The 111,930-nt window shown below is 63.7% G+C and carries 112 protein-coding genes (1 of these 112 only partly in view); 52 read left to right on the forward strand and 60 right to left on the reverse strand.

The annotated features are described in order from the left end of the window. Positions 1-78: 78 nt before the first annotated feature. From C476_RS11905 to C476_RS11925, 5 genes are all read left to right on the forward strand, one after another. On the forward strand, positions 79-1,581 hold the full coding sequence (locus C476_RS11905) for a phage tail sheath family protein (protein ID WP_049911821.1): 1,503 nt from the start codon (positions 79-81) through the stop codon (positions 1,579-1,581). A 53-nt stretch (positions 1,582-1,634) separates the two neighbouring features. Continuing rightward, positions 1,635-2,093 (forward strand): phage tail protein, encoded by a 459-nt coding sequence (locus C476_RS11910; protein ID WP_008013260.1) that lies wholly within the window; start codon positions 1,635-1,637, stop codon positions 2,091-2,093. A gap of 163 nt (positions 2,094-2,256) precedes the next feature. Beyond that, a complete protein-coding gene (locus C476_RS11915; RefSeq protein WP_008013262.1) occupies positions 2,257-2,817 on the forward strand; it encodes a hypothetical protein in 561 nt (186 codons plus the stop codon). 5 nt (positions 2,818-2,822) lie between these two features. Continuing rightward, positions 2,823-3,071 carry a DUF6760 family protein gene (locus C476_RS11920; RefSeq protein WP_008013263.1) on the forward strand — a complete coding sequence of 83 codons (249 nt, stop codon included), beginning with the start codon at positions 2,823-2,825 and terminating at the stop codon, positions 3,069-3,071. Between the two features lie 51 nt (positions 3,072-3,122). Then, entirely contained in the window at positions 3,123-3,578 is a 456-nt protein-coding gene (locus tag C476_RS11925) for a phage tail protein (RefSeq protein WP_008013265.1), read from the forward strand. Between the two features lie 34 nt (positions 3,579-3,612). Here C476_RS11925 and uvrB read toward each other — a convergent pair whose 3' ends face one another. The 4 genes from uvrB to C476_RS11945 all read right to left on the reverse strand — a co-directional run bounded on the left by uvrB (position 3,613) and on the right by C476_RS11945 (position 10,118). After that, entirely contained in the window at positions 3,613-5,673 is a 2,061-nt protein-coding gene (gene uvrB, locus C476_RS11930; RefSeq protein ID WP_008013267.1) for an excinuclease ABC subunit UvrB, read from the reverse strand. A gap of 98 nt (positions 5,674-5,771) precedes the next feature. Next, the gene (locus tag C476_RS11935; protein WP_008013269.1) at positions 5,772-6,488 is read right to left on the reverse strand and encodes a DUF4397 domain-containing protein; all 717 of its coding nucleotides are present in this window, start codon (positions 6,486-6,488) and stop codon (positions 5,772-5,774) included. A gap of 380 nt (positions 6,489-6,868) precedes the next feature. Continuing rightward, entirely contained in the window at positions 6,869-7,999 is a 1,131-nt protein-coding gene (locus C476_RS11940; RefSeq protein ID WP_008013272.1) for an ORC1-type DNA replication protein, read from the reverse strand. 133 nt (positions 8,000-8,132) lie between these two features. Beyond that, positions 8,133-10,118: a MutS-related protein gene (locus tag C476_RS11945; protein ID WP_008013274.1), complete on the reverse strand. Its 1,986-nt coding sequence runs from the start codon at positions 10,116-10,118 to the stop codon at positions 8,133-8,135. Positions 10,119-10,361: 243 nt separating this feature from the next. Between C476_RS11945 and C476_RS11950 the strand changes: the two genes are divergently transcribed. Beyond that, positions 10,362-11,321 (forward strand): DUF368 domain-containing protein, encoded by a 960-nt coding sequence (locus C476_RS11950; RefSeq protein ID WP_008013275.1) that lies wholly within the window; start codon positions 10,362-10,364, stop codon positions 11,319-11,321. Between the two features lie 436 nt (positions 11,322-11,757). Here the strand turns inward: C476_RS11950 and C476_RS11960 are convergent, their stop codons facing one another. Then, the gene (locus C476_RS11960; RefSeq protein WP_008013280.1) at positions 11,758-12,324 is read right to left on the reverse strand and encodes a hypothetical protein; all 567 of its coding nucleotides are present in this window, start codon (positions 12,322-12,324) and stop codon (positions 11,758-11,760) included. Between the two features lie 148 nt (positions 12,325-12,472). On the opposite strand from C476_RS11960, the gene larE reads away from it, so the two are divergent. Together larE and C476_RS11970 are read left to right on the forward strand one after the other, a co-directional pair. Next, on the forward strand, positions 12,473-13,318 hold the full coding sequence (gene larE / locus C476_RS11965; protein ID WP_008013284.1) for an ATP-dependent sacrificial sulfur transferase LarE: 846 nt from the start codon (positions 12,473-12,475) through the stop codon (positions 13,316-13,318). Between the two features lie 213 nt (positions 13,319-13,531). Next, positions 13,532-13,888: a hypothetical protein gene (locus C476_RS11970; RefSeq protein ID WP_008013285.1), complete on the forward strand. Its 357-nt coding sequence runs from the start codon at positions 13,532-13,534 to the stop codon at positions 13,886-13,888. 111 nt (positions 13,889-13,999) lie between these two features. Here the strand turns inward: C476_RS11970 and C476_RS11975 are convergent, their stop codons facing one another. The 3 genes from C476_RS11975 to tatC all read right to left on the reverse strand — a co-directional run bounded on the left by C476_RS11975 (position 14,000) and on the right by tatC (position 17,474). Further along, positions 14,000-14,284 (reverse strand): amphi-Trp domain-containing protein, encoded by a 285-nt coding sequence (locus tag C476_RS11975; RefSeq protein WP_008013286.1) that lies wholly within the window; start codon positions 14,282-14,284, stop codon positions 14,000-14,002. 53 nt (positions 14,285-14,337) lie between these two features. Continuing rightward, the gene (nasA, locus tag C476_RS11980) at positions 14,338-16,434 is read right to left on the reverse strand and encodes an assimilatory nitrate reductase NasA (RefSeq protein ID WP_008013287.1); all 2,097 of its coding nucleotides are present in this window, start codon (positions 16,432-16,434) and stop codon (positions 14,338-14,340) included. A 116-nt stretch (positions 16,435-16,550) separates the two neighbouring features. After that, positions 16,551-17,474 carry a twin-arginine translocase subunit TatC gene (gene tatC, locus C476_RS11985; protein WP_008013288.1) on the reverse strand — a complete coding sequence of 308 codons (924 nt, stop codon included), beginning with the start codon at positions 17,472-17,474 and terminating at the stop codon, positions 16,551-16,553. A 140-nt stretch (positions 17,475-17,614) separates the two neighbouring features. On the opposite strand from tatC, the gene C476_RS11990 reads away from it, so the two are divergent. Next, positions 17,615-19,945, forward strand: a complete 2,331-nt coding sequence (locus C476_RS11990) for a twin-arginine translocase subunit TatC (RefSeq protein ID WP_008013289.1) — start codon at positions 17,615-17,617, stop codon at positions 19,943-19,945. Between the two features lie 61 nt (positions 19,946-20,006). Then, positions 20,007-20,183, forward strand: coding sequence for a hypothetical protein (locus tag C476_RS11995; protein WP_008013290.1), 177 nt, complete (start codon positions 20,007-20,009; stop codon positions 20,181-20,183). Here C476_RS11995 and C476_RS12000 read toward each other — a convergent pair whose 3' ends face one another. Next, positions 20,184-20,960, reverse strand: a complete 777-nt coding sequence (locus tag C476_RS12000) for a 23S rRNA (uridine(2552)-2'-O)-methyltransferase (RefSeq protein ID WP_008013291.1) — start codon at positions 20,958-20,960, stop codon at positions 20,184-20,186. Between the two features lie 213 nt (positions 20,961-21,173). Here C476_RS12000 and C476_RS12005 point away from each other — a divergent pair, with 213 nt between their 5' ends. Beyond that, the gene (locus tag C476_RS12005) at positions 21,174-22,073 is read left to right on the forward strand and encodes a polysaccharide deacetylase family protein (protein ID WP_008013292.1); all 900 of its coding nucleotides are present in this window, start codon (positions 21,174-21,176) and stop codon (positions 22,071-22,073) included. 21 nt (positions 22,074-22,094) lie between these two features. Here the strand turns inward: C476_RS12005 and C476_RS12010 are convergent, their stop codons facing one another. Continuing rightward, the gene (locus C476_RS12010; RefSeq protein WP_008013293.1) at positions 22,095-23,066 is read right to left on the reverse strand and encodes an asparaginase; all 972 of its coding nucleotides are present in this window, start codon (positions 23,064-23,066) and stop codon (positions 22,095-22,097) included. A gap of 238 nt (positions 23,067-23,304) precedes the next feature. Between C476_RS12010 and C476_RS12015 the strand changes: the two genes are divergently transcribed. After that, entirely contained in the window at positions 23,305-24,048 is a 744-nt protein-coding gene (locus C476_RS12015; protein ID WP_008013294.1) for a DNA polymerase sliding clamp, read from the forward strand. 97 nt (positions 24,049-24,145) lie between these two features. After that, positions 24,146-24,451, forward strand: coding sequence for a HalOD1 output domain-containing protein (locus C476_RS12020; RefSeq protein ID WP_008013295.1), 306 nt, complete (start codon positions 24,146-24,148; stop codon positions 24,449-24,451). A 150-nt stretch (positions 24,452-24,601) separates the two neighbouring features. Here the strand turns inward: C476_RS12020 and C476_RS12025 are convergent, their stop codons facing one another. Next, positions 24,602-25,471, reverse strand: coding sequence for an alpha/beta fold hydrolase (locus tag C476_RS12025; RefSeq protein ID WP_008013297.1), 870 nt, complete (start codon positions 25,469-25,471; stop codon positions 24,602-24,604). Positions 25,472-25,608: 137 nt separating this feature from the next. Between C476_RS12025 and priL the strand changes: the two genes are divergently transcribed. Beyond that, the gene (gene priL / locus C476_RS12030; RefSeq protein ID WP_008013299.1) at positions 25,609-26,688 is read left to right on the forward strand and encodes a DNA primase regulatory subunit PriL; all 1,080 of its coding nucleotides are present in this window, start codon (positions 25,609-25,611) and stop codon (positions 26,686-26,688) included. Between the two features lie 172 nt (positions 26,689-26,860). Here the strand turns inward: priL and C476_RS12035 are convergent, their stop codons facing one another. Further along, the gene (locus C476_RS12035) at positions 26,861-27,097 is read right to left on the reverse strand and encodes a DUF7472 family protein (RefSeq protein ID WP_049911825.1); all 237 of its coding nucleotides are present in this window, start codon (positions 27,095-27,097) and stop codon (positions 26,861-26,863) included. Between the two features lie 197 nt (positions 27,098-27,294). Here C476_RS12035 and C476_RS12040 point away from each other — a divergent pair, with 197 nt between their 5' ends. Continuing rightward, the gene (locus C476_RS12040; RefSeq protein ID WP_083857058.1) at positions 27,295-27,915 is read left to right on the forward strand and encodes an SWIM zinc finger family protein; all 621 of its coding nucleotides are present in this window, start codon (positions 27,295-27,297) and stop codon (positions 27,913-27,915) included. A gap of 27 nt (positions 27,916-27,942) precedes the next feature. Here C476_RS12040 and hjc read toward each other — a convergent pair whose 3' ends face one another. The 3 genes from hjc to C476_RS12055 all read right to left on the reverse strand — a co-directional run bounded on the left by hjc (position 27,943) and on the right by C476_RS12055 (position 34,401). Then, the gene (hjc, locus tag C476_RS12045; protein ID WP_008013304.1) at positions 27,943-28,470 is read right to left on the reverse strand and encodes a Holliday junction resolvase Hjc; all 528 of its coding nucleotides are present in this window, start codon (positions 28,468-28,470) and stop codon (positions 27,943-27,945) included. Positions 28,471-28,613: 143 nt separating this feature from the next. Then, positions 28,614-29,423 (reverse strand): CPBP family intramembrane glutamic endopeptidase, encoded by an 810-nt coding sequence (locus tag C476_RS12050; protein ID WP_008013307.1) that lies wholly within the window; start codon positions 29,421-29,423, stop codon positions 28,614-28,616. Between the two features lie 79 nt (positions 29,424-29,502). Further along, on the reverse strand, positions 29,503-34,401 hold the full coding sequence (locus C476_RS12055) for a PAS domain S-box protein (RefSeq protein ID WP_008013309.1): 4,899 nt from the start codon (positions 34,399-34,401) through the stop codon (positions 29,503-29,505). Between the two features lie 272 nt (positions 34,402-34,673). Here C476_RS12055 and C476_RS12060 point away from each other — a divergent pair, with 272 nt between their 5' ends. Continuing rightward, positions 34,674-34,931, forward strand: coding sequence for a HalOD1 output domain-containing protein (locus C476_RS12060; RefSeq protein ID WP_008013311.1), 258 nt, complete (start codon positions 34,674-34,676; stop codon positions 34,929-34,931). Between the two features lie 115 nt (positions 34,932-35,046). Next, a complete protein-coding gene (locus C476_RS12065) occupies positions 35,047-35,868 on the forward strand; it encodes a PAS domain-containing protein (protein WP_008013312.1) in 822 nt (273 codons plus the stop codon). Positions 35,869-35,891: 23 nt separating this feature from the next. On the opposite strand, the gene C476_RS12070 is transcribed toward C476_RS12065, so the two are convergent. The 3 genes from C476_RS12070 to C476_RS12080 form a co-directional block, all read right to left on the reverse strand. Further along, on the reverse strand, positions 35,892-37,181 hold the full coding sequence (locus tag C476_RS12070; RefSeq protein WP_008013314.1) for an adenosylhomocysteinase: 1,290 nt from the start codon (positions 37,179-37,181) through the stop codon (positions 35,892-35,894). A 269-nt stretch (positions 37,182-37,450) separates the two neighbouring features. Further along, entirely contained in the window at positions 37,451-38,905 is a 1,455-nt protein-coding gene (locus C476_RS12075; protein WP_049911801.1) for a hypothetical protein, read from the reverse strand. 193 nt (positions 38,906-39,098) lie between these two features. Next, entirely contained in the window at positions 39,099-40,397 is a 1,299-nt protein-coding gene (locus C476_RS12080) for an amidohydrolase (RefSeq protein ID WP_008013317.1), read from the reverse strand. A gap of 94 nt (positions 40,398-40,491) precedes the next feature. Here C476_RS12080 and C476_RS12085 point away from each other — a divergent pair, with 94 nt between their 5' ends. Together C476_RS12085 and C476_RS12090 are read left to right on the forward strand one after the other, a co-directional pair. Further along, the gene (locus C476_RS12085; RefSeq protein ID WP_008013319.1) at positions 40,492-41,166 is read left to right on the forward strand and encodes a stage II sporulation protein M; all 675 of its coding nucleotides are present in this window, start codon (positions 40,492-40,494) and stop codon (positions 41,164-41,166) included. Between the two features lie 95 nt (positions 41,167-41,261). Beyond that, positions 41,262-42,113 carry a DUF4382 domain-containing protein gene (locus C476_RS12090; RefSeq protein WP_008013321.1) on the forward strand — a complete coding sequence of 284 codons (852 nt, stop codon included), beginning with the start codon at positions 41,262-41,264 and terminating at the stop codon, positions 42,111-42,113. Positions 42,114-42,240: 127 nt separating this feature from the next. Here C476_RS12090 and C476_RS12095 read toward each other — a convergent pair whose 3' ends face one another. Both C476_RS12095 and C476_RS12100 read right to left on the reverse strand, forming a co-directional pair. Beyond that, complete coding sequence (locus C476_RS12095; protein ID WP_008013322.1) at positions 42,241-44,844, reverse strand: heavy metal translocating P-type ATPase; 2,604 nt, start codon at positions 44,842-44,844, stop codon at positions 42,241-42,243. Between the two features lie 84 nt (positions 44,845-44,928). Further along, positions 44,929-45,516, reverse strand: coding sequence for an AsnC family transcriptional regulator (locus tag C476_RS12100; RefSeq protein ID WP_008013324.1), 588 nt, complete (start codon positions 45,514-45,516; stop codon positions 44,929-44,931). 126 nt (positions 45,517-45,642) lie between these two features. Here C476_RS12100 and C476_RS12105 point away from each other — a divergent pair, with 126 nt between their 5' ends. Next, positions 45,643-45,840 (forward strand): CopZ family metallochaperone, encoded by a 198-nt coding sequence (locus C476_RS12105; protein WP_008013325.1) that lies wholly within the window; start codon positions 45,643-45,645, stop codon positions 45,838-45,840. 105 nt (positions 45,841-45,945) lie between these two features. On the opposite strand, the gene C476_RS12110 is transcribed toward C476_RS12105, so the two are convergent. Beyond that, a complete protein-coding gene (locus C476_RS12110; protein ID WP_008013327.1) occupies positions 45,946-47,343 on the reverse strand; it encodes a permease in 1,398 nt (465 codons plus the stop codon). Between the two features lie 401 nt (positions 47,344-47,744). On the opposite strand from C476_RS12110, the gene C476_RS12120 reads away from it, so the two are divergent. Further along, positions 47,745-48,122: an SHOCT domain-containing protein gene (locus C476_RS12120; RefSeq protein ID WP_008013334.1), complete on the forward strand. Its 378-nt coding sequence runs from the start codon at positions 47,745-47,747 to the stop codon at positions 48,120-48,122. Here C476_RS12120 and C476_RS12125 read toward each other — a convergent pair. Beyond that, positions 48,114-48,389, reverse strand: coding sequence for a hypothetical protein (locus C476_RS12125; protein WP_008013335.1), 276 nt, complete (start codon positions 48,387-48,389; stop codon positions 48,114-48,116). The genes C476_RS12120 and C476_RS12125 overlap by 9 nt on opposite strands. A 142-nt stretch (positions 48,390-48,531) precedes the next feature. Between C476_RS12125 and hisG the strand changes: the two genes are divergently transcribed. Continuing rightward, on the forward strand, positions 48,532-49,392 hold the full coding sequence (gene hisG / locus C476_RS12130; RefSeq protein WP_008013337.1) for an ATP phosphoribosyltransferase: 861 nt from the start codon (positions 48,532-48,534) through the stop codon (positions 49,390-49,392). A gap of 4 nt (positions 49,393-49,396) precedes the next feature. On the opposite strand, the gene C476_RS12135 is transcribed toward hisG, so the two are convergent. Together C476_RS12135 and C476_RS12140 are read right to left on the reverse strand one after the other, a co-directional pair. Further along, positions 49,397-49,822 (reverse strand): DUF7344 domain-containing protein, encoded by a 426-nt coding sequence (locus tag C476_RS12135; RefSeq protein ID WP_049911804.1) that lies wholly within the window; start codon positions 49,820-49,822, stop codon positions 49,397-49,399. 430 nt (positions 49,823-50,252) lie between these two features. Further along, a complete protein-coding gene (locus C476_RS12140; RefSeq protein ID WP_006671604.1) occupies positions 50,253-50,813 on the reverse strand; it encodes a TATA-box-binding protein in 561 nt (186 codons plus the stop codon). 129 nt (positions 50,814-50,942) lie between these two features. Here C476_RS12140 and C476_RS12145 point away from each other — a divergent pair, with 129 nt between their 5' ends. Beyond that, entirely contained in the window at positions 50,943-52,040 is a 1,098-nt protein-coding gene (locus C476_RS12145) for an RNA methylase (protein ID WP_008013363.1), read from the forward strand. Here C476_RS12145 and C476_RS12150 read toward each other — a convergent pair. From C476_RS12150 to C476_RS12160, 3 genes are read right to left on the reverse strand one after another with little or no spacing between them, the layout of a single operon-like run. Then, positions 52,034-52,471: an acyl-CoA thioesterase gene (locus C476_RS12150; protein ID WP_008013365.1), complete on the reverse strand. Its 438-nt coding sequence runs from the start codon at positions 52,469-52,471 to the stop codon at positions 52,034-52,036. The two genes, C476_RS12145 and C476_RS12150, sit on opposite strands and share 7 nt — an antisense overlap. Positions 52,472-52,520: 49 nt before the next feature. Further along, entirely contained in the window at positions 52,521-53,528 is a 1,008-nt protein-coding gene (locus C476_RS12155) for an AAA family ATPase (protein ID WP_008013366.1), read from the reverse strand. A gap of 39 nt (positions 53,529-53,567) precedes the next feature. Continuing rightward, on the reverse strand, positions 53,568-54,665 hold the full coding sequence (locus tag C476_RS12160) for a DUF7282 domain-containing protein (protein WP_049911808.1): 1,098 nt from the start codon (positions 54,663-54,665) through the stop codon (positions 53,568-53,570). Positions 54,666-55,066: 401 nt separating this feature from the next. Here C476_RS12160 and rnz point away from each other — a divergent pair, with 401 nt between their 5' ends. After that, positions 55,067-56,011, forward strand: a complete 945-nt coding sequence (rnz, locus tag C476_RS12165; protein ID WP_008013372.1) for a ribonuclease Z — start codon at positions 55,067-55,069, stop codon at positions 56,009-56,011. Positions 56,012-56,077: 66 nt separating this feature from the next. Beyond that, positions 56,078-58,054, forward strand: coding sequence for a DUF460 domain-containing protein (locus C476_RS12170; protein WP_008013374.1), 1,977 nt, complete (start codon positions 56,078-56,080; stop codon positions 58,052-58,054). Positions 58,055-58,075: 21 nt separating this feature from the next. Here the strand turns inward: C476_RS12170 and C476_RS12175 are convergent, their stop codons facing one another. Together C476_RS12175 and C476_RS12180 are read right to left on the reverse strand one after the other, a co-directional pair. Then, positions 58,076-58,336, reverse strand: a complete 261-nt coding sequence (locus C476_RS12175) for a hypothetical protein (protein ID WP_008013377.1) — start codon at positions 58,334-58,336, stop codon at positions 58,076-58,078. 52 nt (positions 58,337-58,388) lie between these two features. Further along, positions 58,389-58,568 (reverse strand): DUF7470 family protein, encoded by a 180-nt coding sequence (locus C476_RS12180; protein WP_008013379.1) that lies wholly within the window; start codon positions 58,566-58,568, stop codon positions 58,389-58,391. 126 nt (positions 58,569-58,694) lie between these two features. Between C476_RS12180 and eif1A the strand changes: the two genes are divergently transcribed. Then, positions 58,695-58,985 carry a translation initiation factor eIF-1A gene (gene eif1A / locus C476_RS12185; protein ID WP_008013381.1) on the forward strand — a complete coding sequence of 97 codons (291 nt, stop codon included), beginning with the start codon at positions 58,695-58,697 and terminating at the stop codon, positions 58,983-58,985. Positions 58,986-59,114: 129 nt separating this feature from the next. Further along, the gene (locus C476_RS12190) at positions 59,115-60,227 is read left to right on the forward strand and encodes a pyridoxal-phosphate-dependent aminotransferase family protein (RefSeq protein WP_008013383.1); all 1,113 of its coding nucleotides are present in this window, start codon (positions 59,115-59,117) and stop codon (positions 60,225-60,227) included. Between the two features lie 294 nt (positions 60,228-60,521). Here the strand turns inward: C476_RS12190 and C476_RS12195 are convergent, their stop codons facing one another. After that, positions 60,522-60,995 (reverse strand): twin-arginine translocation signal domain-containing protein, encoded by a 474-nt coding sequence (locus C476_RS12195; protein WP_008013385.1) that lies wholly within the window; start codon positions 60,993-60,995, stop codon positions 60,522-60,524. 518 nt (positions 60,996-61,513) lie between these two features. Between C476_RS12195 and C476_RS18980 the strand changes: the two genes are divergently transcribed. Continuing rightward, positions 61,514-61,672 carry a hypothetical protein gene (locus tag C476_RS18980; protein ID WP_169319057.1) on the forward strand — a complete coding sequence of 53 codons (159 nt, stop codon included), beginning with the start codon at positions 61,514-61,516 and terminating at the stop codon, positions 61,670-61,672. A gap of 131 nt (positions 61,673-61,803) precedes the next feature. Here the strand turns inward: C476_RS18980 and C476_RS12205 are convergent, their stop codons facing one another. Both C476_RS12205 and C476_RS18985 read right to left on the reverse strand, forming a co-directional pair. Next, the gene (locus C476_RS12205) at positions 61,804-62,310 is read right to left on the reverse strand and encodes a hypothetical protein (protein ID WP_008013389.1); all 507 of its coding nucleotides are present in this window, start codon (positions 62,308-62,310) and stop codon (positions 61,804-61,806) included. A gap of 134 nt (positions 62,311-62,444) precedes the next feature. Further along, complete coding sequence (locus C476_RS18985) at positions 62,445-62,585, reverse strand: DUF7556 family protein (RefSeq protein WP_008013391.1); 141 nt, start codon at positions 62,583-62,585, stop codon at positions 62,445-62,447. 153 nt (positions 62,586-62,738) lie between these two features. Between C476_RS18985 and C476_RS12210 the strand changes: the two genes are divergently transcribed. The 4 genes from C476_RS12210 (at position 62,739) to C476_RS12225 (ending at position 67,681) form a co-directional block, all read left to right on the forward strand. Beyond that, positions 62,739-63,593, forward strand: coding sequence for a CBS domain-containing protein (locus tag C476_RS12210; RefSeq protein ID WP_008013394.1), 855 nt, complete (start codon positions 62,739-62,741; stop codon positions 63,591-63,593). Further along, positions 63,586-65,361, forward strand: coding sequence for a glycine--tRNA ligase (glyS, locus tag C476_RS12215; RefSeq protein ID WP_008013395.1), 1,776 nt, complete (start codon positions 63,586-63,588; stop codon positions 65,359-65,361). Before C476_RS12210 ends, glyS begins: the two co-directional genes overlap by 8 nt. A 299-nt stretch (positions 65,362-65,660) precedes the next feature. Beyond that, positions 65,661-66,245 carry a diacylglycerol/polyprenol kinase family protein gene (locus tag C476_RS12220; protein WP_008013397.1) on the forward strand — a complete coding sequence of 195 codons (585 nt, stop codon included), beginning with the start codon at positions 65,661-65,663 and terminating at the stop codon, positions 66,243-66,245. A 275-nt stretch (positions 66,246-66,520) separates the two neighbouring features. Beyond that, on the forward strand, positions 66,521-67,681 hold the full coding sequence (locus tag C476_RS12225) for an MFS transporter (protein WP_008013398.1): 1,161 nt from the start codon (positions 66,521-66,523) through the stop codon (positions 67,679-67,681). Between the two features lie 111 nt (positions 67,682-67,792). Here the strand turns inward: C476_RS12225 and C476_RS12230 are convergent, their stop codons facing one another. After that, on the reverse strand, positions 67,793-68,293 hold the full coding sequence (locus C476_RS12230) for a TspO/MBR family protein (protein WP_008013402.1): 501 nt from the start codon (positions 68,291-68,293) through the stop codon (positions 67,793-67,795). Positions 68,294-68,430: 137 nt separating this feature from the next. On the opposite strand from C476_RS12230, the gene C476_RS12235 reads away from it, so the two are divergent. Further along, complete coding sequence (locus C476_RS12235) at positions 68,431-70,863, forward strand: DEAD/DEAH box helicase (RefSeq protein ID WP_008013404.1); 2,433 nt, start codon at positions 68,431-68,433, stop codon at positions 70,861-70,863. A gap of 19 nt (positions 70,864-70,882) precedes the next feature. On the opposite strand, the gene C476_RS12240 is transcribed toward C476_RS12235, so the two are convergent. From C476_RS12240 to C476_RS12250, 3 genes are all read right to left on the reverse strand, one after another. Further along, positions 70,883-71,734 carry a phosphatase PAP2 family protein gene (locus tag C476_RS12240; RefSeq protein ID WP_008013406.1) on the reverse strand — a complete coding sequence of 284 codons (852 nt, stop codon included), beginning with the start codon at positions 71,732-71,734 and terminating at the stop codon, positions 70,883-70,885. A 274-nt stretch (positions 71,735-72,008) separates the two neighbouring features. Then, positions 72,009-72,704 (reverse strand): Sjogren's syndrome/scleroderma autoantigen 1 family protein, encoded by a 696-nt coding sequence (locus tag C476_RS12245; protein ID WP_008013408.1) that lies wholly within the window; start codon positions 72,702-72,704, stop codon positions 72,009-72,011. Positions 72,705-72,773: 69 nt separating this feature from the next. Then, the gene (locus C476_RS12250; protein WP_008013410.1) at positions 72,774-73,232 is read right to left on the reverse strand and encodes a TIGR00725 family protein; all 459 of its coding nucleotides are present in this window, start codon (positions 73,230-73,232) and stop codon (positions 72,774-72,776) included. Between the two features lie 150 nt (positions 73,233-73,382). Here C476_RS12250 and mdh point away from each other — a divergent pair, with 150 nt between their 5' ends. Next, on the forward strand, positions 73,383-74,297 hold the full coding sequence (gene mdh, locus C476_RS12255) for a malate dehydrogenase (protein WP_049911813.1): 915 nt from the start codon (positions 73,383-73,385) through the stop codon (positions 74,295-74,297). A 33-nt stretch (positions 74,298-74,330) separates the two neighbouring features. Here mdh and C476_RS12260 read toward each other — a convergent pair whose 3' ends face one another. Beyond that, complete coding sequence (locus C476_RS12260) at positions 74,331-74,576, reverse strand: ferredoxin (RefSeq protein WP_008013415.1); 246 nt, start codon at positions 74,574-74,576, stop codon at positions 74,331-74,333. A gap of 98 nt (positions 74,577-74,674) precedes the next feature. On the opposite strand from C476_RS12260, the gene C476_RS12265 reads away from it, so the two are divergent. After that, entirely contained in the window at positions 74,675-75,883 is a 1,209-nt protein-coding gene (locus C476_RS12265; protein ID WP_008013417.1) for an inorganic phosphate transporter, read from the forward strand. Between the two features lie 11 nt (positions 75,884-75,894). On the opposite strand, the gene C476_RS12270 is transcribed toward C476_RS12265, so the two are convergent. Beyond that, positions 75,895-76,329 carry a universal stress protein gene (locus tag C476_RS12270; protein WP_008013418.1) on the reverse strand — a complete coding sequence of 145 codons (435 nt, stop codon included), beginning with the start codon at positions 76,327-76,329 and terminating at the stop codon, positions 75,895-75,897. 168 nt (positions 76,330-76,497) lie between these two features. Between C476_RS12270 and C476_RS12275 the strand changes: the two genes are divergently transcribed. The 3 genes from C476_RS12275 to cgi121 all read left to right on the forward strand — a co-directional run bounded on the left by C476_RS12275 (position 76,498) and on the right by cgi121 (position 79,889). Then, positions 76,498-76,926, forward strand: a complete 429-nt coding sequence (locus C476_RS12275; RefSeq protein ID WP_049911815.1) for a DUF6069 family protein — start codon at positions 76,498-76,500, stop codon at positions 76,924-76,926. Positions 76,927-77,019: 93 nt separating this feature from the next. Next, the gene (locus C476_RS12280) at positions 77,020-79,383 is read left to right on the forward strand and encodes an ATP-dependent DNA helicase (RefSeq protein WP_008013423.1); all 2,364 of its coding nucleotides are present in this window, start codon (positions 77,020-77,022) and stop codon (positions 79,381-79,383) included. Continuing rightward, entirely contained in the window at positions 79,383-79,889 is a 507-nt protein-coding gene (cgi121, locus tag C476_RS12285; RefSeq protein WP_008013425.1) for a KEOPS complex subunit Cgi121, read from the forward strand. The genes C476_RS12280 and cgi121 overlap by 1 nt, the downstream gene beginning before the upstream one ends. A 77-nt stretch (positions 79,890-79,966) precedes the next feature. Here cgi121 and C476_RS12290 read toward each other — a convergent pair whose 3' ends face one another. Both C476_RS12290 and C476_RS12295 read right to left on the reverse strand, forming a co-directional pair. After that, complete coding sequence (locus C476_RS12290) at positions 79,967-80,743, reverse strand: iron-sulfur cluster assembly protein (RefSeq protein ID WP_008013428.1); 777 nt, start codon at positions 80,741-80,743, stop codon at positions 79,967-79,969. Then, positions 80,743-81,807, reverse strand: coding sequence for an amidohydrolase family protein (locus C476_RS12295; RefSeq protein ID WP_008013430.1), 1,065 nt, complete (start codon positions 81,805-81,807; stop codon positions 80,743-80,745). Before C476_RS12295 ends, C476_RS12290 begins: the two co-directional genes overlap by 1 nt. Positions 81,808-81,993: 186 nt before the next feature. Here C476_RS12295 and C476_RS12300 point away from each other — a divergent pair, with 186 nt between their 5' ends. After that, complete coding sequence (locus C476_RS12300; RefSeq protein WP_008013432.1) at positions 81,994-83,037, forward strand: NAD(P)-dependent alcohol dehydrogenase; 1,044 nt, start codon at positions 81,994-81,996, stop codon at positions 83,035-83,037. Between the two features lie 95 nt (positions 83,038-83,132). Then, entirely contained in the window at positions 83,133-84,479 is a 1,347-nt protein-coding gene (locus tag C476_RS12305) for an oxidoreductase (RefSeq protein ID WP_008013434.1), read from the forward strand. A 757-nt stretch (positions 84,480-85,236) separates the two neighbouring features. Here the strand turns inward: C476_RS12305 and C476_RS12315 are convergent. Next, complete coding sequence (locus C476_RS12315; protein WP_241430489.1) at positions 85,237-85,623, reverse strand: homing endonuclease associated repeat-containing protein; 387 nt, start codon at positions 85,621-85,623, stop codon at positions 85,237-85,239. 109 nt (positions 85,624-85,732) lie between these two features. Between C476_RS12315 and C476_RS12320 the strand changes: the two genes are divergently transcribed. The 3 genes from C476_RS12320 to cysE all read left to right on the forward strand — a co-directional run bounded on the left by C476_RS12320 (position 85,733) and on the right by cysE (position 87,864). Continuing rightward, positions 85,733-86,323: an IMP cyclohydrolase gene (locus tag C476_RS12320; protein WP_008013440.1), complete on the forward strand. Its 591-nt coding sequence runs from the start codon at positions 85,733-85,735 to the stop codon at positions 86,321-86,323. Positions 86,324-86,464: 141 nt separating this feature from the next. Next, positions 86,465-87,133, forward strand: coding sequence for a metallophosphoesterase family protein (locus C476_RS12325; RefSeq protein WP_008013442.1), 669 nt, complete (start codon positions 86,465-86,467; stop codon positions 87,131-87,133). 212 nt (positions 87,134-87,345) lie between these two features. Beyond that, the gene (gene cysE, locus C476_RS12330) at positions 87,346-87,864 is read left to right on the forward strand and encodes a serine O-acetyltransferase (RefSeq protein WP_008013445.1); all 519 of its coding nucleotides are present in this window, start codon (positions 87,346-87,348) and stop codon (positions 87,862-87,864) included. Positions 87,865-87,872: 8 nt separating this feature from the next. Here the strand turns inward: cysE and C476_RS12335 are convergent, their stop codons facing one another. From C476_RS12335 to larB, 5 genes are all read right to left on the reverse strand, one after another. Continuing rightward, complete coding sequence (locus tag C476_RS12335) at positions 87,873-89,264, reverse strand: phosphoglucomutase/phosphomannomutase family protein (RefSeq protein ID WP_008013446.1); 1,392 nt, start codon at positions 89,262-89,264, stop codon at positions 87,873-87,875. 167 nt (positions 89,265-89,431) lie between these two features. After that, positions 89,432-90,391, reverse strand: a complete 960-nt coding sequence (locus tag C476_RS12340; protein WP_193788163.1) for a hypothetical protein — start codon at positions 90,389-90,391, stop codon at positions 89,432-89,434. A gap of 118 nt (positions 90,392-90,509) precedes the next feature. Continuing rightward, positions 90,510-90,764 (reverse strand): GIY-YIG nuclease family protein, encoded by a 255-nt coding sequence (locus C476_RS12345; RefSeq protein WP_008013448.1) that lies wholly within the window; start codon positions 90,762-90,764, stop codon positions 90,510-90,512. Positions 90,765-90,836: 72 nt separating this feature from the next. After that, complete coding sequence (locus C476_RS19915; RefSeq protein WP_449289260.1) at positions 90,837-90,986, reverse strand: DUF7563 family protein; 150 nt, start codon at positions 90,984-90,986, stop codon at positions 90,837-90,839. Positions 90,987-91,105: 119 nt separating this feature from the next. Beyond that, the gene (gene larB, locus C476_RS12350; RefSeq protein ID WP_008013449.1) at positions 91,106-91,864 is read right to left on the reverse strand and encodes a nickel pincer cofactor biosynthesis protein LarB; all 759 of its coding nucleotides are present in this window, start codon (positions 91,862-91,864) and stop codon (positions 91,106-91,108) included. Positions 91,865-92,160: 296 nt separating this feature from the next. On the opposite strand from larB, the gene C476_RS12355 reads away from it, so the two are divergent. Beyond that, on the forward strand, positions 92,161-92,328 hold the full coding sequence (locus C476_RS12355) for a DUF1931 family protein (RefSeq protein ID WP_008013450.1): 168 nt from the start codon (positions 92,161-92,163) through the stop codon (positions 92,326-92,328). A gap of 172 nt (positions 92,329-92,500) precedes the next feature. Here the strand turns inward: C476_RS12355 and fni are convergent, their stop codons facing one another. Next, complete coding sequence (gene fni / locus C476_RS12360; protein ID WP_049911827.1) at positions 92,501-93,562, reverse strand: type 2 isopentenyl-diphosphate Delta-isomerase; 1,062 nt, start codon at positions 93,560-93,562, stop codon at positions 92,501-92,503. Positions 93,563-93,676: 114 nt separating this feature from the next. Here fni and C476_RS12365 point away from each other — a divergent pair, with 114 nt between their 5' ends. Further along, complete coding sequence (locus C476_RS12365) at positions 93,677-94,102, forward strand: hypothetical protein (RefSeq protein ID WP_008013454.1); 426 nt, start codon at positions 93,677-93,679, stop codon at positions 94,100-94,102. A 1-nt stretch (position 94,103) separates the two neighbouring features. Here the strand turns inward: C476_RS12365 and rpiA are convergent, their stop codons facing one another. The 3 genes from rpiA to C476_RS12380 form a co-directional block, all read right to left on the reverse strand. Then, the gene (gene rpiA, locus C476_RS12370) at positions 94,104-94,811 is read right to left on the reverse strand and encodes a ribose-5-phosphate isomerase RpiA (RefSeq protein WP_008013455.1); all 708 of its coding nucleotides are present in this window, start codon (positions 94,809-94,811) and stop codon (positions 94,104-94,106) included. A 63-nt stretch (positions 94,812-94,874) separates the two neighbouring features. Then, positions 94,875-95,732, reverse strand: a complete 858-nt coding sequence (locus C476_RS12375) for an ABC transporter permease subunit (RefSeq protein ID WP_008013456.1) — start codon at positions 95,730-95,732, stop codon at positions 94,875-94,877. Further along, positions 95,729-96,667: an ABC transporter ATP-binding protein gene (locus C476_RS12380; RefSeq protein WP_008013457.1), complete on the reverse strand. Its 939-nt coding sequence runs from the start codon at positions 96,665-96,667 to the stop codon at positions 95,729-95,731. Before C476_RS12380 ends, C476_RS12375 begins: the two co-directional genes overlap by 4 nt. A 240-nt stretch (positions 96,668-96,907) precedes the next feature. Here C476_RS12380 and C476_RS12385 point away from each other — a divergent pair, with 240 nt between their 5' ends. The 3 genes from C476_RS12385 to C476_RS12395 all read left to right on the forward strand — a co-directional run bounded on the left by C476_RS12385 (position 96,908) and on the right by C476_RS12395 (position 99,371). Further along, positions 96,908-97,219, forward strand: coding sequence for a hypothetical protein (locus C476_RS12385; RefSeq protein WP_008013458.1), 312 nt, complete (start codon positions 96,908-96,910; stop codon positions 97,217-97,219). Between the two features lie 74 nt (positions 97,220-97,293). After that, complete coding sequence (locus C476_RS12390; protein ID WP_008013464.1) at positions 97,294-98,046, forward strand: ABC transporter ATP-binding protein; 753 nt, start codon at positions 97,294-97,296, stop codon at positions 98,044-98,046. Next, on the forward strand, positions 98,043-99,371 hold the full coding sequence (locus tag C476_RS12395) for an ABC transporter permease (protein ID WP_008013466.1): 1,329 nt from the start codon (positions 98,043-98,045) through the stop codon (positions 99,369-99,371). Before C476_RS12390 ends, C476_RS12395 begins: the two co-directional genes overlap by 4 nt. Before the next feature lie 6 nt (positions 99,372-99,377). Here the strand turns inward: C476_RS12395 and C476_RS12400 are convergent, their stop codons facing one another. Together C476_RS12400 and C476_RS12405 are read right to left on the reverse strand one after the other, a co-directional pair. Beyond that, complete coding sequence (locus C476_RS12400) at positions 99,378-99,938, reverse strand: DUF5518 domain-containing protein (RefSeq protein WP_008013470.1); 561 nt, start codon at positions 99,936-99,938, stop codon at positions 99,378-99,380. A 91-nt stretch (positions 99,939-100,029) separates the two neighbouring features. Then, positions 100,030-101,151: an AI-2E family transporter gene (locus C476_RS12405; protein ID WP_008013471.1), complete on the reverse strand. Its 1,122-nt coding sequence runs from the start codon at positions 101,149-101,151 to the stop codon at positions 100,030-100,032. A 97-nt stretch (positions 101,152-101,248) separates the two neighbouring features. On the opposite strand from C476_RS12405, the gene C476_RS12410 reads away from it, so the two are divergent. Both C476_RS12410 and C476_RS18730 read left to right on the forward strand, forming a co-directional pair. Next, positions 101,249-101,560: a hypothetical protein gene (locus C476_RS12410; RefSeq protein ID WP_008013472.1), complete on the forward strand. Its 312-nt coding sequence runs from the start codon at positions 101,249-101,251 to the stop codon at positions 101,558-101,560. Between the two features lie 133 nt (positions 101,561-101,693). Further along, positions 101,694-101,861, forward strand: a complete 168-nt coding sequence (locus C476_RS18730; protein WP_008013473.1) for a hypothetical protein — start codon at positions 101,694-101,696, stop codon at positions 101,859-101,861. 20 nt (positions 101,862-101,881) lie between these two features. Here C476_RS18730 and C476_RS12415 read toward each other — a convergent pair whose 3' ends face one another. Together C476_RS12415 and C476_RS12420 are read right to left on the reverse strand one after the other, a co-directional pair. Further along, positions 101,882-103,750, reverse strand: a complete 1,869-nt coding sequence (locus C476_RS12415; RefSeq protein WP_049911829.1) for an SLC13 family permease — start codon at positions 103,748-103,750, stop codon at positions 101,882-101,884. A 185-nt stretch (positions 103,751-103,935) separates the two neighbouring features. Further along, positions 103,936-106,311, reverse strand: coding sequence for an ATP-dependent DNA helicase (locus tag C476_RS12420; RefSeq protein WP_008013475.1), 2,376 nt, complete (start codon positions 106,309-106,311; stop codon positions 103,936-103,938). Positions 106,312-106,456: 145 nt separating this feature from the next. Between C476_RS12420 and C476_RS12425 the strand changes: the two genes are divergently transcribed. Beyond that, positions 106,457-107,038, forward strand: a complete 582-nt coding sequence (locus C476_RS12425; RefSeq protein WP_008013476.1) for a DUF1684 domain-containing protein — start codon at positions 106,457-106,459, stop codon at positions 107,036-107,038. A gap of 148 nt (positions 107,039-107,186) precedes the next feature. On the opposite strand, the gene C476_RS12430 is transcribed toward C476_RS12425, so the two are convergent. Next, positions 107,187-107,867 carry a class I SAM-dependent methyltransferase gene (locus C476_RS12430; RefSeq protein ID WP_008013478.1) on the reverse strand — a complete coding sequence of 227 codons (681 nt, stop codon included), beginning with the start codon at positions 107,865-107,867 and terminating at the stop codon, positions 107,187-107,189. A gap of 336 nt (positions 107,868-108,203) precedes the next feature. Between C476_RS12430 and C476_RS12435 the strand changes: the two genes are divergently transcribed. Next, positions 108,204-108,782, forward strand: a complete 579-nt coding sequence (locus C476_RS12435; protein ID WP_008013479.1) for a DUF7090 family protein — start codon at positions 108,204-108,206, stop codon at positions 108,780-108,782. 70 nt (positions 108,783-108,852) lie between these two features. Here the strand turns inward: C476_RS12435 and C476_RS12440 are convergent, their stop codons facing one another. From C476_RS12440 to C476_RS12455, 5 genes are all read right to left on the reverse strand, one after another. Further along, complete coding sequence (locus tag C476_RS12440; RefSeq protein ID WP_008013480.1) at positions 108,853-109,638, reverse strand: DUF7089 family protein; 786 nt, start codon at positions 109,636-109,638, stop codon at positions 108,853-108,855. Next, on the reverse strand, positions 109,638-109,727 hold the full coding sequence (locus tag C476_RS19920) for a hypothetical protein (protein WP_008013481.1): 90 nt from the start codon (positions 109,725-109,727) through the stop codon (positions 109,638-109,640). The genes C476_RS12440 and C476_RS19920 overlap by 1 nt, the downstream gene beginning before the upstream one ends. A 314-nt stretch (positions 109,728-110,041) precedes the next feature. Next, positions 110,042-110,950 carry an OapC/ArvC family zinc-ribbon domain-containing protein gene (locus C476_RS12445; protein WP_049911818.1) on the reverse strand — a complete coding sequence of 303 codons (909 nt, stop codon included), beginning with the start codon at positions 110,948-110,950 and terminating at the stop codon, positions 110,042-110,044. Beyond that, complete coding sequence (locus C476_RS12450) at positions 110,950-111,351, reverse strand: DUF2073 domain-containing protein (protein WP_008013483.1); 402 nt, start codon at positions 111,349-111,351, stop codon at positions 110,950-110,952. The genes C476_RS12445 and C476_RS12450 overlap by 1 nt, the downstream gene beginning before the upstream one ends. A gap of 5 nt (positions 111,352-111,356) precedes the next feature. Beyond that, positions 111,357-111,930: the 3' portion of an Era-like GTP-binding protein gene (locus C476_RS12455; protein ID WP_008013485.1), read on the reverse strand. Its footprint extends 65 nt past the window's final position; only the last 574 of its 639 coding nucleotides appear in the window; its start codon lies off the right edge, out of view — the gene reads right to left on this strand; it ends in the stop codon at positions 111,357-111,359.

Consider the following 111,930-nt stretch of genomic DNA (forward strand, 5'->3'; position numbering starts at 1 on the left):
CACTCACGGGTGGTGAGTGGCGGTCGTGATTCCTTGATCGGCCCTGTATTCGGGATCGATTCCTACCGACAGACGCGAATCTCGTGCACGGATTTTGGGGTATTCGCAGCACCACCCGCCGAGCCGACGGACGTCGCGACGACGACCCTCGTCGACGAGGACCGAAACGACGTCATCACCGTCAAAGCGATCGGACCGGGTGCGTGGGGAAGTTCGATCGCCGCGATCGTCGAGGACAGCGAGAACGACTATTTCACCCTCACGCTCCGATACTGGTCGTGTGATCTCGAGGCGGTCAGCAAACCTGCATCCGATCAGCCCGAGCCCGCGCCCGACATCGAAGAAGTCTACGAGGACATGTCGGCCGATCCCGAATCCAGCCAGTTCTACGAGAAACAGATCCCGGGATCGGTGCTCGTCGACCTCGAACAGCAAGCTGCGGGCTGCCCTGCAGAGGGGCTCTCCTGGCTGTCTCGGGACGTCCCTGAAGAGTACGCCGACGGTGGGCTAATCGAAGTCGGCGATGAGTCGGAGACTGCTGCCTACATCCCTGACGATCTCGAGGAACGAGCGTACACCGAGTTACAGGGGATCGCCAAACCGTTCGACATCGACGCGTCCCAGTCGCAAGAGGAGCTGCAGGCGGAGCTCGAGGAGATCCGTGCCGGCGAAATGGCGGTCGACGTCGACGTCGTCTCCGATCTCTCAGCGGTGCCCGAGACAGAGACCGTGTCGCTGAGTGACTACGAAGGTATCGACAAGCCCGGAATGCGAACCGGTCTTGCGGCGTTCAGGGAACTCGACAATGTCTCACTCATGTGTGTCCCTGACGAAAACGAGATCGAGGGGCTGACTGAGGCGCTCGTCGCTCACTGTGAGAACATGGGTGAGCGGTTCGCGATCTTGCAGGCACCGCAGAACGCGGGTGCGATCTCGGAGCTCGAGACGCCGGTTGATTCCTCGTATGCGGCCTATTACTATCCGTGGGTCGAGGCGACGGATCCGCTGACCAACCGAAAGCGGCTCGTCCCACCTGGCGGTCACATCGCCGGGATCTTCGCGCGAAGCGACATCGAACACGGCGTCCACAAGGCACCCGCAAACGAAGTCGTTCGGGGCATCCTCGGCACACAACACACGATCACCAAGGGCGAACAAGACGTGCTGAATCCGAAGGGCGTCAACTGCATTCGGAGCTTCCAGGGTCGTGGCATCCGCCTCTGGGGTGCCCGAACAACGTCCAGCGATCCGTCCTGGAAATACGTGAACGTACGGCGACTGTTCCTCTACATCGAGCAGTCGATCGACGAGGGAACCCAGTGGGCGGTCTTCGAGCCCAACGACGAGGACCTGTGGGCCCGCGTCCGCCAGTCCGCGGAGAACTTCCTGACGACGATCTGGCGAGACGGCGGGCTACAAGGCAGCACCGCCGACGAGGCGTTCTACGTCAAATGCGGCGAGGAAACGATGACGCAAGACGACATCGACAATGGCCGCCTCATCGTCGAGATCGGCATTGCGCCCGTCAAACCGGCCGAGTTCGTCGTCTTCAGGATCAGTCAGGATACCAGCGACACATAGCGCTGCCCACCCATAGCTGATAGCTCCGAAACCAATACGCAACTACCACGACAATGCCAGATTCACACGGACCACTCAGACAAACCGAATTCAAGGTCGAACTCGACGGCGTCGGCGTCCCCGGCTTCGTCGAGGTCGAACTGCCAGCGATGCGAACCGAACAGGTCGAATACCGCGAAGGTAACGACCCATCACACAACCGAAAGCTCTGGGGAGACACCCAGTACGACGACCTCGTTCTCGTTCGCGGTGCAAACGAGAAAAACGAGGCGCTCTACAAGTGGCGAAAAGCCGTCGACCAAGGGAAGATGGACGACGGCGGCCGGAAGAACATCGCCGTGATCATCATGAACGAAGTCGGCGACTCGGTACTTCGGTTCGAGTTCACGAAGGCGTGGATCAAAGAGTATCGACCGCCGACGCTCAACTCCCACGGCGGGGGCGGACAGGGTAACCTCGCGACCGAATCCTACGTCGTCACGTTCGACGAGATGGAGCGCAAGAACGTATGACACGGCCAGCCAACAAGTCTCCGGGTTCGGGTACCGTTTCCGTTCCGCCCGCTCGACTCGATTCGGACTGGCACGTCGACGACGAAGGTGTAGTTCACACCGGTCGGTCAGCTCCGTTCGCCGGGCGCGTCGTCGTGGCCTGTGACCGTCGGGGTGGTCGACCATGACCGGCGGCACGCTCCAGACGGAGTTCGAGTTTACCCTTCCGCAGGGGTACGTCGACGACGAGGGAACACTCCACAAGGAGGGGCGCATGCGCCTCGCGACGGCAGCCGACGAAATCGAGCCACTACAAACCCCTCGCGTCCAGTCGAACTCCTCGTATCTCACGCTCGTCTTGCTCTCGCGGGTCGTGACCGAACTCGGCGACCTCGAGACGATCGACGTCGGCGTCATCGAGGACCTGTTCGTCTCGGACCTCGAGTATCTCCAGGCGCTGTACGAGCGGATCAACAATCAGGGCGTAAACGCCGTCGAGACGGCCTGCCCCGAGTGTGGCGAGCGGTTCGAGATCGACGCCGAAAGCGGTGCCCACCTTACGACGGACGGTGCAAGCAGCCCCATGGCTCAGGCTGGAAGGGACGCCGGCGCGACCGGCGTCGGCGGTGATCTCGGTGGCATCGATGCGATCGACTCGTCCGGACTCGAGGCCACCGAGATGCAAGCGGCCAGCGTCGAATCGAACGACGGTGAGGAATCAACGCCGGGAAATCCAGTGGAGTAATCCGGTTGTACGAACCGGATCGCCTCTACGAGGAGGTCGCGTTCGTGGCCTACCACTTCGGATGGAGCCACGAGACGGTGTTGAACATGCCTCACTGGGAACGACAGCGATGGTGTACGGAGATCAGCGAGATCAACGATCGAATGAACGAGACACCGTCGGAGCGGGGCCATGGCCATCATGGCGGTCGCGGCCGCAGACGTGACGACGCTGGCGGTGGGATCGTCCTCCGTAACCCGCCGGAGTCCGGCTAACTACGAACCACGGTATCTGGGGTGCAGATACCACCGCGCAGTACCGAAGAGATGGCACCAGACACGAACGAAACCGATCCCTACGCACAGTATAATTTCGAGGTCGAGGTAGACGGCGAGGCGGTTGCCGGATTCGCCGAGGTCGCCGGGATAACGATGGAACTGGAAACCGTTCCGTACCGAGAGGGTGGCGTCAACGATCACGTCCATCAGTTACCTGGCCAGTTCGCACACGCGAACCTCGTCCTCCGACGCGGACTGACGAAAAACACGACCTTCTGGGAGTGGATCCAGACGGTCATGAGTGGGACGCTCACCAGAAAAAACATCGTCGTCACGGTGAAAGACGGCTTTCGCGGCGACAGTCAATGGGGGTGGGAGTTCGCCGGTGCGTATCCGACGAAGTGGTCTGGGCCGGACCTCGTGAGTACCGACCGAGGGATGGCAATCGAGTCGATCGAGTTGGCATACGAGCGCTTCTCGACGCTGTCAGGGATGCCGGACTAGCGGTCACAACTGGTGGAGTTGTCCCCGCATCCTTTCAGAATTCCTCGGTCGGCGGCGCAATTCCCTCGTCCTCGTCACCGCCATCGAGATCGAACTCGTCTCGAAGTTCCCGAATCCGATCTCTGATATCGGCCGCCAACTCGAACTCGAGGTTGTTCGCGGCCTCCTGCATCTGGGTCTCGAGTTCGTCGATATAGCGCGCGGCGTCGTCTTCGTCCTCGAGTTCCCGGCCGGAGACTTCGCTGGTGTCGGTCTTCGACCCGGGGAGGTTCGTCTCGCCGATTTCCTTGTCGATCGTGGTCGGCTCGAGGCCGTGGTCCTCGTTGTACTGCTGTTGAATCCGCCGCCGTCGCTGTGTCTCCTCGATCGCGGACTCCATGGCCGACGAGGGTTCGTCGGCGTAGAGGACGACCTCACCGTTGACATTGCGGGCGGCCCGGCCCATCGTCTGGACGAGCGTCGTTTCCGAGCGCAGGAACCCCTCCTGATCGGCGTCTAAGATCGCTACCAGCGAGACTTCGGGGATGTCCAGGCCCTCCCGCAGGAGGTTAATCCCCACGAGGACGTCGATCTCACCCAATCGCAGCGAGCGGATAATCTCGTGGCGCTCGAGCGTGTCGGTCTCGTCGTGCATGTAGGCGACGTCGACGCCCGCTTCCTCGAGATACTCGGTCAGGTCCTCGGCCATCCGTTTGGTCAGCGTCGTCACGAGGGTGCGCTCATCGCGGTCGATACGCTCGTCGATGCGATCCATGAGATCGTCGACCTGCCCGGTTGCGTCCGCGACCTCGATCTGTGGGTCGACGAGGTGGGTGGGGCGAACGATCTGTTCGACGATCTGGTCGCTGTGCTCGGTTTCATAGTCGCCCGGCGTCGCCGAGACGTACAGCGTCTGGTCCGTTTTCTCCTCGAACTCCTCGAATGTGAGCGGGCGGTTGTCGTACGCTGTGGGGAGCCGAAAGCCGTTCTCGACCAGCGAGTCCTTGCGGGATTTGTCGCCGGCGTACTGCCCGCGGATCTGGGGCAGCGTGACGTGTGATTCGTCGACGACGGTCAGGAAGTCATCGGGGAAGTAGTCAAGCAAGGTGTAGGGCGCGTCGCCGGAGTCGCGATCCGAGAGATAGACCGAGTAGTTCTCGATACCGGAACAGTAGCCGGTCTCGGCCATCATCTCGAGGTCGAAGGTCGTCCGCTCTTCGATGCGCTGGGCGGCGACCAGATCACCTTGTCGCTCGAAATAGGAGATGCGCGAATCCAGGTCGTCACGGATCTCGTCCATCGCGCGCTCGAGTTTCGTCTCCGGAATCGAGTAGTGCTCCGCAGGGTGGATCAACACGGCCTGTTGCTCGCCTTTGGTCTCGCCCTCGAGCGGGTCGACCTTGACCATGCGGTCGATCTCGTCGCCCCAGAGTTCGACGCGGACGGCATAGCGGCCGTACATCGGGTAGATCTCGATGGTGTCGCCCCGCACGCGGAACGTGCCCTGTGTGAAGTCGACGTCGTTGCGCTCGTAGTTTAAGTCCACGAGCTGGGCCAGCAGGTCGTCACGGCCGATCTCCTCGCCGACCTCGAGGCGCAGGGACATGTCGACGTAGTTGCGTGGATCACCGAGGCCGTAGATCGCCGACACGGAGGCGACGACGATGACGTCCTCCCGTGTGAGCAGCGACCGGGTCGCGCTATGTCGGAGGCGGTCGATCTCGTCGTTGATGGAGGCGTCCTTGTCGATGTAGGTGTCTGTCTGTTCGACGTAGGCCTCGGGCTGGTAGTAGTCGTAGTAGGAGACGAAGTACTCGACGGCGTTCTCGGAGAACAGATTGCGGAACTCCTCGTAGAGCTGGGCCGCCAGCGTCTTGTTGTGGGCGATAACGAGGGTCGGCTTCTGGATCTCCTCAATGACCCACGAGACAGTGTTCGTTTTCCCGGAGCCAGTCACCCCGAGCAAGGTCTGTTTGTCCATGCCGGACTGGAAGCCCGCGGCCACTTGTTCGATCGCCTCGGGCTGATCGCCTGCGGGGTCGAATGGAGCGTCGACGACAAACGGTCGGTCGACGTCCGGACGGTCCGGCTGCAGCGGGCCTTGCGCGTCGCTCATTGTCGGCGTCAGGGGCTCGAGCCACTTGACCCGCTCGCATACCCGGCCGGATAGGGATGGCGAGTTGTCTAAAAAAGGCGTCTCGCCGCACCAGTTAGCTACATATCGTCGTCGGTCGTCGGGCCGTCGACGGTCACCTCAACAGTGAACTCGCGGTCCATCGCGTCTTCCGGCGGCTCGAGGTAGCCGATCGCGTAGCCGGTGTAGGCCATCCCCCGCTCGAGCGTGACGTCGAACGAGGCAACGGTCGTCTCGGGATCGCCGGCCGGCCGGACCGAGAGAGTATACGACCCGGCGGGGACCGGGACGTAGTCGGTCGCGTCAGTAAACGCGACGTTCTCGAAGAGTAGTTCGTCGTCGGCGTAGACATCGACCGCCGGCGCGTCGGGTACGGCGTGAACGAGTCGGGCAAGCGCCGAGCCCGCGTCTACGAGGACCGCCGGCTGGAAGGTCTCGGCCTCGAGTTCGCCGATCGCGGCGACAGTGTAGTATGCGGCACCGAAGGTCACGTCGCCCTCGAAGGCGACCGTGTTCGGATCGCCGGCGGCCGTGATCGTCACCGTGTAGGTGCCCGGCTTGAGCTCTAGATACGGCGAGACGTCACCGTAGGCGACGTCTGCGAGTACCTGCTCATCGTTGACGTAGACGTCGACGTTCGGTGCGTCCGGGGAGAAGTGTGCGACCCGGACGGCCGCACCCGACATCTCTTTCGACGTATCGACCGAGTCCGTGTCACTCGAGCGCTCGTCGTGTTTGTATTCGCCGCCGGCCAAAACGGTGCCACTCGCTGCTGTTACCCCACCTGCGATGCCCATCGTTTTCAGGGCAGTTCGTCGTGATACTGGCATGCTGCGAGTGACAGCGGGGACGCCGAAGGAAAAAAGCGCCCAGTCAGTATCACGGGTAGTTTCGACGTTTCTCGCGGTGCTTTCCGTGTATGTGGAACCTGCCGTCTGAAGGCGACCCATAACCGACGAGTAAGGGACGCCAACACGAGTAGCGGTCGCGAACACTCAGGTCCGTTTTGAGACCGCAGCACGTGGCGACTGCTCTCCCAACCGTTATGCAGCGAGACGTGCTGGCCGCAGCTATGTCCGACGAACTCGAGTCGGCGCTCGAATCTGCCAAAGCCTATCGCGAGACCATCGATCGGACATAACGCGCGAGCGGAGACGACGGCACGCGGAGGCGGTGCTTACTCGAGGCGTTCTAACACTGCCGCTTTCTCGTAGGATAGCGACAGCGACCGCGAGCGCCCCCGCCCATCGACATCGGTGTAGTCGGCATCGATCAGGCCGAGCTGGTCGAGTTTGTTGACGATCTCGGAGTAGCGCGTATAACCCAGCTCGGTCCGCTCGTGGAACGCCTCGTAGACTGCGCCAGCTTGCTCGCCGTCGTGGGTGGCGATCACCTCGAGCAGCGCTTGTTCGGTCTCGCTGAGTCCCGACAGCGACCGGGTGAGGTTGATATACTTGGATTTCTCGTATGCGTCCTCGACGTCCTGGCGCTCGACAGTGCGGCTGGCTCGCATCTCGGCGTTGAGCCCGGCTCGGCGAAGCAGGTCGATCCCGACCCGAAGATCGCCGCTTTCGGCGGTGAGGTCGGCGACGTACTCGAGGGTATCTCGTGAGATAACCCCGTCGTGGAAGCCACGTGTGACGCGTTCGGCGAGGATGTCGACGATCTCGGGCTGGTCGTAGACGGGGAAATAGACGTCTTCGGGGCGGAAGACGCTCTGGACACGGGAATCGAGTTCGTCGGTGACGTCCAAGGCGGGGTCGGAGGAGACGACGATGACGCCGATCTTCGCGCCGGGGTACTCCTCGTGAGCCCGCAGCAGCGAATAAAGGGTGTCGCTGGCCTCGTTCTCGTAGAAGAGGTAGTTGACGTCATCGAGTGCGACGATGAGGACCTTGTCTTCCTCGACGAGCTTCTCGGCGATCTGGCCGAACAGCTTCTTGAACGAGATGCCCGACGAGGGTGGCTCGTAATCAAATGTGCCCTCGAACAGTCGCGAAAAGACGGAGTACCGCGTCGCATTGACCTGACAGTTGACGCGAATCGTCCGGACATCGCTCGTCTGCGTCCCGATCTCGTCGAACAGCTTCTGGACTGCTGTCGTCTTCCCTGTGCCAGGTGGGCCCCGCACCACGACGTTGAGCGGCCGCGACCCCCGCACCGCCGGGCGCAGCGCATACGTCAGGCTCTGGGTCTGGCCCTCGCGGTGCTTGAACGTCTCGGGGACGTAGTCGATCTCGAAGACGTGCTCGTTTTTGAACACGGATTCGTCCCACGACAACATCCCCTCGTCGGGGTCGTCTGCCATCACTTTCACCCTGCTTCCGCAGCGTCTTAACCCTTCGGTGGGTCCACATCCCGGACAGAGCCCATATCGCCTGTTACTGTCTGACATAGTAACAAGGCCATCATATTCATATCGTCACACCGCCACGGCTCGGCTACTCGAACTTCTCCAACAGGTCCCCGTAGAACGCACTGTCGTGTTCACCCGCCAGCTTCTCGACGATCAGCTCCGGCGTCGACCGCGCGAGGTGGTCTTTGACCGGCGAGCGGTTCACCTCGAGTTCGCCATCCACCAGTCCGACGGCCTCGATGCCGTCGACGGTCACGTCGAAGGCGGCCATCTCACGAATCTCGCCCGCGAGGTGCGAGACGAACACCGCCGTCGCGCCGTTCTCAGAAAGCGCCTCGAGAATGCCGGCGATGATCTTCGCCGACGCGCCGGGCTCGGTGATGCTCTCGAGTTCGTCAACTAACACGAGCGACCCCTCGCCGCCCTGCGCGAGGTCGGCGAACTCGCGAACGGTCGACTCGAACGCGCCCGCGTCCAGCGTCCCCTGGGTCTTGGCGTGGTAGTGAAGGTCGTCGAACCGCCGCAAGCGGACGCGCTCGGCGGGGACGGGCAATCCCATGTGAGCCAACACGACCACGCTCGCGACCAGATCCAGCGTGGAGGTCTTTCCGCCGCTGTTGACTCCCGAGAGCAGGGCAACGCCCGAGACCGCGTAGTCGACGGGATCGATGCGCTCGAGCGGTTCGTCGAGCAGCGGGGAGCGACCGCCCTCGATGTCGAAGCCGACAGCGTCGGCCGAGTCGACGAACGCCGGCATCACGCAGTCGAAGTCATCAGCAAACCGGGCGATTGCGAGTTCGACGTCAAGCTCGAGGGCGTCGCGGACGAGCTGGCGGGCCCCCTCGCGCTGGTCGGCCAAGTCAGCCGCGAGCTCGCGTTTGAGCCGTCCCGCGCGGCGTTCCTTGGCCGCCGTGAGTTCCTCGCGCAGCCGGCCAACGACATCCTCGTCGTGCTCGACCGGAAACGTCGGCTCGTCGCCGAACGCACGACGGGCGATCTCGGCCTCGCCGGCCTCGAGATCGAGGGCGTCGATGAGATGCTCACGAGCCGCATCGACGGCCGCAGCGTACTCGTCCGCGAGTTCGCGAGACAACAGGGAGTCGACGCCGGCCCCGCGCTCGACCAGCGAGAGGAGGTCCGACCCCTCGATGGTGACGTCCTGTTCGCGGATCGCCTCCCGGAGCCGGTCGTTGGCGACGCTCTCGGCTGCACTCGCGGCCGCGTCCAGATCGTCGACCGCCGTCGTCAACCGGTCGAGTTCGTCGTCGCCCGCGACCGTGCCGTCTTCGGCCAGCCGCGAGAGCCCATCCTCGAGCGCCGCGAGATCGCAGGGGGCCTCGAGATCGGCGGCGCGGTGGACCGCGATGGCCGCCTGGAGCCGATCGCGGTTGCGCGCAAAGAACGCAAGCGGCCGTTCGGGGACGACCTCGGCCGGATTCTCGAGTGCGTCGGGGCGGACCTGCACATCCCCGTCGAGTGCGACGCCGGCAAAGGACTCGTCAAGAGCGATCACCGTCGCGTAGCCGCGCGCGAGTTCGGCCAGCCCCTGGGTGTCCTCGACGACCTCGACGGAGAGTTCCGGGATCGCCTCGCGGGCCTCGCTGTAGCGTTCGGCGTCAGTCGTCGCCAGACAGCGCTCGCGGACCCGCACGTCGCCGGGTTCGCAGAGCGGTTCGACGCCCTCGAGTGCCTCGAGCACGTCGGGGGTGGGCTCGCGTTCGAGGGCCTCGCAGGCGAACGCCTGCACCTCGTCGATGCGCGATCGCCGCGGGCTCGGATAGAGCGTCTCGAGGCGCTGGGCGGCATAGTCGGTCACGGTACGGTCTTTGAGCAGGCCGAGGACCTCGCGGTAGATCTCGCGGGCGCGGTCGGTTGCGAGGAAGCCGCCCGGATCGTCGTGCTCGAGCCGGATCGCTCCCCGCGCGATGCGGGCGGCCCGGCCCTGAGAGATCCCCGGTGCGGTCGCAAGCGTCGCCACGTCGCCAGTCCGTAGCGCGCGCTCGGGATCGTCGAGAGCAGCAAGTGCGCGAGCCGTCTTCTCGCCGACGCCCGGAATCGACTCGAGGTCCATGTCTCGAGGTGCGTATCAAACCGAAGCGAGAAAAAGTTCCCGCCCGTATTACAGAACATGCTATGGCCAGCCATGCCACGGTAAATCGCAGCATCACTCGTAGCATGGACTGACAGCGGTGTCGAGCATTTATACGGACACACGGCTAGCGTCCGGATGTGCAACCGAAACGGCAGGTCGGAAAGCCCGATCGGAGACAGTGGCGACAAACAGAGACGAGTGCGATGTGGCTACCCCGAACGTATGGAGTATGACCGTCCGGACGCGGTCGACGACCGCCTCGAGTGGCTGCGGACCTACAGCTACGGGCTCTGTATGGGAACGGCAGACGCCCTGCCCGGCGTCTCCGGTGGCACCGTCGCGCTGTTGCTCGGCTTCTATGGCCGGCTGATCGCTGCGGTCACCGCGTTTACGCCCTGGCGGGCGGCCGCCGTGCTCCGGGGCTACCATCCCGACCGGCGGACGAAAGCACGGGAAGCGCTGCTCGAGTTGGATTTGGGATTCTTACTCCCGCTCGGCGTCGGTATCATCACCGCGGTCGTTATTGTCGCCGACGCCGTCTCGTCGCTGGCACAGTCCCATCCGGTCGCGATGTTCGGCTTCTTTACCGGCCTGATCGCCGCCTCAGTGATCACGCTCGGCCGAAGCCTGACGATCGACTCGCCGACACACATCGGCGTCGCAATGACGGGAACCAGCCTCGCGTTGCTGGTCGCTGCCGACATCGTCTCGCTGCCCGGAAGCGGCCCGATAGTGATCGTCCTCGCCGGTGCGATCGCCGTCAGCGCGATGATTCTGCCAGGAATCTCGGGATCGCTAATCTTGATCCTGCTCGGTCAGTACGTCTTCCTCTCGTCGGAACTGAGCGCGTTCGTTCACGCGCTGGGTGACCTGCTCAGCGGTGGCTCGCTGGCGGCCGTCACCGATCCGGGAACGACCGTAGTACTGTTCGTTGTCGGTGGTGCTACCGGTCTCCTCACGATCGCCCGCGTCGTCCGCATCGCATTAGATCGCCACCGCGGGCTCACGCTCGTCTTCCTCGTGAGCCTTATCGCCGGCTCGGTGCCTGCTCCCCTGACCAACATCGCCAAGACGAACGCGTGGACGACGGAAACAATAACGCTGACCGCCGCATGGGCGGTCGTCGGTGCGATCGCGCTGTTCGGCCTCGAGTATCTCGTCGGCGGCTTCGAGCCGGAGTAACGCCGCTCAGTCGCCGAAATCGGCGTTCTCGAAGCTCTCGTTCGCGAGGTCGTCGATCAGTTCCTCGACCGAGTCCTGTTTATCGTCGTCTATGTCGTCGATCTCGCCAACGCCGTGGCCGCCGTTTTGGCCGTCTGCAAGGCGTTCTTGTTGAGGTCGCCGTCGGGATCGACCACTGGCAGTTTGAGGTCGGTGACGTTCTCCGGTGGGAATCCCGACGTCGAGAGGAGGAAGGGAGCTGCGACCTCGCCCAGATCGTCGGCATCGAAGTCCTCGAGTCGTGGCTCGTCTCATTCCTCGGTCGTCGTCCCCGAACCGTCGGGTTTGTGCATCGAGTAGTCGGTCACGGCAGAGGGTATGCGACAGCGGACGATCGACGTCAGGCTTGCGTGTTCAGCCACCTCGAGCCTGCGTCACGGACAACGATGGACGACAATCAGTTGCCGCCAGCGTACTCGTACTCTCGTTCGGGATCCTCGACGCCCTCGGTTCGGGAGCCGACCCAGGCACCAAGCGAGAGGCCGTAGACGAGGTGACCGGCGTGAAAGAGCGCGAGTTCGTCAGCCTCGAGGGGGATGTCGAGCAGTCCCTGCAACACGACCTGTACGCCAAAAGCGGACAGAGCCAGCCCGTAGATCGATCCCCAGACGAGGCCGCGCTGTTCGGGTTCGATCGATCGGCCAGCGTCGTATAGGGAAAACAGCGCCCCGAAGACCGCGCCCGAACCGATCCCGTAGAGCAGATGCAGTGCGAGGCCAGCGATCGGATGTTCGTCGGGGTCGCCGTCGGCGACGTACTGCGACCAGAAGTTCGCCGACGGGGGCAGCGATCGCAAGAGCGGCAGGCGAAAGGCGGTCATGATCAGCGTCGCGACGAATCCGCCCTGAATTCCGCGAGCAACGGCATCGGCGACGTGTTCCTTGCGCGGACGGTCGTCAACGGCTTCGGTATGTCCCTCGGCCTCGGCGATCGATCGGAGGCGATCTACTACAATCAGAGTCATCTCGGTACCAGCCCTATGCCGGACGACGCCTTAACCGCCGGGCGCGCTGCTGACTGCACCCCGCTCGGGATGCGTCGCTGGAGCGCGGGCACGAACCACCCGGCATCGTGACAACGTCCTTTTGGCCGCGCGGCCCGAACGACGGTCCATGACATCGGTCGAGGCGAAACGCGAGGCCGCCCGCGACGACCTCGCGGCCCGTGATGGGGTCCTCGTGGCCTTCTCCGGCGGGGTCGACTCGAGCGTGGTGGCCGCACTCGCCCACGACGCACTCGGCGACGATGCCGTCGCCTGCACTGCAAAGAGTGAGACGCTCCCCGAGGCCGAACTCGAAGACGCCAAACGCGTCGCTGACGAGATCGGCATCCGCCACGAGATCGTCTCCTTCTCGGAACTCGACAGCGACGCGTTCGTCGAAAACGACGACGATCGCTGCTATCACTGCCGGACGATGCGCCTCGGCGAGATGCAAGCGACGGCCCGCGAACTCGGGATCGGGACGGTCTGTGACGGGACCAACGCCGACGATCCGGGCGCTGGCCACCGGCCCGGCCTGCAGGCGGTCGACGAACTCGACGTACACTCGCCGCTGCTTGCCCACGACATCACGAAAGCGGAGGTCCGCGAGATCGCCGCCCACTACGGCCTGTCGGTGGCCGACAAGCCCTCAATGGCCTGTCTCTCCTCGCGCATCCCGACCGGACTCGCAGTCACCGACGACCGACTCACGCGGATCGAGCGCGCCGAGGCCCTGTTGCGCCAGTGGGGCTTCGATCAGTTCCGCGTCCGCGACCACGACGGCCTCGCACGGATCGAGGTCGCGCCCGAGGAACTCGAGCGTGCGTTGACCCGTGAGTTCGTGGAGACAGTTCGCGAAGAACTCTCGCGGCTGGGGTTCGAGCACGTGACGCTCGATCTTCATGGCTACCGGACCGGCAGCGTCAGTCCCGCGGGCGACGAGGAGGCCACAGCGGAGTCGACGAGCGACGACTGATCGCACTCATTAGCCCGGCGGCCACCGACATCCTTCGATTCGGGGACGGAGATTCGGCGATCGTCCGCCTCGACGTAGCTTCGATAGACGAACGGCCAGAATATAACCGTATTTCGCAGTATGAACTCCCCAATAGTGAAGATAGCGGCAGTGTGTTCGGGAATATTGCACGTTGCGATACGGACGTAGTTTTTGGGCCGGTAGAAGTGATCGATGGACGCTGACGTGCCGCTCGAGTGGACCACCGAAGAGTCTCGGACCTACACCCCAACGCATACCGACCGAGAGATGGGGTATCGGACGTATCGCCACGAGTCAGGCGATCTTCGCCTCAAAGTCGCCCCGGCCTCGCTCGACGGCGAGGACCACCCCGGCTACGCACTGACCGCGACGAGCTATCCGGGACTGGACCTCTCGGAAACGATGCGCGTGCGACGTGTCCTAACGTTCGAACGGTGTACGCAGATCGCTCGGCAGTTCATGGATCTGTTCTCGGCCAGCTACGACGGTCCCGGCTCGCTCGAGGATGCACTCGAGTACGCCTACGAGCGCACCCGCGAACACCGGTAGGTATCCTCCCGGACAAACGTCCGTGAATACTCGATCGCGTCCTGACGGCTGTCGCTGTCGGCGACAGCGTCTCGCGTGCGATCGATGTCTGAGCCGTGTCGTCCGACAGTATTACTCGATCGTGAGGTCGCCACCGCCGCCACCGTCGCCGCCGTCTTCGTCCCACTCGAGTTCGAACTCGATGGACAGTTCGCCGGGGGCATCGGTTGGCCCTTCGCGTTCGGCTTTGACCTCGAAAGTCGGCCGCGCTGGCGGGTCGAGAGTGACGGCGTCGGAGCCAGCCGAGAGCGTGATCGCCTCACCGGCATCGAGATTGTCTGCGACGCGACGGAGTAACGACGCGATTTCGCTTCTGTTCATGTCGCTTTCGGATTTGAACAGCACTTCTTCTGGCATACACCCCAATACGTTCCGACAGTTGATAAATACGTGCCCGGGGATTGTGGTGATCAGTAACCGTCGAGACGGCTCTCGCCGGCTGGGTCACGGGGCGACTCGAGACGAACCGCACACTGCTTGAAATTCGGCTCCTTCGACCGTGGATCGACGGCAGCGATCGTGAGGGCGTTAACGCTCGGCTGGTGGATCGGCAGCCAGACGACGCCATCGGGGATCGCCGCGTCGGATTCAACGCGAACGATGACCGCGGCCCGCCGAGAACAGAGCCGTGCCAGTCGGTGCTCGTCACCAGTGGGTCCGTCGGCAGGCTGCTCGAGTGCGTCTACAAACGCAGCCGCCGTCGCCGGGCTGACCCGCGCCGTCAGAGAGTCGTCTGTGTCAGTTCGCACCCCAGTGTTGTATGCGTCCGGCCGGCGTGCGGTCGTCAGCGTAAGCGGGTAGGCGTCGTCGGTCGGCTCCGGCAGCGGCCGGGCCTCGGCGCTCGAGAACCGCACCCGGCCAGACGGCGTCGGGAACGACCACGATTCGTCGGCGTCCGCGTCGCCGTCGGGTTCGCTGTCGTAGTACCGGTAGCCGACCGAATCGTTTGCGGTCGGTGCCGGCCAGCGGACCGCACGCTCGGCCGCGAGTCGCTCGTAGCTGAGCCCCGAGCAGTCGGCTGGCGTGCCGGCAGTCAGTGCCGCGAACTCGTCGAAGACCGTGGCGGGCTCGAGCCGATCATCGAACAGGCCGGGAACGAGGCGCTCGGCGAGTTGGCCGATGATCTCGAGGTCCGTTCGTGCCGCCGCCGGCGGCTCCGTCGCGGGCCGCACTCGCGAGACGGTTCGATCCATGGAAATCGTCGTCCCCTCGGACTCACCCCACGTCGCCGCAGGCAGAACAACGTCGGCGTACTCGGCCGTCTCACTGCGGAAGGCATCTTGAACGACGAGAAAGGCGTCCGCGAGTTGCTCGCGGACGGCCGTCGCATCCGGCATGCCTGCGGCGGGGTTCGTCGCGACCGTGTAGACCGCATCGATCTCGTCGCCGATCGCGTCGACGAGGCCGACCGGTCCCGGGCCCGGATCGTCAGGGAGTCGCGAGACCGGGACGTCCCAGGCCTCGGCGACTGTCCTGCGATGATGAGAATCGTCGAAGGGGCGATGGCCGGGCCACGTCCCCTTCGCCGAACAGACGCGAGTCCCCATCGAGTTGGCCTGCCCGGTCAGCGAGAACGGCCCCGACCCTGGCCGAAGGTTGCCGGTCGCGAGACAGAGATCGATCAGCGCACCCGCAGCTGCGGCCCCGTTGACGCTCTGGTTGATCCCCATTCCCCAGTACAGGAGCGTGGAGTCTGCGAGCGCGTTGGCCAGTCGCTCGACGTCGGCCATCGAGACACCCGCCCGTGTGGCGGCGTCGGCTACGTCGGGCAGGTCCGCGCGGCAATCATCGAACCCGATTGTCGCCTCGGCGACGAAGTCCTCATCGACCCGATTTGTTTCGAGGAGGCGAGCGAGGACCGCTCGAGCGAGCGTGCGGTCGCCGCCGGGCTCGAGCGGAACGTGATAGTCAGCGGCCGCGGCGGTCTCGCTGTGGATGGGGTCGACGACGATGAGCTCCGAGCCGTCTTCGGCTGCAGACTGGCGAATCCAGCGGAACAAGACGGGATGGGCGACCGCGAGATTCGCTCCCCAGACAACGTGGCTCTCGGCCACGGGGATGTCGTCGTAGGTCGGTGGCGGCGCGTCGCTGCCGAACGCATCGTAATAGGCAGTGACCGCTGACGCCATACACAGCGTCGTGTTCGCATCGTAGTACCGTGTGCCGAAGCCACCGCGAGCGAGTTTGCCCAGCGCGTAGGCAGCCTCGGTGGTCTGCTGGCCGCTGCCCAGAACGGCGACGGCGTCGCTGCTCCGGGCAAGCGCAGCTTCGAGTCCATCGGTCGCGCGCTCGAGCGCGGCCTCCCAGGTCGTCGCGACGAGGTTGCCGTCCTCGCGGACGAGCGGCTGAGTCAGCCGCTGGCCGTCCGGATCGACGGTCTCGCGGATGCCGCGCCGACAGGCCACCCCCTTGCTGACCGGATGAACGGGATCGCCGCTGACTGCCTCGAGGCCGTCCCCGTTGTCGGCGGACTGCTGGCGGAGTCCACAGCCGACCGCACAGCGCATACACGTCGTTGGGATGGGGTCAGTCACAGCGCTCACCTCCGACGAGCAGGGCGACACGGGTCAGTGACGATGCGTTCCACGGATAACGAGTGTCGAGTCGAGACGACATCGGTCGATTATCGGCCGACCCACTTCAGGACGAACAGCGTCCCCTCGAACAGCAGAATCATGGTGATGGCGACGAGGATGGGTGCCATCCCGGTTGGGTCAAGCGTGAACATGAAGGCCAGCCCCGCGAACGCCGCCCAGAAGTACAGTCGCTTCTGGGCCAGCCAGCGACGGGTCGTCACGCCCATCATGATCGCCAGCATGATAAAGAGCGGAATCTGGAAGACGATGGCGAGAAAGCCCATCAGCGTGATGACCAGGTTGAACGTTTCGCCCAGCGCGTAAGCGATCTCGGCGCTGCCATCAGCGTAGTAGGTGAAATACTGAAAGAGGATCGGCAACACGAGGACGTACGAAAACAGCATACCGACCGCCCCGAGCACGACGCTCGTCGGCACGGCCGCGAGGTAGTATTTGCGCTCGTTTGGATACAGCCCCGGCCGCATGAACAAGTAACACTCGTAGACGAAGGCCGGCAGCGCAACCATGATCCCGAGCAGCGACGCGACCTTGATCCGGGTCAGCCACAGCTCGAGGGGCTGGTAGACGTGCGGTGGCGGCGCATTGCCGCCGGACGGGAAGACGGAGAACCAGACGAACTCGATCGCCTGGGAGGCCCACAGCAGACCGATCGCCGTCCCACCGGCCGCAAAGAGCAACACGACCGCCAGCCGAAGCACCATCTCCTCGATGTGATCGGCCAGCGGCATCTCCTCGTCTCCAGGCGGCGTCGAGACGCCCCCGATATCGTCGTCGGAGTCGGGATAGGTCGGCTCGGGAGACGGGTGGTCGCCGACGACGCCCTCGCCGTCAGCCTCGAGGGGTGGCGACGCCGCGCCTGCGTCCGCGAGGGATGGCTGGGGCTCATCGGAGCCCTCCTGTGGCTCTGGCGGACCCTCGCGGGCGCGGTCATCGACCGGCTCGTCCGACATCTACGGGTTAGTGATAGGCCACCGGTTATAGGCCTTTTTCTTACGGTGACCACGAGAGGGTGAGAAGGGCGATCGATCGGGCTTCGAGCCCGCATATCCACTCGAAAGGTTGATAACTGGATGTCAGTTACCCCAACCCAATGAGTTCTGCCCTCGACGAGGATACCGCCCGCGCCATCAACACCGGCCGGGAAACGGTCGGAACCCTCCTCTCGAGCGCCCAGCAACACCTGCAGAAGGTGTTTATCGTGTTTCTCGTGGGCTTTATCGGCTCTTTCTATGCGCTTCGCATGGTCATCTGGGACTTCCTCAAGGCGACCGCGACGGGCCAGATGGACCAGTTCGTCGCCGATTCGACCGATATCATCACGCGGACGCCATTCGAGGTGATCCTCTTACAGGCCAAGATCGGGATGATAACGGGTATTATCGTCGCCATCCCCGCGTTGCTCTTTTTCTCCCGGGACGCGATCCGCCGTCGTGGCTACCACAGCGTCGTGCCGGTGTCAAAAGGTCACGTCGCCGGACTCGTCGCCCTGTCGCTGTCGCTGTTCGTCGGTGGGGTCGTCTACGCCTACAGCGTCTTCTTCCCCTACGCCTTCGAGTTCCTTGCGCGCAATGCCGTCAGCGCCGGGATCAAACCCAGCTTCGGCATCACCGAGTTCACCGAATTCATGGCGCTGCTGACGCTGTCGTTCGGCCTCGCCGCCCAGCTGCCGCTGCTGATAGGCGCGCTGGCTTACACTGAGATCATCCCCTACGAGACGTTCCGCGACAAGTGGCGACACGCCTTCGTCGGGATCGTCGTCTTCGGCGCCCTGTTCTCGCCGCCGGACCCCTTTACACAGGTCATGTGGGCGATGCCGATGATCGTTCTCTACGTCTTCAGCCTCGGACTGGCCAAGGTCGTCTCCAACATCCGCCGGCGCGGGGCGGCGAACTCCGAGGGGACGGGAACCGAACACGTCAAGCGGCGCATCCTCCAGTTTGGCGGCGCCCTAGCCGCCATCGCGGCCGTCGTCTCCATCGCCGTCAACCAGGGCGCGTTCGACGTCCTCCACGCGTCGGTCTTCCCCGCCTTGCCCGACCTAATTCGGCCGACAGGGCCACTCGGCCTCGAGACGATGGCGAACACACACGGTCTCGCCGGTGACGTCGCAGTCGGCCTGATCGTCGCCGCCGCTGTCGGCTTCGTCGTCCTGCTCGGCTACACGATTCGGGTTCTTCAGGGACCGGTCTATCCACGCGAAGACGACATTCGGCGTGCCGACACCCACGAGGATGTCGACTTCGAGACGCTCGCAGCCGAGGACATCGCCGACATCCCGACGCCGGTCTTCCAGAATATGAGCGAAGACCAGGCGCTCGAGTATTCCCGAGAGGCGATGTACGACGACGACCGGGAGAAAGCCCAGGCCATCCTCGATCGGTTCGACTCGCTCGACACCGCCGATGAAAGCGGTGACGGCACGGCTACAGGGAACGCCAGCGGAGATACGGCAGCCGGCGAGACCGGTGAAGAAGAAAATCTGCTCGCGAGCACCGCTGCCGGCATGCTCGATCCCTTCACCGACGACGAGACGACCGAAGACGACATCGGCGGCTACGGCTACGACATTGCCTTCATCCTCAACAGCCTCGCCTCGAAGATGTTCTACATCGTTGGCCTGTTCATGCTCGTCGCAGGTGGCACCTTCTTCTGGCTCTACTCGGGCGGGCTCCTGGACGTCTTCACCCTGTTCCTCGATCGGGTCCCCCAAGACGTCCTCGCGGAAGTCGCCGTCCGCAACGACATCGATCCCAGCGGGATGACCCTCCAGCAACTCATCAACGAGATGGACATCGTCGTCGCGTTGCACCCGGTCGAGGTGCTCATCTTCGAGGTGAAAGTGAGCACGCTACTCGCCGCCGTCGCCGTGTTGCCGATGGTCCTGTACTTCGTCTGGCCGGCTGCCAAAGAGCGCGGGCTGGTCTACGGCGACCGCCGCACGTTCGTCGTCTGGGGAGGCGCTTTGATCGTTGGCTTCGCCGTCGGCACCTATCTCGGGTTCTTCTGGATCGCACCGTCGATCATCTCGTATCTGGTCTCCGATGCGATCAGCAACGGGATGGTCATCTCCTATCGGATCAAGAACTTCTTCTGGCTCGTGATCTTCACGACCGTCGGCATCGGCTTCCTGCTGAACATCATCGTCACGATGGCGCTGTTCCACGTCGGCGGGATCGTCAGCTACCGCTCGATGCTCGAGCGCTGGCGGCCCATCACCGTCGGTATCTTCGCCCTCGCCGCCTTCGCCAGTCCGAAAGGCGTGCTCACGATGTTGATGGTTGCCTTCCCAATCGCGCTCACGTACCTGCTTGGCCTCGCAATCCTCTACGTGCTGACCGGCGGCGGCCGACTGTTCGGCGGTGGCGGCGGGTCGGCGGCCGACCACGATGCCGAGGACGCCGAGATGGCGACCGCGGAGTGACGGTCCGACGGCGCGACCAACTACCCTTAAGTCGGAACCGTGTGAACGTGTTTCCAGACTGATGCCCAAGATCAGCGTCGAAATCCCACAGGAACTCCTCGATGATCTAGACGATCACGTCGGCGACGACGGGAAGTTCGTCAACCGTAGCGATGCGATTCGGTCCTCGATCCGCAAGAACCTAGATATCTTAGACGAGATCGACAAGCGCCACGATCGCCTCGAGAACCAGGAATAATTAGTCGCGCTCGAGACGCTGTGCGAACCCGAAGTTCGGTTTCATATCCTCGACGCGGACTGCGACCGTCTCGCCGACCTCGGCCCCCGGCACGAACAGCCGGTAGCCCTCGACCGACGCGATGCCGTCGCCTTCACTGCCGACGTCGACGATTTCGACCTCGAGTTCGTCGCCCGGTCGCACCGGTGCGGTGAGCCGGCCTTTGCCGATAAGATAGATCTCGGAGGACTCGTCGCGGCTCGCTTTGGGAGACGTTGCACGGACGTACTGGAACTCCTCTTCGACATCGGCCCGGAAGTCGTCGACGTCCGGCCCTTCGAAGACCTTCACGACGAAGTCCCCGCCGCTGTCGAGCAGTTCGAGGGACGTCTCGAAGGCCTGTCGTGCGAGATGCAGCGAGCGCGCCTGATCGAGCGAGTACTCGCCGGACATGTTGGGTGCCATGTCCGAAATCACGGCGTCGACCGAGCCGCCAGCGGCGTCGATGACGCGGTCACGCGTTTTCTCCTCAGTCATGTCCCCGCGAAGCGTCTCGACGTTGTCGTGATCGTCGAAGTCCTTGATGCGCTGGAAGTCGACGCCGATCACGTTCCCCTGCGAGCCGACCTCTTCGGCGGCGACCTCGAGCCAGCCGCCCGGTGCGGCACCCAGGTCGACGACCGTATCGCCGCGGTCGAAGACGTGCTCGAGATCGTCGAGTTGTTTGAGTTTGTAGGCCGCTCGAGAGCGGTAGCCTTCCTGTTTCGCTTTGTTGTAGTAGTGGTCTTTTCCTGCCATAGAGACTCTCGTCAGTTAGTACGGGCGTAGGGAGTCGCCGCGGGTAAGTATGGCGGATGTCCGAGGAGACGTGTCTGGCCCCGGGGTGTCGAGCCAGTCATCTCGAGCCACTGTTCGGCTCGAGAGAGTGTCATCGGTGGATTGAATCGGTCGATATCTCCGGCAGGGAGGACCACTATTAGCTGGCGGGTCGAAGCCGAGAGCGGTGTTATCATGGGTGATATCGACGTCGCGATCGGTGTCGACGCGGACTGCGTCGCCGGCTGGTTAGGCTCGTACGGCGGGGCGGATTCACCAGCAGACCTATCACGCGGGCTCTCGGCGGGAAACGAGGGCATTCCCCGTCTCGTGCAACTGTTCGAGGACGAGGACGTAGAGACCTCGTGGTACGTGCCGGGCCACACAATCGAGACGTTCCGCGACGAAATCGAGGCGGTCGCAGCCGCCGGCCACGAACTCGGCGTCCACGGCTACTCCCACGAGAACCCCACGGACCTCTCGCGCGAGCAGGAAGACGCGATCCTCGAGGTCTCGATCGACCTGATCGAGGACGTCACCGGCGAGGAGCCGGTCGGCCATCGCGCAAGCTGGTGGGAGTTCAGCGAGAACACGCCCGAGCTCGTCGAGAAACACGGCTTCCTGTACGACAGCAGTCTGATGGAACGAGCGTTCGAACCCGGTTGGATGCGAAAAGGCGACGACTGGACGCCGATCCAGTACGAGCAGGACCCGGAGACGTGGATGGAGCCCTACGAGTACGGCGAGGAGACAGACGTGGTCGAGATCCCGATCAGCTGGTACCGTGACGACATTCCGCCGATGCTGTTCATCAAACAGCCGCTCTATCACGCCGGCTACAAGGACCCGAAGATGATGTACGAACAGTACTACAAACGGCAGTTCGACTTCCTCTACAACCGCCGCGGCGCTGGCGTCTACACGTTCACGATCCATCCGGACCTCCACGGGCTCCCCCACATGATCGCACACTTAGAGGAGTTTATCCAGTACGTCAAGAGCCACGAGAACGCCGAATTCCAGACGCTGGAGACGATCGCCCGGAAGTACGAAGACGACCCGTCGGTCTACGAGAGCGAGGGCGACTACGTCTGAACGTGATCGGACGGCAGCCGATCAGTCGGCGAACACCCGTCGAATCGCCGCCTCCTCGTCGAACGCGGCAAGCGCCAGCGTCAGTTTGATGCGAGCCTTCTGTGCCGGCAAATCGCCCGCGAAGATCGCGCCGTACTCTCGAAGCCGTTCGCCGCCGCCGACGCCGCCGTAGACGGGCGCGGTTCGGCCCTCGAGACAGCGCGAGGTAATTACGACCGGTACTCCCTCGCCGATCGCGTCGCGGACGGCGGTTCCGAGTTCTTTCGTCGCGTTCCCGAGGCCCGTCCCCTCGACGACGAGGCCGTTCGCGCCCCGCTCGAGTGCCGCCTCGAGCAACTCGCCCGTGGCGCCGCTGGCGCTTGTGATCGTGTAGACAGCCGCCGCGAGCGAGGTGGCCGGAACGTGGGTCGATTCGCTCTCCGGTGTCCGATGAATCGCGACGCCGTTTCGGTCGACGGTGGCGACCGGGCCCGTCCCGACGGAGCGGAAGGTCTCGAGCGTCGAGGTGTGAGTCTTCGTGACGCGACGTGCGGCGTGGATCGTCTCGTTGAACGCCACGAAAACGCCACCGTGGCCGTGGGTGTCGAACGCGTCAGCGGCTCGAAACGCCGTGAGCAGGTTCGACGGCCCGTCCGGGCTGTACTCGTCCGGGCGGCGTTGCGCGCCGGTCAGGAAAACCGGCGTCTCCGGCTGAATCGTGACGTCGAGATAGTACGCCGTCTCTTCGATCGTGTCCGTGCCGTGGGTGATGACGACCGCGTCGACGCTCGCGTCACCGTCGAGTTCGCGAACTCGGTCGCCGATCGACTCGAGCGTCGCGGCGTCCATCTCGAAGCTCGGGATCTGTGCGACCTGATCGACGTCGATGTCCGCGTAGTCGGCCAGTTCGGGGACCGCACTGACGAGGTCGCTCCCTCGCTTGGTCGGCGATGCACCGTCGTCGCCGCCGGTGCTCGCGATCGTGCCGCCCGTGCTGAGTACGGTCACGTGCATACGTCGTTCGAGGAGCTACCAGCGCCATCCTCAAAACATCGCAGCCTGCTGCGGAAGAGACCAATCGTCCCGTCGAACGCCACGCGATCGGCGCTCACTGCACGTGGGCAATCGGTGTGACTCGTATCGACTGACAGACTGGTTCCGGACTGGAAGCCGGTCGCTCCAGACACGCCGCGATCCCGCTGTCACCCGTAAAGGGTGCCTTTTTATGCCAACCGTCCGTACGCCGAGCTATATGTTCAAGGCCATCGTGAGCGCCGAAACGCTCACCAGCGCGCTCGACTCGGTCAGCGTGCTGGTCGACGAGTGCAAGATCCACCTCGAGGCAGACGGCCTCGAAATCCGGGCCGTCGACCCCGCGAACGTCGGGATGGTCGACCTCTCGCTCGATTCGGCTGCGTTCGAGTCCTACGAAGCAGACGGCGGGCTGATCGGCGTCGACCTCTCGCGACTGGAAGACATCGCCGGCATGGCCGACTCCGGCCAGCTCATCCAGCTCGAACTCGACGAGGAGACCCGCAAACTCCACATCCAGATCGACGGACTCGAGTATACGCTCGCGCTCATCGACCCCGACTCGATCCGCCAGGAACCCGACATTCCAGACCTCGACCTGCCCGCGGAGGTCGTCCTCGAGGGCAAGGACGTCAACCGCTCCGTGACGGCGGCCGACATGGTGTCCGATCACATCGCACTTGGCGTCAACGAGGGCGAGGAGTTCTTCTACGTCGATGCGGAGGGCGACACCGACGACGTCCACCTCGAGCTCACTCAGGAGGACCTGATCGATCTCCAGATCGGCCCCGCCCACTCGCTGTTCTCGCTTGACTACCTCAAGGACATGAACAAGGCGATCCCCGCCAATACGGAGGTCACGCTCGACCTTGGCGAGGAGTTCCCCGTCAAGATCTACTTCGGCTTCGCGGAGGGACAGGGACAAGTGACCTACATGCTCGCGCCGCGAATCCAGAGCGACTAAACGGCCGTCGTCGACTGTTCTGCCGGCCTGCTCTGATACTTAAAACATCGATATGGACAGGGGAGTGGCTACTCTGTGACGTCCCCTCCGAGGTGGTATGCCCTCCACGAACGATCCAGCGGACGAGCCGACAGAGGAGTACGTCACAGCGTTCGATCCGGCGGATGGCCGGCCGAGCGACGCCGTCGTCACCGCGGTCGCCACACGGCTCGAGCGGGATCCGACCGAGCTGTCGCCGCTGTACGATGCCGTCGACCCGGGCGCGCTCAACGACCTGGTCGAACACGCACACAGAAAAACCAGCGACAGCGTCCATCTGGTGTGGTTCACCTACGAGGGAGTCTCGGTTGGCGTCCGAAGCGACGGCCGAATCCAGATCGAGGACGCCAGCACAGCCAGTTGACCGGTCGTCCGTATCGCCAGCGATCCCCGCCCGCGTGGCTTATACGGCCGGACAGAACGACGTGAAGATCGGTCGCGCTGCTGCGGCCGTCACCGGTGGAGACGACCGCGAATCCGCGACCGACTTCGTATTGACTGCTGTCCGACAGTATTAGTCCTGTGCGTCGAGAAACTCGATCAAGTGCTCGCTGACCAGGTCGTCGTCCTCGATGAAGAAGAGATGTGAGCCGCCCTCGATCAGTTCCAGCCGACTATTGGGTAGTTTCTCCTCGAGCAGACGCGCGTTCTCGACGGGAACGACCTGGTCGTCGGTTCCATGAAGGATCAGCGTTGGCACGCGGACACGCCCAAGGCGGTCGCTGACGTCGAAGCCCTGCACAGCCGCGCCTTGGGCTTCGCGGGCCGGGTCGTCGGCGTCTTGCTCGAGACGCCACTCGATGAGTTGATCCATCAGATGGGGGTTCCGGTTGGTAAAGCGTTCGGTGAACGCGGGGCGCATGCGATGGCGAATTAGTCCCCGCTCGGTGGCTCCGCCGGGCGTCTCGAACATGTGTTCCTGCGTTTCCTCGGGCACCGGCGCGGCGTCGGGCCCGCCGTGGGAGGTACAACACAGCGTCAGTGACTTCGCCCGAGTGTACTCGACGGCGTAGCGCTGGGCGATCATCCCGCCCATGCTCGCGCCGACGATGTGGGCGCTGTAGATCCCCGCGTCGTCGAGGACGGCCTCGAGGTCGGCCGCGAGTCCGTCCATCGAATAGCCCGCCAGTTTGAGCAAAACGAGTCCGCGAAGCGGCCCCGGGAGCCGCGAGACGAGCGGCGGTAAGCCGACATCGGAGCGGCCGGTCCCCCGGTTATCGGGCGCGATCACGTCGTAGCGATCGGCGACGGCCTCGCGTTGCCACCGCCACATCCACCGCCCGAAGCCCAGCCCCTGAACGAAGACGACGGGCGCGGTTCCGTCGCCGTCACCCTCGTCGCGCTCGTAGTAGATCGACACACCATCTCTCGTCGCCTGTGGCATACTCGCAGTGACGTGTCGAACACTCTTGAAATCGATCCTCGAGCGCGGCGCTTGCGTCACCGAATCGAGGAGCCACGTATAAAACGCAATTACGATAATCAGCGCGCTTATCCCGCCGGAGTAATTTCGTTTTACCGATGCAGCGACTCCACGCCCGGTATCCGTTTCTCGCAGCCGCTCGCGAATCCGTCGCGACGGAAGCGGTCGATCTCGCGACCGTCGTCGAGCAAGACCGGGCGGTCGTCGACCGCGCACGCCAACGCGTTATTACCGCACTCGAGGACGGGACTGTCGGCGAACCAGCCCACGAGCCCCGCATCGAGTTACTCTCCTATCCCGTTGCGCGGGTGCTCGTCTCGCTGGTCGGCGAGCGCGTGCTCGTCCGCAAGTACGCCCGCGGGGAGGCCGCAACGGCCTACGACCGCTTTACCGCCGATATGGCCGACACGACCGAACTCAAAAGCGTCTCGTCGACGGGGCTCGAGCTCACAGATCTCCTGACTGAATTCGACCTGCAGGACGACGTCCGCGAGACGCCGGCCGGCGACGGCTACCGCATCGACGTCGGGGCCTACCTGCCGCTGGCCGAAGACATGTGGGAAGACGAGTGGCGACTCGTCAATCGACCGCTGGACGGCGGCGAGGTGCCCATCGATGAAGACGAACTCCTCGCGCTGCTCCGGGAAGCGATCCGGAGCCGGATCGAGGATGGGCTGCCCTTCGAGGTGCCCGAGACGATCGCGACCGCACTCGAGGACGATGTCGCCGAGATTCGTGAGGTCTTAGCAGCGCTCGATCTCACGCAGGACATCGACACCGTCGTTCCCGACCTCTTCCCGCCGTGTATGAAGGCGTTGCTCGATCAGGTCCAGAAGGGCGAACACCTGTCCCATCACTCCCGCTTTGCGATCACCGCCTTCCTGACGAGTATCGGGATGTCGACCGACGAAATTGTCGACCTCTACCGGGTCAACTCGTCGTTCGGCGAAGAGATGACACGCTATCAGACCGACCACATCCGCGGCGATAGCTCGCCGACGGAGTACTCGGCACCGGCCTGTTCGACGATGCAGTCCTACGGCGACTGCGTGAACAAAGACGACCTCTGCGAACGGATTCCGCATCCGATGGCCTACTACGAAAAGCGACTCGAGGAGGCAGAAGACGACGACCTCGAGGATTGGCGGGAAGACGAGCAGTCCGCAAGCGGCGACTGAAACGGACTCCTGTCAGTCAGTGCCGGCGCAACCGCGACCGTCCTGTGGTTGCACCGGTAAATCGGGACAGCAGACCTATGAGACGACATCGGTTGCTGGTGCTACGAGCCCTATTTTGGACCGATGATGCGTTCATCGAGACGAGCAAGAGAAACGAGCCGGTGAGCACGTCTTAGGCACTGACGGTGCCGTCGTTGGAATCGTTCAGCAAGTAGGCCAGAGCGACCCCAACCGCTGTCATCAGCAAGATGAACCCGACGATCACCCAGACGAGCATCTGGCCACCCTGGGACGAGAGCGTGCTGTTTGCTGCGCCGTAGGACGACCCGATAGCGAACATGGCCGCCAGCATCGCAACGACGGCACCGACGGAGACGACGATCTCGATGAGCGATTCGCGTTCGACCATTGCCTGAGCGATTTCGCCGGCCCGATCAAAAGCGCTTCGAAGGGGTTCTCGGACGGCGATCGGGCGATAATTCCCCGCGTTTGTCGTCGGTCGCGTATAAACGCCGACCATGGGCATGCAGGCACGGTGGTTATGTCCCTCGGTTCCCTATAAACGTCGAATAGCCAGCCGACCAGCGATTCCATTCCGACGCATCCATGAAAACAACAGCGTCACCGAAAGCACCGCTTCCAGTCCCACGCACAGCCCACCTCCCGGAGCGATCGCGCCGGGCCCACACCGAGCCGATGTCGGTGTTGCCACTCGGCGACGGCCTCTACGAGGTCGAGTCCGCAAGCGACCATACCTACCTCGTCGATCTCGAGGCAGGCCGGTGTACCTGCCCGGATCACGTCTTCCGCAAGACCCGATGCAAGCACATTCGCCGGGTCGCACTCGAGATCACGGCCGGCCGAACACCACCGCCGGGCGAGATCGCGGTCGGCTGTCACGATTGTGGCGGGCCGGTCTTCGTCGACGAGGACGCGACCGCGCCGTTTTATTGCGACGACCATACGATCTCTCCGGGCGACACCGTCGTCGACCGGGAGACCGGCGACCGACTCACGGTCGTCGACGTCTCGGAATTGCGGGCCGACGCCGTCGAAATCGAGGCCGCAGACTGTACCGTCGCTGAGTACGCGACGAACGACGGCTACGATCCTGACGTGCCCGTGGTGGGCGCGGTCTATCCACACGCCACCGTCGCATCGAACGGCGTCGTTCCCGCGTCGCTGAAAGTCTACGTCTTCCCGCGAACGCGCCTCAAGAAAGCCTAATAACCGGCCGCAGAACCGCTAACGGCGTTACTCGAGCAGTTCCGCAGCTTCCTCGGCGTCCATCACACCCTGTTCGACGGCATTGAGCACACGGAGGATTTCCTCGTCCGGGCCGTCATCGACGCTGCCATCGGCGGCGGCTTCCGCCAGTGTGACCTTCTCCGATTGGCCAGTGAACTCGGGAAAGTCAGTTCCCTCCGCAAGTGCCGTTTCCTTTTTGACTCGGTAGTTGCCGCCGTCGGTCACGTAGAGGTCGCCGGGGTGGAAGAAATACCAGTCTTCGCGGTCGAAGCGGACGCCGATCCGGGGTTTCGCGCCGAAGTTCTGGGCGAAGTAGATGAGCGCTTCGACCTCTTCACCGGTGAGGTAGATCGGGTCGCCCGCGCTCGATTTCGCCTCGATGGCGTAGAAGGACTCGCCGTCACCGGCGAGTACGTCGGGGAGTTCGCGGTCGGTCGCAGCGCCGCTGGCGGGCGCACGCATCACCGCAAAGCCGGCCTCGTCGAGCGCGTTGACGAGTTCGCGTTCGCGGCGGTCGCCCTTCGCATGGGACATATAGCCTTTTCAGACGGACTCCTGTAAGTCAGTGACGGTGCAACTGCGACCGTCCTGCAGTTGCACCGATAACTCGTTACAGCAGCCCGTCTCTCCCGCGAGCAATAATAAAAGACCGGACGGCAGGCGGCCAGACGGGCCGGTTACAGCGGGACCGTCGCCGCGAAGTCGACCAGCAGTGACGTCGACGGGTCGGCAGTCTCGAGGTCGTACTCGAGGGCAAGATACAGCAAGCCGAACTGGATGGCGTTGAACGCGGCGTGAGCGCCGATCGGCACGACGAGGTTGTCGGTTTTCGCATACAGGAGGCCGAAGATGATCGAGCCGCCGAAGACGACCACGACGGGAACCAGAGTCGCAAGCAGCGAGTCGGAGAGGACCGCATACGACATGATGTGGATCAGCGCGAAGATCGCGCTGGCGACGACGACCGCGGTGAGCCGACCGAATGCCGCATAGAGCCGTTTCTGAACGATATTTCGAAAGAGGAACTCCTCCGCAGGCGCGTTGAAGAAGAAGACGATGCCGATCATGATCAGGACCATCGTCTGGTCGTTCCCGATGTAGGTCGCGACCTGATTGTCCGCAGACGGTAGAGAGAGTACCTGTACGACCAAACTGACGAGGATGTAAAACACGAAGCTCCCGAGGACGCCGGCAAGGACGTAGAGCCAGCCGCGTTTCGTCGGCCACCGGAGGTCGACGTACGACCATCCACGGCCGGTCGCGGCAAGATAGAGCGCACCGGCAAGCACGAAGCCGAGGAAGTTCAGGATCAACAATGCCGTTCGGCTCACAAGGGAGGCGTCCGTCGGAGACGTCGCCAGCGCCGGCTCGAGCGCGATCGCGGGGAGGGTCGTAAACTGGCTCGCGAGAATCCCGAACGCTGCCAGACCGATCGCGACGAGCGTCGTCCGGACCGGACCGTCGCGATAGCGTGATGGCGTTTCCATAGTAGGGGCTAGGGCGACTGGGGCCTTGGGCGTTCCTCTCTCCGAAACGGCCTGTCCGGTGAGCCGGTGTCGTGAGCGATCAGTCCGCGAGAGCCGGACTACCCTCCTCGAACAGCTGTGTCAGCAGCCGCTGCTGGCCGATTCGCAGGTGGCGGTTGACCGTCGGCTGTGTCACCCCGAGCAACGCGGCGATTTCCTCGCCGGTGCTCTCGCGGGGCCACTCGAAAAAGCCGGCGAAATACGCCGTCCGAAGCACCTCGAGCTGGCGGTCGGTCAGCGCGTCGAGCAGCGACGTGACGTGTTCGCTGCGCGTTCGCATCGATCGCTCGACGTGGTGGCGGGCCTGCAACTCGATGGTCGGATACGCCTCGCGGAGCATCTCGACGAACTCACGGACGTCAGTTCCAGTGGGGACATCGACGGTGAGCTCGGTCCCCGCCGCGTCGGCGTGCATCGAGCGCGGACTGCCGCCGTGGCGGACCAGCCGCGAGGCGATGACCTCGCCAGCGACGGTCGCCTCGAATCGGCAGTCGGTTTCCGTCCGACTGATGAGCCGGGCGTCGGTCACCGAGACGAGGTCATCGAGCGCCGCGTGTACCGCCTCGGGCGAGACGCCACTGGTCTCGAAAAACAGCAGCGTCTCGTCGCCCGAGTGGGTCCCAAGCCCCGCATAGTCGACGGTCGCATCGGTCTTCGCTGCGATCCGAGAGAGGAGATCGTCCGCTCCCTCGAGCCGAAGCGTCAGCTCGAGTACGCGTTCGGCGTGTAGCGCCTCGCGCGTTTCGACGGCGTTGATCGCGTTTGCGATCCCGTCACCGAGTTCCGTCACGACGGTCTGCTCGAGCTCACCGAACGCGTCCGGTTCGTCCGCATACAGCGTGAGGACACCGTAGGAGTACTCCGCGTGCGAGAGCGGGACGCTGATGACCGACTGGAAGCCCCGATCCAGCGCCGGGCGTCGCCAGGCTTCGCTCTGGAGTCCCTCGACGACGTTCGAGACGACCGTCGGCGTCTCGTTGCGAGCGGTCTGGGCGGCTGGCTCGGCCGACGCGTCGTCTGCAAGCGGGGCGTCGTCCAGGTATTCTTGGCCCGATCCGGCCCAGGCGCGGGGCTCGAGTCGCGTGCCACTGGCGTCGAGGTTGCCGATCCACGCGAAGGCGATGTCGTTGGCCTCGACGAGCCGCTCGGTGACGGTCTGTTCGATGTCCGTGCGGCTGTCAGCACCGATCAACGACTGGTCGATCCGTCTGATGAGTTCGGTAATCGAGATTTGGCGGTTGAGCCGACGGTTTCGTTCCTCGAGTTCCGTCTCGCGCTCGCGGAGACTGGCTTCGCTCTCGAGGCGGTCGAAGGCGGCTTCGGTCGTCGCGACCAGCGTCTCGATCAGCCGCCGGGCGTCGACGTCGATCGATTCGCCGTCGGACGCGACCGCGAAGACGCCGTGATCGCCGATCGGGACGATGACGCCGCTCTCGACGCCCGGACCGAAGATTCGTGACTGGTCGAACGACGCGGGGTCGTCGACGACCATCCCCGTCCCCGTGACGTAGGCGTTCCAGAGGGCAGCATCGGTGTCGCCGACGGCGACCGACGCCGTGCCGTCACAGAGGCGTGCGAACTCGTCGGTATAAGCGATCGGCTCGAACCGGTTCACGTCAGAATCGAGGTGATACACTGCGACGCCTGCGGCCTCGAGGATGTCATCGGCCGTCTCGACGACCAGTTCTGCGACCTCGTCGTCGCTGTCAGTGCCGAGTAAGTCGCGGGCAGCGCCGTGCAGTGACTCGAGGGCGAGTTCGTGCTCCTTGCGGCGGGTAATATCGTTGTTGATTCCGACCATTCGCGGCCCCGCGTCGTCGTCGACGACCCGCCCACGGGCCCCGACCCAGATCCAGCTTCCGTCCTCGTGTTGGAGTCGAAACTCCGTCTGGAACAGGTCGTCGTTCTCGATCGCCTGGGTGACTTCGTCTTCGACGCGAGCCACGTCATCCGGATGGACACGCTGTTTGAAGGTGTCGAACGTCCCCCCAAACGCCCCTGGTTCAAGTCCGAGTAGCCGCTCGTAGGTCTCGTTCCAGATGACCTCGTCGGTGTTCAGATCCCACTCCCAGACGGCCGTGTTCGTCCCCTCGAGTGTGAGTTCGAGGCGGCGTTTCGTCTCGCGGAAGTCCCGCTCGCGCTCCTTGCGTTCGGTGATGTCGCGACTGATCGCCAAATACCGGTTTTGGTTTTCGATGTCGAGACAAATGAGGTGGACCTCGACGGGAAACAGCGAGTCGTCGTGACAGCAGTACTGACCTTCGAACTTTCGGCGGTCGCCGACCGACAGCTCCTCGAGCATGGAGAGGGCCTCGGCTTTGTCGACGAGCATATCGTATTCCCAGATCTTCGTGCCGAGCAGCTCGTCGGTGGTGTAGCCGAGCGCGTCCGCAAGCCGGCGATTGGCGTCGACGATCGTCCCCTCGGTATCGAGCACGTTGATCATGTCGGGGGAGTTCTCGAACAGTGCCTCGAGTCGGGCGCTCGTCGTTTCCAGGCGACGCTCGCGTTCCTTGCGCTCGGTGATGTCACGGATGACGCCGGCGGTCCCGGTGAACTCGCCGTCGTCCATCGGCAACAGCGCCATGTGGTTTTCGACGTCGATCAGCTCGCCGTCGACGGTCTCGAGGACCATCTCGAACGTCTGTGACGGTTCGTTTTTGCTGAGCAGTTCCCGAATCCGATCCTGTGCCGTCTCGATGTCCTCGGCAGCCATCACCGTCGAGACGTGTTCGCCGATCAACGCGTCTGGGTCGTAGCCGATGATCTGTGACAGCGCGTCGTTGACGAACTGGAAGTTCCCGTCCGCGTCGATCGTATACACCACCTCATCGAGCGCCTGAATGATCGTCTCGGCGCGCTCGAGTTCGCGTTCACGCTCCTTGCGTGCAGTGATATCCTGTGCCGCGCCGCGGAGCGCGACGATCTCACCGTCATCTCGGACGGGCGCACCGATACTGCGGATCCAGCGCCGGTCACCATCCGCTGTGATGATCTGGTTTTCGATATCGTACGCCTCACCGTCCTCGATCGCGCGGTCGATCACCTCGCTGAGCCGCGATCGATCTTCAGGCGCGATGTGTTCGAATACCCGATCGAGATCGAGTCCCTGATCGGCTGAGAGCCCAAAGATACTGTAGACCTCGTCAGTCCATCGAACGTCGGCGGAATCGTCGGTCACATCGAGTTCCCACGCACCCACGTTCGCCAGCCGCTGGGACTGCTCTAACAGATGCGTCGTCCGCTCGAGGTGGGCTTCGCGTTTGCGAAGCCGGCGCTCTTTTGCCTTGCGCTCGGAGATATCCCGACCGATACCGACCTCGACGGGGTTGCCGTCGGGATCGTCAAGCACCGACGCGACGAACTCGTAGGGAATCCGCTCGCCCGCTTTCGTCTGCAGTGCCGCTTCGATGTGCGTCTCGCCCGTCTCGAAGGCTTCGGTGATCGAACCGCGGATCACGTCCCGATCGTCCTCGTCGAAGAACTCGAGGGCGTGCATGTCGTCGATTTCGGCGTCCGAATACCCCGATACCTCGACCAGCGTCTCGTTCCAGCGCTTGAGTTCCCCGTCCTCGTCAAGAACGTAAAACACGTCGTCTAATGCATCGATAACGTCGGTGGTAAACTGCTCGTATCGCTCGAGTCGCCGCTGTTTCTCCAAGCGTTCGCTGACGTCGCGACCGACGCCGACGATGACCTGCTCGCCCGCCGGGTTCTCGAGGGTCGACGCAACGAACTCGTAGGGAATGGACGCACCATCGCTGGTCACGATCGAGGCGTCGATACGTGTCGACCCAGTGTCGAGAACCTCGGCGATCGAATTCGTAATCCGATCGTGGGCTGCCTCGTCGAAGAACTCCAGCGCCTGCATCGACTCGACCTCGGCGTCGGTATACCCCGTCGTCTCGCAGAGACTCTCGTTCCACTGGCATACTGTGCCGTCCTCATCGAGGAGATAGACGACATCGTCGACCGCGTCCAGCATATCGTCGGTAAACGCCTGTGCCCGCTCGAGACGGCGCTCCCGTTCCCGAATCCGCTCGACGTAAGTGCGGCGTTCGAACGTCTGGCTCACCCAGCGAGCGATCAGTTCCACGAACGACGTTTCGGCGGGCGTAAACGGTCGCTCTCGGGGCTCACGATCCAGAAAACAAATCGTTCCGCAGTGGTCGCCCTCGACGGAGATCCGACCACCGAGACGGCAGTTGACATCGAGTTCGTCGGCAATCGGATGATCGTTCCACTCGACCGCACTGGCGTCATTTGCCCCCTGAACCACGTCCGACTCGAACAGGTCGTGACAGGAGACTGCCGAGAGATCAAGCACCGTCCCCTCGAGGTCGGCAGCGTGTCCGACGGCCGTCTCGATCTCGTATCGGTCGGCCGATTCGTCGATCCGGGAGACGAATCCAGTCTCGAGACCGAGCCGCTTACAGCCCAACTCGAGCAGGCGACGGATCTTCGTCTCGTCATCCGTGCTCGGATCGGACGTGATCCGGTACAGTTCCTGGCGATACTGTTCGCTCTCGGCGCGTCGCCGTTCGCGGTCACACACCGCGGCCGTCAGGTCGGTGACAGTCTCGGAGAGCTGTCCGAGTTCGTCGTCTCGATCGATCGTAACGTCGATCGGGCCGTCGACGGCCGGCGGTTGTACGGACTGTTCGGACTCGGACAGTGAAGACTCGTCCTCGAGTCGCGAGGTGAACTGCCGAAGCGCGTCGGTGAGTCGCTCGAGGTCGTTCGTCCGATCGGAGCCGCTCCGTGCGGCAAGACCCACGACGAGCAGTCCGGGTCCCGTCTGCGTGCCAACGCCGTGAAATCCGGAGACCAAGCGGCCAGCGACGATCCAGACTGCAACACCGATCACGCCGAGCAAAACTGCACGCGACCGTCTCGTGTCGTCCGCGAGCAGTCCGCTCTGAACCGCAGTCCAGTCCATGGTACGCCTATGGAATGACTGACAATGATATGCGCGGTTTATTTCATACCCATTTCAATATCATCATTGCAGTGCTGCTCGAGTACAAACCGTTGAGGCCACAGTGTCGGTGGGTTTTGGACGGCTACCACACGTTCGGGCCGTGATATGGAGCGAACAGCGGGGGAACGACGTCGATCTTCGAGACGCTATACACGTAGTGTTGGGACGGCAGCGAAATTACGTGTATAACGGGCAAGCCGATACCGACGGATCGTATTAGTCAAGCCAAGATGTCCGGAGCCACACTCGATTATCACAACGATTCGATCAGCCTGCGCGTCGTCGAAGCCCTCGCAGACGCGACAGACACCGCCCCGAGCGAACTCGACCCACTGTACAATACCGTCGATCCCGAGGCACTCGATCGACTGTTCCAACCCGACTCGAGCGACGACATCCGCGTCACGTTCGAGTACGGCGACGCACACGTCGAGATTCGAGGCGACGGCACCATCCTGGTCGATGGAACCGTCCATGACAGCCGATAAGCCGCGAGTCGAGTCGACCGAACGTGGTCGAATCCGACAAGAGACGACCGCTGGAAACAGCTCGGCTCCCGTCTTGCCGGACACGTCGAGCGATCCGAGACCGGAGGTGCTCTGAATGCTCGTCCCACCAGCAGCAGGGATCGAGCCATCCGTTCGAGAGCAGCCGACACAGCGAACCCTCCTCGTCGTCGATCAGGAACGCGACCGCGACCACATCGAACGCGCGTTCGACGACGAACCAGTGGTCATCGAGGCGGCCGCCACGCTCGCGGCCGCACGGGCCAGCGTCGACGAGATCGACTGTCTCCTCGTCCCGTCAACTGTGACGGACGACGACAGCGACGTGACCAGCAATGACGTGGCCGCCACCGACAGGTCGAGCGAGCACGTCGGCTGGCTCGAGACAGTCAAAACCGACACGCCGGCGCTCCCGGTCGTCGTCCTCGCTGATGAGGTAACGCCCACCCTCATGCGCGCGGTCCGCACGTACGAGTGGACCGCCGTGGTCGGCCGCGACGAACCACGCGAGCGACTCGTTACCTGTATCACCGACCTCCTCGAGCGTCACCGACTGGCATCCCTCTCGAAGCGGTCGCTTGCGAGCGTCGAACTCACTGGCGACGCGGTCGCGCTCGTCGACCCTACCGGCGGAATCCAGTTTGCGAGCCGCTCTCTTCGGATGCAATTCGGTGCCGACGGTGACGAGCTCGTCGGCACCCCGTGGCAAGAACTGTTTACCGACGACGCCGTTTCCCACCTCGAATCGGTAGCGTTGCCGACCGTCGCGGAGGGATGGCGATGGACCGGCACCTGCACCGGCCAGCGACGGACGGGTGTGACGTTCCCGGTCCGGGTTCGGCTCGGCGGCCTCGAGGATGGCAGTCTGGTGTTCGTCGTCAGCGAGGCTGACGCAGACGGTACTGAACACAGCGACTGACGGCCAGATCGCGCCGTCCGACCCTATGTTCCGTGATCCCAGCTGCCCATATAGTCGCGCTGGGTGTCCGTCAGCGAGTCGAAGTCAACGCCTTCGGCTGCGAGTTTGATCTCGGCGATCTCTTTGTCGAGGTCGTCGGGCACGTCGTGGACGCCAGCGTCGTAGGCATCACCGTTCTCGATCAGTTCACGGACACAGACGGCCTGAATCCCGAACGACTGGTCCATGACCTCGACGGGGTGGCCAAGCGAGACCGGCGCAGCGAGGTTGACGAGTCGACCCTCGGCGATGACGTTCAGCCGGCGGCCGTCTGCGAGTTCGTAGGCCTCGACGCCGTCGCGGGCCTCGTAGCGATCCACGGCGAGGTCGTCGAGCGCCTCGAGGTCGATTTCGATGTCGAAGTGGCCGGCGTTGGCGAGTAAGACGCCGTCTTGCATCTTCTCGAAGTGCTCCTCGACGATGACGTCGCGGTTGCCAGTCGTCGTCAGGAAGACGTCACCGATTTCGGCAGCCTCGTCCATCGGCATCACGTCGTAGCCTTCCATGTGGGCCTCGAGCGCGCGGCGGGGCTCGACTTCGGTGACGATGACGTTGGCGTTCTGGCCCGATGCCTTCTTCGCGACGCCCTTGCCACAGTAGCCGTAGCCGGCAACGACGACGTTCTTGCCGGCCCACGAGAGATTCGTGGTCATGGCGATGGAGGCCAGCGAGGACTCGCCGGTGCCGTGAACGTTGTCGAACAGCCGCTTCATGGGTGTGTCGTTGACCGCGAAGACGGGGTAGTCAAGCGCACCGTCGTCGTCCATCGCGCGCAGGCGGTGGACGCCGGTCGTGGTCTCCTCTGCCCCGCCGATGATGCCGTCGATCAATTCGGGGTAGTCCTCGTGGATCGCCGCAACGAGGTCCATCCCGTCGTCGACGGTAATCGTCGGCTCGTGGGCGATGACGGCCTCGATGGCGGCGTAGTATTCGTCATCGTCGACGCCGCGTTTAGCGTAGCTGGTGATGTTCTCGTGGGTATCCAGTGCCGCCGAGACATCGTCGTGAGTCGAAAGCGGGTTACAGCCGGTGACGGCGACCTCCGCGCCACCCTCCGCGAGCGTTTCGACGAGAATCGCCGTCTTCGCCTCGACGTGCATCGCCATCGCGATGCGCTCGCCCTCGAAGGGTTGGTCGGCGACGAACTCCTCGCGGACGTGTTCTAAGATCGGCATATGCTGGGCTGCCCAGTCCATCTTCCGGCGTCCCTCCGTACGAGCGGACTCGAGATCGTCCAGTTGCTCGCTGATCGGGGGATACTCGGTGTTGGTCATGGGTCGATTGAGTGGGAGCGGGGCAAAAACGCTACCGAACCGCTCCGGCGACCGATTTCTGACGGCGGTTCGAACGTGACAGGAGAGACGTATCTCTAGCGGAGTCGAAATGAACGGCGAAAACGGTGGGTGAGCCGCGATTACTACGTGCCTGATCGATCGAGGCGGCCACGGTCAGGTGGCGAGCGCCGCGATCGTGGTTCAATACCGGCGATGGCTAACGGACCGCGTGTCAGCGTCAGCCCCTCGAGCGCAGGTCGAGAGCGGTATTAGTTCGGACCGGCGTGGCTGGGTGGGCCGCCGTTTCCGTTATTTCCGCCATCGTTTTCGGCGTCCTCGTCGTCGCTTTCGTCTTCCTCGTCTGCATCGTCGCTTTCGTCTTCCTCGTCTGCATCGTCGCTTTCGTCTTCCTCGTCTGCATCGTCGCTCTCGTCTTCATCGTCTGCGTCGTCGCTCTCGTCTTCCTCGTCTGCATCGTCGCTCTCGTCTGCGTCATCTGCGTCGTCGCTTTCGTCTTCGTCGTCTGCGTCGTCTGCGTCGTCGCGATCAGTCGGCGGGCCAGCGTGTTCTGGTGGCCCTCGTTCGTCGTCATCGTCTTCCTCGACGTCCTCGCTGTCGTCGTCCTCGAGGTCGTCATCAGTCGGCGGGCCAGCGTGTTCCGGTGGCCCTCGTTTGTCGTCATCGTCGTCTTCGTCATCATCATCGTCATCCGGCGGGCCAGCGTGGCTCGGCGGTCCGGCGTGGGCCGGCGCGTTACCTGGGTTGTTTTCGACGACGAAGCCGGCAACTCGCAGTCCGAGCGGCGTATCGGATTCGTTCTCCTTCTCTTCCTCGACGAAGGAAGAGACCAGGGAGCCGAAGTTCTCGTACTCGGCAGGCTCGAGCGTCGCCGTCGTCTCGGCGGATTTGCTGTCGGTCGTCGCGGTGATGGCGACCTCGACGCTATCGTTCTCGAACGGCGCGGACAGGCTCACCGTGCCGTTCTCGTCCGTCGTGTACGTGCCCTCGTCAGTGTAGGACACGTTCTCGTCGACAGTCGAGACGTTGACCGTCGCGTTTGCGACCGCGCTCTCGTTGTCCGTGACCGTCACGGTGACGTCATCGTTGTCCTGCTCGACGGCGACAACGAGGCCGGAGTAGAGCGTCGTCTCCGTCTCAGCGGTGAGCAGCTCACCGGAGACGTTCTCGTACGACGCAGCGACCGTCACGTCGACCGTTTCCGTGGGTTCGGGAAGGACGACCGTGCCGTTGGTATCGGTCTGATACTCGCCCGCACTCTCGTAGGTCGCGTTCTCGTCGACCGGCGTCACGTTGACAGTCGCGTTCGCGACTGCGCTCTCGTTCGACGTGACAGTCACGACGGTGTCGTCAACGGACACGTCCAGCGTTTCTAACCCATCGGGTTCGAGCGTTGCCGTCGTCGTCTCCGTGGCGTTCCCGTACTCCGCCTTGATCTCCACGTCGACCGTCGTATTTGGTGCGGGGAGATCGACCGTGCCGTCGGCGTCAGTCGTGTCGTTCCCGTCTGTGCCCTCGTAGGAGACGTTCTCGTCGAGTGTCGTCACGGAGACAGTCGCGTTCTCGACTGAACTCTCGTTCGACGTCACCGTTACGAGGGTGTCCTCGACGGATACGTTCAGTTCGTCAATCTCGTCGGACGTTGCATCATTACTGGCTGCCGCCGCCGACACTGTTCCCAGCGGGGCGGCCACAGACAGGATCATCGCGGCAGCCAACGCCACCACGAATAATCGGTTTCGTTTCATCTCACTCAAGACATTCAGGTATCCGTGAATAAACCCACCCGGCAGTTCTCGGTGTTTTCGACTCGAACGAAACAGTACGAGAGACCGTTTAAACGTTTATAACAAAATCTGGGCGTTCAGTTTTCGTTCAGGTGGCTGAACGGAACCGGCATTATCCGTCGGCGCGAGCGGCCAGCGCCTCGGCCGCCTCGAGCGCACGCTCGCGAACCGCCCGTTCATCGAGCGTCAACACCTCGCGGTCGCGCATGAGCACCTGCCCGTCACAGACGGTGTGACGGACGTCCGACGCCGCGGCCGCGTAGGCGAGGTGACTGACGAGATCGTGTGGCGGGGTGAGGTGGGGTTGCTCGAGGTCGATCACGGCGAAATCGGCCGGTGCGCCTTCCTCGAGTCTGGTCGACTCGAGGCCAATCGCGTCGGCGCTGCCCTGCGTGAGCATCTCAACGACTGCCTCGGCGGGGACCGCGCTGGCGTCGTCGGCCGCGAGTTTGCCGAGCATGGCCGCGTCGCGGGCCTCATCGAGCATCGAGAGGTCGTTGTTCGAGGCTGCGCCGTCGGTGCCGAGGCCGACGGTGACGCCGGCCTCGCGCATACGCTGGACGGGAGCCATCCCGCTTGCCAGTTTCATGTTCGAGGCCGGACAGTGGATCACGCCGGTGTCGGCCTCCGCGAGCAACTCGATCTCGCGGTCGTCGACGTGGACGCCGTGGGCGATGAAGTCCTCGGGCTCGAGCATTCCTCGCTCGGCGGCGTACGCGAGCGGCCGCTGGCCGTGCTCGTCGACGATCGGCGCGACCTCCTCGGTGGTCTCGTTGGCGTGGTAATGAATCGGGACTCCCGCCTCGCGCGCTTCAGGGACGAACTCCTCGAGGTACTCGTCCCCGACGGTCGTCAGCGAGTGGGGCATAAACGCCGTCGAGATCCGGCCGGCTGCCGCGCCGTCGTACTCACGGGCGATCTCGAGGCTCGTCCGGGCGTCCTCGCGGGCGACATCGCCGTCCTTGCCGATGGTGACGATCCCGTGACCTAGGCGGGCTCGGAGTCCGGCTTCCTCGACCGCAGCGGCGATCTCGGGGACGTGGAAGTACATGTCCGCGAAGGCAGTGGTGCCGGACTTGATCAGCTCGAGCAGCCCCAGTTCGGTCCCGACGCGGACGTCCTCTGGGGTCAGCTCGCCCTCGGCAGGCCAGATATCCTCCTGGAGCCACGCGTCGAGCGGCTTGTCGTCAGCGTACCCCCGCAGGAGCGTCATCGCGACGTGGCAGTGGCCGTTGACGAACCCCGGCGTCACGAGCGAACCGGCGGCGTCGAGCGTCTCGTCGGCATCGGGCCCGAGGTCGGAGCCGAGCTCGAGGATTGCACCAGTATCCTGATCGACCAGTACGTCTGCGGCCGTCACCGTCAGATCGGGCCGAAGGACCTGCCCGTCGGTGATCGCAAGTGTCGTCATTGACTCGAGATTCTCCTCGGACGGCCTTAGCCTGTCGATGGACCGCGACGGGACGAGCCGCGGGGTTTATGGATCAGTTTGATAACATGAAACTATGGACAATCGGACCCAGCGCGAGCGCGACCGGTCCAGCGGCAGCTATCCACCGCGTGCCGCGCTCGCCGACGCGTGGGACGAACACAGCCGATACGTCGGCTTCGCCGCCGGCCTGTTCGCGGTCGGGATCGTCGCCGGCGTCGCGCTCATGGTCGCCGGCTACAACTTGCTCGAGATCATCCAAGAGGTGGTCGGCGAGCCGCTGTTCCCCGACATCAGCGATCGGAGCCGGCTCGAACTGGCACAGTTCTTGCTCGTCAACAACAGCCGGGCGTACCTGCTGTCGATCCTCGGCATCCTGACACTCGGGCTCCTGACGGCCTGGGCGATGGTGTTCAACGGGATCATCGTCGGGAACGTCGGTGCCTTTATCGCTGGGAGTGTCGGCGTCGGCTACATCCTCGTGGGCCTGTTGCCCCATGGCATCTTCGAGCTCCCAGCGCTCTTTATCGCCGCTGGCGTCGGCTTCCGACTGCTCTACCGGGTCGGCCAGCGGCTTCGCGGCACGCGCGATGCGATCGTCACGAAACGCTATCTCTACCGAACCGGCCTGCTCGTCCTCGCGGGCTGGCTCCTGCTGGTCGTCGCCGCCGTCGTCGAGGCGTTCGTCACGCCCGCGCTGCTCGAGGCGCTGTTTGCCGACCGGCTCGAGTCGATGGGGTCGTCCACGTAATTGGGTCCGTTTATCCAATTTATAAGCTGTTGAACGGTTGTGAACGGATCGAATCGTCGTCCCCCTTTTTCTCGAGGAAGTGACTGTGCTCGGGTATGAACAGACGCGCAATCCAACTCGTATTGGTGGCAGCCCTCGTCGCCATCGCCGGCTGTGCCGGTGGGATGGGCGGCGATCCAGGAACGAACGACGATGGCTCGATGACGGACTCGAGCGGGACGGGAACGGCCGCGTTCTACGTCAGCGACGAGCCGAACGCGATCGACGACTTCGAGCACCTCAACGTGACGATCACGAAAGTCGGGTTCAAGAAGACCGGCAACGTGACCGACGATGCGACGAACGAGACCGACGGCAACGTCACCGACGGCAACGTAACGGAGACCAACTCGGACAGTGCCGGCAACGAATCGACGACCGAAACGCCAACCAACGAGACGGCCGAGAACGACAGTGATGACAGCGCGGCCGACGAGCAGTGGATCGAGCGCGAGGTCAACGAAACGACGGTCGATCTCACCGGGCTGAAAGGCGCAAACGCGTCCATGATCGACGAGTTCGAGCTGCCCGCCGGCGAGTACGAGACGGTCTTCATCTACGTCAGCGACACCGAGGGCGTCCTGACCGACGGGACCGAAACGCGCGTGAAACTACCGAGCGAAAAACTCCAACTGAACACGACGTTTACCATCGGCAACAACGAGTCGGTCGACTTCGTCTACGACATCGCACCCCACAAAGCCGGCAAGAGCGGGAAATATATCCTCAAGCCGGTAATCAGCGAGAGCGGAACGGGCGACGACGTCGAGATCCACGACGTCGACGAACAGCAGCCTGACAAATCGGCGAACAGTGAGCAGCAAGACGACGAGAGTGGAGACGAAGCCGAAGCAACGCAGGCAGACAACGACGGACAGCAGTCCACGGATACACCGCAGCAAAGCTAACGCAATCGACAGCCATCATAGCGGTGTGAGCCGTCGACACTAACAGTGGTGGCACGTCGCTCGCCGCCCGACTCGAACGCTATTTTCCGACTGGATTGACAGCCCGAACGCGGTCGACTCGAGCCGGTCAGCGCCGGAACCGCCCGAACAGCCGGTAGTCGTGGTCGGGCGTGTACCGGCGGAATAGCAGGCTGTTCGAGAGGACCGACACCGACGACAGCGCCATCGCACCGGCCGCGAGCACGGGCTGGAGCAGGCCAAGCGATGCAAGCGGGATCATCGCGGTGTTGTAGCCAAGCGCCCAGACGAGGTTCTGCTTGATTTTGTCCAGCGTCGCCTGCGAGATCCGGATCGCCTTCACCACGTCGAGGGGGTCGTCGCGCATCAGTGTCACGTCCGCTGCCTCGATGGCCACGTCGGTCCCCGAGCCGATAGCAGTGCCGACGGACGCGACCGCGAGCGCGGGCGCGTCGTTGACGCCGTCGCCGACCATCATGGCCTTGCGACCCCCGGACTGGATGTCCTCGACCGCGTCGGCCTTGTCCTCGGGGAGGACACCCGCACGAACGTTGTCGGGGTCGATCCCGACCCGTTCGGCGACGGCACGGGCCGTCCGCTCGTTATCGCCGGTGATGAGCATCACGTCGAGATCGCGCTCCTGCAGGGCCGCGACCGCGTCGGCCGAACTGTCCTTGACCGTGTCGGCGTCCGCGACCACGCCCGCAACCGCGCCGTCGACCGCGACCAACATCGCGGTCTTGCCCTCGCGCTCGAGCCGTTCCATCTCGTCGGCGGCAGGCGCAGGGTCGACGCCTTCGCCCTCGAGCAGCCGCCGGTTGCCAACCAGCACCTCGCGGCCCTCGACGGTCGCCCGGACGCCCTGTCCGGGGATGTTCTCGAACTCGTCGGGGGTGACCGGGTCGAGGCCGCGTTCCTCGGCACCCTCGACGATCGCCTGTGCGAGCGGGTGTTCGCTGTTGCGCTCGGCGCTGGCCGCGAGGCGGAGCACCTCGTGGTCCTCGAGGGACGGGCGGGCGGTCAGCGTGCCACCGTCGGTCGCCGTCTCGCCGCCGTCTGCCGCCGCAGCCTTGCCCTCGAGGGCGACCACGTCGGTCAGCGTCATCTCGCCGGTCGTCAGCGTCCCAGTCTTGTCGAAGACGACGGTGTCGACGTCCTTCGCGCGCTCCAAAATATCACCGCCCTTGAACAGGACGCCGTTTTGTGCGCCCAGCGTGGAGCCAACCATCGTCGCGGCAGGCGTCGCCAGCCCGAGCGCGCAGGGACAGGCGATCAGGACGGCGGAGGCGAAGACGACGATCGCGAACTCGAACGCCGAGAGCGCGGCCGGACCGCCACCGACCAGTCCCCACAGCGGGAGCGCACCGACGAAGCCGGCCAGTGGCTCGGGGAAGAGATACCAGGCAAGCCCCCAAACCGTCGCGTTCAGGATGACCGCGGGGACGAAGTACGCCGAGATGCGATCCGCGAGGTTCTGGATCTCCGGCTGGCGCGCCTGGGCCTCCTTGACAGTCTGGACGATCCCCTGCAAGGCGGTGTCTGCGCCGACTTTCGTCGCCTCGACGATCAGCACGCCGTTTTTGTTGATCGTCGAGCCGATTACCTCGTCGCCGTCCTCCTTCTCGACGGGGACGGACTCGCCAGTCACCATCGACTCGTCGACCGCGGACTGGCCGTCCACGACGACGCCGTCAGTCGGGATCTTTTCGCCCGGCCGGACCTTCATCCGGTCGCCGACCGCGACATCCTCGCGTGGCACCTCTCGCTCGGTGCCGTCGTCGTCGACCAGCGTGGCCGTCTCGGCCTCCATCTCGAGCAGCTTCCGCAACGCATCGCCGGCCTGGCCCTTCGAGCGGGCCTCGAGGTAGTTGCCCAGCGTGATGAACACGAGGATCATCGCGGCGGTGTCGAAATAGAGGTTCCCCGCGAGGAGGTCAAGCAGGACGACGAGGCTGTAGATGTAGGCCGTCGACGAGCCCAGCGCGATCAGCACGTCCATGTTGGCGGTCCGGTTTTTGACGAGCGCCGTATACGAGTTCGCGAGGAACTCGCGGCCGAGCACGACGTAGACCGGCGTCGCGAGCAGGAACTCGACCCAGCCGAAGCTGACGCCGAAGACCGTCTCGGGCAGCAACTCCCCGCCGAGCAGGAACTTGTTCGCGAGGAAGAACAGGAACGGGGCCGACAGCACCGCGCCGAAGAGCGTCAGCCGAAGCTGCTTGCGGATTTCGGCCTGTCGCGCCGCGTCGCGGCGCTCCTGGTCCGACTGCCCCTCGCTATCGTCGCCTGCCTCCTCGCGGACGGGCATGTAGCCCGCGTTCTCGATTGCCGCATAGAGGTCCTCGAGCGAGGCGTCGACGGGGTTGTACTCGACCTGGGCTTCGTCGGTCGCGTAGTTGACCTCGACGTCGATGACGCCAGGGACGGACTCGAGTGCCGTCTCGTTGGCCTCGGCGCAGTTCGCACAGCTCATGTCCGTGATGCCGATCGACCGACTCGCGCGCTCGGCGTGGTAGCCGGCGTCGTCGATCGTCTCGTAGATCGTGGCGAGTGACACCTGCTCAGGGTCGTACTCGACGGTTCCCTCGTCGGTGGCGAAGTTGATACTCGCCTCGCGTACGCCGTCTGTAGACTCCAGGGCACTGTTGATCGACTGCGAACAGTTCGCACAACTCATGCCCCGGATGTCCAGGTGTGCGGTCCGGGTACTCATTACTGATTACTAGGGAGTGGTGCCTTACCCACTTTACTGGTCAGAACGCAAAGTCTCGGAACTCTATTTCTTTGGAATCGTAACTCATGCACCCTCCTCGAGCCGGTCGTATCGCTGTTCGAACCGGCTCCGACAAGAGGGACAGCAGAAGTGGTACATCTCGCCGTCGATACGGGTCGACTCACCCTCGCTGTCGACGGTGTTGCCACACTCTACACAGGTGAGCGCAAACGCCGCTCCGTCGAGCGACGGCGTCCATTCGGCGTCGTCGATCAGCGTCACGTCATAGTCGACGCCGTCGACGGGAAACAGCCCCTCGAGCCACTCGTGGACCCGCTGGAGTTGGGCCCGTGCGTAGAACCAGCAGTCGCCGTCGGCGGTGACAAACACGTGTTCGACCGCATCGGCGTCGACGAGCGCTGCCTTGCACGCACCGACAGCACCCGGCGGAACGGTCGCCCGAACGAACACCGGAACGCCTGCCCGAAGCTGTGACTGGTCGACATCGACGGTGAAGCCGTTGATGACGCCTGCCTCCTCGAGGCGGTCGACCCGGTCGGAGACGGCCGGCCCGGAAAGCCCGACCTGCTCGGCGATCTCGCTGTACGGACGGCGCGCGTTCTCGGCCAGCAGCCGCAGGATCTCCATGTCAGTCTCGTCGAGGTCGCGCATACCACCGGTTGGGCCTTGAGAGCAAAGAACGTAGCGACAACTACTTTCGGATCGAACGTTTCGATCGGGCTCAGTTTTGGATCGAAAGTAGTAATGCACAAAGATCGGGCGTCCATACACGTTCGTATGAGTCAGACGATCACCGTCGAAGGAATGTCGTGTGAACACTGCGAACAGAGCGTCGAAGACGCCCTCGAGGACGTCCAGGGCGTGCAGTCGGTCGACGTCGATCGGGACGCAGCGCAGGCGACCGTCGAGGGCGACGCGGCGACTCAGGACCTCGTCAACGCGGTCGACGAGGCCGGCTACGACGCGTCGGCGTAGACACCACACCGCCTCGAGTTGAGCGACCGAAGCACTAGTTTTTCACTGGTCCGCGCACCCACGGCTATCGCGTGGTATGCCGGTACCGACTGACAGCCGTCCGTATCAGTGGTGCTCGTGTGACTGGTCAGCATCCGAAATGTGCGGCGAGGTGTCCGCGAATTCGGCAGGCTCGTTCTCGAACGCGCGTTTACAGGTGCCCGAACAGAAGTAGTAGGTCTCGCCGTCGTACGTGGCGCTCGGGCCATCGTCATCGGTACGCATCCCACACACTGGATCGCGGTACTGGCCGGGTGCGCCGAGCCCGCGGCGGTAGACGTACAGGAGAAAGCCGGACAGTGCGAACGCGACGAGGTTGAGATAGAAGGTGTAGTCGACCGCGAAGTACGTCTGCTCGGTCGCCGTCTCGCCGCCAGCCAGGTTCGGGACGATGCCGAGCGCGTCGAAGAGCAGTTCCATCAGAAACCCGGTGAAGGCCATCGTCACGAAGAAGACGCCGAGGATGTAGAGCATGACCGCCCAGCCGTAGTACTTCCGGTAGACATTGAGAACCGGAATCGTGATGAGATCGGCGTAGACGAACGCGATGACACCAGCGAAGCTAATGCCGCCGCCCCAGAGCGCGACGGCGAACGGGACGTTGCCCATGCTCCCGACGAAACTGATGACGGCGATCGCGACGCCCATGATCGCGTTTTCGGCGGTGATCAAGAGACTATCGCCCTCGAGGAACAGCGCGTTCCAGACCCACTGTGGGACGAACACGATCACGAACCCCGAAATGAGAAAGCCCGCGACGACGTCCGTCCAGATCATCGACCACTCCTTGCGGTACTGGTTCCCGAGTTTGTACCAGCCACCCCACGAGCGGAGGTCGTCGTTCCACGTGCCGCTGCCCGCTGTCTGCTGCCGATAAGTCTCGAGACAGCCCTCGGAACAGAACTGCAGCGTCTCGCCGCCGTCAGTGACGATCGTGTGTTCGTCGGATCCCTCCATCCCACACGTCGGGTCCACCATGTCGCCGTGGTCGTGCTCGCGCTGGACGAGTTCCGCACGAACGTCGTCGAACAGCGTCTCCGGGAGGGTCAGCCGAACGATGAGCGCCATGACTGCGATAAGGACGAGTCCACCGAGCAGTTCCGCAACGAGGAACTCCCAACCCAGCAGGATCAGGATCATCAGGCCGAGCTCGACGATGAGGTTCGTCGACGCGAACATGAACGCAAGGAAGTTCACTACGTGTGCGCCCTTTGCGAACAGCCCCTTGCCGATGGCGACCGCACCGAAGCTACAGCCGCTACTCGCCGCGCCGAACACCGTCGCCTTTGCGAGACTCGAGAGGTCGTCGTCCCCGAGCACCCGCGCCATTCGCTCCTTCGAGACGTACACCTGTACGAGGCTCGTAATCGTGAGCCCCATGATGATCGCCCAGGCTGCCGTCCAGAGGAACCCGAGCCCGATCCGGAGTGACTCGAGAACTCCTTCGAGAGGTGTTACCACCATACATAGTCTATCGGATGGATCGGCTATTGCGGTTGCCCTTCGAAACACGGCGTCGCTACCGTTTCGAGCGAGTGGGTCGAAAGTGATCGGACGGTCAGAGTTTGAATGTCAGCGCGAATCCGTGGCCGCTCGAGTTCTCGCCAGGTCGAGACAGCCCTCGCTCGCCCGACCCACTGTACCGACCAGACGCGACGCCCCCCACAGAACCGCGAGCACGCAGCGGACACCCGCGAATGTCAAGTTCAATGACTGACAGTTCGATCAGGACAGTCGGATCATGATGAACAAACGCCGTCGGCACACGGTCGCTCGCGGACATTGGATTCGAAGGGGGAACCGCATTGAGTCGGGAGACCGTATCTTCTCATGGAGACGGTCCGATCCGTCACCAGTGAGCCATCATGGCAGCAAACACGACAGAGACACGACTCGTCACGATCGTCCTCATCGCCATCGGCGTCCTCGTTGTGCTGCCGATGGTCTTTATGGGGTTCGGAATGATGGGCTTCGGTCCGATGATGGGCGGCATGTGGGGCCACGGAACGTGGGGCGGTGGAACGGCACCCGGCTGGCTGCCCCTCGCCAGCGTCCTGCTGCAACTGCTGTTCGTCGCCGCTATCGTCGGTGCCGGCTATCTGCTCTACCGAGTTGTTGCAGGCTCGAGCGACGGTTCCGATGGGGCACTCGAGGAACTTCGCCTCGCGTACGCCCGCGGCGAGTTGAGCGACGAGGAGTACGAACAGCGCCGGGAGACGCTCGAGCGGGATCGCTCACGCTGAGGGCGACTCGCCAGCGTGTGACGTCTCCAGAGCCGTCCCGTCGCGTGGACAGTACTCGTACGCCGGATCACGTGTTTGGAACCCACAGACGGGACACGTTCGAACCGGTGGTTCCGATGACGTTCGTCCCGACCGACCGAACAGAAACGGAACGAAGGGAACGAACAGAAAGACCGCGACCGTATTGAACCGCCACCAGAGGACGGCACTCACGAGGAGACTCACCAGCAGCCCCACCACAGCGGTTGCGGTTCGCGAACCGAGCATACGCCGGGCTAGGCACACGTCGATGAAAGGAACAGCGGTCGGCGTCACCGACCCGCGCCTCGAGCGTGACTGTCCAGTCGACGGTGGCGACCGTTTGCCCCGATGAAAAGACAATTGCCCGCCGACACCCAAGAGCGGGCATATGCGAATCGCCGTTCCCAACAAGGGCCGCCTGCACGAGCCGACGATCGATCTCTTAGAGCGGGCGGGGCTCCATCTCGAGAACGGAGCCGACCGGAAACTCTACGCCGACACGGTCGATCCCGACGTCACTGTGCTGTTCGCCCGCGCGGCCGACATCCCGGAGTACGTCGCCGACGGCGCGGCCGACTTGGGCATCACTGGCTTCGATCAGGTCTGTGAGGCCCGCGTGGACAACGTCGAGGAGTTGCTCGACCTCGAGTTCGGACGCTGTCGGCTCGTCCTGGCAGCCCCCGAAGACGGGGACATCACGTCCGTCGACGATCTGGCGGGCAAGATCGTCGCCACCGAGTTCCCGAACATCACCGCCGATTTCTTTGCCGACACCGGCGTCGAACCCGACATCGTCGAGGTTTCGGGCGCGACGGAACTTACCCCCCACGTCGAGATGGCCGACGCCATCGTCGACATCACGAGCACCGGCACCACGCTGAAGATGAACCGGCTGGCCATCGTCGACGAAGTCCTCTCGAGTTCGGTGCGGCTGTTCGGCCGTGACGACGTCGTAGAGGACCCGAAAATAGAAGAGGTCAGGACCGCGCTGTCCTCGGTCAAAGACGCCGAGGGCAAGCGCTACCTGATGATGAACGTGCCACGAGCCGAACTCGACGACGTCCGCGACGTCATCCCAGGGCTTGGCGGACCGACGGTCATGGACATCGCCGATGAAATGGACGACGAAGGGAAGGTCGCGGTCCATGCCGTCGTCAACGAGACGGACGTCTTCGAGACGATTACGGACGTCAAAGCGGCCGGCGCGAGCGATATTTTGGTGACCGAGATCGAGCGTCTGGTCGAGTAGGCCCCTACTCGAGCCGGGCGGCGATCGGTTGCTCGGACGATTCGGAGTCGAGTTCGAGCAGGGATTCGAACGCCGATGCGTGTTCCCCCGGCGCGACGAGGTTTTGCGCCGGGTCATAGCGCACGATGTCGTGTTCCGCGAGCAGCGGCAGGTGCGTCCGACACAACGAGACGTGGATCCGCTGGCGAAGCTGGTGAATGGGCGTCCCGACTGTCGGATCGTATTCGGCGTCAGCAAGAGTCGCCACCAGCCGCCGGACCGAAACCGGCTCGTCGGCCGCAAGCACGCAGCGCAGTACCTCCCGACGGCGGTCATTATCGACGATGCGATCGATCGTCTCACGCGGAAGCGAACGACGGCCGAGAACGCCGTTGTTACCGAGCGGAAACCGGTCCGAAACGGCGAGCGACCGATCTGAGTGGATCGTCATTGGCACGTGAGAGTCAGGGATCAGACACCGGATAAACGCGGTCGGTCGTTTCAGTGAATGTGGCCCGATTCAGGCGAGTCAGCCGCTCTACGGGCAGAATGAACGGTCGATAATTCGGATAAAGCGAGGGTTATTCAGAGTATTAGTGGTGAATCCGATAGGAACGACGTTCGTAAACAGTCACGGGCGGCGATCTCTCGCTGCTCCAGATTCATCAGCACACAAGACGGTAACAGGACGAGACCGACGGCGGTCGATCATCGACGACACATCGCCGAGACTATCGACACGGGCTCGGATGGGACCGATCACAGCTGTCGCCCCGTGCCATCGGCGACAGCGACTCACGTGCGATCACGGGAGATTCCGTGATGGCCGGCAGCATGAACGAGCGGGCGCTGGTGGCGCCGATTCGAGTGACCCGACGGCGTTACTCGAGCAGCCCCAGATCCTCGAGGCGGGAGACGATCTTGTCGACGGCGTGTTCGGCGTCTTCGGGCTTTTTCCCGCCGGTGATGACGAGTTTGCCCGACCCGAACAGCAGGGCGACGACTTCGGGTTCGTCGAGGCGGTAGACGAGCCCCGGGAACTGCTCGGGTTCGTACTCGATGTTCTCTAAGCCAAGCCCGATGGCGATCGCGTTCAGGTTGAGATTGCGGCCCAGATCTGCCGAGGTGACGATGTTCTGGACGACGATCTCCGGGTCTTCGTTGACCTGAATCTGGAGTTCACGAAGTTTGTCGAAGACGATCCGCAGGCTCTCGTGGACGTCGTCGGTGCTTTTCGCGCCGGTACAGACGATCTTCCCCGATCGGAAGATCAACGCGGCGGATTTTGGATTCTGGGTTCGGTAGACGAGACCGGGGAACTGCTCGGGGTCGTAATCGGCACCCTCGAGGTCCATCGCGACGCTCTGGAGATCGAGTTCCTGTCCAATACCGGTCGACGCCACCACGTTTTCGATGTTGATGGTGTCCTTCGGATCCGTCATTAGTCGCTTAAAAAGACGTATTTAAGGTTTATAAAGGTTGGTGCCGCCACCTGATATATCCGGTTTATACGACCGGTATCGAGCGGAGAAAACGGCAGCCTCATACGCGAGGGACGGCCACCAACGACCGTGTACCTGCTCGAGTTAGGCGGTGAGGACGATGCGTTCGCGGCCCGCGAAGCGGAAAGTGCCGCGACCGGCGTCGACCGGATCGCACCCGGCCTCGCCGTCGCCGACGCGATCGTTCCCGCACACGTTCGCGGGCTCGCCTACACCCATCGTGCCAGCGAACTCGTTGGCCGAGGTGACGCCGATCTCGCGAGCGCACGCGCCATCCTCGAGGCCGCTGCGATCGACCGGGAAGGGACGGTCGCAGTGCGTGCGACCGACGTCCACGGCACCAGCGGCGTAAGCACCGAGCACGCGGAACGCGAACTGGGACAAGTACTGGTCGATCGCGGCTTTGCGGTGGATCTCGACGACCCCGACCACTGTCTGCGGGCCGTCTTTGCTGCGGGGCCACTCGAGAAGAGCAACGACGACGGCGTGCTCGAGTCGCTCGAGGATAACGGCGACGCCCCTACGGGAAAGGAGGTCTCCGTCTGTGCGCTGGGTTGGCTCGAAGCCGAGAGCGTCCGCGATTTTGGGACGCGTGCCCCGACGGACAAGCCCTTTTTCCAGCCCGGCAGCATGGATCCCCTGCTCGCACGCGCCGTTGCGAACATCGCCGGCGCACGACCGGGGGCGACGATTCTGGACCCGATGTGTGGCACCGGCGGCGTGCTCGTCGAGGCCGGCCTCGTCGGTGCGGACGCGATCGGGACCGACGCGCAGGCGAAGATGGCCGACGGCGCGCGGACGAACCTCCGGCACTTCCTCGAGCGCGACGAGCCCTCGCCGACCGGCTGCGACCGCGGAACCTGGCACGTCGGCCGCGGCGACGCGACCCGACTGCCGCTGGTCGACAATGCGGTCGACGGCGTCGTCTTCGACGCCCCCTACGGCCGCCAGTCGAAGATCGATACCCACCGGCTCGAGGACCTCGTTGCGGGTGCCCTCGCCGAAGCGCGGCGGGTGGCCCCGCGAGCGGTCGTCGTCGCGGACCGGTCGTGGGCGAGTGAGGCGCGAACGGCCGGCTGGGAGATCGAGTCGGCCTTCGAGCGCCGCGTGCATCGCTCGCTGACGCGGTACGTGATGGTACTCGAGGAAGCAGGCCGGTGTCAGTAGTCGGCCTCGAGCGCGCGCTTTCTGAGTCGCTCACCCTCGTCCGTTTCGACGGTGAGATCGGGAACCTGAACCGGTGAGCCGTCCTCGTTGATCGCGACGAAGGTGAACGAGGATTCGGTCGTCTTTTCAGTCTCGCCGGTTCGTGGATTCTCGCGTTTGGCCCGTAATGCGACGTGGACGCTCGTTTTCCCCGCGTCGTAGACGTAGGCCTCGACCAGTGCCGTGTCGCCGATCTGGATCGGGCGTTCGAACGCGAGGCTGTTGACCTGTGCGGTGACGCAGGTCTCACCGGCGAACCGCATCGCTGCCATGCCGGCGAGCTCGTCGAGCCACTTCATCAGGTTGCCGCCGTGGAGCGTGCCGTTGCTGTTTGCGTGGTTTGGCTGCACGCGAAAGCGATTCTCGATGTGCGTCTCACGAACCGTTGGCATACAGCGTGTTCACCCACAGCGCGGAGAAAGGTGCTTCGGTCGTGCTGTTCTAGTTGGCGTCGCGACCCAGTTCGGCCAACAGATGCGAAACGTGAATCCGGTCGCTGGTTCCTTCGTGGAGTTCGAACTCGACATCGGCGGCGAGCCGGTGGATTCGGGCTAACTGTGGGCCCTGGTAGCGCTTGCGGGCCACGCCGAGGATCGACTCGAGCACCTCGGTACCGTCGAGGCCCTCATCGACGAGCAGGTCGTCGAGCGTCGACCGAGCGTCGGTGAACGCGCCGGCCTCGGCGTCGTCGAGCATCGACTCGATCTCGTCTTCGAGGCCGACGTCGCCGAGCGTCTCGTAGGCCGCACTCATCGTGAGTTCGCCTTCGTCCTCGACGGTCGTCTGGGCCGCCAGGATCGCCTGCCGGAGGTTGCCGTCCGCGTAGCCGGCGACGAACTCGAGGCCGTCGGCGTCGTACTCGACGCCCTCGCGCTCGACGATCCGCTCGAGGACGGTCACGAGTTCGTCGCTGGTCGGCGAGCGAAACGAGACGGGGAAACATCGCGAGCGGATCGGTGGGATGAGCTTGGTGGGCTGGCGCGTCGCGACGATGAATTGGGTCGTCCGATGGTGTTGTTCCATGATCCGGCGCAACGCCTGCTGGAAGTCCTCGCGGACGTTCTCAGCGTTGTCGAGTAAGATCGTGGTGTACCCACCCGAGACGGGCGCGTAGCTCGCGGATTCCTTGAGGACGTGGTTGATCATGTCCCGTTTGGACAGCGACGAGCGGCCGACGAGGAAGTGCTCGAACCGGGGGTCGTTCTTGATCTCGGTTTTGGTCCGGCCGAAGAAGTCGGCGACGTTGATCTCGACGAAGTCGTTGTCCGGATCGTCGTGAGCCTCACGGGCCAGTGCGCGCGCTGCGGCCGTCTTCCCGCTTCCCGGCGGCCCCTGCAGGAGGAGATTCAGTGGCTCCTCGACGGCTCGCTGTAGGTACTCGCGAGCGTCGTCCTGTGGCAACTCGGCCAGCTCCGGGGCGTGGGTTTCGGTCCACAGCGGCGCGTCCATCGCCAGCGAGTAGGGTCGGGCCGGGTAAGAATCGGTCGATTACTCCTCGCCGTCACCGGGCTCGTCCGCCACGGCCCCGAACGTGAACACCGTCTGTACTGGCTCGCCGCTGGACTCGATCGGGGTGGCCGCGTCGACGGTGTCCGGGGTACCTGCATAGAGAGTCGCCGTCAGTTCGTCGTCTGCGGCGATCGACGTGTCGGCCGGCAGGTCGATTGTGACGTTTCCATGCTCGCCGGGGTCGAGTCGCTCGCTCGTCCCGAGGACCGTCCCATCGCGCTCGAGGGCGACGAATCCCTCCTCGGGAGTCGCCGCAGAGACCGTCACGCTGTCGTTGCTCGCAGCGTCGACCGCGACGACCGGGTCGGTGTGGAACTCGAGGTCGATCCGACCGAGTTCGCCATCGTCCTCGGTGTAGACGCCGATCGACTGGTTACCGGCTGGTGCACCGTTCGTCTCCACCTCGAAGGTCACGTTCCGGACTTCGCCGCTCTCGAGTTCGAACACCTGTCGGGCGAAGACGGCCCCGCCGATTCGAACCTCGACCGGTTGTTGGGCCTGGAACGTCGTCGGGTTGCGGATCTGGGCGCTCACGGAGATCGTCTCGTTCGTGGTCGCCGCCGATGGCGCGTCGATCGAGTCGACGACGAACGAATTACTGACCCCGCTGTCGCCGCTTAACACCGTCGCGGTGTCGCTGACCGGGAACCCGTCCTCCAGGTACGGTTGATCCTCCTCACCGTCCGTGGCCTCGTAGGCATAGCCCGCTTGCCCGGAAGTATCCTGATGGACCGTCGCGGTAAGCTGTCCGACGAGATCACGGCTCGCGCCGTCCTCGCGCTCGATGGTCACGTTCTCGTGTGTGCCGGCCTCGAGCCGATCTGAAACGGCAAGCGGCTGGTCACTGCCGTCGGTGATGACGACGTAGCCGCCGTCCGAAAGCGTCACGTCCTGGATGGTGACGCTGGTGCCGTTGCCCCGCTGGTCGTCGAACGTGATCGATGCCTCCGGCTGTTCCTCGACGCCGAAGATGGCGGGTGCCTGACCGACGAGGATCCCGGCCGCGATGACGATCGCGATCGCGATCACGATGGCACCGATCTGCTTGAGCGTCCCGAACGTCGCTCTCGAGCTCATTGGGAGTACCGTCACGGTTGACTTCGGGTTCGACGACCGTAAAACGCGCTGACTGTTTGCAGGTCGGTAACATAGTTCAACAAGTGCGACCCGGACGATCCGTCGGCTGGTAAGCGCAGCCGACAGATTGGTTGGCACTGCCTACCAAGATAGAGTCATAGAACGCTTGTTCTGGTCAATGGGAGGTGAATAATTGACGAGTCGAGTGCCGGACGCCATGTCCGAACTGATGGTGCTCTTCAGAGAGACCGCTATACAGCAGTTTTTGACAATTCTAGTATATACACCGACACAGTAACGGTATCCGAAACCGGCTCGCTCGAGCCGACGGGCATGGAGACACAGTTCAGGGACACGGACGATCGAAGCCGGTTTAGCTACGGCCCGCCGAGCATGGACCGATGCCACTGCGCGTGACGTTTCTGGGGACGGCCGGAGCGATTCCGACGACCGAACGGAATCCGAGCAGCGTCTTCGTCGCTCGTGAGGGCGAGGGACTGTTGTTCGATGCCGGCGAGGGAACCCAGCGCCAGATGATGCGCTTTGGGACCGGGTTTTCGGTCTCGCACCTGTTCGTCACGCACCTCCACGGCGATCACGTCCTCGGGATTCCGGGGCTGCTCGAGACGATGGCCTTCAACGACCGCACTGAGCCGCTGGCGATTCACACCCCCCATGGCACGCGCCGCCAGCTCAAGTCGCTGGTCAACGCTCTCGGGAACCGCCCCTCGTTTCCCGTGCGGATCAACGAGGTCGGCGACGGCGACGTCGCCTACCGCGCCGACGAGTACGAGGTTCGCGCGTTCGCGACCGACCACGACACTCGGTCGGTCGGCTACGCGCTCGTCGAGGACGACCGCAAGGGCCGCTTCGACCGCGAACACGCCGAGGAACTGGGCGTCCCTGTCGGGCCGAAGTTCTCGAAACTCCACAAGGGAGAATCAGTCGAACTCGAGGACGGCACCGTCGTCGAGCCCGAGCAGGTCGTCGGCGAGCCCCGGCCCGGCCGGTCGATCGTCTACACCGGCGATACGCGACCGACGGCGGCGACGATCGAGGTCGCCGACGAGCCCGACCTGTTGATCCACGACGCGACGTTCGCCGACGACATGGCCGATCGGGCGACCGACACCGCCCACGCGACGGCCCGGCAGGCCGCCGAGATCGCCAACCGGACCGGTGCAGACCGGCTCGCGTTGATGCACATCTCGTCGCGCTACGCCGGGTACGCGGGCGACCACCTCGAGCAGGCTCGCGAGGTCTTCGCGGGCGACGCCGAGAACGTCTGTGTCCCCGACGACGGGCAGAAACTCGAGATTCCATATCCCGACAGCGACGACGCGTAAGCGGGCCGGTAACCCGACCCGAAATTCCGCGCCGGATTTATAGCTGACTCGTTCCTAGAGGCCCCTGTGAGTACGCGAACGAGTGCGCTCGATGCGGTCGTCTTCGGTGTCGACATTCAGAGCGGTGACGTGCGCGGTGACGCGCCATCGTACGCACTGGCGGTTTACGACGGCGACGATGTCAGCCGGGACGTCGTCTCCCACCGGAAACTCAGGCGGTTGATCGACGACGAGGAGCCGGCGATCGTCGCGACCGACAATATGTACGAACTCGCCGCCGACAAGGACCAACTGATCCACTTTCTTGGCTCGTTGCCTGCCGACACGCGGCTCGTCCAGGTGACAGGTGCCGAACAACCGGAGCCGCTGTCTCGCGTCGCGAAACGCCACGGTATCCCCTACGGCAAAGAGCCGATGAAAGAGGCCGAGGCCGCAGCCCGGCTGGCCGCCCACAACGTCGGCCACGAAGTCTCGGCGTTTACCGACACGACGGAGGTCAAGGTCTCCCGGGGCCGTTCGACCGGCAGCGGCGGGTGGAGTGAGGACCGCTACACCCGCCGCATCCACGGCTCCGTGCGGAAACGGGCCCGCGAGGTCGAGTCGGCACTCGAGGAGGCAAATCTCGAGTACGAGCGGGACGTCCGCGAGGCCTACGGCGGCTTCGCCAACGCCGTCTTCACCGTCGAAGCGCGCCCGAGCGACATCCCCGTCTCGCGCAACCGGTCGGGCGATGTCCGCGTCGAGATCGAACGCGAACGCCGCGACGGGATCGAGTTTCGGCCGCTGGTCAAACGCCGCGACCACGTCATCGTCGGGATCGACCCCGGGACGACGACCGCCGTCGCCATCGTGAGCCTCGAGGGAGAAGTGCTGGACGTCTGGAGTTCCCGAACCAGCGACACCGCCGAAGTGATCGAGTGGATCGTCGAGCGCGGCCGGCCGATCATCGTCGCGGCCGACGTGACGCCGATCCCCGAGACCGTCGAGAAGTTCCGCCGGAGCTTCGACGCCGCCGCCTGGACGCCCACGCGGGACCTGCCGATCGACGAGAAACAACATCGCACGCGCGAACATCACTATGAGAACGACCACCAGCGCGACGCGATGGCCGCCGCCCTCTATGCCCTCGACGCCCACGAAGACCAGTTCGAGCGCATCGCCGCCAAACTCCCGCCAGGGATGGACCGCGGCGAAGTCACCGCCCGTGTCGTCGCCGGCGAGGAAAGCGTCGAAGCCGTCCTGCGGGACCTGCGCGACGACGAGGGCGACAGCGACGATGACGCGACCGAGCACGAGCCCCGCGAGCTCACCGCCGAAGAAAAGCGGATCAACTCCCTCGAGCGCCAGGTCGAACGGCTGCAATCACACGTCGATACCCTCGAAGGGCGACTCGAGGACCGCGACGAACGGATCAACGAACTCGAGAACAGCCTCAGCGGTGCCCGCCGTCAGGAGCGCAAAGAAGTTCGCAAAGACCGCGAGGTGAGCCGCCTGGAACGAAAGGCAAACCGGCTCGAGCTCGAACGCGACGAGGCCCGCGAGCAGGTCGAAAAACTCGAGAAGAAGGTCGAACGGATGAAGGCCCTCTGGAAGCTCGATCACTCGAACTTCAGTGACGTCTCCGCGAAGAAAGAGGGACTGGTCCCGGTCAAGGTCGTCGAGAAGTTCACGAAAGGCGCGATCCGCGAGGCCGACGACCAGTATGGCATCGCAAGCGGCGATGTCGTCTACATTCGTGATGCAAGCGGCGCGGGCCGCTCGACAGCCGAACTCATGGCCGAGTTCGACCCCCGCGTGATCCTCAAAGACGGCGGCCTCTCGGAGATCGCCGACGAGATCCTCTTCGAGGCCGAGATCCCTGTCGGACCCGCCGACGACGTCGCGATGCAGGAGGTCGACGAACTCGCCGTCGCCCGCGAGGACGACGTCGAGGCAGTCATCGACGACTGGCACGACCGCGCCAAAGCCCGGAAACGGGATCGGAAAGCCGCGATGGTCGACCAGCTCATCAGCGAGCACCGCGCCGGCAACAACGGGGTCTGACAGGGTTCGAGTCGCCGTCCATTACGATTCGGGACCGGGTTCCATCGGCGACAGCACCTGTGGCACCTCCTCGAGCGCGACTTCCTCGGTCAGGTCCTCGGTGTCGTCGACCGGTCCGTTGATGAACAGCGCGTGGGTGATAAAGACGATCGCGACGCCGCCGAAGCTGACGACCGCAAGGAAAAACGAGACGGTCGTCGCGTAGCCGATGAGGACTCCGAGGCCGAGGCTCGCTCCGATACCGCTCAAGACGAGATCGTAGTACTGGAGCGTGTATTCCATACGGTCGATACGCGACGTAGGGGCAAAACCCTTGACCCAGTGTTCGAGTCGATCAGAACATCCCGAAGCTCTGGAGCATCCCCGAGATAAGTGATTTAACGACCAGTCCAAGGCCGGCGAGGATGAGTGCCATTCCCGCGGCGATCAAGAGACTCTCGTACGCGACGAGTGCGATGCCGGCGAGCAAGAGCACGAGCCCGACGACGCCGACCGCACCGAGATTTCGGAACATATCCACGCGTCGAGAGCCAAGCGAAATAAGCAGCGTGGTTCCTTGTCCTGCTCGAGTCAGTCGATCGGACTCGCGAACGGACAAAGACAATAAAGGGTTAAACCGCTTGAACGCGAAGCCGCGGCCATGAGCGACGACGGAGATGGCGGTCGGAAGAACCTCCGGATGCCCGAGGACGACGAGGTCTTTGCGACCGTCACGAACATGCTCGGGGCGAATCGCGTGAAAGTACGCTGTGCCGATGGGAAAGAGCGCACCGCACGCATTCCCGGCAAGATGCAAAAACGCATCTGGATCCGCGAAGACGACGTGGTCCTCGTCGAGCCCTGGGACTGGCAGGACGAAAAGGCCGACATCACCTGGCGCTACGAGAAAAGCGAGGCCGATCAGCTCCGCCGCGAAGGTCATATTCAGTAATCGACGCTCGTTTTGCGTGGCTTCACCCTGAACGCAGTTGCTGAAGTTCAACCACCGGCTGGTCTCCGGTGCGGTATCAAAAGTACCATACTACCTCGCGACCCAGTGGACCGTACTTAGGTGGTTTCCGTGACCAAGAAACAGGAATACAAAGACGACTATCCCGACAAAAAGCTGTATATCCCGGGGCCGACCGAAGTCCGCGACGACGTCATCGAGTCGATGTGCGAGCCGATGTTCGGCCACCGCATGGACCGGATGACGGACCTCTATACGACCATCGTCGAGGACACCAAAGAGTTCCTCGGCACCGACAACGAGGTCGTCATCCTCACGGGCTCGGGGACGGAGTTCTGGGAGGCGTCGACGCTCAACCTCGTCGACGAGAACATCCTCGTCCCGACCTGTGGCAGCTTCAGCGAGCGCCACGCCAACGTCGCCGAACGACTGGGCAAAAACGTCGACCGCCTCGAGTACGAGTGGGGCGAGGCCATCAAGCCCGAGGACATCCGTGAGACGCTCGAGGAAAGCGACAAGCACTACGACGTGGTCGCGACCGTGATGAACGAGAGTTCGACGGGCGTGCGCAACCCGATCGAGGAGATCGGCGACGTCGTCGCCGAGTATCCGGACACCTACTTCGTCGTCGACGCCGTCTCCTCGCTCGGTGGCGACTTCGTCGACATCGACGAGCACAACATCGACGTGATCTTCGCCTCCTCACAGAAGGCCTTCGCCATGCCGCCGGGCCTGGCCATCTGTGTCGTCAGCGACGACGCCTACGAGCGCGAACTCGAGAAAGACTCCGCCTCGTGGTACGGCGGCTTCCAGCGGACGATCGACTACTACGAGCGCAAAGGGCAGACCCACTCGACGCCCGCGATCCCGATCATGCTGGCCTACCGCAAACAGATGAAACACATGCTCGAGGAGGGCCACGAGGCCCGCGACCAGCGCCACCGCGAGATGGCCGAGTACACCCGAGAGTGGGCCCGCGAGCACTTCGATATGTTCCCGGAAGAGGGCTACGAGTCCCAGACCGTGAGCTGTATCGAGAACACGCAGGGGATCGACGTCGCGGAAACCATCGAGACCGTCAGCGAGGAGTATGACTTCGTCTTCTCGAATGGCTACGGCTCACAGCTCGGCGAGAAGACGTTCCGCATCGGCCACATGGGCGAACACGACGTAGAGAGTATCAAGGAACTCACCGACGCCATCGAGGACGTCGCCGACCTGTAAGCGACGCTCGAGCGTCCGGTCTCGAATTGCGTTCGATTACGCGACTCGAATCTCGCCGTCCATCCGCGGGTGAGAGAGACAGCGGGACGACGCTGGCTCGCTGCGTGCTGTAAGTGTTCTTGCGATCAACGAATGGAAATATCGCAGCGACGCAGCCGTCAGGGCGGAATAGAAGAATGATGATATGTTGGCCGAGTGTCGGGCTTCACCCCCGCGCCCGGTGGCGCGGGGTACTCGCCCTCGTTTCTTTAGTATAGAAAAGAAAAATCGGTCAGGAGCAGCAATCGACAGTCGTTATTCGACGACGATTTCCCCTTCCATCTGCGGGTGGGGGTCGCAGTTATACGTGGCCATCTCGCTGCTGGCCTCGAACGTGAGGACCTGGTCGTCGCCGGGTTCTGCGACTGGGTCGCCCGTCGTGAGATCGTTGACGATTTCGCCGTTGCTGTTCCGGATCTCCAGGTTATGGTTGGCGCCGTCGCCTTCCGACCAGCCGAACGTGTACTCCTCGCCTTCCTGGAGGATGAGCGTCGGGTTCTGTGCGCCCTCGATCGAGGACGGGGAGAGACCCTCCCAGTGGGTAGTCTGGCCGCTGAAGTCGACCTCCGTACCGGATTCGATCTCGACACCATCACTGCCGCCGCCGTTGCCGTTGCCGTTACCGTTTCCGTTGCCGCCACCGCTACAGCCAGCGACGAGAGCCGTCGATGCGGCCGCACCCGTCAGCTTCAGCGCTGTCCGCCGCGAAACTGGATTATCTTGTGCCATCATCGGATGTTTAGCCTCGTAACATAAAAATTGGTACCTTCTTCCGCTAGAGTGTTATGACAATACATACCACACAATAGGACTACTACGAACTATTGAATGGGACGTGACGTACCGCGAGGACGAGCCTCGAGGCTTCAAATTCGCCGGCAGCATGCGCCAGCGGGGACTGATCGCGATGGCACTGGCGTGCGGACCCAGCCTCAGCATCTCCGATGAGCCGGCAAAAATATCGTTTCGAGGACCACCACCCCTCCACGAAGGCGTTACTCGAGTCGGCCGACAGCACAGGCGGACGGGTTGTGGCGTGTCACCGCCACCGATGTTACGGACAATTGTCAGTCATTGCCGGCGGCTCCGCGACCCGTCCTGCAGATACGCCGGGACATCGGTACAGCAGACCGTAGAGACCACGGGTGAGTCCCGTCGATATCGCGGCCGCCGGCCGTCACGACCGAATCAACACGATCGTTCATCTCGAAAATCCTTATGTGATCGACGTACTTCTTTACTCATGCATGAGTAAACTACTCGCCGCCGTCACGGCAGGCATACAGCGAATCGCAAAGGCACGACGAACGATCGCACACTCCCCTGCGTTCGGTGAGGATCGAACGACCGACGAAGAAGGACGTCCTGCGACGCGCATTCCACCAGGTGGCTTCCTCACGGGGTGAGGGCTCGAGTCGATGACCAACCAGCACGGCTGCGACTCTCTTTTTCTGACTTCCGCTGAATCGACAGCGTCTCTCACGGCAACCGACGGCTGCACAGGCCGTGCGACGCCGCAAGCGTCGCGGCAGTGCGATCAGTCGAACACTGACGACGGCTGCTTGAGATAGACGTCCTGTTCAGTTACTCGCTGGTAGACATCATACAGCGTCTCTACCGCCGCTTCGTCGGGGTCGAACCGAATGTGGGGCGCGGTGTGATAGCCACGACAACTGATCAGGAAGAAATAGAGCGTCCGGTGATGGTCCGGCGTCGCGTCGACGACGCCCATCGATCGGCCGCCGAGGTCGTCCGAAAAATCGTTGAGGAGCGCAGCGATATCGTCGTGAAGTTGCTCGTCCGGACGATACTGCGGCAGTCCGAACGTCTGTTGCATGTACGTCGTCGCCGCCTCGAGAAACGGGTTCGCGTCCAGTCCCGTCGGATCGACGTCCTGAAACGTCTCGTACAACTCGAGGATCGTCGACAGTTCCGACCGCGTGATGGCGATCGGCAACACGGGCTCGCCACGCGGCAACGAGTAGTCGGGAAACGTGTGTGACTTCGGGTCCGGGAGCCGGTCGAATAGCTGCTCGAGCGACATGTGTCTAACCATGGTATAGAGTGCCAAACTATTACCGCTGTGAACGCGACTCTACTGTCGGACAGAAATCAATACGAAGTCGGTCGTGAATTCGCGGCCGGGCTCTCCGAAGAAAATTCCGTTCCCACCCCCAATTATCGCCAGGCCAGCAGCGTCGGCGCGTCCTCGGCCTCCATGGAAAGCCAGGCACCGTCCGCGGAGATATCCGCAATGACGTATTCGTCGCTCGCGGCCGTCGAATCGATCGCACCGACGATAGTGTCGTCGGATGCCATGGCGTTGGGGGATACTGCCATGATAGTGAGTCACACTCACCATCATATAAAGTCATCGAATCATACTATCCGTTCGCGATACCGATCGGGAATCGAATCGATTCTGGGTGTGAAACACTGGGTTTATACTCATTTTCGCCGTACCGGTGGGATATGAACGTAGCCGACGCGATGACGCCTCGTGAGGACGTGGTGACCGTCGACTTGCCGGGCACCCGGACCGACGTGCTCGAGTATCTTCAGGAGCAGTCGTTCTCGTCCGTGCCGGTCGTCAAAGAGACCGACGACGGGCTGGAGTACCGCGGACTGGTCACGCGGGAGACGCTGATCGAACAGCCCGACGAGGACCAGCTCGTCATGCTCTTAGAAGAGGACGTGCCGACGACGACTGCCGAGACGAGCCTCGAGGCCGCCGCCCAGACGATGGTCAAGGAAAGCGCACGGCGCGTGCCCGTCGTCGACGGCGAGTTCGAGGGAATCGTCACGGTGACGGACGTGATCCACGCGATCGCGACGGGCGATCAGGAAACCGATACCACCGTCGAGTCATACGTCAGCGAGGACGTGAACACGACCTACGAGGGGGCACCGCTGCCCGTCGCCGAGCGGGGACTCTCCTACGCGAACGTCCCCTACACCGTGGCACTGGACGACGATGGCCGGATGAGCGGCGTGCTTACCGAGGTCGATATCATCGACGTCGCCCGGATCGTTGAGGGCGAGGAGTCGACCGGGGACAACTTCGGCGATCAGGACGACGACTGGTCCTGGGAGGGGATCAAGGCCGTCGGCAGCCGCTATCTCCCGACCCGGGACATCGAGATTCCGACGGAGCCGGTCCGGCAGTTCATGAGCGAGGACGTGGTGACGGTTTCGGTCAATACGTCGGTACAGGAAGCCGCACAGCGGATGATCAGCAACGATATCGAACAGCTCCCGTTGGTCACGGGCGAAGACCTCGTCGGCATCGTCCGTGACATCGACCTTCTGGAGGCACTTTATGAGTGAGCAACAGCACGCGGACGACGACACCGACAGCACGAGCGAGAAACTGGTCGAACTGGCCAAACGACGTGGGTACTTCTTTCAGTCCTCGGGGGCCTACGGCGGCGTCGGCGGCTTCTACACCTTCGGCCCGCAGGGTGCAGCGCTGAAAGGGAACGTCGAGGACGCCTGGTGCGATCGCTTTGCCGTCGCGGAAGGTAACATGGAAATCGACGCGCCCACGATCATGCCCGAACCCGTCTTCGAGGCATCGGGTCATCTCGATGGGTTCGACGACATGCTCGTCGAGTGTCCCGAGTGTGGCGAGAGCCACCGTGCGGACCACATCGTCGAGGACAACACGATGTACGAGGACGCCGAAAGCCTCGAGATCCCGGAAGTCGAGGAGGTCATCGCCGAGTACGAACTCGTCTGTCCCTCCTGTGGTGCCGGGCTGGCGGGTCAGGCCGTCGAGGACTTCAACCTCATGTTCGCGACGAACATCGGCCCCGGCGACTCCGATCCGGGCTATCTGCGCCCCGAGACCGCCCAGGGCATCTTCGTCGAGTTCCCCCGCCTCAAGGAGTACGCGCGCAACCAGCTTCCCTTCGGCGTCACCCAGATCGGCCGCGCCTACCGCAACGAGATCAGCCCACGACGCTCGATCATCCGCACCCGCGAGTTCACGCAGGCCGAACTCGAGTACTTCATCGATCCCGAAGTCGACGAGCCGGACCTCTCGAGCGTCGAAGACGTCGAAGTCACCCTCTATCCGGCCAGCGAGCAGAACAAAGAGGACGGCGAGGCATTCGAGACGACGATCGGCGAGGCCGTCGACGAGAACATCATCACGGACCCGTGGGTCGCGTACTTCCTCGGCGTCGCCAAACCGTGGTACGAGGCGGTCGGCGTCGATATGGACCGCTTCCGCTATCGCCAGCACTTAGCCGGCGAGCGGGCCCACTACGCCAGTGACTGCTGGGACGCCGAAAGCGAGATCGACGGCAACTGGATCGAGATGGCAGGCTTCGCCCATCGGGGCAACTACGACCTCTCGAAACACGCCGAACACTCCGGCGACCGCTTTACGATCTTCCGGCAGTACGACGAGCCCAAGACCGTCGAGCGCGCCACCGTCAACCCCGACATGAGTTATCTCGGGCCCGAATTCGGCGGCGACGCACAGGCCGTCGTCGGCAAACTCGAGGACCTCGCGGCCCGCGACCGATCGGCGTTCGAAGGCGAGACCGTCGCATTCGAACTCGAGGGCGAGACCCACGAGATCCCCGTCGAGAAAACCGGCTTCGCGGTCGAAGAACAGACCGAATCCGGCGAGCACATCACGCCACACGTCGTCGAACCCTCCTTCGGCGTCGACCGACTCGTCTACACCGTCCTCCATCACGCCTACCGCGAGGACGAAGTCGACGGCGAGGATCGCACCTTCCTCGAGCTCGAGCCAGAAGTTGCGCCCACCTTCGTCGGCGTCTTCCCGCTGCAAAGCGACGACGACCTCGAGGCCCAGGCCGACGAGATCGTCGAAGACCTACGCGAAGCGGGGCTGTCGGTCACCTACGACGACTCGGGTAACATCGGCCGGCGCTACCGCCGCCAGGACGAGGTCGGGACGCCGTTCTGTGTGACTGTGGACTTCGAGACGATCGAAAACGAGGAGACCACCGTCACGGTTCGCGAACGGGATACGACCGACCAGAAGCGCCTGCCAGTCGACAATCTCGCCGAGACGCTGTCGGCGATTCGAGCCGGCGACCTCGAGTTCGAGGAATTGTAGCAACCACAGTAGCAGTGGTGGCGGTGCAGATTTTGTTGCAGCTGCGAGTGAGCCCGAAGGGCGAACGAGCAGGCCGACGACCGATGTGAAGGCCCCGAAGGGGCCGAAACGGAGAGGAGGCTTTTGATCAACCCTAAGCGGGAGCGAAGCTCCCGCGAGGTCCGAGAGAGCTTCGCTCTCTCGAGATTTTACCGAGGGACGCCGCGCTGTGTGGCGACGCCACCAGCGCGGCAGACCGCAGTGTAAAAGGTTGGAGGTGATCGACGGACTGAAGGTCACTTCTCTCGAGCCACGACATAATGGCCGACGAACTGAAGCGGCGACTCGTCCACGCCAGCGGCTCGGGGCTTGTCGTCCTCTATCTGCTCGCCGACGCCCTCGAGCTCGGACTCACGTGGTTCCGGTTTCAGCTCTTGCTGATTCTGCTCGCGACCGGGGCCCTCGTCCTCGAGTTCCTGCGACTGCAGGTGGGACTTGACTGGCGGCTCTACGACGTGTTGACCCGTGAGTACGAACAGGACAACCCCGGGGCCTACGCACTGTATTTGATCAGCATGGCTGCCGTCGTGGTCGTCTTCGAGCCGGCAATCGCTCTCCCCGCGATGTTGATGCTTGCGCTTGGCGATCCGATCAGCGGAACGGTCTCGGACAACACCCTCCAGCGGATCAAGCCGCCGAAAGTGCTTATTACGATGTTTCTGGTCTCGACGGTCGTCGCCATCCCGTTCCTGCCGCTCGCGGTCGCGATGATCGCCGCCCTCGGCGCGACGCTTGCTGATGGCGTCACCCTCGAGATCCGGACCTACATCATCGACGACAACCTGACGATCCCCATCTACGCCGCCTGTCTGGCGTGGCTGGCACTCGAGGTCATGCCGGCGTGAGGCCGGTCGCGACTCGCAGTGAGCAGCGTCTCAAGGCGTTATACTGCCGGACAGCAGTCAATACTCGCGGCCGTCTCAACCGGTGACGGCCGCAGCAGCGCGACCGGTCTTTACGTCGTTCTGTCCGGCAGTATTAGAACTGTCGTATCGCGGTTCCGATATCGGCAAGGACGTACCGTTCTGGGCCGCTCAAGACCGCAGCGGACGAACGGATACTATAACCCGTGGCACGCTCGAGAGCGAAGCATCGACTCGCGACCGTCCGCAGTTTTCTCATGGACGGGCGCGGCGAAATTCTGATCGCCGTCGCTGCCGGTTGGTTCCTCTCGATCGGCGTCAGGCTCGCGTATCCAGTCCTGCTTCCGTATCTCCGGGAGAGCTACGGGCTGGATCTGACGACGGCCGGCTTCCTACTGACCGTGCTCTGGCTCTGGTATGCGCTCGGACAGCTTCCGGGTGGGTTGCTTGCCGATCGATTCGGCGAGGGAAACGTCCTCGTCGCGAGTACGGCGATCTCGGCGATCGCACTCGGTCTCGTCGCTGTCGCCGGCTCCGCGCCGGTCGTCTACTTCGCGACGGCAGCATTCGGCTTCGGAACGGCATTGTACGGCGTCGCCCGGTTTACGGCCCTCTCGAATGTCTTTCCCGACAACGACGGGACCGCGATCGGGATCACGATGGCGGCGGGCCAAGTCGGCAACACCATCCTCCCGCTTGCAGCCGGCGGCATCGCCTCGGCGTTCGCCTGGCAGTACGGCTTCGGCCTCGTCGTTCCTGCCTTCGTCGCCGTGGCGATCGGCCTCCGACTCGTCGTTCCCGCCCGCACCTCGAGTGCGACCAGTGCCGTCGACAGCGTCTCGCTCGAGACGGCACGCTACGTTGCCTCGCAACTGCGTCGGCCGGAGATCGTCACCGTGACCGCGATCCAGATCCTGACCTACTGTGTCTGGCAGGCGTTTACGGGCTTCTATCCGACCTACCTGATCGAGAGCAAGGGGTTCTCGGAAGGGGTCGCGACCGGGCTGTTCAGCGCCTTTTTCGCGACCGGGATCGTCGTCCAGCCGCTGACCGGCCGACTCTACGACCGGTTCGGCATCCGGAGGGCGTTGCCGCCTGTACTCGGTGTCATCGTCGCGGCGCTGGTCGCGCTGCCGTTTCTCGAGGGTTTTTGGCCGCTCGTCGTCGGGACGATATTCCTCTCGAGCATCCTCGGCTACGGGACGATCACCCTGCCGTACATGACCGCGGCGTTTCCCGCAGACATGCAGGGCACTGGACTGGGCTTTCTGCGTACCGTCTACATGACTACCGGCGCAGCGAGTCCGGTCTTGTTCGGTGCGCTCGCCGATCGGGGCTACTTCGACGAGGGGTATTTCGTGCTCGCCAGTCTCGTGGCGGTCGCGGTGGTGTTGACGTGGTGGCTCCCGGAGCAGTGAGACGGTCTGCTGTCCCGATGTCCCGGTGGGCCCGCAGGGCGGTCGCGGATGCACCGGAAATGACTGACAGGAGTCCGTATGAGTGGCCGTCACGTGACTAGCCCGTCTAGGCTAGGCGTTCAGCCGCCAGAGTTCGAAGTTGAGCACGGCAGCGAAGGTGATCCATGCGAGATACGGCACGAGCAAGGCTGCCCCACGGCGGTCGACCCGTCGGAACGCGAGGATCGTCCCGAGGACGAGCACCCAGAGGACGACGATAATGCCAAAGGCGGCCAGCGGTGCCTCGAGCGCGAAAAACGTCGGCGTCCAGACGACGTTGACCAGCATCTGGGCGGCGAACAGTCCCAGTGCGAGCCGCCGGCCGTCGGAGTCACTGCGCCAGACGAGCCACAGCGCGACGCCAAGTAGCGTAAACAGCAGCGTCCAGACGACCGGAAACGCGATCGTTGGCGGGTAGAACCACGGTTTCTCGAGGGCGCGAAACCACGGCGTGTTGGGCGACCCGATCGCACTCGGTGCCGCCCCGACGAGATTGACCAGCAGGACGAAGCCGACCGCGGTGAGGATCGACCCGAGGTCCGGCAGGCGTTGGCGGATCGTTCGGGTTTCCATATCACGTTCTATGGTGTCGTGGGATTTATACCAGCAGCCTAACTCGACTGTGTTTCGTTCCGGTAGCCCCGCAGCCGCGAGACCACTTTCACTCCGCTATCTCAATCCTTAACAGCGCCCGCATCGAATCGCTGCCAATGGCAACGACGGACGAGGACGTCGCGTCGATCGAGCATCCGCTGCTCGAGCCCGACTTCTTGGAACGCCGCCTCTACCAGCTGAAACTCGCGGGGACAGCCGCGAACCATCACACGCTCGTCTGTCTCCCGACGGGTCTGGGGAAGACGACAGTGAGCCTGCTGGTCACGGCCCGACGGCTCGAGGAGGTTGGCGGCAAATCCCTGATGCTCGCGCCGACGAAACCCCTCGTCCAGCAACACGCCGACTTCTACCGGGAAGCCCTCAAGATTCCTGACGAGGAAATCGTCGTCTTCACCGGCGACGTAAGCCCGGACGACCGCGCCGAACTGTGGACGGAGGCGACTGTCGTGATGGCGACCCCACAGGTGATCGAAAACGACCTCGTTGGGAGTCGCATCTCGCTTGCGGACGTGAGCCACGTCACCTTCGACGAGTGCCACCGTGCGACCGGCGACTACGCCTACAACTACATCGCCGAGCGCTACCACGCCGACGCTCGCGACCCGCTCGTGACAGGGATGTCAGCGTCACCAGGTGGCGACGAGGAAGCCATCCTCGAGGTCTGTGAAAACCTCGGTATCGCGGAGGTCGAGGTGATGACCGAGGAAGACGCCGACGTCGACGAGTTCACTCACGAGACCGAAGTCGAGTGGGAACGTATCGACCTTCCAGAGGAAGTCCTCGAGATTCGGGACACCCTAAACGAGGTTATCACAGGCCGCCTCGAGAAACTCAAAGAGTTGGGCGTGGCGAAGTCGACTCAACCCGATCAGTCCCAGAAAGACCTCAATCGGATGCGCGCGGAGCTCCAGCAGCTCATCAACAACGACCAGTCGGAGGGGTTCGAGGGGATGTCGGTCCACGCCGAAGTGATGAAACTCCGGCAGGCCGTCACACTGGTCGAGACCCAGAGCGTCGAGGCCCTGCGGCGATACTTCGAGCGCCAGCGCAACCAGGCCCGCTCATCGGGAGCCTCGAAGGCGAGCCAGCGAATGGTCTCTGATCCGCGCGTCCGCGAGGCCATGCGGAAGGCCGAGAACTTCGACGAACTCCATCCCAAGTATCGGAAAGCGCGGATGCTGCTTGCCGAGACGCTGGGCCTCGAGGGCGGAGAGCGCGTGATCGTCTTCACCGAGTCCCGCGATACGGCCGAGGCGCTGACGGACTTTCTCTCCGAGAGCTTCGAGGCAAAGCGGTTCGTCGGGCAGGGCGATCGCGAGGGCTCCGACGGCATGACCCAGAAACAACAACAAGAAGTTTTAGACGAGTTCCGCGCGGGCGAGTTCGAGGTGCTCGTCTCCACGTCGGTTGCCGAGGAAGGACTCGACGTCCCGGAGGTCGACCTCGTGCTCTTTTATGAACCCGTCCCGACCGCGATCCGATCGATCCAGCGCAAGGGCCGGACCGGCCGCCAGTCGGAGGGGCGCGTCGTCGTCCTGATGGCCGAGGATACCCGCGACGAGGCCTACTTCTGGATCTCCCGACGGCGCGAAAAAGAGATGGAAAGCGAACTGCGCGATCTGAAAGGGATGGCCGACGAGCTCGAGGACGAACTCGACGACTCCCAGCAGTCACTGGCCGATTTCGAGGGCGAAGCCGACAGTGAGTGCGGGGTGAAAGTAGACGGAAACGGCGGCAACGCCGACGCCGTCGGCGACTGTTCCACCGGAAGCGAGGGGGTTGCAGACCAGCCCGGATTACAGGAGTTCGGCGACACGGAGGCGGACACAGACGAGGACGGCGAGGTCGAAACCCACGAGCCACACGCCGAGGGCGATACCATCGGAATCGTCGCCGACCAGCGCGAGATGGACGCCAACATCGCCCGCGACCTCTCTCGACGCGAGGAAATCGAGATCAGCCTCGAGACGCTCGCCGTCGGCGACTACGTCCTCTCGGATCGGGTGGTCGTCGAGCGCAAGTCCGTCGCCGACTTCGTCGACTCGCTGGTCGGGGGCGACCGGTCGGTCTTCGAGCAGGTCGGCGCGATGGCGCGACACTACTCGCGGCCGATCGTCGTCGTCGAGGGCGAGGGCCTGTACGAACAGCGCGACATCCACCCGAACGCGGTTCGAGGCGCGCTCTCGAGTCTCGCGGTCGACTTCGGGGCGAGCGTCCTGCGAACCGAAAGCGAAGCCGACACGACGGAACTGCTCGCCGTGATCGCCGGTCGAGAACAGGCGACAGCCGACCGGGAGGTGTCGGTCCACGGTGAGAAAGGGACCAAGACCTTGAGCGAGCAACAGGAGTACGTCGTCGCCTCGATCGCCGAGATCGGCCCCGTCACGGCGCGATCGCTCCTCGAGGAGTTCGGCACGGTCGAGGAAGTGATGATCGCGACCGAAGACGAGTTACAGGATGCCGACGGCGTCGGGCAGGTGACCGCCGAGCGGATTCGAGAAGTGATCGGAAGCGACTATACTGGGTGAGACAGTCGGGAAACGACGCTCAGTCGCTCGCGTCGGACGCAATGGCGTCCTCGTCGGGGGGGATAGAGCCGGCCGCTCCCTCTGCGCGGGTGACGATCCGTTCGGCCGCGATAACGCTTCCGACGGCGAGAATAATGCCCGCGATGACGTCGATCAACCAGTGGATCCCGAGGTACATCGTCGAGAACACGACACAGACCGTCACGAACGACGCGATCTGGAACCACCGTGGGTACTCCTCGCGCGAGCGCCAGGCGAACAGCATGACGACGACCGCCAGCGACGTGTGCAGCGAGGGGAACACGTTCGTATTCGCCGACACTGCCGCGGTGACCTCCTGGGTCTGGGGATAAAACGAGTACATCAGTCCGTCGACAGAGGAGAGATGATTGCGCGGCCCATAGACGATAAAGAGCGTATAACAGAGCGAGCCGATCAGGTAGTTGAACACGTATGCCAGGAGGAGTTCCTTGAGGTAGCGCTGGGAGGGCAACAGGAAATAGAGGATGGGGCCAGTCACCAGCAGGAACGGGAACCCAAACATGTACATCGCCGAGAAGAACTCGAGCGTAACTGGGCGAGGAACGACGTCTTGGAGGACCGCGACGAACTTCCCTTCGAGAGCGTAGATTTCCGCGGTGAGATCCCAGTCGAGCGCGCGCGAGATCCGTAGACTATGACCGTGGGTTGCCCGTTTTGCGAGGAAGAACAGCCCCGCAACACCGAGATACGGCGAGATATCGGTGAGCCGACGATCGTAGTCAGTTGCCGTCCGTTTCAGGGCGGTTCGGTCGAGACAGATCGCACAGGTCCCGAGCAAGCCGATACAAACGACGAGTACCGTGAGTAAGACGACGAATCCAAGTGCCATCGGTAGGGTCTCCTCTCTCCGTGGGTCGGTGAGCGACCACGGGCCGGTACATGGAGGGTGAAATCGGTGTCGACCCGGCACACGACCGACACAGCGGTCGATCTGGCCCACGTTCGAGCGATGTTATGGCACACCATACTATCAAATATATATCTAGTGATGTTATTTATATCTGTCATATTGAGTGTCGGGAGTTGCGTACAGGTCGACGAAACGATACGACCCACACACAGGAGAGACCGTTCAGGAAGCAGTCCGACCGGCTCGAGCGCCGTTAGCGCAAGGTCGACAGCGTCTCGCCGGCCTCGCGCGCCGCCTCGAGACATTCCCGTGCGTATCGTGGGTCGTCCGTCGCGGCCGCCTCCGTAGCGAACTTCTCGAGCGTGCGGACGAGCGCGTCGTGTGCGGCCTCGAGGTCGCCGTCGGCCGGTTGCGGACGCTGGGTCGACACGGGGGAGCGAGACGATGCACTCGGTTCGCTCGCACGGTTGTCGGTCGTCCGACTCGAGACATTGGCCTGGGAGGACTCGACATCGGGCTGGGGTGTAGACTGGCGCTCGTCACGAGATGGCGTTGCGCTCGAGGATTCGTGCTGGCTGTTCGTGTCCGTCTCGGCCGTCGACGCGTCCGACGTAGCTGCGGCCGTCGGCTCGGCCGATGCAGCAGGGGTGGATTCGTCCGCGGCGGACTGGTCCGACTCAGATCGATCCGTGGACGACTGTTCGGCGGCCGGTTGGGCCTCGAGGTCGGTTCCCTCGACGGCGTCGGGATTGCCATGGCAGCTAGGACAGAACGTAGTGCCGTCCATCTGGAACAGCGGGTCGCCACAGGTCCCACAGTGAGTGTTGGTCATCGTCGCGCCCTTGAGTAACAGATCGCTCATTCGCTGGGTGGCCTTGCGCTCTTGTTTGTCGCGTTCGTACTTCTCACGGAGTTTCTCGCGCTCTGCTTCCTTGTCGAAGTCGCTCATGTCCAGCTAGAGGTGTCGGAGCGTCGAAAAAGCTGCGACAGCGAGATTCCATGGCCGTGACGGTGACACTTACGTCTCGAGTGCGGCTTCGACAGCGTCGACAGCCGCTTCGGGCGTGTCGACAGGCTCGATGTCGACGCCAGCAGCCGAAACGTCGTGGGTCGCAATACCAACGACGGGCCGGTCGTAGATGCCGGCGAAGCCGAGTTCCGAGAGGGTTCCGACACCGCCAGTGAGCGCGATCACGGCGTCGCCGTTCAAGGGGACGAGCGCGTTTCTGGCGTGACCCAGTCCCGTGGCGATCGGGATATCGACGTAGTCGTTAGCCTGTGCCCGGCGCTCGCTCGGCAGGATGCCGATCGTCGTTCCGCCCTCGGCTTTCGCGCCACGACAGACCGCTTCCATGGTGCCGCCGCGACCGCCACAAACGACCGTGTGGCCGCGGGCGGCAAGTTCGCGACCCACTGCCTCGGCGCGAGCTGCCTGTTCGTCGGTAACCTGTCCGCCGCCGATGACGCTGACACGCATAGTCGAACGGGCGCAGGCATCGGCCATGATCGGTTCGGTCTCGAGGAGAAAAGAAGAAACGACAGTCGTCGAACCGTCATATCGTCAGACTCGTCTGAGGCTGGAATTTCCGACGGATTTAACGTGTGGGATGGGGAAGCATTACGTGGTATGACGAAAGTTAGTGTGGTCGGCGCGGCCGGCACCGTCGGGGCCGCTGCGGGCTACAACATCGCGCTTCGGGACGTTGCGGACGAACTCGTGTTCGTCGACATTCCGGACAAGGAAGACGATACGGTCGGACAGGCTGCCGACGCAAACCACGGCGTAGCCTACGACTCGAACACGACGATCCGACAGGGTGGCTACGAGGACACCGCTGGGTCGGACGTCGTCGTTATCACGGCCGGCATCCCGCGCCAGCCGGGCCAGACGCGGATCGATCTGGCGGACACCAACGCACCGATCATGGAGGACATCGGCTCCTCGCTGGCCGAGTACAACGACGACTTCATTACCGTCACCACGTCGAACCCCGTCGATCTGCTCAATCGGCACCTCTACGAGACGGGCGATCGGGCCCGCGAGCAGGTGATCGGCTTCGGCGGTCGCCTCGACTCCGCGCGCTTCCGATACGTGATCTCCCAACGCTACGACGCGCCCGTCCAGAACGTCGATGCGACGATCCTCGGCGAACACGGCGACGCGCAAGTCCCCGTGTTCTCCAAAGTACGGGTCAACGGACAGGACCTCGAGTTCAACGAAGACGAAAAGGAAGAACTGCTCTCCGAACTCCAGACCTCGGCGATGAACGTCATCGAGAAGAAAGGCGCAACCGAGTGGGGGCCGGCGACCGGCGTCGGCCACATGGTCGAGGCCATCCTCCGCGATACGGGCGAAGTAGTGCCCGGCAGTGTCAAACTCGAGGGCGAGTTCGGCCACGAAGACACCGCATTCGGCGTTCCGGTCAAACTCGGCGCTGACGGCGTCGAGGAAATCGTCGAGTGGGAACTCACCGAGTTCGAGCGTAACCAGCTCGGCGAAGCTGCTGAGAAGCTCTCCGAACAGTACGACAAGATCGCGTAATCGACGGTCGGCACGGAACAGTTTTGGCTGTCGTCAGGGGATCAGCTGCTCGCCGTCGTCGTCGTAGACTGTAATCGCGTCGACGGGACAGGTCCGGGCGGCGAACTTCGCGTCGAGTTCCGCGTCCTCGGGTACCTCGCGGACGAAAACGCCGTCCTCGACCTCCTCGCTGTCCTCGAGGACGGCCTTGCCCTTCGATTTGTCCTCCTCGAAGGCATCCCATTCGGCGACACACTGGAACATCCCGATACAGGTGTCCTCGTCGTATTCGATCTTCATGGGCAGTGATTAGCGCGGTCGTGGTAAATCGGTAGCGGTCGTCGGTGGACTCGAGGGAACGCTTTTCCAGTCGGTCACCGAACGAAAAACGAGACGAAATGGTCGCACTCCCCTCTGTTGCCCTCGTCGGGATCGCCGTTCTCACCTGTCTGTTCATGGCGTGGGTGCTCGGTGCGAACAGTAACTCGCCACCCTTTGCCCCCGCGATCGGTGCAAACGCGATCTCGACGATGCAGGCGGCGTTCGTCATCGGGCTGCTCGCGGCTGCAGGGGCGCTCATGCAGGGCGGGAGCATCTCCGAGACGATCGGTGCGGACCTCATCGACGGCGTGACGATCACGCCGCTGGCGGCCACCGCTGGCCTGCTGACCGCGGCGGGATTCATGGCGATCGGCATTTACACCCGCTACCCGATTCCCGCGGCGTTCGCGACGACGGGCGCGATGGTCGGCGTCGGGCTCTCGCTTGGCGGCGACCCGGCGATGGCGACCTATCGCCGGCTCGGCACCTTCTGGCTGCTGGTGCCGATCATGTCCGGCGGACTCGCCTACGCGACGGCGACGGTCCTACGACGCGACGACGTCCCCGAGACGGTCGGCGTCCCGCTGCTGGCCGGCGTCGTCGGCGCGATCGTCGCCAACGTCCGCCTCGGCGTGATTCCCGATCCGACCGCCGAGCAGGGGACGATCGCAGGGTTCGTCGCCCGGCAGTTCGGCGGCGGCCCGACACTCGCCGCCGGCGTCGATCTCGGGACCGTCCTCGTGACGATCGCCGTTGGACTGCTCGCGTTCTACTGGGTACAACGGCAGGTCCGCGACTCCGTCGAAAGCGGGATCCGCTCGTTCCTGCTGGTCCTCGGCGGTATCGTCGCGTTCTCTTCCGGCGGCTCGCAGGTCGGACTCGCGACCGGCCCGCTCGAGAACCTCTTTCAAACCGAACTCGGGCTCCCGGGATCCCTGTTGCTCGCGATCGGCGCAGCCGGCATCCTCGCCGGTGCCTGGATGGGCGCGCCGCGGCTGTTACAGGCGACCTCTCGCGAGTACGCCCAGCTCGGCGTGCGGCGGTCGATCGCGGCGCTGGTTCCGGGATTTATCATTGCCCAGCTGGCGATCGCACTCGGCATCCCGATCTCACTCAACAACATCATTCTCTCGGGCGTTATCGGTGGCGGACTGGCCGGCGGCTCAGCCGGGGTTTCGCGACGCAAGGTCGGCGTCACGATCACATTCTGGCTACTGACACTCGGCAGTTCAGTTGTCGTCGGATACGGCCTGTATCGACTGTTCGCAACGGTGATCGGCGGCTGATGCATTCGAACTCACTCGAGGATCGTCACCGGCTGCGTGGTCCGTTCGACGACCGTTGTGGCGATATCCCGACCGAGAAATCGCCTAATGAACCAGTTCGATCGGGTTCTGTCGCCGGCCATCACGACGTGATCGATCCCCGCCTCCGACGCGTATCGGGGAATGACGGTGCCGGGTCGACCCTCGGCAAGTGCGATCCGGACGCGATCCCCTGTGTCAGGGCCGGCACCCGACTCGAGCAATTCCGCGGCGCTGGCTCGTGCCTGTGTCGTTCGCTCCTCGCGTCGCTCCAAGATCCCTCCCTCACTGAGCGGCGCGTCAAGCGGTGTCACGACCGCCAAGAGCGTGATCTCGGCGTCGGGGAACGTCTCGAGGCCGTAGGAAAGCGCTTCGTCCTCGTGTGGTCGGCCGAGCGTGGGAACGAGGACGTGGTCGGGATCGGCCATAGGACGGTCTTCGGGTGCCGACCCCATCGGTCTATCGCCGTCGACCCCGCTCTCGCCCCAGGGCGGGTCGCGGATGCATCGATACCCAACTGGACAATCAGTCACCGATCCGAATATAAAAGGGAATTCTGACAAACGCTTTTCATCAGTGGCGGCGGAGGGACAATCATGGGTACCGAAACAGGGATGTCGTCATCGGCACGATCACTCACGATCAGCGACCTGACACGAGCGGGGGTAGTCGCGCTTGCAGTGTCGTTGGGCATCAACTTGCTCATCGTGTTCGTGGCCAACGCCGGCGGTATCGCACCACAACTGGAAGCACTGAATTACGGACCAGTAACGTTCTTTACAACTCTCGGCGTCATCGGTGCGACCGTCACCTACGGGGTTCTCGCGCGATTCAGTTCCAGCCCTGATCGGCTGTTTCTCATCGTCGCAGCGATCGTCCTCGTGCTCTCGCTCGTACCGGACTTCACGGTTATCCCCAATCAACCCGGTGGGAGCCTCTTCGCCGGCGCGATCCTTGGGCTGATGCATGTCACGACAGCAGTCATTTGTGTGGGTGTCCTGACCGACCGCAGTGCCGGCCAGTGAGCTAATATAGCACACTCGAGAACACATAGCATCCCCGACCGTCGGAGTCCGAAAGACGATACTTTAAACCGCAAACGGGGCCAAGCACGGATAATGAATCTCGAGGAGCTGTCGGGGCTCCCACCCGGTGCCATCGATCACTTCAAGCGCGAGGGCATCGAGGAGCTCTACCCGCCACAAGCCGAGGCGGTCGATGCCGGCGCGACCGAGGGCGAAAACCTCGTCGCGGCCGTCCCCACCGCCAGCGGGAAGACGATGATCGCCGCCCTCTCGATGCTGTCGGCGATCGAACGCGGCGGGAAAGCACTGTACATCGTCCCGCTGCGAGCGCTCGCCAGCGAGAAGAAGGCCGAGTTCGAGGCCTACGAAGGGGTCGGCGTCACGGTTGGGGTCACGACCGGCAACTACGAGTCGACCAGCGACTGGCTCGCGACGAAAGACATCGTCGTCGCCACCAGCGAGAAAGTCGACTCACTGGTCCGCAACGGTGCGGAGTGGCTCTCCGATCTCACCTGCGTCGTGTCCGACGAGGTCCACCTCATCGACGACCGGAATCGGGGGCCGACGCTCGAGGTGACGCTGGCGAAACTCCGCCAGCTCAACCCTGGACTGCAGACCGTCGCGCTCTCGGCAACGGTCGGCAACGCCGACGAAATCGCCGATTGGCTCGACGCCGAACTGGTCGACACCGACTGGCGACCGATCGACCTGCAGATGGGTGTCCACTACGGGAACGCGTTGAACTTCGACGACGGCTCGACGCGCGAGGTGCCCGTCGAAGGATCGGAAAAGCAGGAGGCCGCGCTCGTCCGCGATATCCTCGAAGAGGGCGGCTCCTCGCTCGTGTTCGTCAACTCCAGACGAAACGCAGAAGCCGCCGCGAAACGGTTGGGTGGCGTCTCGAGGAACGAACTGACCGCCGAAGAAGAGGCGAAACTCGCAGAACTGGCCGCCGACATCCGCGACGACAGCGACACCGAGACGAGCAGGGACTTAGCCGACTGCGTCGAACGGGGTGCGGCGTTTCACCACGCCGGCCTCTCGAGCACCCAGCGGAGCCTCGTCGAGGACGCGTTCCGCGATCGCCTGTTGAAGGTAATCTCGGCGACGCCGACGCTGGCCGCCGGTGTCAACACGCCTGCGCGGCGGGTGATCGTCCGCGACTGGCGACGCTTCGACCCCAGTGCCGGTGGAATGGCACCCTTAGACGTCCTCGAGGTCCACCAGATGATGGGCCGGGCCGGCCGACCGGGGCTCGACCCCTACGGTGAGGCCGTCCTGCTGGCCAAAAACCACGACGAGAGCCAGGAGCTGTTCGACCGCTATATCTGGGCCGATCCCGAGCCGGTGCGCTCGAAACTGGCGGCCGAGCCCGCCCTGCGGACCCACGTACTCGCGACCATCGCATCGGGCTTTGCCCGCACCCGCGAGGGCCTGCTCGAGTTCCTGGAGGCCACCCTCTATGCCAGCCAGTCGACCGAGCCCGGCCGCCTCGAGACGGTGACCGACACCGTCTTGGAGTATCTCGAGTCGAACGACTTCATCGAACGCGACAGCGGCGGCAGTGACGACAGCGAGGACGCGGGCGGCGAGGCGTTCACCTCGGCTGCCGATCTCGCCGACGATGGCAACGGTAAGGAGACGCTCGAGGCCACCAGCCTCGGCCATACTGTCTCGCGGCTCTATCTCGATCCGATGAGCGCAGCAGAGATCGTCCACGGACTCGAGCGTGCAGACGACCGGCCGACCGCGCTGGGACTGTACCAACTCGTCTCACGCACGCCCGACATGTACGAACTCTATCTGCGCTCGGGCGAAGACGAGAAATTCGGCGAACTCTTCTACGAGCGAGAGCCCGAACTGCTGGGCGATACGCCAAGCGAGTTCGAGGAGGACCGCTTCGAGGACTGGCTGGCCGCGCTCAAGACCGGCAAGCTGCTCGAGGACTGGGCCGACGAAACGGACGAGGAACGGCTGACCGACCGGTACAAGATCGGACCGGGCGATCTGCGGGGGAAAGTCGACACCGCCGAGTGGCTGCTGGGCGCGGCCGAGTCGCTGGCCGCCGAGATCGACAGCGAGTGGACCGTCGCGGTCCGCGAAGCCCGTGCACGCGTCGAACACGGCGTCAGTGAAGCCCTACTGGAACTCGTCTCGGTCGGCGGTGTGGGCCGCAAGCGCGCTCGCCGGCTCTACGAGGCAGGAATCGAGGAGCCAGCAGACCTACGAACGGCCGACAAAAGCGTCGTTCTCGGTGCCCTTAAAGGAAAGAAGACAGCCGAGACCATCCTCGAGAACGCCGGCCGCAAGGACCCCTCGATGGACGGCGTCGAGCCGGACTCGGCGGGGTCGGCCGACGGCGGCGTGACAGCTACCTCGAGCGGCGGTGACGGGACCGACGACGCGACAGCAACAAACGGAGCAGACGACAGTCAGTCGAGCCTGGGTGATTTCTAATGCAGCTTATCGAATGCCGACTCGAGATCGACGAGATCGACTCGTTCGTCGCCGACCTCGGTGACCTCGGCGACCGACACAGCGTGACGATCCAGGCGTTCGACGCCCGCTACGTCGCCGATCGCCGCCACCTCGAGCGAGCCGTCGAATTCGCGGATCGCGCGATCGACCGCGGTGAAAACGTCGCCCGTGACCGCGCCGTCGAAATCCTGCTGTACGCCGCCGGTCGCCGACAGATCGATCGTGCGCTCGCGATGGGTGTCGACGCCGGCGAGACTCGAGCAGTGGTGCTCGTCGACGGCGATTCAGACGAGGACGAGACGGCAGCGCTCGAGGCAGTCGAAGCGCTGGATGCGTTCGTCGACCGCGAACCGACACTCGAGACACAAGACATCGAAACGCTGTGTGACTTTTTCGACGTTCCTGACGCCGAACGTGAGGCCACCGACGCATCGCTTTCGGCGCTGGTTCGCGAGCGGGTGGCGCTGCTCGAGGTCGAAAAGTAGGCTCGCGGCGACGACCAAGATCGGACCGCGACGAGGATGGTCAATCGCGATGGCGCTCGGGTTCCACCGCTGTACCGTCAGTCGTCTGCGCTTCGCTCGAGCCGGCCTTCCCGTGCTTCCCGAAGGCCATCACAAATACCACCCTGACTCGACATGTTGACCTGTGCGAGCCGACCGCGTCGGTGGACGAGCTCGAACGAGTCGGGGTCGATCGGGTCGCCCTCTGGCGTTCGAAAGAGGTGGTCGTCCGGCGCCGAGACGAGGCCGATTTCGCGGGCCTTCTCGAGGTAGCGCTCGAGCGGCGCTGCCGGAACGGTGACGGCAAACGAACGGTCGCGGACGTAGACGGCGGCGGATTCGGCTTCGTCGGTCAGTTCGAGATTTCGCAGTCGAACGTCGACGATCGCCTCAGCGTCGAATCCGGCCTCGAGCAGCGCTTTGACCGCGTCGTACTGGCGAGCAACGCGGGCCTTGTCGTCGAGTTCGGCACGGACTGCCGCGACGTCGCCGTCGGCGTCCGGAAACGCTTCGGCAAACGAGAGGTCCTCGTTGACGCCGCGGTTGATCTCCGTCTCGTGCATGTGCTCGGAGAGCGTGATCCGGGCCTCCTCGACTGCCGGCAGCGATTCGATCTCGTCGCGGGCGTCGACGGCCATCATCCACGCGAAAGCCGGCGAACACCACGCGGTTGGGAGCGTGAGGTCGACGCCGACGTGGCCACCGTCGATCTCGATCGCGTCGACGTACTCGAGCGCGACGATCGAGCGGTCGAGTTCCGGATCGGTGACCCGGTCGAGTCGGTCGCGGACGGTCGCTCGCGTGGGAGCGGAGCCGTCGGATGGCTGCGTGCTCATCAGTCGTCCGCCGGCGTGGGTTCCTCGCCTGCGTAGTGGTCCTCGAGGCCGAACTGCTGGCTGATCTCGTCGTCTTCGAACGCCTCGCGTTTCGCCTCGATATCGATGTCGTAGAGGTCGGCGATGTTCTCGCCCATGACCTTCTTTTTCGTCTCGAGATCCCACTCGACGCCGTACTCCGCGCGGTGTTCCTCGGTGAGTTCTGCCTCCATGACCTCCTCGACGAGCCAATCGGGGTTCCAGATGGCGTAATCCGATCCGAAGATGACCCGATCCTCGCCGAGCCACCAGAGGAGTTCGGACATGATCTCGGAGAACTTGCCCGGTCGGTTCTGGGCGAACGGCGCGGCGACTGCCAGGCCGCCGTAGACGTTCGTCTCCTGAGTGGCGATCCAGCAGAAATCGTCCAGCCGGGGCAGGCCGACGTGTTCGACGATGAAGTTGAGCTCCGGGAACGACGAGGCCGCATCGTCGGCGTCTTTCACGTCGAACGCGTCGCGATTGAGGGGGCGGATCGTCGGCCCCTTGTGCGGGTGGACGTTCTCGATACCGAGGTCGGCACACTTCTGTAAGAACTCGAAGGCCTCCTCGTCGTCGAGGCGCCACCCTTTCGAGTCGCCGCGCCACTCGGCAGTGTAGAGTTTGACGCCGGGAATCTCGTATTTCTCGTGGAGTTCCTCGAGGTACTCGAGGCCCTCCTCGCCGTCGCGGGGGTCGAAGGTCCCGTTTAAGACGAATCGCTCGGGGTGTTCGGTCGCGAGTTCGGCGTTTTGCTCGGTGGTGTTGAACCCCTCGGTGTAAAAGTCGGTGAGGTACGTCGGCTGGAAAACCGCCATGTCGGCGGCGGCGTTGCCGAACAGGTCCTCAACCATCCGGTCAGCGCCGTACTTGCGATACTCGTCTATGTCCCACTGGCGTTCCTCGGGCGTGAACGTCGTGTGATAGTCATAGAAACACTGGATGAACTCTTCCCCTCCCTGGTGTTGGATATTCTCCTCCGTCGCGTCCCACAGGTGTACGTGGCCATCGATGATGAAGATCTCCTCTCCGTTGTGCTGATACATCGCACCATGCACATGAATACCACTACCCATTACTCTTTTTCAGGAAGAGATGAATGCGACACTCGGATCGGTTTTCGCGGCCAAAATTAGCGGCTGTGGGTAGTAGTATCAAATCCAAAACACTCACGCGACACGAGATGCGAGGGGAACGTTATCACGGATGACGATGAACTGTGTGTCAGTCCCATGCAAGCAGCCAGACTCCACGAATACACCGACGACATGAGCGACGCGCTCTCGATCGACGAGATCGACCGCCCGGATATCGAACGGTCCGACGGCGTCCTAGTCGAGGTCGAGGGCGCGGGCTGGTGTCAGACAGACAACCACATCATCGAGGGAATGTGGGACGAATACGCTCCGCAGGACCTGCCGATGACGCTGGGCCACGAAAACGCGGGGATCGTCGCCGAAACCGGCGACGAAGTAACGCTGGTCGAGGAGGGCGATCCGGTGATCTGCCATCCTGTTCAGACCTGTGGCATCTGTCGGCCCTGTCGGCTCGGCGAAGACATGTACTGCAAAAATAGCGCGTTCAACGGCCTCACGACCAACGGCGGCTTCGCCGAATACCTCCTGACCAACGAGCGCGCCGTGATTCCGCTGCCCGACAGTGTCGATCCAACCGAGATCGCCCCCCATGCCGACGCGGGGATCACGGCCTACCACGCCGTCAAGAAGGCGGTCGACGAGCTAAATCCCGGCGACACCAGCGTCGTGATCGGCGTCGGCGGTCTCGGCCACATCGGACTCCAGTGTCTCGAGGCGATGAGCGCCGCGGACATCGTCGCTGCCGACATCAAAGACGAGGCACTCGAGTTGGCCGAGGAACTGGGTGCGCGCCACACTGTCAACACCGCCGACGAGGACCTTCCGGACGTGATCGCCGATCTGACCGACGACGATGGGGCCCAACAGGTCATCGACTTCGTCGGCGGCGACGAGACGACCAGCTTGGCACCCGAAATCGTCGCTGCCGGCGGCGACCACCACGTCGTCGGCTACGGCGGCCACATCCACGAGCCCAGTCAGGCACTGGTCAACGGCGAGTTCGCCTACCGGGGGACGCTCGTCGGCAAGTACGCCGAGCTGCAGGAACTCGTCGCGCTCGTCGATCGCGGCGCGGTCGAACTGCGCACCGAACGCCACGACCTAGGCGAGATCAACACGGTCGCCGAGCGCCTCGAGCACAACGAAATCGAAGGCCGGGCGGTCATCCTCCCACCCTGAGCAGCCGGCAAGCGCGATGCTGACGGCTCGTCTCGAGCCGGCAGCCGCTCGCCGACCGGCACTACACTCTTGCCGGGGCACGTGATACGGCCTCCATGGCAACGCTCGAGGATCCACTCGAGATCGGCGGCGTGACGGTCCCCAACCGCCTCTATCGCGCACCCCTACTCGAGTGTGCGGGCACTGGTCCCGACGCGGTCGAGGCGCTGATCGACGACCTCGAACCGGCCGCCGAATCGGGCGTCGGGCTCATCTGTCAGGGCGCAACGATCGTCCGCGGCGAGGGCGGCTGTGCCGCGCCGGGGATGACCCGCGTTCACGATCCCGACTTCGTCGCCCGACTTGCCCGGCTGACCGACCGGATTCACGACCACGGGAGCCGGATTTTCATCCAACTCGAGCACGGGGGCCTGCGGAGTATGGAGACCTGGCACGCCGAATATCGCCGAGCACATCCCGATCTCGAGCAGCTCGCGGTGTCGGAACCGCCGTGGCAGTTACGGCTGCTCGACCGGATCGGGTTTCTCGAGTGCGATCCACACGTCCTCTCGACCGCAGAGGTGTACGATCTCGCTGCCGACTTCGGCCGCGCGGCGGCTCGCGCCGTCGACGCAGGCTACGACGGGATTCACCTCGCCGGGGCCAATATGGGAATCGTCCAGCAGTTTTGCTCGCCGTTTTACAATCACCGAGACGACGAGTTCGGCGGCTCACCAGAGGCTCGCCTCGCGTTTCTCGCAGTCGTCCACGACGAGATCCGCAAGCGGGCGGGCGACGTGCCGCTGGTGACCAAGGTACCCGCCGAGACGCCCGCCCCGCCCGCGCCCATCGTTCGGCGGAAACTCTCGCTCGCGGATGGGATCGAAATCGCCCGCCGACTCGAGCGGATCGGCTACGATGCGGTCGTCCCGGTACAGACATCGGTCACCTGGGACATGAGCATCGTCCGTGGAGCGTATCCCGAACGCGCATGGGACAACGAGGCACTGCGCGAAGCGTACGACGCAGCCTTCGGTGGCGCGACCCGACGACGGCTCGTCGCGCTGGCGAATCGCGTCCAGTCGCTCCAGTACGACTTCGAGTCGGCGTGGAACGAGGACTTCTGCCGGCAGGTCCGCGAACAGGTATCGATCCCCGTCCTCGCGGAGGGTGGGATCCGAGGGCGCGAGAAGATGGATCGGCTGCTCGGCTCGGGCGGGAACGAATCCCCCGCCTGCGATATGGTCGGACTGGCCCGACCGTTCTACGCCGAACCGCGGCTGGGCGCGCGGTTGCTCGAGGCCGAGCCGGACGGCGACGAGCCGCGCGTCGTCTGCGAGAGTTGTAACAACTGTACGGTGCCCCAGGTGACCGGCGCACCGGGGATCTGTCGGACGCCCAGTGTGCTGCGAAAGCGGGGCGAACTCGAGCGAGCGGGAGCCTACGAGCGGTCCGACCGGTAGCCACTCATACGGTCTGCTGTAACGATTTACCGGTGCAACCGCAGTGCGGGTCGCGGTTGCACCGGAAATGACTGACAGTAGTCCGTATCAGGGCGTTACGGTGGTGCTCGTCAGTTCCTCGAGCGGTCCCTCGACGGTGTACGTGGGCGCGTCGACTCTGAACCGCGAGCCGGTCGCACACGCATAGTGAAGGCGAAAGAACACCACGGTCTGACGTGGAACGGGATGTTACTCCACGCTCAGCGGGAGTTGGATTCCGAGAGTGCCGATTGAGCGGTAGACTGCGCAATCAAGTGACGCGATTCCCCATCCGGCCTAACGGCCGGGGTTCCCTCGCTATTTAAAGATGGGTTCTGGTGACTCGCATGATACCGGCTGACCCCTTCGTTTCGACTGGAGATCGGCGGCAGGGGCTACGAAGGCGCTCGAGTCGAAAGAACGGAAAGAGTAGTCCCCACAGGATTCGAACCTGTGTCGAAGCCCCCAGAAGGCTTCAGGATTGGCCACTACCCCAGGGGACTGCGCTGCGATAGATCGTTGGCCGTGGCCCTATTTATGATTGTCGGGTTGGAGTCGCTCCGACCCGCAGTCGGGTGGATCAGCGTGTTCGAGTCGGTGACAATTCGCACAGAGAACGACACACCGCTCGATCTCCTCGCGAATGCTTGCCTTCGAGTGGCCATTAACGACCATGGTCGCGATGCTGTGTTCTTTTTCGTCTGGATGGTGAAAGTCGAGACACGGTGGTCTGTCTTCGTCACAGCGAGCACACTCGCAGTGTCGGTCCTTGGACGCGTAGAGCCATCGCCGGATTTCCGCCCGGCGACGATCCTTTCGCTCGATTCGTTTCTCCCGGTTCTTGTAGTACCAGCGCTGTTGGCCTGTGAGGTCTTCCCCACTCGAGGTCGTCAGGAATATCGACCCACCCCGGTTTCGGCTGGACAGGCTGATCGCCGGTTGCACCGCGATCGAACGTTTCCAACCCTGCGCGTTCTTTCGCCGCGTTCCAGCCGCCTAGTTGCTCCATAATCGTTGCAGAGGCGGGTCGTAATCCCAACTCCTCGTACTGTGCTTTCGTCGGCGACTCACCGAGTCGGTCGGCGGCCTCCCGAAGGGCCTCGAGACACGCCTCGTCCGTCGTCACACCACCAGTGACCGCGTTATCGGGTATAAACGCTCACCTGATATTGGCGAATTCGATCGCTCGAGCGCGAATCGACATTCCTTTTTCCCGCTCTCGCGCACCCCCGAGTATGTACGTCGGACGATTCGTCGTCGTTGGCCCCGAGGTCGGCGCGTATCGCGTCTCTTCACGTTCGTTCCCCAACCGCGAGATCACCGCTCGAGAGGAAGCACTCACCGTCGGGCCGACCGACGATGCCCCCGAGACGGACAACCCCTACGTCTCTTATAATTGCCTGCGCGTCGTCGAGACGCCGACGGGCGAGACGGCTGCCTTCGGCAATGGCTCGCACGTCGATCCGATCGCGGAGAAACTCGAGCTTGGCTATCCCGCTCGCGATGCGCTGGCCGAGAGCCTGCTCGCGCTGGATTACGAAAAGGACGACTACGACACGCCCCGGATCGCGGCGACGATCAGCGACGACGGCGAAGCCATGATCGGCACGGTTCGCAAGGACGCCCTGCTCGTCGAGACCGTCGACGAGCCGACGCTGGTCGCGACCTACGAGAAAGATGCCCCCGAAGCGTTCGATCTCGAGGCAGACAGCGCCGACGCAGCCGCGAGCGAGGTCTACGACCACGAGTTCGAGCACGCCGTCTGTGCAGCCGGCGTCGCACTGACTGACGACGGGTTCGAGACGGCGATCGAAAACGGCAACTGAGCATCGGCGGTTTACGGTTCTCGCCAGACACGACAGGGAGCCGTGAGCGATCGCTACCGAACGGGCACTGTCGGCGACTGCCCGCCGCTGCGACGGACTGCTGGATAACCTACAAATCGATGGCACCTGTTAGCTGTGGGCATGAAGGTCGGACTCATCTCGGACGTCCACGGGAACCGGGTCGCACTCGAGGCCGTCCTTGAGGACATGCCCGACGTCGACGAACTATGCTGTGCGGGGGACGTGGTCGGCTACAACCCCTGGCCGGCAGACTGCGTCGACATGCTGCGAGAACGGGACGTGCCGACGGTGATGGGCAACCACGACGCCGCCGTCGCCGCGGAGACGCCCTTCCGATTCAATGGCATGGCGCAGGCGGGCGTCGAGCACGCGGAAACGCAGCTTTCGGACGACCAGCTCGAGTGGCTTGCCGAACTTCCAGCCGAACGCCACGTCTGCGACGGGCAGGTAAAGCTCGTCCACGGGCATCCGGACGATCCGGACCGCTATACCAGATATACCTACCCACGGGAGTTTACACCGCGGCTGCTCGGCGACGAGGACGTGCTGGTGCTCGGTCATACGCACGTTCAGGGCGTCGAGCGGTTCGCAGAGGGGATCGTCGTCAACCCCGGAAGTGTCGGCCAGCCCCGCGATGGAGATCCGCGGGCTGGGTACGCCGTCGTGGATCTCGAGGGGCTGACCGTCGAGACCGAGCGCGTCGAATACGACATCGAGGCGGTGCAGACGGCCGTCGATGAGGCCGATCTCCCCGACCGTATCGGAACGCGGCTCGCACGCGGGGAGTGAGAGACGTGAGCCGGACGCGACCACGGAAAGGGACTCTTTAACACGTCTCCCACGGCTACGGTCTGACATGGTAGCTCCCGGCTCGACTGTGTGTACCGATCGGAACCAGCCACGGCACATCGTGGGCCGGTGGTGTCGCTCGCGTCCGTCGCTGTCGTGCCGACGAACGCGCTGCCTCGAGACCGGATCGACAGGGGTGACGATCGAGACCGATGTTTAGGCGCATCTACGAGGACCTGCGGGCGATGCGCGAGCGCGATCCTGCAGCGAAGGGCTGGCTCGAGGTGCTGTGTTGCTATCCGGGACTGCACGCGGTCTGGGCCTACCGGATCGCACACCGGTGCTGGACCGGCGGCGGAACTGGCGAGCGATTCGTGGCACGGCTGCTTTCCCAGCTCGTGCGGCTGTTGACCGGCGTCGAGATCCATCCGGGCGCAGAACTCGGTCGGCGTGTGACGATCGATCACGGGATGGGCGTCGTCATCGGCGAGACGGCCGAGATCGGTGACGACGTCCACATGTACCACGGCGTCACGCTCGGCGGGGCCACGAACGAACCGGTCAAGCGCCATCCGACGGTCGAATCGGGCGCGCAATTAGGAGCCAACGCGACGCTGCTCGGCGACATCACGATCGGCGAGGAGGCAGCCGTCGGTGCCGGCTCTGTCGTCACGCAGGACGTCGAACCCGGTGCGACCGTCGTCGGCGTCCCAGCAGAGCGGGTCGACTGAGCAGACCATCAGACCAGCGGTTCGAGCAGTCCTCGACCCGCCTCAAGCAACTCACGAACCCGTTTCTCGTCCCCTGCCTCGGCGTAGACTCGCAGCACTGGCTCGGTGCCACTGGGGCGAACGAGCAGCCACGAGCCGTCGGCCAGCAGGAGTTTGAACCCGTCGGCGGTGTTGACGTCCTCGACGTCGGTGTCCGCGACGGTTTCGGGGATCGCTGTCTCGAGATCGTCGAGGACCCGCGTCTTCTCGCTGTCGGGACAGTCGACGCTGATCTTGTCCTGAACGACGGTGCCGTGGGTCTCGAGCAGTCGGTCGACCCGCTCGTCTAACGGCTCGTCGGCGTGCATCGCAGCCGCGAGCAGCGCCATCAACACGCCGTCTTTCTCGCGGACGTGGCCCCGGACGGTGAAGCCGCCGGACTCCTCACCGCCGACGAGCGCGTCGCCGTCGGCCATCGCCTCGGCGACCCACTTGAAGCCGACCGGCACCTCCCGGACGGGTTCGCCGTGGGCCTCGGCGATCCGGTCGATCAGATACGTCGTCGAGACGGTCCGGACCGCCGATCCGGACGCGTCCTCGAGCAGATAGTCGTACAGCGCGGCGAAAAACAGGTTCTCGTCGAGATAGCCACGTTCGGGCGTTACGACAGCGATGCGGTCGGCGTCGCCGTCGTTGGCGATCCCGAGATCGACGCCGCTGTCGTCGGTGACGGTTGCAATCAGCGTCTCGAGGTTCTCCGCGGCGGGTTCGGGTGAGCCACCGCCGAAGTCGGGATCGCGCTCACACCGGACGCGTTCGAGGTCAGCCCCGGCGCGCTCGAGGACCGCGTCGGTGGTCCCGCGGCCGCTGCCGTGCATCGCGTCGTAGGCGACCGACAGCCCCGAGAGGTCTGCGCTGCCGGTGATCGATTCGACCAAGTCAAAGACGGCGTCCGCATGGGACGGGGCGAAATCGACCTCGCGGACGGTGCCGTGGTCGGCTTCGGGAAGCGACTCGGGTTCGGCAAGGCGATCCGCGATGGCGTCGGTGACGGCGGGCAGCGCCGGCGCGCCGTCGTCGGGAATAAACTTCACGCCGTTGTATTCGGGCGGATTGTGCGAGGCCGTGATGACAAGCGCGCCCGCCAGGTCGCGATCGACGATCGCGTGGGCAACCAGCGGCGTCGGCCGATCCCGATCGGAGAGCAACACGTCGAACCCGTTTGCACACAGCACCCGCGACAGCTCCTCGGCGAACCCGCGAGAGGTCTCGCGGGCGTCGTATCCGATCGCGACCGGGCCCTCGAGCCCGTCATCGTCGAGATACGTCGCGACCGCCTGTCCGACCATCCGGACGCGTGGCGTCGTAAACTCCTCGAGCGTCGCCCGCCAGCCATCGGTACCGAAGCTGATCGTCTCCATGGTGCGGTGGTCGCGGGCCGGTGCGAAAAAAGCGACGGGCGACTGCGACCACAGAATATGTCACGTCACACCACAGCATATCGTCTCATACGGTCTCCTGTCAGTCAGTGCCGGTGGGACCGCGACCGCCCTGCGGTTGCACCGGGAAATCGGGACAGCAAACCGTATCAGGCGTCGATATCAGCGAGACGCTGTTCGAAGAGCCGTTCGCCCGTCTCCTCACAGGTGACCGCGACGACCTTGTGGGAACTACAGCAGGATTCGACGACGTCCTCGCCCATGTGTACGTCGCCCCCGGAGGGACAGGTCTCGAGGAACATCCGAAGCCCGTTGAGCACCGCCCCCTTCGTCTCGGGCTGGTAGGCGTCCCAGTCGGGCACCCATGACTCGAGAGCGCGGCCGGCAGCGACGTCAGCGAGCAACGCGGCACGAGAGGGCCAGCGACCCACCACGCCGGACGGGGAACGCAACGTGCGGGCTTCGCCGCGGTCGTCGAGGTCGAACTCGTCTGGATCGGCGTCGAACCCGAACGCGTCGACGGCGGCCGTGGCGTCGAGCCCCGACCCCTCGACGGCGTCGATCTCGTCGAACCAGTCGGCCTCGAAGGCGTCGGTCAGACAGAGATCGTCCCGGTCGTCGCAGGGCTCGAGGACATCGTGCTCGAGAAACAGCGTCTCGAGGTCGAGTTCGAAGGCGTCAGCGAGTGCATCGGCCTCGCCGGCGGTGGTGTCGGGTTCGGACGCCGCATCCGCATCGCGACTTGTTACATCGTCAGCGCCGGCTGAGTCGGTATCGCCGTGGTCTGTGTCGACGGCTGCAGTTGCCGCGGTGTCAGCACCACCGAGACCGCTCGCCACGTCAGGACTGGGGTCCGTGTCGAACCAGCGCAGGACTGCCGGCGGGAGATACCGCTTGGTCAGCGTCGGCGTGCCGGGGACGAGATATCCCCGCAGGTAGATCAACGCGATCGAAATCACGACAGCGAGGAGGCCGCCGAGGCGAGATTTCCGCGCGATGAGGGAGCCAGCGACCACCGCAATAACCAGGTTCAGGGCAGTACACGGTTCGCAGCGGTTTTCGCCCGTGTAGTCGGGCTGTCTGAGTTCGTCGACAACGTCGAGTTGCATCTCGAGACGATTGTCATCACCATCACACATTTAGTTGTCGGACGGACAACTCGGCTCCGAGACCGGCCACGAGACCGGCAACTGGACTGGCAGGCGGGCCCACGTGCGCGAACACGGATCACTCGAGCCCGACAAGCTGTTCTTTTTCAGCGCGCGGTAGCTGCTTGATTTCGTACTCACGGGACATCGCAGCTGATTTCGAGTCGAACCGCTCGTGATAGCGGAGTTCGACCGGTGTCCGGCCACGGGTGTATTTCGCACCGTCGCCGGCGTCGTGTTCGGCCACGCGTCGCTCGAGGTCGGTCGTGTAGCCAGTGTAGAGAGAGCCATCAGCACACTCGAGGACGTAGACGACGTGGGCAGCCTCGGCCATCGACTGTCGAATGGGACGGAGCCGCAAAAAGTCTCACGTCCGTAGGGGTCCTGATCGGTCGTCGCGATACGTTCAGGTGCCGCGAGCGCGTTCTTTCGCGGCTTCAGCGATTCCAGCGTTCGCCGAACAGCTGACACACGCGTGTATTTCACCGCGTTCGTTGGCGAAAACGCGTGCGAACCGTTCGGAGACGTGCGCGCCGCAATGGTCACACTTGGGCATTGGACACACCGGCCGGAGCCGGTATTCGATTATACTGGGTGAACAGTTAAATAGTCTTCTCCAAACACTGTTTGGCTTTCCGGTAGCAGGAAGTATTTTTCCCTAACAAAGTATGCGTGTCAATCACGAGCCGTGGCGATCGCCTGTGCGATCAGGGTCGCCTGTGCGCCAGCAACAAAGCCCGCGTCGACGTTGACGACCGAGAGAACGGTACAGGACTGTAACATCCCGGCGAGTGCCGCCTCGCCGTCGCCGCCGTACCCGTAGCCGCTCGAGACGGGGACGCCGATGACCGGCGTATCGACGAGACCGGCGACGACGGTCGGCAGTGCACCCTCCCGACCAGCAGCGACGATCATCACGTCGGCGTCGCGGAACCGATCGAGCTGATCGAGCGTGCGAGACAGCGCTGCGACACCGACGTCGTCGACCCGATCGACCGTCGCACCGGCGTCCAGACAGACGGCCTCAGCTTCGTCGGCGACTGCCTCGTCGACCGTCCCGCCGGTGGCGATGCCGACGGTCGCCTCGAGCGACGGCGGCTCGTAGTCGGCGGTCACCACCCGAACCGCGCCGCTGTGGCGGTGGATCGTCGCGTCCGGAGTTGTCTCCGCGACGTAGTCCTCGAGAGCGGCAAACTGCGGGTCGGAGACACGGGTGAGCAGTGCTCGCCCGGTCGTCTCGAGTGCGGTTTCGGCCAGTGCGACGACCTGCGGGATCGATTTTCCCTCTGCAAAGATCGCTTCTGGGACCCCACGGCGCTGGTCGCGGGCTGCGTCGAACCGGCCCGCCTCGCCGGTGGCATACCCCCTGAGTTCGGCTTCGGCCGCCGCTGGCGAGACGGTACCATCGGCGACGGCGTCGAGGAGTTCACGCATACATGCTCTCCGCGGCCGAGACACTCGAATCCGTCGACCCAGGGTCGAGAACAACTGAGCGAACGAGGGTTCTGGTCTGGTTGGTCTGGTACTGAACGTGCGCGCGAGCCCCGGAGGACCGCGCGCGATCCGGAATCCGGTGATTGACCGCCTTCGAAATCGAAGTCGGTTGCTCATTAGACATATACTTTCCGGTGAGTCTGGCCATCGAAACCGGCGAATCAACCGCTGCAACCCCCGTATTTCCGGTAGTAAGCACAATTCTTATATAGGGTAACGGGAAAGGAATAGATCGTATGGCAGATCTTATCGTCAAAGCCGCCGTAAAGGAAGCGCTCGATGACAAAAACGTCGCCTCGGATTTCTACGACGCCCTCGACGAGGAGGTCTCCGAGCTGCTCGACGATGCGGCCCGACGCGCTGAGGCTAACGACCGGAAGACGGTCCAGCCCCGCGACCTGTAAGGTCGAGACTGCTTCGTTTTTTATCGACACCGCGACGGCCGAGAGCTGCGCATACCCGTCGCTCGTCAGTAATCTCGAGATCGATCGATAGACACGTACTGGGAGAGAGGGGTCCGTGCGGCGATGCTCGCCTTTCGCGTGCGATCGGTGTAAATCGTGTTCGCCAGCAGTATCAGCGCTGGCGCTGGGTTACGTACTCGTTGGTTCGACCGAGTAGCACGTAATCGGTCTCACGCAGTTCCGGGATCGACGCCGATCCGGTGACGAACATCGCCGTTCGCAACTCGAGGGCAAGCGTCTCGATCAGGTCGACAACGGCGTCGGTCCCCTGACCTGCCGGTGCGAGAAACGGCTTGGCGAGCCCGCCGGCTCGTGCGCCGAGGGCGATCGCTTTCGCGATGTCCAGCCCGGAGCGGACGCCGCCGCTTGCGATCACGCAGTCGTGGACGGACGCCGCCTCGAGCGTACTCACTGCAGTTGGGACACCCCAGGCCCGGAACAGCTGTCCGATCGCTTCCTGACGGTCAGCGCCGACCGCGGCCGCGCGGTGGGACTCGATTCCCGACCACGTCGTGCCGCCTTGCCCGGCGACGTCGACGGCGTCAACACCGGCGTCGGCGAGCCGACGCGCCGTCTCACGTGCGATTCCATTGCCCGTCTCCTTGACGATCACCGGCACCGAGAGGTCGGCGGCGACGGCCTCGATCGCGTCGAGGCAGCCACGTGCATCGACATCGCCCTCCGGCTGGACGGCTTCCTGTAAGAAGTTCAGATGGACCGCCATCGCGTCGGCGTCGATCATCTCGACGGCGCGCTCGACGTCATCGACATCGTACTCGAGCAACTGGGCCGCACCAACGTTGCCATAGAGGAAGGCGTCGGGTGCAACGTCTCGGACGACCGTGTACGACTCGAGTAACGCCTCGTCATCGAGTTCGAGGCCGGCACGCTGGCTGCCGACGCCCATGGCGATATTCGTCTCCTGGGCGGCTTCGGCCAGCGCCCGGTTGATTTTCGTCGTGTTCGGGTGGCCACCAGTCATGCTCTCGATGACGATGGGTGCAGCGAGTTCGTGGCCGAACAGCGAGGTGGACGTGTCGATCTCGTCGCGGTGGACATCCGGCAGTGCCTCGTGGACGAGGTCGATATCGGCGAACCCCGCGCCGTCCGTTTCGATGTCTTCCTCTTCGATGATGCGGATGTGATCGTCTTTCCTGTCGGATGTCTCGGGCATCGAATCGTCTCCATCGGAGGGTGGTGTGACGGTATTGAAAAGGTGTTCATTCATGGCGCTCGTGAGCGGTCGCTGGCTCGCTTTTTTGCCCCTCGCCGCGGTAGAGGGGCATCGATGTTGCGCACACTCCTTCTCGGCTTCGGGCTCGTCGAGATCGTCATGCCGCGGCCGGTGATCGAGGCCTGCGAGCGGATCGGCCTGCGAAACCCCGGGACGGCCCGACGACGGCCGCTGGCGCTGACCGGCGCGCGGCTCGAGGGGCTGGTCTTCGTCTGGCTGCTCGCCCGCGGTCGCGAGGGGTCAACGCTCGTCAGCGCGCTGCTCGGGCTCGCCGGGCTGATACTCGTCCTGGTTCCGCGGCCGATCATCACGCTCAGCCAGCACTTGGTCTACGCCAACACCGACGATCTCGAGCTCCGGCTGTGGGTGGTGCCCGCGGCGCGGCTGCTGGGCGTGCTCTACCTGACGGTGCTCCTGCTGGCGCGCTCGACTGACACCGAGCGGACGGTCGACACCGACGCCAACACGACGACCACGTGAATCAGTACTCCCGGCGCTCGACGCCGTCCTCGCGGCCGACGTAGGCCACGTCAGCAAGGTCGACGAACAGGCCGTGTTCGACGACACCAGGGATCGCCGAGAGCCGCGTCGCCAGCCCATCGGGGTCGTCGATCTGACCGAACGAACAGTCAAGCACTAGATTGCCGTTGTCGGTCACGACCGGGCCATCCTTGCACTCGGCGTCCCGCAGTGTCGGCTCGCCGCCCAATTCCTGGATGCGAGCTGCCGCAACGGTGTGGGCATCGGGGAGCACTTCGACCGGCACCGACCGCTCGAGGCGCTCCGTCAGCTTTGAGGGGTCGGCAACGACGAGAAATCGGTCCGCGGCCGAATCGACGAGTTTCTCGCGTGCGTGGGCTGCGCCGCCGCCTTTGATGAGCGCGCCGTGAGCGGCCGTATCGGGATCGTCGACGACCTGATCCGCGCCGTCGATCGCGATATCGACGCCGTCGACCGCATCGAGGTCGGTCAGCGGAATGCCGACCTCGAGTGCCAGTCGGCGAGACTGAAACGAGGTGGGAATCCCGCGGATCTCGAGGCCGTCGTCGACGGCCCGGCCGAGTGCACGGATTGCGTGGGCGGTCGTCGAGCCGGTGCCGAGGCCGACGACGAACCCGTCTTCGACGTCCTCGGCCGCGCGTTCGCCAGCGCGTCGTTTCGCTGCGTCTGAGCCACCGTCCGTCTTCATGCGTGTGCAAGCGAGCGGCGACGGGAAAAACGTTGTAACTTGGCTGCGTCGGTCGGCCCAGGGTCACAGATCGACGCGATCGAACCGCCAGAGCCCGATGGCAAGCGGGACGAGCGCCCAGAGTGCAAGCAGGACGAAGCCGAACCACGGCTTGGCGACGATCGGCACACCACCATCGATCAGCCCCTGTGTCTCGTATGCGCTGGAGGCCGTGAACTGGCCAGCGCCGAGCACGGCAGCGATCGCAGAGCCATAGGCGGCGTCCGGCGGCACGGCGTTCATGGCAATGAACCAGCCGGGAATCGTTTCGGGAAGGAGTTCGCCTTCGATCGCGAACAACAGCGCCTGCGCGAGAACGCTCCAGGCGAACCAGAACACCACGACGAGTCCGACCGCACCGACTGCCGCTCTGGTCGTCGACCGCGTCATCGCAGAGAGGCCAACGCCGAGACAGACGTAAACGAACCCGAACAGCACTGTTATCAGGGTAAAAGCGACGTAGTCGACGAGCGAGACCGAGCCGACGAACGCGACGAGTCCAAGCAGGCCGACGGTAAAGCCGACCAGAATCGAGACGGCGACCACGCCCGTCCGACCGAGGACCTTCCCCAGGACGACATCCCGGCGACGGTGGGGGAGTCCGAGCAGGAACGCCAAACTCCCACTCTCTCGCTCGCCAGCGATCGCACCGTAGCCGACGAACAGGGCGATAATCGGCACGAGAAAGCTCGCGGGCGTCTGCAACGCGAGTATCAGATCGAGCGTCGACTCCGCGCCACCCTCCTCGAACAGTGCCGAGAGCCGCGAGGCCAGAAACGCACCGCCGACGGAAAACAGGGCGAACAGGCCGGTCAGTGCAAGCAGGACACGCGAGCGAACGGCGTCCCGAAAGTCCTTCTTCGCGACGATGATCGCGCTCATCGAGCCACCTCCGCCGGCGTGGCGTCCGACGTGTACGCCACGAACAGATCCTCGAGCGAGGATTCGTCGGTTGTGAAATCCTCGACGGTCACGTCGTAGTCCTCGATCGTGTGTAATACGGTCGTCTTCGCACGGTCCGCACAGGCGACGACGAGGGTCCGGCCCTCCGGCGTCACCGACGAGACGCCGTCGATCGATTCGACTGCCTCGAGAGCGGCTGTCGAGTCGTCGGGAACGCGATCGAGGGTCACACGAAGCCGGGTCTGATCGGGCATCGTGTCACGTAGCCCGTCGATCGTGTCTTCGGCGATCAGGTGGCCGTCACGCAGAATGCCGATGCGATCACAGACGGCCTCGACCTGCCCGAGGACGTGTGAGGAGAAGAAGACAGTCGCGCCGCGGTCGTTTTCCTCACGAATGATCTCGCGCATCCGGCGAGCGCCGTTGGGGTCGAGACCGGTCGACGGTTCGTCGAGAATCAGCAGGTCCGGCTCGCCGACCAGCGCCGTCGCGAGCATGAGCCGCTGGGTCATCCCCTTCGAGTAGCCGCCGGCTTTCTTGTCGGCTGCGTCGGCCGAGAGCCCAACCCGCTCGATGAGATCGTCGGGGTCGTCGTCGGCCCCTTTCGATTCGATCGCGAACGAAACGTGCTGGCGGCCAGTCAGCCGGTCGTAGGGCTCGACGCCTTCGGGGAGGATACCGGTCCGCTTCCGGATCGCGAGGGCGTTTGCCTGTGCGTCGAGATCGAACACCCGCACCTCGCCGCTGGTCGGCCGAATGAAATCGAGTACGAGATTGATCGTCGTCGACTTCCCCGCGCCGTTGGGCCCGAGGAAGCCGTAGATCTCGCCGCGTTCGACGGTGAGATCCAGCCCCTCGAGGGCTGTGTCGGTGCCGTACCGCTTCGTTACGTCTGAGATGTCGATGGAGGGCATTGTTCAATCAGACTACCATTAAGGAGCCACAAATAACTTGCTGCGCTGATAAGTTAGCATGGAACGAAGTACTATCAGTTGTTGTTCCCAAGAGAAAGAGATTTGTATCGTATTGGTTCAATATCATGTGTTGGATTACACTATGGTCGAACTGACCCTGCCCTCCGTCGATCGAACGACACTCGATCGACACCGATGGTCCCGCATTCGAACGACCGGCCGCTCGCGTCGGGTGAAATAATGTCGCAATACGCCCTCCTTCCCTTGCAAGCCGGCGGCGAAACGACTGGGATCGACGGCACAACGATGCTGATCGCGATGGTGATCGGGTTCATCATCGGAGTCGTGATCGCAGTCGGCGCTGCCTACTGGGTATATAAAGATGCCACGAAGCGCGAAAACAACGAACTCGCATGGGCGATCGGCGTCGGCGCACTGTTGTTCCTGTTTTTCCCCATCGGCGTCATCGCACTGATCGCATACGTTATCCTCCGGAGTGATGAGACGACGACAGAGCCGATGACGGGTGAGACGGCCAGTGGGGAGTGGTAGCACGTCAACTCGGTCGCCGAAATCGGCGTGACGTTGCGCAGAACTTTTTTCAGACCGTCCGTCGTCGAACGGGCATGGCGAGTTCGGGCACGGCCGTTTCTCTCTCGAACGTCCGCAAAACGTATCGTATCGGCGAGCCGGTCCACGCACTCGACGGTGTTTCTCTCGAGGTCCCCCGTGGCTCCTACACCGCGATCATGGGGCCGAGTGGCTCGGGGAAGTCGACGCTGATGAATCTGGTGGGCTGTCTAGACACGCCGACCGAAGGAACGGTAGTCGTCGGGGGTCGTGACGTCGGGACATTAAGCGATCGCGAACGGACGCGGCTGCGAGGAACCGAGGTCGGCTTCGTCTTCCAGACGTTCAACCTGATGCCGCGGCTGAACGCCGTCGAGAACGTCGCACTGCCGCAGTTGTTCCAGAGCATCGATCGAGACGAGCGCCGCGAGCGGGCACGGAATCTCTTGGAGCGCGTCGGCCTCGGCGACCGGATCGATCACATGCCAAACGAACTGTCGGGCGGCCAGCGCCAGCGCGTCGCGCTCGCGCGGGCGCTGGTCAACGACCCGGCGATCGTGCTGGCCGACGAACCCTCGGGAAACCTCGATACGGACACCGAGGCCGACATCCTCGACCTCTTCGATGAGTTCCACGAGGGCGGGACGACGATGCTCGTCGTCACCCACGAGCGCCACGTCGCCGAGCGGGCCGACCGGATCATCCACCTCCTTGATGGAAAGATCGAGCGGATCGAAGAACTCGACGGGGCTGGCGGGTCGCAGGCGGGATCGCCGGCCGGCCGAGAATCAGGAGGGGGCGACGAATGAATCCGCTCGAGAGTCTGCGCCTCGCGTGGCGATCGATCCGCGGCCACCGGCTTCGGTCGGCGCTGACGACGCTGGGGATCGTGATCGGCATCGCGGCGGTAATCGCCTTCGTCACGCTGGGCGCAAGCCTCCAAGCCGGCGTGATCGGTGACATCAGTCCCGATGACCAGCGCAACGTCTACGGCTGGGCCGCTGAGCCCGACAGCGAGGGCGGCCCGCTGGCGGGTGCCCAGCCCGTCTTTACGCAAGACGACCTCGAGGCAGTCGAGGACTTAGAGGACGTCGAGGCGGCCTACGGCTACGCGACGCTCCAGACACAAGCGATCTCGAACGGCGAGGAGACGGTCGCACAGGGCAGTGGCATGATCGCGTCAGGGCCGTCATACATCCGCGAGGAGCGTATCACCGAGGGCAGACAGTTCGAGATGGGAGCACGCGAGGCGGTGGTCAACCCCGCGGCTGCGAATCAGTTCGAGGAGAACGTCAGCGTCGGCGATACCCTCACCGTGGCGATGCTCGGCGGGCAGCAAACCGAAGTCGAAGTGGTCGGCATCACCGACAACAGCGAGGGACTGAGTCCGTTCGAAGGGTTCGAATCCTCGCCGCGGATCTACGTGCCGACCGATCCCTACTACACGGAGCAGGCATCGATGCTGGGGATCGGCGCTGGCGGTGGCGCTAACACTGGCAACCAGAGTGGCGCTGGCGGTGACGCTGGCGCTGGCAACCAGAGTGTCACCGGCGGCGAAGCCCGCTTTCTCGCGATCATCGTCGAGGCTGAATCGGCCGATCAAGCAGACATCGACGCCGCCCGCGAGAGCACGACCGACTACCTCGAGAGCGACGCCTCCGACGCCAGCGAGTTGCTGGGTGACGACCTCGAGGTACAGCTCCAGACGAGTACGGAACTGCTGGGCCAACTCCAGGACGTGTTGAACCTCCTGCAGAACTTCATCGTCGGGATCGCAGCCATCTCATTGCTGGTCGGCTCGATCGGCATCGCGAACATCATGCTCGTCAGCGTCACCGAACGGACCCGCGAGATCGGGATTATGAAAGCCGTCGGCGCGCAAAATCGCGACGTTCTCGGGCTGTTCCTGACCGAATCGGTGATTCTGGGCGTCATCGGCGCAATCCTAGGGACCGGGCTGGGGCTCGTCGCCGGCTATCTCGGGGTGCAGTACATCGATCTCCCCTTAGTCTATCCCCTCGAGTACGTCGCGATCGCAATCATCGTCGGGATAGTTGTGGGTATTCTCGCCGGGCTGTATCCGGCCTGGCGGGCCGCGCGGACGGACCCGATCGATGCGCTCAGATACGAGTAAGTGAGCTCACACCTCTCGGTCGGAATCCCGGTCGCGCTCTCGCTGTGCGTCTCGGTCGTCAGCGCGATCGCTCGAGTCCTCGAACCCGGTATCGAACGTGGACGACTCGCCGAACTCGTCGTCTCGCGTCGACGGCGCGTCGGAACGGCGGGCAGTCTCGTTCGTGTCGAAGCCGACCGTCTCCCGGGTTTGCCGGTGACGGTCGGGATACTCTCGAGCGAGGTACGCGCCGAGATAGCCGCCGAGCAGCGAAAGACCGACGGTATAGAGCAGCAGAAAGAAGCCGAAGCTAAAGATCACGAAAGTAAACAAGACCACCCCCTCGATCGGGAAGCCGCCGATCAGTCCGAGGCTGAAAAACCCGGCCAAGAAGAACCCAAAAATCAGGAATGGGATGAACGTGATCGCGCCGGCCAACGCCCCCGCGATTGCGCCCGCTCGTTCGTCCGGCCCCTCGAGAAAGCCCGCGACAGCCCCGCCAAGGACGGTCGAGCCCGGGATAAACGAGGCGACGACGCTGATGACAGCGCCGATAATCGCGTTGACGAGCGTTCGCGTCTGAACCATACTAGACGAAAGGACGGCAAGGAGAAAAGTGTCGGTGGTCCAAGACGCTCTGTCGTCGAAGCCCAGTCGCCAAGCCGGGGCGGTCTCTCGCTCAGTCGTCAGCAGCCTTCGAATCTGGCTCCTCGAACGTGGTCTCCGTTTCGTCGGGATTGCTTGCAGGATCCTCGTGGTCGTCTTCGACGAGGTCGGTAAACGTGGCATCGCCGTTGACCTCGTCTGCGAGCAAGTCGACGGCTTCGACGAACACCGCGACGAGCAGCGGGCCGACAACGACGCCAATCGCACCGAGGGTAAAGAGCCCGCCGGTGAAACCAACGAAGTACAAGCTGCCGGGGAGACCGGCCGAGCGTCTGGCCAGTCGCGGCCGAACGGCGACATCTGGCAGCCAGGCGATCAGAACGAGACCGAGTATGCCAAGCAGTGCCGCTGCGACGAGGTCGCCGACGGCGACGTGGTAGAGCGCGATCGGGATGACAAGCATGCTCGGGCCGATGATCGGGACGAACTGGAGAACGGCAGCGGCGATCGCGAGCGTTAGCGCCGCCTCGTAGCCGAGCACCCAGAACAGCAGATAGGCGGCAGCGAACGTCGCGATCGACGTCGCGACCTGCAGCACGTAGATCGCATACAGCGTCTCGCGGGCTCGCCGAGCCAGCGCGTAGACCACGTCTCGATACTCGTAAGGTATCGGTGCGATGGCCGCCCGGCCTGCCGCGTCACCTTTGAGCAGGAGGCCGAACAGCAACACGACGAACAGCGCGAACTTGATCGCGAGCACCGGCAGCGCCAGCGCGAAGGAGGTCGCAGCCCCCTGAACGAACTCGAGGGCAGCGGCCTGAATCTGCCCGGTTTCGATCGCGTAGGTCATCCCGACCGCCGACACCGACAGTTCCCGCGGCAGCGCAGCGAGGGTGTCGACGACATCCTCAAGCCGGAAATAGAGCGCGACGACCAGCGGCGTGCTGACCGCAAGTGTGACGCCGAAGCCAACCAGCGTCGCGGCCAGCGCGCCGGCCCACTCGGTGAGTCCGCGCCTGACGAACCAGCGCTGGACCGGGATGAGGACGTACGCCACGGTCAGCGCGAGGAGGATCGTCCCGAGCACCTCGAGTAAGATTCCGCCGGTCACGACGCCGAGGACAACGACAAGACCGGCGAGGACGTACCGTCGCTGGTGGCTCGAGCCGGCGTTCCCGTTCCCAGTCTCTGTCACAGCCAGGACTCTCACTCGAGGACTAAAGTCTTTGTCTGGTGAGCGGGCCGGAACGCGCAGGGTTGCCTTTTTCGACGGGATCGTGGTACATACGCGCATGAGGGTGGTTCGGCAGCTCCGGATCGATATCGACCGACGGGAGGTGGCTGTCGGGACCGAGATTACCGTTTACGTCCGTGACGATCGACGACGGCCCGTCGAAGGAGCCATCGTTGCGACGCAGACGAAATCTACACGGACGGACGAACGCGGCCTGTGCCGATTGCGATTTGACTCGCCCGGGTTCTGGAAGCTCATCGCAGCGAAGTCACCGACCGACCGCGAGGCATACACCTCGACGTCGGCGCTCGTTCGAGTGGTACCGAATGCACCCGCGCTTCGCCCGCTCGGCCGGGTCAGGCCACGGTAACGACCGCACACTGATACGGTTTACTGTCAGTCATTGCCGGTGGGACCGCGACCGTCCTGCGGTCCCACTGGTAACTAGTTACATCGTATGAACGGGCACAGCGTTATGCCCCTCACGGATGTAGACCGTGGCCATGGGAGACACGAAAAAGGGACGAGACAAGCAAGCCGACGACGCGGAGAAACACCAGCGAGAGCACGAACTCGCGGAGGAACTCGAGCGCAGCGACGAAGCCGAACCGCCGCTCGAGGACGACGAGGAGTCGGACGAGGACGAGGACGAGGACACAGCGGACGAGTAGTCACCGGCGCGGAACTCGAGCTACAGGCCCCAAAAAAAGGCGATGCCGAGGGTGGTCACGACGGAGAGAAGCAGCTGCAACGGTGCGCCGACCCGGACGAAGTCCGAGAACTTGTAGCCGCCGGGACCGTAAACGAAGAGGTTCGTCTGGTAGCCGACGGGGGTGAGAAACGCCGTCGAGGCCGCGAACGTCACGGCGAGCACGAACGCAAACGGGTTCGCGTCGATCTGAGACGCAGTTTCGACGGCGATCGGCAGCATCAACACGACGCTCGCGTTGTTGGAGATGACGCCCGTGATCAGCCCCGTCGCAATGTAGAACACCCACAGGACGCCTAGTGCCGGCAGGTACGCGCCGGTCGACGCGACGAGGCTGCCAAGCAGATCCGCGCCACCGGTCTGCTCTAAGGCCATCCCCAGCGGGATGATACCGGCCAGCAGGAAGATCACGTCCCACTCGACGGCGTCGTAGATTTCGGTCGGTCTGAGCACACCCGTCGCAACCATTGCAACGACACCTGCGAGCGCGGTCACGAGAATTGGCAGGGAGAGCGCAGACAGCGCAGTGAACGCGCCGATACCGGTTACACCGGAGAGGGTCGAGCCAACTATTCCCCACGGCATCGCGACGACGCCGACGACCCCCGCCATAATTGCCGCCGCGTGAGGGATCTTCTCGGTCCGGTAGTCGGGTTCGTCGGGTTCGTGGGCGACGATGAAATCGTCGTTCCGCGAGAGGCGATCGATGCTGTCCGGAGCCGCCTGCACTAGCAGCGTGTCGCCGACGCGGATCCGGCGCTCGTCCATGTTGGTCCGCACCGTCTCGCCTCGACTGCGGAAGGCCAGCACGGTCGCGTCGTAGCGCTGGCGAAACGTCGAGCTCTCGAGCGATTCACCCACGAGAAACGACCCCCGCGGGACGACGACCTCGACGAGAGTTCGCTCGGCGACCGCCTCGGGCTCGAGTTCGTCCGCGGTCTCGGGGTTGCCGGCGAGAGTGAGCGTCTCCCGGTCGACGAGTTGCTGGACGGTCGGGCGGTCAGCCCGAAGCCGGAGCATGTCACCGGCCTGGAGCGTCTTCTGGCCGATCGGCTCGATGAACTCCTCGCCGTCGCGGACGACCTGCAGGATGTCGGCGTCGAACGCGACGTGGTCGATAGCGTCGTCGACGGTCGACCCGATCAGCGGGGAGTCGTCGTCGACGACGACGTCGGTCAGGTACTCCTCGATGGCGTACTCCTGGACGTAGTCTTCGTCGACGGGGACGCGCTCGGGCAACAGTCGGTGACCGATGGTCATGAGATAGATGCTGCCGACGACGAGGACGATGAGTCCCAGTTGGGTGAACTCGAACATCGAGAAGGGCCGATCGAGCAGGCGAGCGGAGACGTCGCTCGCGAGGATGTTCGTCGAGGTGCCGATGAGCGTGAGCATCCCGCCGAACATCGAGGCATACGAGAGCGGAATCAGGAGTTTCGAGGGGGAGGTCTTCCCCTTGTGGGCGATATCGGAGATGACGGGAACGAGGATGGCGACGACCGGCGTATTGTTGATAAAGCCCGAGATCGGGCCGCTGACGCCGATCGTCGCAAGCAACTGTTTATCGAGGTCGTCGCCGGCGAACGCGGACATCTTGCGGCCGATGATCTGGACAACCCCCGTCTGGCTGATCCCAGAGCTGAGAATGAGCATCGCCAGCACGGTGATCGTCGCCGAGTTCGAAAAGCCAGACGTGCCTTCAGTCGTCGAGATCTCGGTGAAATTCACCACGCCGTCAGCTCCAAGCACCATCAACAGCACCATCACGAGGATAGCGGTCACGTCGATCGGGAGCCACTCGGTCACGAACAACACCAGTGCAACGACGATGATCCCGAAGACGACCACCATCTTTGGAGTCACCGCCAGCTCACCAGCACCGGTCGCCAGCGCAGTCGCTCCGATACTGAACGAGAAGAATCCGGACACGATTGACAATCAGGACTCAGTGGTGGTCACGTTTGAAGGCGCCGGTTCGGTATCATCTCGAGCCGATCGCAGCGATTCCGACACGCAGGCCGATCGAGAGGTCGCGCTTACTGTGATGACAGCCGCGAGCGGAACCGCTCGAGGCCGACATCGAGCATATCGGGGCTGACCGTCTGGAACTCACCGTCGGCAGGCAGGTAGGGGCGCACCGAGTCCCAGCTCTCGCGGGCGTAGCGTTCGTCTAACAGGACGCGCACGCCGACATCCTCGGGGCTGCGGATGACGCGACCGATCGCCTGACGGGCCTTCCGCACGGCGGGAATCGTCAGCGCGTAGGTAAAGCCGTCACCGAACGCGTCGTCGTACGCTCGGCGGACGGCTTTCGTCCGCGGACTCGAGGTGTTGACGATTGGGACACCACAGACGACTGCCGCAGCCAGCCGGTCGCCGCTGTAGTCGACACCCTCGGTCAGCGTCCCCCGCAGACTCGTGACGAGGACCTTGCCGTCGCCCGCGAAGAAGTCGGCTTTGAGCGACTGGGTCGTCTCGTCGTCGCTTGCAGCGTCGCGCAGGATCGGCTTGTCGATCCGGTCCTCGAGGACGCCGGCAGCCCACTCGGCTTCGGCGTAGCTGGGCATCCCGACGAGGACGTTACCGGGGAGCCGGGCGACCTTCGCGATGGCGTTGGCGTAGGACCGTCGCGTCGGGTTCTCCTCGCCCGGTCGGCCGCGATTGTCGTACGTGAACTTCGGCGCGGCGACCGCGAAGCTCTCGCGGTTCTCAGCGGGGAAGTGCAACCCGTATCGGCGTTCGACCACTGGCCGGCCCTCTTCGCGTGCGAGATACTGGAGCCCGGTTACCTCGGTGAACGCGTCCATCGGCTCGAGGGTCGCACTCATCAGGATGCCGCCACCGAACATCCCGAGTCGGTCACCGATGGCGTCGCTGGGGACGCAGTTGTGCAACGCAAGACGAGCGTTGTAAGCCCGCCGCCACGAGTCGGCGGGCTCGGTGTCGTCCCAGGTGCGCTCGAGTTCGATCTCGCGGAAATAGTCAGTGTGACCCTGCCGGTACCACTCGCCGAGGACGCGACCGACAGCGGGTGCAGCGCGGCTTCGGTCCTCGTCTTCAGCCTCGTTCAAGATTCGACCGGCGACCGCACCGACGGCCTCGGCGCGGACCCAGTCGGCGTCGCCGTAGCCCGCCTCGCGGGCCCACTCGCTGAGTTCGTCTTCGGCGGGCTTGCTCGGCTCACGGAGCGGGATTTCTTCGTCGTTCAGTTCGGTCAGGTTCGACTGCCAACCCCGGTAGTTCCGGTCGAGGAAGGCAGTCACGCGGCGGTCGAGTTCGGCTCGGAGATCACGGACGAACTCGAGGGTTCGGTTGAGTTCCTCGAAGGAGACGTCGCTGTCCGCGAGTTCCCCGCGCACGAGGTCGGCGTCGGCGGTCTTGGAGCCGCCTTCAGCCTGTCGGCCCTCGCGTTCGAACTTGATCGGCTGGATGACCCGCGAGAGTTCGGTTTCGGCGTCCCGCAGCGTCGCGTCGGCGACACCCTCGCTGACCAGATCGCGCACGCGTGGCTCTAGCATGTGGGCCTCGTCACAGACGACGAACGTCGAGTCGTCGAGCAGTGCGCCGGTGAAGGAGCCGACCGTTCGGGGATCGAAGGCGTGGTAGTAGTTTCCGATGACGACCTCGACCTCGCCGAGGGCAGCACCCATGACGGAGTGGGGACAGATGCCGTGTCTCACTGAGCGCGCGACCAGCTCCTCGGGCGTGACCATGCCGGCGTCGGTGAAATCGTAGGGGATCGCTTCGGCAGCCGCACCGTCTTCGTCGTCCGGGAGGTCCGCGAGGTACTGCGCATAGAACGGACAGTACTCTGTTTCGGCACCGACGGGACCACCCTCGCCGTACTCGGGCAGCTCGGGCGGATAGGGCGTCGGTTCGCCTGCGGTCTCGAGAAAGCGGCCGTCGCTGGCGCGAGTCCCGCTGTCGGCCAGCCCGATCTGCTGGCTGCGGGCGCGGGCAGCGAGATTCTGTGCGGTCGTGTCGCCGCCCTCACCGGTGAGATCGCGGGTGCGATCCCGGAGCGTCTCACAGCGGTCGTAGACGTTTCCATCGTCGATGCCCGCTGTGCCCTCGCGGTTGTACGGACAGACGTCTGCCTTGCCGACGAGAGTGAGTCCCGAGATCGGGTCCCAGTCGGCAGGGAGGTTCTCGTTGATCGTCTCGAGGTCGGCCTCGAACTGGCGCAGTTGCTGTTTGACGCTGGTCAGGACGAGGACACGCTCGTAGTCGGTATCTGGATCGCGCACGAGGTCGATCCCGGCGGTGAGCGCGATCATCGTCTTTCCGGTGCCACAGGCCCCTTCGATGACGGTGTAGCCGCCCTCCTGTCCCGTTTCGATGGCGGTTTCGATGCCGTCGACTTGCGGCTCGTAGGGGCTGTCGTGGCCGAAAATCGAGCGCCAGTTCGTCATTCCTGCCGTACTCACCGTCGGTCGGTCATAGGGTTGACGAACACGAGTGGCCGCTCGATCGTATTTAAACTGTAGCTCGAGAACGACGGAGCATCAGGACCACCGAGAACGTAACGCCTTCCAGTCCTGACGCTCTATCTCGGCTATGAGCGACACCGGTTCCATCGACGCCGACCAGTATCGGGACGAACTCGAGTCGAAACGCGCCGAGAAAGACGACTTCTTCGCGACCCATCCACAGTCGCCGATCCCGCCCGAGGAACGCGACGACTTCGACGGGCTGGACTACTTCGACCCCGATCCGACCTACCGCGTGACCGCGACGGCGACGGTCCACGACGACCCTGAGGTCGTCCTAATGGAGTCCACCGCAGGGAGAGAAGTGCGCTATCTCCGCGTCGCGACGCTGGAGTTCGACCTGAATCGTGACGACGAGGATCTCGAAGATGGAACCTTCGAGTTGGCTGCATATCAACAGGAGAGCCCGAACGCGGAGCCGCTGTTCGTCCCGTTCCGGGACAAGACCACAGGACAGCAAACCTATCAGGGTGGTCGCTACATGGAGCTCGAGGCGGACCGCGACCTCGAAGACGGCGACGAGCTCGTCGTCGACTTCAACCTCGCGTACTCGCCGTTCTGTGCCTACAGCGAGACGTTCGACTGTCCCCTGCCGCCCGAGGAGAACTGGCTCGAGATCGCGATTCCGGCGGGCGAACGATACGAATAGCGATACTGCCAGGTCGACCCTCGTGCTCGAGCGCGCTACGGATGTGAGTGGTTTTCGCAAGGGGTCGTTTCGACTCGAGCCACCGGCAGCGTTGCGGGCTGTACGACAGGAATTCGGGGCTCGAGTGGAAATAGAGGGGTTCGACCGGTCAGGGAGCGACGCCGACGGTCAACAGCGTGCCGAACTCGCGGTAGCGCTCGACCATCGCCTCGCGGGTGTCCCAGTCCTCGAGCGGGAACGCGTCGTCGTCGGGGATCGTGATCTCGCGGTCGGGAATGTTGTCCTGTTCGGCGACGTACAGACCCGCCTCGCGGAAGGCCGCGCGGTACTCGTCGCGATCCCAGCGGGTCATCTCGATGTCGATAAACTCCTGCCACTCGTGGGAGTGGACGTTCTCCTCGTAGTAGTTGACCGCACAGTAGAACGTGCCGCCGGGCCGGAGGATTCGGGCGATCTCCTCGAGGGTGTGGTGGGGGTCCGCGGCGTAGTAGAACGCCTCCATCGACCAGACGTGATCGATCGAGTCGTCGGCAAATGGAAGCGCATCGAAGTCGCCGACGAGGAAGCCAACGCTCGCGTCGTCAGTGTAACTGGCCGCGTTACGGGCCATTTCGGGTGCGCCGTCGAGTCCGTAGACGCGGCCAGCGCCCGTGGTATCCCGGAGTGCGCGGCCGGCGTAGCCGCTCCCGCAGCCGAGATCGAGGACGGTCTCACCCGGTTCGACTGGCATCCGTGCGAGCGCGTGCTTTGCGGTGTGCCAGTGTCGATCTTCCATTCCCTTGTCACGGCCGCTCGTTGCCCAGTCGTCGAACTCCTCGCGTACGCTCATAACGGGGCGATGTGTGACGCAGGAATAAACGCGTTCGCATGACGTCGCTCACAGTCGTGATTGAAGCCGACACGGTCGACGGACAACAACCCCATGGGAGTTATTCCCACTGTTATGAGAACCACCGACAGATACTTTAGGCTAGCCTAAAATATAGCAAGTGAAGGGTCGTCGGTGATCGAACTCCGTGGGCATCTGGAGTTCGCGATCCTCGGTGAGCCACACTGTCCCACCACCTCGCCAGTTTTGGACCCTTCCTCCGGGTTTCCGGAGTCCAGTTTCGACGCATGATATATCCGCACGCTTAAGGGAGTGCCGAAAGTTGTTCACGCCAGTATGGACTACAGCCTCGAGATAGACGGGACACCGGAGACGGTACCGGGCGGGACCGGCGTCCTTCTCTTGCATCCAAGCACTGGCGAAACCGACCGTATCGATACCGACTTCCTCAAAGCCGACACCGACCACTTCCTCGTCGTTTCGACGCGAACCACTGCCCGCGAAGTCAAACAGAAACTCGAGTACTACGATGTCAACGAGGAGTGTGCCGAAATCCTCGACACGCTAAGTATCGAACGCGGCTACTCCCGGCGGTCGTCCGATACCGTCCACTACGTCGCCGCCCCGGACAACATCGACGGCATTGTCGCTCAGATCGACGCCTTCCTCGACGCCCACAAGGGGAAAGTCCGCATTAGCTTCGATTCCGTCACCGAACTCGCCTATTATGCCGGTGACGAGCGAGCCCTCGAGGCCGTCGAGCGGATCCTCGCACTGCTCGAGGACCACGACGCCGTCGGTCTCTTTCATCTCTCGGAAGAGCCACACGATGACGCAGTCGTCGACGAGTTCCGCGGGCTGTTCGACGGTATCATCGACTTAGACGAGGACGGGAGCATCGACGCCGAGTTTTAACGACGAGGTGCAGTCGCGTTCGATCGCGAGCCCGCTCGAGGGTCGCCACGCGGCCTAAAAAAGCGAACAGTTACTCGTCGGCCAGCGAGTCGAACGTCTTCTCGGCCCACCGGATCGCGTACGCCGGGCCGTGCTCCCGATAGGCGTCCGTATCGAGCGCAGCGAAGGGGGCGGGAAGCTCGATCGCGTGTTTGATCGCCGCACACGCCAGTTCGGTTGCGTCGGCGAAATCGGTCTCGCCGCGAGCGACCGCCCGTGGCAGTCCCGCGACGCGATCCTCGAGTCGCGTCCCCGCATCCTGCCAAGCATCAGCGAGGGCTGGGTGGTCGTCGTGCCAGTCTGCGAAGACATCTCGGGTCTGGAGACCGATCCAGCCGTCGTACAGCGCGGCGGCGACCTGATAGGTGCCGTTCGGGTCAAGCGGGACTGCTCGATCGAGATCGCGATACGAGTCCTCGAAAAAGCCAATGAACTGTTCGGGCACCTCGAGTCCGAGCTGGACGAACGCCTCGGCGAGCAAAAAGTCGACGAACGATTCGGGCGAGCCCTCGACTCTGGGTTTGACCAACACGACCGGCGGCTCCGTCTGACGGGTCCAGGCGACGCTGCCATCGCCCGGCATTCCGACTGTGAAATCCGAACTCACATAGCGCGCGAGCAGCGTCGGTGCGTCTTCGGGCAGCCAAGCTGCCGGATAGCTGGCCGGCTCGAGGCTGTCGACGAGCAAGCCGAGGTCCTCAGCGAGCGCTGGTGGAAGGGTTTCGAAGTCACGCTCGCAGTCGAGAACTCGAGCGCCCGGTGCGTGAGCATCGCGGACCGACGTGAGCCGATCCGGGAGCGCACGAGTCTCGAACATCAGGCGAACGCCGTCTGGAAAACGAGCAGGATCGACAGCAGTGCCGATACGGCGACCGTGGAAAGAACAACCTTGGTTGCAGTGCTCATATGTGCCCCCTCGTATCGCCATTGCTTAAATCCATCTGTCTCCGTCCGCCGTCTCAACCCGCTCGTCCCCGTGTTCCGGTCGAATTACAACGACTCGAGCAGCCCCATTATACGGACGACTGTCAGTCAGTTCCGGCGTCTCCGCGACCCGTCCTGCGGATACGCCGGTAAATCGGTACAGCAGACCGTATACACCATCGTCATCGGTTTGCAACCAGTATTTCAGTTGGAACTCGATTCCCAGCTGAGTAGCGTTTTCCGGAGTGATTTCTCTGTGCTACAGTAGAACCGATCCGGTGGGTTCTGCGCGTCGATCACTCGTCGCTGTCGCCACTGTCGCGCCAGGAATCGGGGACGTCGATGACGTATCGGCCGTCCTCCTGGAGAGAGATGATATACTCTTCGCGGTTGTAGAGTTCCATCAAATTGAGTTCGTACTGGCCCGGTCGGACGATTTTGATACTCTCGAATTGTTTATTGAGCTCTTCCCGCAGGTCGTCGATCGACGGACGATCCCCGCTCGGTTCGCTGACGACGCGACCGTGTTCCGGCGGCTGATCGTCACCGGCTGTTGCGGCATCGGTCGGCTCGTCTGCATCGACGCCGTGTCGAGGTTCGGAGACGGCGGCTCCATCGGTGTGAGTCGGCAAGTCGCCTGCAGAAATGACCTCGCTTCGGGCGTCAGCCTGTGCCGAATTCTCGTCGTCTGCAAGCGTCGTGGTCGGCTCGTCCGATTGCTGGTGTGACGGCTCTCTGTCGCCGGATTCGTCGATCGTCTCGGTCTGTGTGTCGGTTCGGTTCTCGGGTCGCCGCGCCGTCTCGGGCCACTCAGCGAACGCCTCGCCGGTTGCGCCGTCGGCCTCGGTGGTGTCAGCCTCACCGCTCGAGGGCCACGACTGCTCCGACTCGACAGCAGCGCTCGAACCGTCGGGCGTGGACTGTACAGCAGGGTCGGGTGATTGTCGATTCCGCCCATCCGTCGAGTCGTCGTCTCTAGTGATCCAATCGCGGACGGTCTCCGTGGCACGGCTCGTGACGCTGCCCGACTCAGTCGATTCTGCGTCTGCTGCTTCCGTGTCGCCGGCCCCACCGGAGGAGTCTGCTGTAGCCGCAGTTGCGGGTGCAAACTGAAACTTGTTCCCGCCACAGTCTGGACAGCCCGACAGCATCTCCTTGGAACCGTCAGCGAACGTTCGACCGCAGTTCGTACACTGATGAGGCATTAATTACGGGAGACGAGCGCACTGATGAGCGTTTCGTCCTTGTGGAGCGTCTCGATCTGGTTAGCCGGTCCGATTACGGTGAGCTTCGTCTCCACCTTATCGCTACCCATAATGCGGCCAAGCAACGACGAATCACGGGCCTCGGACTTGGGATAGGTCTCGATCTCGATCCCGTTGAACTCGTCTGGACTGATTTCAGCCATCGTCACCTCGATGAGGCGACTCTCCTCGTCCGGCGTCAGCCCTTCCTCTAAGATGACGATGTTGCCGTCGTGGACGCCGTCTAGGATCATCCGAATCTTTTCCATCGTGGCCATTCCGTCCATGCGTTCGCCGCTGATCAGATCGATCTGGACGCCGTCGGACGGCTCCGAATCGTCTGTGTTGGTTGCCTTCGGCATTGATATCACCCGAAGAACTCCGCGATCTTGTCGTACACTTCGTCCATGTTGTCGCCTTCCTTCGCGGAGAGCGGCACGGTCGTGTGCTGTGGGAAGGCGTCCTCGATCCGTTTGACGCTCGAGTCCTCGAGGTCGGTCTTGTTCGCGAAGATGAGAACCGGAAGATCGCGAGACTCGATGATGCCGATCAACATCGTGTTGACCTGCGTGATCGGGTCTTCGGCGCTATCCAGTACGTAGATGACGCCGTCGACGTCTTCGCGTAGCCAGTGCATCGCCTCGGCGACGCCTTCGGTCGCTTCACGGGAGCGACGAATCGCGTCCTCTTCGTCGAGCTCGTCCGTGAACTCCTCGTAGTCGACCTTGGTCGTCACACCGGGCGTGTCGACGATGTCGATCGTCACCGTCTTGCCGTTGCGTTCGATATCGACGTTTTCTTTGCGGCGTGCGCGACGCGTCTCGTGGGGGATGTGACTCTCCGCACCGATGGCATCACCCGTCCAGTCGCGTGCAATGCGGTTTGCGAGCGTGGTCTTGCCGGCGTTCGGCGGACCATAGATACCGATTCGTTTGGGCTCC

Source organism: Natrinema limicola JCM 13563 (genome assembly GCF_000337475.1).
Taxonomy (GTDB): Archaea; Halobacteriota; Halobacteria; order Halobacteriales; family Natrialbaceae; genus Natrinema; species Natrinema limicola.

Coding starts and splice junctions, on each gene's coding strand:
- C476_RS11910 (WP_008013260.1), top strand. CDS start 1,635: ATGCCAGATTCACACGGACCACTCAGACAAACCGAATTCAAGGTCGAA.
- C476_RS11915 (WP_008013262.1), top strand. CDS start 2,257: ATGACCGGCGGCACGCTCCAGACGGAGTTCGAGTTTACCCTTCCGCAG.
- C476_RS11925 (WP_008013265.1), top strand. CDS start 3,123: ATGGCACCAGACACGAACGAAACCGATCCCTACGCACAGTATAATTTC.
- uvrB (WP_008013267.1), bottom strand. CDS start 5,673: ATGAGCGACGCGCAAGGCCCGCTGCAGCCGGACCGTCCGGACGTCGAC.
- C476_RS11935 (WP_008013269.1), bottom strand. CDS start 6,488: ATGGGCATCGCAGGTGGGGTAACAGCAGCGAGTGGCACCGTTTTGGCC.
- C476_RS11940 (WP_008013272.1), bottom strand. CDS start 7,999: ATGGCAGACGACCCCGACGAGGGGATGTTGTCGTGGGACGAATCCGTG.
- C476_RS11945 (WP_008013274.1), bottom strand. CDS start 10,118: ATGGACCTCGAGTCGATTCCGGGCGTCGGCGAGAAGACGGCTCGCGCA.
- C476_RS11950 (WP_008013275.1), top strand. CDS start 10,362: ATGGAGTATGACCGTCCGGACGCGGTCGACGACCGCCTCGAGTGGCTG.
- C476_RS11960 (WP_008013280.1), bottom strand. CDS start 12,324: ATGACTCTGATTGTAGTAGATCGCCTCCGATCGATCGCCGAGGCCGAG.
- larE (WP_008013284.1), top strand. CDS start 12,473: ATGACATCGGTCGAGGCGAAACGCGAGGCCGCCCGCGACGACCTCGCG.
- C476_RS11970 (WP_008013285.1), top strand. CDS start 13,532: ATGGACGCTGACGTGCCGCTCGAGTGGACCACCGAAGAGTCTCGGACC.
- C476_RS11975 (WP_008013286.1), bottom strand. CDS start 14,284: ATGCCAGAAGAAGTGCTGTTCAAATCCGAAAGCGACATGAACAGAAGC.
- nasA (WP_008013287.1), bottom strand. CDS start 16,434: ATGCGCTGTGCGGTCGGCTGTGGACTCCGCCAGCAGTCCGCCGACAAC.
- tatC (WP_008013288.1), bottom strand. CDS start 17,474: ATGTCGGACGAGCCGGTCGATGACCGCGCCCGCGAGGGTCCGCCAGAG.
- C476_RS11990 (WP_008013289.1), top strand. CDS start 17,615: ATGAGTTCTGCCCTCGACGAGGATACCGCCCGCGCCATCAACACCGGC.
- C476_RS11995 (WP_008013290.1), top strand. CDS start 20,007: ATGCCCAAGATCAGCGTCGAAATCCCACAGGAACTCCTCGATGATCTA.
- C476_RS12000 (WP_008013291.1), bottom strand. CDS start 20,960: ATGGCAGGAAAAGACCACTACTACAACAAAGCGAAACAGGAAGGCTAC.
- C476_RS12005 (WP_008013292.1), top strand. CDS start 21,174: ATGGGTGATATCGACGTCGCGATCGGTGTCGACGCGGACTGCGTCGCC.
- C476_RS12010 (WP_008013293.1), bottom strand. CDS start 23,066: ATGCACGTGACCGTACTCAGCACGGGCGGCACGATCGCGAGCACCGGC.
- C476_RS12015 (WP_008013294.1), top strand. CDS start 23,305: ATGTTCAAGGCCATCGTGAGCGCCGAAACGCTCACCAGCGCGCTCGAC.
- C476_RS12020 (WP_008013295.1), top strand. CDS start 24,146: ATGCCCTCCACGAACGATCCAGCGGACGAGCCGACAGAGGAGTACGTC.
- C476_RS12025 (WP_008013297.1), bottom strand. CDS start 25,471: ATGCCACAGGCGACGAGAGATGGTGTGTCGATCTACTACGAGCGCGAC.
- priL (WP_008013299.1), top strand. CDS start 25,609: ATGCAGCGACTCCACGCCCGGTATCCGTTTCTCGCAGCCGCTCGCGAA.
- C476_RS12035 (WP_049911825.1), bottom strand. CDS start 27,097: ATGGTCGAACGCGAATCGCTCATCGAGATCGTCGTCTCCGTCGGTGCC.
- C476_RS12040 (WP_083857058.1), top strand. CDS start 27,295: ATGAAAACAACAGCGTCACCGAAAGCACCGCTTCCAGTCCCACGCACA.
- hjc (WP_008013304.1), bottom strand. CDS start 28,470: ATGTCCCATGCGAAGGGCGACCGCCGCGAACGCGAACTCGTCAACGCG.
- C476_RS12050 (WP_008013307.1), bottom strand. CDS start 29,423: ATGGAAACGCCATCACGCTATCGCGACGGTCCGGTCCGGACGACGCTC.
- C476_RS12055 (WP_008013309.1), bottom strand. CDS start 34,401: ATGGACTGGACTGCGGTTCAGAGCGGACTGCTCGCGGACGACACGAGA.
- C476_RS12060 (WP_008013311.1), top strand. CDS start 34,674: ATGTCCGGAGCCACACTCGATTATCACAACGATTCGATCAGCCTGCGC.
- C476_RS12065 (WP_008013312.1), top strand. CDS start 35,047: ATGCTCGTCCCACCAGCAGCAGGGATCGAGCCATCCGTTCGAGAGCAG.
- C476_RS12070 (WP_008013314.1), bottom strand. CDS start 37,181: ATGACCAACACCGAGTATCCCCCGATCAGCGAGCAACTGGACGATCTC.
- C476_RS12075 (WP_049911801.1), bottom strand. CDS start 38,905: ATGATCCTGTCTGTGGCCGCCCCGCTGGGAACAGTGTCGGCGGCGGCA.
- C476_RS12080 (WP_008013317.1), bottom strand. CDS start 40,397: ATGACGACACTTGCGATCACCGACGGGCAGGTCCTTCGGCCCGATCTG.
- C476_RS12085 (WP_008013319.1), top strand. CDS start 40,492: ATGGACAATCGGACCCAGCGCGAGCGCGACCGGTCCAGCGGCAGCTAT.
- C476_RS12090 (WP_008013321.1), top strand. CDS start 41,262: ATGAACAGACGCGCAATCCAACTCGTATTGGTGGCAGCCCTCGTCGCC.
- C476_RS12095 (WP_008013322.1), bottom strand. CDS start 44,844: ATGAGTACCCGGACCGCACACCTGGACATCCGGGGCATGAGTTGTGCG.
- C476_RS12100 (WP_008013324.1), bottom strand. CDS start 45,516: ATGCGCGACCTCGACGAGACTGACATGGAGATCCTGCGGCTGCTGGCC.
- C476_RS12105 (WP_008013325.1), top strand. CDS start 45,643: ATGAGTCAGACGATCACCGTCGAAGGAATGTCGTGTGAACACTGCGAA.
- C476_RS12110 (WP_008013327.1), bottom strand. CDS start 47,343: ATGGTGGTAACACCTCTCGAAGGAGTTCTCGAGTCACTCCGGATCGGG.
- C476_RS12120 (WP_008013334.1), top strand. CDS start 47,745: ATGGCAGCAAACACGACAGAGACACGACTCGTCACGATCGTCCTCATC.
- C476_RS12125 (WP_008013335.1), bottom strand. CDS start 48,389: ATGCTCGGTTCGCGAACCGCAACCGCTGTGGTGGGGCTGCTGGTGAGT.
- hisG (WP_008013337.1), top strand. CDS start 48,532: ATGCGAATCGCCGTTCCCAACAAGGGCCGCCTGCACGAGCCGACGATC.
- C476_RS12135 (WP_049911804.1), bottom strand. CDS start 49,822: ATGACGATCCACTCAGATCGGTCGCTCGCCGTTTCGGACCGGTTTCCG.
- C476_RS12140 (WP_006671604.1), bottom strand. CDS start 50,813: ATGACGGATCCGAAGGACACCATCAACATCGAAAACGTGGTGGCGTCG.
- C476_RS12150 (WP_008013365.1), bottom strand. CDS start 52,471: ATGCCAACGGTTCGTGAGACGCACATCGAGAATCGCTTTCGCGTGCAG.
- C476_RS12155 (WP_008013366.1), bottom strand. CDS start 53,528: ATGGACGCGCCGCTGTGGACCGAAACCCACGCCCCGGAGCTGGCCGAG.
- C476_RS12160 (WP_049911808.1), bottom strand. CDS start 54,665: ATGAGCTCGAGAGCGACGTTCGGGACGCTCAAGCAGATCGGTGCCATC.
- rnz (WP_008013372.1), top strand. CDS start 55,067: ATGCCACTGCGCGTGACGTTTCTGGGGACGGCCGGAGCGATTCCGACG.
- C476_RS12175 (WP_008013377.1), bottom strand. CDS start 58,336: ATGGAATACACGCTCCAGTACTACGATCTCGTCTTGAGCGGTATCGGA.
- C476_RS12180 (WP_008013379.1), bottom strand. CDS start 58,568: ATGTTCCGAAATCTCGGTGCGGTCGGCGTCGTCGGGCTCGTGCTCTTG.
- eif1A (WP_008013381.1), top strand. CDS start 58,695: ATGAGCGACGACGGAGATGGCGGTCGGAAGAACCTCCGGATGCCCGAG.
- C476_RS12195 (WP_008013385.1), bottom strand. CDS start 60,995: ATGGCACAAGATAATCCAGTTTCGCGGCGGACAGCGCTGAAGCTGACG.
- C476_RS18980 (WP_169319057.1), top strand. CDS start 61,514: ATGAGTAAACTACTCGCCGCCGTCACGGCAGGCATACAGCGAATCGCA.
- C476_RS12205 (WP_008013389.1), bottom strand. CDS start 62,310: ATGTCGCTCGAGCAGCTATTCGACCGGCTCCCGGACCCGAAGTCACAC.
- C476_RS18985 (WP_008013391.1), bottom strand. CDS start 62,585: ATGGCATCCGACGACACTATCGTCGGTGCGATCGATTCGACGGCCGCG.
- C476_RS12210 (WP_008013394.1), top strand. CDS start 62,739: ATGAACGTAGCCGACGCGATGACGCCTCGTGAGGACGTGGTGACCGTC.
- glyS (WP_008013395.1), top strand. CDS start 63,586: ATGAGTGAGCAACAGCACGCGGACGACGACACCGACAGCACGAGCGAG.
- C476_RS12220 (WP_008013397.1), top strand. CDS start 65,661: ATGGCCGACGAACTGAAGCGGCGACTCGTCCACGCCAGCGGCTCGGGG.
- C476_RS12225 (WP_008013398.1), top strand. CDS start 66,521: ATGGACGGGCGCGGCGAAATTCTGATCGCCGTCGCTGCCGGTTGGTTC.
- C476_RS12230 (WP_008013402.1), bottom strand. CDS start 68,293: ATGGAAACCCGAACGATCCGCCAACGCCTGCCGGACCTCGGGTCGATC.
- C476_RS12235 (WP_008013404.1), top strand. CDS start 68,431: ATGGCAACGACGGACGAGGACGTCGCGTCGATCGAGCATCCGCTGCTC.
- C476_RS12240 (WP_008013406.1), bottom strand. CDS start 71,734: ATGGCACTTGGATTCGTCGTCTTACTCACGGTACTCGTCGTTTGTATC.
- C476_RS12245 (WP_008013408.1), bottom strand. CDS start 72,704: ATGAGCGACTTCGACAAGGAAGCAGAGCGCGAGAAACTCCGTGAGAAG.
- C476_RS12250 (WP_008013410.1), bottom strand. CDS start 73,232: ATGCGTGTCAGCGTCATCGGCGGCGGACAGGTTACCGACGAACAGGCA.
- mdh (WP_049911813.1), top strand. CDS start 73,383: ATGACGAAAGTTAGTGTGGTCGGCGCGGCCGGCACCGTCGGGGCCGCT.
- C476_RS12260 (WP_008013415.1), bottom strand. CDS start 74,576: ATGAAGATCGAATACGACGAGGACACCTGTATCGGGATGTTCCAGTGT.
- C476_RS12265 (WP_008013417.1), top strand. CDS start 74,675: ATGGTCGCACTCCCCTCTGTTGCCCTCGTCGGGATCGCCGTTCTCACC.
- C476_RS12270 (WP_008013418.1), bottom strand. CDS start 76,329: ATGGCCGATCCCGACCACGTCCTCGTTCCCACGCTCGGCCGACCACAC.
- C476_RS12275 (WP_049911815.1), top strand. CDS start 76,498: ATGGGTACCGAAACAGGGATGTCGTCATCGGCACGATCACTCACGATC.
- C476_RS12280 (WP_008013423.1), top strand. CDS start 77,020: ATGAATCTCGAGGAGCTGTCGGGGCTCCCACCCGGTGCCATCGATCAC.
- cgi121 (WP_008013425.1), top strand. CDS start 79,383: ATGCAGCTTATCGAATGCCGACTCGAGATCGACGAGATCGACTCGTTC.
- C476_RS12290 (WP_008013428.1), bottom strand. CDS start 80,743: ATGAGCACGCAGCCATCCGACGGCTCCGCTCCCACGCGAGCGACCGTC.
- C476_RS12295 (WP_008013430.1), bottom strand. CDS start 81,807: ATGTATCAGCACAACGGAGAGGAGATCTTCATCATCGATGGCCACGTA.
- C476_RS12300 (WP_008013432.1), top strand. CDS start 81,994: ATGCAAGCAGCCAGACTCCACGAATACACCGACGACATGAGCGACGCG.
- C476_RS12305 (WP_008013434.1), top strand. CDS start 83,133: ATGGCAACGCTCGAGGATCCACTCGAGATCGGCGGCGTGACGGTCCCC.
- C476_RS12320 (WP_008013440.1), top strand. CDS start 85,733: ATGTACGTCGGACGATTCGTCGTCGTTGGCCCCGAGGTCGGCGCGTAT.
- C476_RS12325 (WP_008013442.1), top strand. CDS start 86,465: ATGAAGGTCGGACTCATCTCGGACGTCCACGGGAACCGGGTCGCACTC.
- cysE (WP_008013445.1), top strand. CDS start 87,346: ATGTTTAGGCGCATCTACGAGGACCTGCGGGCGATGCGCGAGCGCGAT.
- C476_RS12335 (WP_008013446.1), bottom strand. CDS start 89,264: ATGGAGACGATCAGCTTCGGTACCGATGGCTGGCGGGCGACGCTCGAG.
- C476_RS12340 (WP_193788163.1), bottom strand. CDS start 90,391: ATGCAACTCGACGTTGTCGACGAACTCAGACAGCCCGACTACACGGGC.
- C476_RS12345 (WP_008013448.1), bottom strand. CDS start 90,764: ATGGCCGAGGCTGCCCACGTCGTCTACGTCCTCGAGTGTGCTGATGGC.
- C476_RS19915 (WP_449289260.1), bottom strand. CDS start 90,986: ATGCCCAAGTGTGACCATTGCGGCGCGCACGTCTCCGAACGGTTCGCA.
- larB (WP_008013449.1), bottom strand. CDS start 91,864: ATGCGTGAACTCCTCGACGCCGTCGCCGATGGTACCGTCTCGCCAGCG.
- C476_RS12355 (WP_008013450.1), top strand. CDS start 92,161: ATGGCAGATCTTATCGTCAAAGCCGCCGTAAAGGAAGCGCTCGATGAC.
- fni (WP_049911827.1), bottom strand. CDS start 93,562: ATGCCCGAGACATCCGACAGGAAAGACGATCACATCCGCATCATCGAA.
- C476_RS12365 (WP_008013454.1), top strand. CDS start 93,677: ATGTTGCGCACACTCCTTCTCGGCTTCGGGCTCGTCGAGATCGTCATG.
- rpiA (WP_008013455.1), bottom strand. CDS start 94,811: ATGAAGACGGACGGTGGCTCAGACGCAGCGAAACGACGCGCTGGCGAA.
- C476_RS12375 (WP_008013456.1), bottom strand. CDS start 95,732: ATGAGCGCGATCATCGTCGCGAAGAAGGACTTTCGGGACGCCGTTCGC.
- C476_RS12380 (WP_008013457.1), bottom strand. CDS start 96,667: ATGCCCTCCATCGACATCTCAGACGTAACGAAGCGGTACGGCACCGAC.
- C476_RS12385 (WP_008013458.1), top strand. CDS start 96,908: ATGTCGCAATACGCCCTCCTTCCCTTGCAAGCCGGCGGCGAAACGACT.
- C476_RS12390 (WP_008013464.1), top strand. CDS start 97,294: ATGGCGAGTTCGGGCACGGCCGTTTCTCTCTCGAACGTCCGCAAAACG.
- C476_RS12395 (WP_008013466.1), top strand. CDS start 98,043: ATGAATCCGCTCGAGAGTCTGCGCCTCGCGTGGCGATCGATCCGCGGC.
- C476_RS12400 (WP_008013470.1), bottom strand. CDS start 99,938: ATGGTTCAGACGCGAACGCTCGTCAACGCGATTATCGGCGCTGTCATC.
- C476_RS12410 (WP_008013472.1), top strand. CDS start 101,249: ATGAGGGTGGTTCGGCAGCTCCGGATCGATATCGACCGACGGGAGGTG.
- C476_RS18730 (WP_008013473.1), top strand. CDS start 101,694: ATGGGAGACACGAAAAAGGGACGAGACAAGCAAGCCGACGACGCGGAG.
- C476_RS12415 (WP_049911829.1), bottom strand. CDS start 103,750: ATGGTGGTCGTCTTCGGGATCATCGTCGTTGCACTGGTGTTGTTCGTG.
- C476_RS12420 (WP_008013475.1), bottom strand. CDS start 106,311: ATGACGAACTGGCGCTCGATTTTCGGCCACGACAGCCCCTACGAGCCG.
- C476_RS12425 (WP_008013476.1), top strand. CDS start 106,457: ATGAGCGACACCGGTTCCATCGACGCCGACCAGTATCGGGACGAACTC.
- C476_RS12430 (WP_008013478.1), bottom strand. CDS start 107,867: ATGAGCGTACGCGAGGAGTTCGACGACTGGGCAACGAGCGGCCGTGAC.
- C476_RS12435 (WP_008013479.1), top strand. CDS start 108,204: ATGGACTACAGCCTCGAGATAGACGGGACACCGGAGACGGTACCGGGC.
- C476_RS12440 (WP_008013480.1), bottom strand. CDS start 109,638: ATGTTCGAGACTCGTGCGCTCCCGGATCGGCTCACGTCGGTCCGCGAT.
- C476_RS19920 (WP_008013481.1), bottom strand. CDS start 109,727: ATGAGCACTGCAACCAAGGTTGTTCTTTCCACGGTCGCCGTATCGGCA.
- C476_RS12445 (WP_049911818.1), bottom strand. CDS start 110,950: ATGCCTCATCAGTGTACGAACTGCGGTCGAACGTTCGCTGACGGTTCC.
- C476_RS12450 (WP_008013483.1), bottom strand. CDS start 111,351: ATGCCGAAGGCAACCAACACAGACGATTCGGAGCCGTCCGACGGCGTC.